Consider the following 115343-nt stretch of genomic DNA (forward strand, 5'->3'; position numbering starts at 1 on the left):
TGCCGCGGTCGAGCGCCTGATCGAGCAGGCGCCGGCCCGCGGCGGTACCGATCCGGGCAAAGGCGGCGACCAGCCGGTCCATCGGCTCGTCGCCCTGCCACAGATGGTCCGCCATCAGACGGGTACGCGGCGTCTCGACCGGGATCGGCCGCACCTCCAGCCACGGCGAGAGAATCGATTTCCTTGGCTCGTACCATAATTCGGTGGCCACGGCGCGAGGCGGAGCGGGTCGCAGCGGCATCCCCGGTCGATAGTAGTAGTCGTAGGGATGGTCGGTAGGCACGTCGAGCATCGGTCAGAATCCTGTCAGTTGGCGAAATCTCGTCACCGGCGTGCTGCCGTGATCCGCGTGCACGGGGCAGTAGTGTTTGGGATCGGCGCGATGTTCCGGTGCGGGCCACAGCAATTCGGGCGCTTCCGGTGGCGCCAGCGTCGCCGGGCGCAGGCCCCGGGCCCGACGCCGCCCGGCCCGGATCCGCGGAAAGAAATAGCGGATCTCCTCCGGCGTCACCCGATTCAGCGCGGTGAACAACGCGCACCACCGGTCGAACCAGAACTGGTCCCGCGGGGTCCAGTCGAAGCCCATGGTGCGCCGGATCGCCGGATCGCACAGGCCGATCGTGACGAACTGGTAGAACCTGGCGCCCGCCGGGCGAAACAGCCTGTTCCACAACGGTTCCGGCAACAGCTCCAGGATCGGGAACGGCGGCACGGGGGCCTGCTCGGCCAGGCGGTACACCTCCCATGCGGCCTTGGTCGGCTCCAAGACGTGCGCGCACATGTGATTCCAGTACTCCTGGAACTCCGGCCAGCTCTTCGGCACGACCCGCATGCTCATCCCGTACATCTCGTACCACTGGTATTGCTCGCGCCAGAGCTGCTCGCGCTGTTGCGGCGTCAGCCCGCCCATGAAGAGCTCACCGGCCCGCAGAGTCTGCACGAAGAACACCGCGTGTGCCCAGTAGAACGTGCCGGGATCGAGGGCGTGATAACGCCGCCCCCGTTCGTCGCGGCCTTTGATCGTGCGGTGATAGTCGACGATCTCGCGCGCGGTCTGCTCGGCGCGCGGGCCGTCGAAGACCACGCCGACGATCGGATACGCCGACCGCAGCACGCGCTGATAGAACTCGTCTTGGATCTGCGAATGATATTCGACCCCGGCGCCGAGACCCGGATGCATGTTCTGCACCATGCCGAGGAACAACCCGCTCGGCGCGAAGTACAGCGAGCCGAAGATCTTCCAGGTCAACGAGTCCGGGCCGAGCGGAACAGGTACACGGCGACCCTCGTGCACCACGTCATTGTGTGCCACCATGAATCGATGCTGACACGAATAAATACTCGCGTTCAATTCGTCTTCTGATGCCGCCGAAGACCCGGAAAACCCCGCAGCAGCAGCGGTCTCGAGCCATGGTCGCGCGCCTGGTCGACGCGGGTCAGGACGTGCTGATCCAGCACGGCTACGACGGCGCGTCCACCAACCGGATCGCCGAGGCGGCCGGGGTCAGTCCCGGCTCGCTGTACCAGTACTTCCCGGACAAGGACGCGATCGTCACCGCCGTGATCGACCGCTTCAACACCGAGGTCGCGTCCGTGGTGCACGGCAGTGTGCTGGCGAACCTTGCCGAGCCGCCCGAAATCGCCGTTCCCGCAGCGATTTCCGTGCTGCTCGAGGCGCTCGGGCAGCATCCCGCGCTGCTGCGCGCGGTGATCGAGCAGACTCCGCGGCTCAGCGGCGCGAACACGGTGTTCGCCTTCGAACAGCAGATCGGCGGTATCGCCAGGGCCGCGCTCGCCATGCACAGTGCGGCGCTGCCCGACGACGTCGACTTCGACGCCGCCTCGTGGCTGCTCGTACGCACGGTCGAACATCTGACGATCCGCTACGTGCTGGACCAGCCGCCCATCTCCCGCGAGCGGTTCCTGGCCGACATCACCCGGTTGATCCTGAACTTCTTCTATCCCGCGCCGAGCGGTCTACCTGCGCAGAGGCCGACGCCGCGCCGGTCACGAGCAGAACGCGAGTAGCCGATACGACAACGGGCACGCGCCGCTTCCGCGGTCGCGTGCCCGTTCTCGAACGCCTAGTGCTCGGCAGCCTTCGCGCGCGCTCCGAACCGCGTCAGGCCCACGTAACCGGCCGAGACCAGCACGGCCCACACCAGGCCGACCACGAGCGCGGTACGCCCGCTCTCGGTCCAGAACAGCAGCACGACCACCAGGGCCAGGAAAACCAGCGCTGCGACGGTGGTGTACGGGGCGGCGGGCAGGCGGTAGTCGCTGGCGGGCAGTTCGCCGCGGGCGACCTTGGCACGGTAGATCAGGTGGCAGACCAGGATGATGCCCCACACGAAGATGATGCCGATGGTGCTCACCGAGGTGATGTAGGCGAACGCCTTGTCCGGCGAGACGACGTTGACGATCACGCCGATCACCATCGCGGCCGCCGACACGCTGATGCCGACGTAGGGCACCTGCCGCGAGCTCAGCTTCTCCAACGCCGACGGGGCCTCGCCGTGCATCGACAGGGTGCGCAGCATGCGGCCGGTCGAGTAGATGCCCGAGTTGCACGACGACAGCGCCGCGGTCAGCAGCACGAAGTTGATGATGCCGGCCGCGCCGGGGATGCCGATCTGCTGGAACACCTCGACGAACGGACTCTTGCCCTCGTGGAAGGTGCGCCAGCTCGCCACCGACATGATCACCAGCAGCGCGCCGACGTAGAACAGGCCGATGCGGAACGGCAGGGTGTTGATCGCCTTGCGCAGTGTCTTGCGCGGGTCGCGCGCCTCGCCGGCCGTCACGCCGACCAATTCGACACCGACGTAGGCGAACAGCACGATCTGCAACACCAGCAGCGACTGCCCGAACCCGTTCGGGAACACCCCGCCGTCGGCCCAGAGGTTGGTCACGGTCGGGTTCGCGGCGTGGCCGAAGCCGATGGTCAGCACGCCGATGCCGAGCAGGATCATGCCGATGATCGCGGTGACTTTGATGGCGGAGAACCAGAATTCGCCCTCACCGAACAGTCGCACGGAGATCAGGTTCGCGGCGAACATCACGGCGAGCACCACCAGCGCGGTGATCCACGGCTCGATATCGAACCAGTACTGCACGTACTTGCCCGCGACGGTGATCTCGGCCATGCAGGTGGCCACCCACACCGCCCAGTAGGACCAGCCGGTCACGAAACCCGCGAAGCGGCCGAGGAATTCGTGCGCGTACTCGGCGAAGCTGCCCGACACGGGGCGATAGGTGAGCAGCTCCCCCAACGCGCGCATGATGACGAAGATCGCCAGGCCCGCCGCCAGGTAGGCCAGGATCAGCGCGGGGCCCGCCTGCTCGATCGCGCCGCCGGCGCCGTAGAACAGGCCGGTGCCGATCGCGCCGCCGATGGCGATCATCTGAATGGTGCGCGGGCTCAGACCGCGCGCGTAGCCCTCCGATTCGCCGGTGCCGGTTTGGTCGAGCGTTCCGGCGTCCGATACTTCACGGTCGGCGGCTGTCATAGTGCGGTCCTTCTCTCTTGCGGCAACGACGCGACGGCCGGGATCGTCGGTCGGTGACCCCGGACACATGACATGGGATCATCGCATGTTTGCGCATCGATCAGTACGTCACGCTACCGGTTGCGCCCACCCGCCGGGCACCGAGCAGCACCCGGCGAACCCGACTTCGCAGGTAAAAGGCCTGAATACGTCAGGTCGCCACAATCGGGCCGGTCCGCTGAGCGCGCTACTTCGAAAGCCGTGCCGGGCCCGAACGATTCCGCGGCGACGGCCGCACCGAACGCCGCGCCGCATCGTTCACGATCAACGGGGAGTAGTGTCAGTAAGGTAACCCTAATTCTAATCGTGGGAGGATTACCTATGGCTCGACCTCGCACCACCCTCACCGTGCAGCGCACCGAATGGCTCAGCCCGCATCTGATCCGGGTCCACCTCGGCGGACCCGGTTTCGCCGCGTTCAAGGACAACGAGTTCACCGATTCCTACGTCAAGTTCATCTTCGAACGCGACGGCATCGAGGTGCTGCGCACCTACACCGTCCGCTCGGTCGATCACGAAGCCGGCGAACTCGCCGCGGATTTCGTGTATCACGGCGCCGAGGGCATCGCGGGACCGTGGGCTGCCGAGACCAAGCCCGGCGACACCATCGACCTGTACGGTCCCGGTGGCGCGTACGCGCCCCGGTCCGATGCGGACTGGCATCTGCTGGCCGGCGACGAGGCAGCGCTGCCCGCCATCGCCGCGGCACTGGAAGCGATGGACGCGGACGCGGTCGGCTACGCGTTCGTCGAGGTGGCCGGGCCGGACGACGAACTGCCGCTGCGCAAGCCCGACGGCATCGAGTTCACCTGGCTGCACCGCGGCGGCCGCGGACCGGGCGAGGTGCTCGCCGAAAGCGTGCGCAGCGCGCCGTGGAAAGACGGCCAGGTGCAGGTCTTCATCCACGGCGAAGCCCAGGCCGTCATGCACGACCTGCGACGCTACGTGCGCCGCGAGCACAATGTGCCCGCCGAATGGGCGGCGTCGATCTCGGGCTACTGGCGCCGTGGTCGCACCGAAGAAGGCTTCCGGGAATGGAAGGCCGAGCTGAAGGCGAAGGACGCGGCCGAGCCAGCGGCTTCGCAGAGCTGAGCCGAGTTCGGCCCGAGCCGAGGGCCCGCGGACGCGTGCGGATCGATCATGACGGCGTCGAAGTCCCGGAGTCCTTCAGCACCCGCTCGATCGCCGTACGAGTCGCCGCCACATACTTTTCCGGCTCGGCCAGGAAGACGTCATGGGCGGCGTCCAGCTCGATCACCTCGGCGCCGAGCAGGGCGGCCAGTTCTCGTTGGTCGGTGGGTGGCACCGCCCCGTCGCGGGCGGTGACCACCACCGCCGTGGGCAGCCCCGCGAGTTCGGCCGCGTGCGGCCGGAAGTCGAAGGCGTACTCGGCCAGGATCACGTCGACGATCACGCGCGGATGACACTGTCCCAGTTCGGCACTCAGCCACGGCCATAGTCGGGCCACCTCCGGCACGCGCGCTCGCGCTCTGCGGAAGTAGGCCAGCGGCAGGGTACGCCCGATGCCCGCGCTGACATGTGCGAGCGGGCGCAGCCCGCGGAAGAGCACCCGGCCGATCTGGTCGACGCGGCTGTCGAAGGCCATCGCGGTCGCCTCGAACACCAGCCCGCGCACCCGATCCCGGTGGCGCCGAGCGAATTCCAGACCGACCGGCCCGCCCAGCGAATACCCGCACACCACCACCTGATCGATGCCCAGCGCGTCCAGCACCGAGGCGGCGTCGTCGGCGCACCGGGTGATGTCGAATCGTTCGTCGGCGGCCAGCGGCAGCCCGCGGCCGTGCCCGCGCAGGTCCAGTGCGACCAGACCGTGCTCGGCCGCGACCGGCGGCATCAGGTGACAGAAATTGACGTCCGCCGTCAGCGCCCAACCATGCAGCAGCAGAACCGGATCGGGGCCGGGCACGAATCGGACCGCGATCGTCGACCCGTCGGGTAGCACGATCGTCCGGCGTGGCGGCAGCCCGGCCGGCCCCTCGACCACGTCCCCACCACCGGGCTCAGCACCCCCCGAAAGGCTCGCCATCACCCGAACGACGGTAGCCGATGATCGCGATCAGGAAAGGGGTAACGCCTGCGCCGCCCGCCGGATCTCGGGCAGCCGCGCGGGGTCGGCGAGCAGACCGGTCAAGGCGAATTCGACGATCTCCGCCGGGCTCACCGCGATCTCCGGCAGTGCGAGGGCATCGAAGAGGGCCTGCACGAGGCGCGCACCGGAAACCGGATCCATCGCCCGCACGTCACCTTCCCGCTGACCCGCCGTCACCAGTTCGATGACGATCCGATCCAACCTGGTGACCAGGCCCAGTTCGGCAGTGAAGCGTTCCCTGGTCAGCTCCTGGGTGGTGAGGATGGACGCGAGTACATACGGCGACCCTTGCAGATGGTCCAGCGCGTCGCGCAGCCACCGATGCAGTTTCACCACCGCGGGCGCGTCGAGCGCTGCCAGTTCGTCCGCCAGCGCCAGCGGACGTTCCAGACCGAGGCGGACCAGCGCGGCGAGGATGTCGTCCTTCGCGGCGAAGTGCTTGTAGATCGCGGGTTGGCGTACCCCGACGGCGGCGGCGATGTCGCGCGTCGAGGTGGCCGCGAATCCGCGCACGGCGATGAGCTCGGCGGCGGTACGCAGGATGCGTTCGGCCGCCGGGCTCGATTGGGTCGTTTCCGCCGTCATGCGTTCCAGGCTAACGGCCGTACGGTTCGTCCCCGAGCAAGGCGGTGGCCAGATTCCGGTAGAAGGCCAGGATGCCGGGCTGCTCCTTGGGGCTGAGGTGGCCGCGCGCGGTGAATCGCGCGGCGACACCGCGCTGCACGGCTTCCAGGCCGTCGCGATCCTCGTCGTTGATCATCATGGTGACCGCCTGCTGGGTGCGGCGCAGCGCTTCGGAATCGGTGGCCAGTTCCGGCAGGGTGAGCACGCCGCCGATCACCTGGACTCGGTCGATCGCCGTCGGCGTGAAGCTGAACCACACCACCTGGTCGCCGATCGCGATGAGCGCGCTCACCGGGAAACCCAGCAGCAGCATGCCGTTGTTGCGCTGGATCTCGTTCAGCCGCACCGCTTCCGGCTCCACCGGCAGGGCGAGCGGGATTCTGGCGTGCAGCACCCACGGCGAGTAGTGCTCGACGTGGATGTCGCTGCCGCCCGGCATGAACGGTTCGAGCGTCTCCCGGTGCAGGCCGATGACGTGATAGTTCTCGTGCCCGTTCTCCATCACCAGTTTCCAGTTCACCTGCCATTGCAGCGACCACGAATCCACCTGCACCATCTCGCCGAGGCGGTACCCGTCGAACTGGGCCGCGGCCCGATCGAGGTGGTCGCCGATCGGTTCGGCGTCCGCGTCGAGGTTGATCCAGACCAGCCCGTTCCACTGCGCCAACGCGAATTGCGGTAGCCGGCACTGCTTGGGCGCGAAGTCCAAGTTGGCGCCCATGTACGGCGCACCGCGCAGCCGGCCGTCGAGGCCGTACTTCCACAGGTGGTAGCGGCAGGTGAACGAATCGGTATGGCCCGCACCGGGTTCGACGAGCGGCATCAGCCGGTGCCGGCAGATCGAGGACATCGCGCGCAGTTCGCCGTCCTGCCCCCGGGTGAGCACCACCGGCTCCCCCGCGATCGACAACGCCACATAGTCGCCGGGACGCGCGAGCTGATCGACGTGCGCGGCCAGGATCCAGCTGCGCCGGAAGATCAACTCGCGCTCCAGCTCCCACAGCTCGGGCGAGGAGTAGGCGCTGGGCGGCAGAGTGAGCGCCGGAGGTTCCGGCTCGAGGTAGCGGTGCAGTTCCGCGAGGATCTCGCGGATGCCCGAGGTGGTGATCGCGGTCATAGGGGCCTCCCGAACGTGAGGTTATCGTTCGATAACTATGTTCAGGTTATCAAGCGATAACCACCCGTCAAGGCATTATTTCCGGTGCCGACACGTACCTCGAACGCGCTACTGCTTCGGCGCGCGCAGCGCCTCCTCGACGAACCGGGTGGTGTAGGTCTTCGACAGATCGATGCGGTCCCGGACGGGGCGCACGTTCTTCGAATACTTGCCGAGGATGTCCAGAACATTCTGGGCGCCTTCGGGTTTCATCACACCGTCGCCGTTGAACATGCCGATCGAGTCGCGGATGGACTGGACGTAGAGGTCCTTGCCCGCGCTCGCGTACTGCGAGGGCATCTGCGCGGCGATCTCCTCCGGGGTGTGCGCCTTGATCCACTGCAGGGTCTGCACGAACGCCGCCGCGAGCTTGCGCACGATCTCCGGGTGCGCGTCGATGGTCGCGCAGCTCATGTACAGCGAGGTGGCCGGATACAAACCACCCAGGGCGGCCCGGGTGCCCGCCTCGGTGCGCATGTCGACCAGGATTCGCGCCTCCCCGGAATTGACCATCTGCGCGACGGTCGGGTCGGTGGTCATGCCCGCGTCGATGCCGTTGTGGTTCATCCCGGCGATGAACGTCTGTCCCGCACCGACTTTCACCCTGGTGTAGTCCGCGGTGGACATCCCCTGCTGACCGGTGAGCGCCTGGGTGAGGAAATCGGTCGACGAGCCGAGCGAGGTGACGCCCAAATTCTTGCCGCGCAGATCGGCCGTCGACTTGATCTCGTCCGCGTCCGCCGTGGACACCAGCTCCACCTCGCCGGGCACGTCCGAGAACTGCACCACCGAACTGATGCACTGATCCTTGGCCTGCAGGTCGATGGTGTGGTCATAGAAGCCGACCACCGCCTGTACGTCGCCGGTGAGCAACGCCGTCTCGGCGTTCGCGCCGGACTGCTCGCCGAGCAGCTTCACATCGATGTCGTTGCTCTCGAAGTAGCCGAGTTGCTTGGTGAGCATCGCGGGCAGGTAGATCACCTTCTCCAGCCCGCCGACCATGATGGTGATCTCCGGCCGCCCGTTCACCATCGGAATATGGCGCGAATCCCGGCATCCGGTGGCCAGCAGCAGTGCCGCCACGGCCAGCACGACGATCGTCACATGCTTGCGATATCTCATGCTCAGATCCCGTGACTCGTGTTCGCCTGCGAGGGACGCCATTTCAGCAAGCGGCTCTCCGCGTAGCCGATCGCCCACTCGGCGAGCAGCGCGATGACGGTGATGATGATCATGCCCGCGTAGATGCCCGCCGAATCGAAGGTGCCCTGCGCGTTGCTGATCAGCAGGCCCAAACCTTTACTGGCCCCCGCGTATTCACCGACCACCGCACCGATCAGCGCGAAGCCGAAGGCGGTGTGCAGGCTGGACAGGATCCAGGTGGTCGCGCTGGGCAGCACGATCGCGGTGAGCACCTGCCGCTTGCCCGCGCCGAGGATGCGCGCATTGTTGATCACGTTGCCGTCCACCTCCCGGGCGCCGGTGAACGCGTTGAAGAACACCGCGAAGAACACCAGCACGACCACCGTCGCGACCTTCGAACTCAAGCCGAGGCCGAACCAGATGATGAACAGCGAGGCGAGCACGATCCGCGGAACGGCGTTGAGCCCCTTGATGAACGGCGCGAGCACATCTGCCCAGTAGCGACTGCGGCCGAGCAGCACACCGAGCACGACACCGGCGACGGTGCCGATCACGAAGCCGAGCACCGCCTCCTGCACGGTGGTGTAGATCTGCAACCAGATCGAGCCGAATTGGGTCCCGTCGGTGAACCACTCGACCAGCCGCGCCCAGATCAACGACGGCTTCGAGTAGAAGAACGGGTCGATCCAGAGCGAGGCGGTCAGCTCCCAGGACCCCAGCCACAGGGCCACCAGCGCCGCGCGCAGTCCCCAGGTGCGGATACCCGCGCGCCGGGCGTTGGTGCGCACCCGCGCGAGGATCTGCTCCTCGGACTCGTTCTCCGGGACCGGCGCTGCGGCAGAACTCTTTTCGAGAATGTCATGCGACACGGGTCGCTCCTTCCTTGACCGCCCCGCCGGCACCACGTGCCGCCTCGACCTGATCGCGCAGCGTTTCCCAGATCTCTTTGTAGATATCGCGGAACTCGGTGGTGAGCCGCACCTCTTCGACATTGCGCGGGCGCTCGAGCGCGACGGTGAAGTTGCCGCACACTGTCGCCGGGCTCGCCGTCATCACGATCACCCGGTCGGCGAGCACGATGGCCTCTTCGAGGTCGTGGGTGACGAAGATGACGGCGGCGCCGGTGCCCGCCCACACGCGCAGCAGTTCGTCCTGCATGAGCTGGCGGGTCTGCACGTCGAGCGCGCTGAACGGCTCGTCCATCAACAGGATTTCCGGGCCGTTGACCAGTGTCTGTGCCAGCGCGACCCGCTTGCGCATGCCGCCCGAGAGCTGATGCGGATAGTAGGTTTCGAACCCGGCCAGGCCCACCTTGCGTACCCAGCCCGAAGCCTGCTCCCGCGCTTGCGCTTTCGACTTGCCGCGCAGCCGCGGGCCCAGGGCGACATTGTCCAGCACGCTCTTCCACGGCAGCACCGCGTCCTGCTGGAACATGTAGCCGATGCCGTCGGGGATGCCCCGGACGTCCTTGCCGCGCACCAGGGTCCGGCCCGCCGAAGCCGGTTCCAGGCCGGACACCAGGGACAGGGTAGTGGACTTGCCACAACCGGTCGGGCCGACCACGGCGACGAATTCGCCGGGCCCGACCTCGAGGTCGAGGTCCTTGACGGCGGTGTGGATGCCGCCACCGGTGCCGGGGAAACGCTTGGTCGCGCTCCGCAGCTCGATGAGTGGGTTGGTCATGATTTCTAGCTCCTGCGAGTCGAGATAGAGCGAACGTACGTGGCCCCGGTCACAGGCCGGAGCTTGTGCGCACAAGCCGTGCAAAGTGCCGATTCGCCAGGTTCTGCGCATTCTGCTCACCTCGAGCGGGTGGTCTATGCTGCGGCAATGGCCACTGAGGGCGCGCCGGCCGTGCGATTGAGGACGCAAGTTCTGCTGCTGCAGATCATGGTGGTCACCCTTACCCTCGGCGTCGCCTTCGCGGTTTTCGGCTATCTCAGCGATCAGCGGCTGCGCGACGGTTACGGCCAGCGCGCCCTCGCGATCGCGCGCACGGTCGCCGCCGATCCCGTGGTGCGCCGCGAGGTGGCCCGGTACGCGCCGGGCGCCATCGACGCCGATCCGGCGCTGCGCCGCGAACTCGCCGACGGACCGCTGGAGCACATCGCAGTCGACACCACCCAGCGCACCGGCGCGCTGTTCGTGGTGATCACCGACGATTCCGGGATCCGGCTCGCGCACCCCGACGCCACCCGGCTCACCGAACACGTCAGCACCGATCCGTCCGGCGCGCTGGCCGGACGCGAGGTGATCGCCGAGGAACGCGGCACGCTCGGCGACTCGGTACGCGCGAAAGTCCCAGTGCTCGAACCTGATTCGGAGCAGATCGTGGGTGCGGTGAGCGTCGGGATCGCTACCGACGCGGTGCGCGATCAATTGCTCGACGACCTGCGCACCGCGGGACTGCTCGTCGGCGCCGCGCTGCTGGTGGGGATCGCCGGATCCATGGTGCTCGCCCGGCGCTGGCGCGGGCTGACCCTCGGGCTCGAACCCGCCGAACTCGCCGAACTCGTGCGCGGCCAGGCAGCGGTGCTGCACGGTATCGGCCGCGGCGTGCTCGCCGTCGACGCGCGGTGGCGGACCACGTTCGTCAACGACGAGGCGCGCCGACTGCTCGGCATCGGCGCGGAGACCGGACGCCCGGTGGCGGAGATCGGGTTGACGCCACGGGTGCTCGAGGTGTTCCGCGGGCTCGACGAACAACCCGCGTCGGCCACGGTCGGCTCGCACATCGTGGTGGTCGCGGCCCGGCCCGTGCAGCGCGACGGCCGCGACCTCGGCGCGGTACTCACCGTGCGGGATCGCACCGACGTCGAAGCGCTCACCCGCCAACTCGACGCCGTCCAATCGATGAGCACCGTGCTGCGCGCGCAACGCCACGAGTTCTCCAACAAGATGCACCTGATCAGCGGGCTGCTGCACAGCGGACACACCGAGGAGGCGTCGCGCTCGCTGGACGAGATGATCGGCGCCGGGCCGCTCGGCGCCGCCGCGCCCGGCATCGACGCCATCCACGACGCCTACCTGCAGGCCTTTCTCGCCGCGAAGGCCGCGCACGCCCGCGAAGGCGGCGTCGAACTGGTGCTCGGCCCCAACACCTGGGTGGACGGCACCCTCGCCGACCCGGTCGACGTCACCACCGTGCTCGGCAACCTGCTCGACAACGCGATCGAGGCCGTGCACGCCTCGGGCAACACCGTGCGGCAGGTGGAAGTAGAGCTGGTTCAGGAGGATTCGACGTTGCACATCGTCGTGGCGGACAGCGGTGACGGTGTCGCACCGGAGCTGATCGACGTGCTGTTCACCGAGGGCGCCTCGACCCGCGACGGCCGCGACGTGCCCGGCGGACGCGGGGTCGGGCTCGCGCTGATCCGGCAGATCGCCCGCACCCACGGCGGCGACGTACATCTGGCCAGTCCGCGCGGCGGCGCGCCACCGCTGACCGGCGCCGAATTCATCGCTCGCATTCCCGGCGTGCTCGTAGACAGCAAGGTGTCATGGCCCCAACAGATTTGACCGTTCTCGTCGTCGACGACGACTTCCGCGTCGCCAACCTGCATGCCGCGATCGTGGACTCCATCGCCGGATTCACCGTCGCGGGCACCGCGAACACCCTGGCCGCGGCCCGGGTGATCCTGGACGCGGGGCAGGTCGATCTCGCACTCGTCGACGTGTACCTTCCCGACGGCTCCGGAGTCGACTTCGTCCGCGAATTGCGGTGTGACGCCATGGTTCTGACCGCGTCCACGGACAGCGACACCGTCCGTGCGGCGCTGTCCGCGGGCGCGCTCGCCTACCTGGTCAAGCCGTTCCAGCACACCGAGCTCGCGGCCCGGCTGGCCGCGTACGCGCGTTACCGGCGCATCCTCTCGGCGCCCCAGGTCGACAACGCCCGGGTCGACGCGGCCTTGCAGGCCTTGCGCCCGGCCGCCGCGGCGGCCGCCTCGGCCGCCGTCGCCTCCTCCCCCACCAAAGACCTTGTCCTCCAGTCGATCCTGGCCGCGGACAACCCCCTCTCCGCGGGCGAGGTGGCCACCGCGATCGGCATCTCCCGCGCCACCGCCCAGCGCTACCTGGCCACCCTCGTCGGCACCGGCACCCTGCGCATGAGCCTGCGCTACGGCAGCACCGGCCGCCCCGAACAGGAATACTCCGCGACGAGCCGGAGCTGAAGTTCAGTTCGGGAAGCGGCGCGCCCAGGATTCGTGCGGGACCTGCGCGGCGTTGATCACCGCGCTCAGCAGCCGATACCAGCCGGCGATGGTGACGAGTTCGAGTACCTGGTCGTCCCGGTAGCGCGCATGCAGTTCGGCCCACAGGTCATCGGAAACGCTTGCGGTCTCGTGGATTTCGTCGGCCAGGCGGACCAGTGCACGGTCGCCGCCGGACCACGCCGGGTCGGTGGGCGCGCCCACCGCCGTCGCGTCGATCTGCGCCGGGGTGAGGCCGACTTCCGGAGCTTGGAGCACCGCGTGGACGCCCCATTCGTACTCGGCGCCCGCCCGTGCACAGGTCCGCAGGATGACGATCTCGCGGGCCCGCGGCGGCACGCGGCCATGGCCGAGGATGCCCGCCCCGAGCGGGCGCATCCGGCCGAAGAGTTCGTCGTGCACCGCGAGCGTACGGAACAGGGCGAGCGGCTCGACCGCTGTCTCCGGCGGCATCCACTTGATGAGTTGCGCAGCGATATCAGGAGCATAGGGCGGCTGCAGCGGCGCGATTCGCGGCCGGGATTCGGTGGTACTCATGGCGGATCCTCACGACTGCCGGGCGGACGAAGTACTCTTGCTTCGGAAACCAGAGCAAGGATGGTGACGATGGTAGCTTCGGATTCCGAAGCAGACAAGGGTCCGGCGGTCGGACGGCCGGTGCGCGGTTCGCAGTCCGGCCGCCCGATCATGGTGCTGCTGGATCTGCTCGGCAGGCGCTGGACGCTGCGGGTGCTGTGGGAACTGCGCGACGGCCGAGCTGTGACGTTTCGCGAGTTGCAGGCCCGCTGCGGCGGCATCTCCGCCAGCGTGCTCAACGATCGGTTGCGAGAACTACGCGAGGCCCGGGTCGTCACCGCCGAGCCGGACGGCTATCAGCTGAGCCCGGACGGGACGGACCTGCTGGCCGCCCTCGCGCCGCTGCAGGTGTGGGTGCAGCGCTGGGCGGAATAGGGGGCAGCTACTTCGGCGGCGCGCCGATCATGGCGACTTTGCTACCGTCCCAACGGAATTGGACATGGGTCACGGTGCCGTCGTCGCACGCGTTGCAGCTGCCGGGTGTGCGGTAGAGCAGGCCGACCGTGTCGTCGGTGGTCCGGTCGACGTCGAGTGAGGTGAAACCGTACGCGCGCGGCGTCGCGGTACCGAGGTAGGCACCCTTGTGGAACAGCAGCGCGTGATTCGGCGAACTGCCGGTGGCGCCCTCGACCGTGACGATGACCGTCGACAGGGTGGCACACGGATCGAAGTTTCCTTGGAAACCGCGCGCGTCGGCGGACCACGGCGCCTGCGTGACCGGTTCGACCGGCAGCGTGGCGAGCGCGGACTGGATCACCTGCGCCGACAGGTCGATACCGCAGCGGACCGGCGTGGCCGAGGTGGTGGGCACGGCCGCATGTTCGTACGGGCCGACGGCCGCCGGCTGCCGATCGGCCGCGCACCCGGCGCAACCGAGCAGGAGCACAGCACAGGCGACGAGCACAGGTCGAGCAATCCGCACCACGGAAATCCTTCTCGGTCCACCGACAGGTTCGAGCGAGCAGAGCACAGTCTCGCCCATCCGGCCGGCGATGTCGATCACCGCGGGCAGGCCGCCCCCGACGGCCGGCCCGGTACCGCGGCACGAACCCGCGCTAGGCCCTGTCTCGAAATCCGGCGCACTGGACCGTGGAGGCGCCGGATGGGACTTCGAGACAGGGCCTTAGGCGGTCTTGGCGGTGGTCGCGGCGTTCACCGCCGCGACGTACTCGATGACCCGATTCAGGTCCGGGTAGAGCCGGTGCGCGATCCGCCGCGACTCCTCGGTCGGCTGCACCAGGTCCGGGACCAGGATGCAGCGCAGGCCGGCCGCGACGGCCGCGCGGATGCCGTTGGTCGAATCTTCCAGCGCCAGTGTGGTTTCCACGTCGCCGTCGAGTGCGGCCATGGCCTTGCGGTAGGGCTCGGGATCGGGCTTGCCCTTGGTCACGTCCTGCCGGGTCACCACCGCGTCGAAACGGTCGGCGATGCCGGCGAGTTGCAGGTGATGGTCGGCCCGGTCCCGGGACGAGGAAGTGGCGATCGCCTTCGGAATACCCTGCGCCTCCAGGGCGTCGAGCAGCGCGAGGGCGCCGGGCTTGGTGGCCAGCCGTCCACTGTCGACCAGCTGACGCAGGTGCACCTCGTGCAGATCGAAGTACTCCTCCAGCGGAAAGCCCCGCCCGTAGGCGGCCGCGGCGAGCGTACGGCAGCGATCGGCGGGAACGCCGATCATGCTGCGGCAGAACTCGATCGGCATGTCGTAGCCGAGTTCCGCGCCCGCGCTCACCAGCGACTCCATCGCCAGGCTCTCCGAATCGATCAGCAGACCGTCCATATCGAAGACGACTGCGCGCACCGGATTTTCGGCGTTCACCTGTTGCTCCCTTCCCATTCCGGCGCGAGCCTGCGCCGTACCGCTGCGTCCACACCGTCGCGCATCAGGTCCGCCAGGGCGTCGCCGACCTGACGCTGCACCCGCTGCGCTTCCGGCAGCGTGCCGAAAATATCGGTGCGCTGCAAGAACGCCTGCGCACAGCGATGCGGATCGGCGTCGACCAGCTCGGTGAGCGAGTCTTCCCTGGGGTCGATCAATTCCATCACGGCGTCCGGGTGGTGACTCGCGGTGAACCACCGGATCCAGGCGGCGATCAGCAGCGTCGCGCCGGGGGTCGGCCGACCCGCGGCGATGTTGTCCCGCAGCGCGTCGACGACCCGCGGGATCATCTTGTCCGAGCCGTTGCGGCCGATCCGGGTCATGTCCTGGGCGATGGCCGGGTTACGGAAGCGACGCATCAGGTCGTCCACCGTCCGGCGCAGCTCGGGACCGGGCAGGGCCAGCGTCGGACCCTGCTCGTCCAGCATGAACTGCCTGGCCAGCGCCGCGAGCGCCGGATCGGCCGTCGCCTCGGCGATGGTGCGGTGGCCCGCGACGCCGCCCAGGTAGGCGAGCAACATATGCGTGCCGTTGAGCAGGCGCAGCTTGGCCAGCTCGTAATCCTTGACGTTGGCGACGAATTGGGCGCCGCCGAGCTCCCACTGCGGGCGCTCGCCCTCGAAATCCTCGATCGTCCAGGTCATGAACGGCTCGGCGGACACGGGGGCGTGATCGTCGATGCCGCCGAGCCAGTTGCGCGCGATCGCGGCGTCGGTGGGCGCGGTCGGTTGCACGATGCGATCCACCACGCTGTTCGGGAACTGGACGTGCCGGGCGATCCATTCGGCCAGGTGGTCGTCGCGCAGCAGCGCGAAGTCGATCACGGCGCGGCGCAGCGTGCTGCCGTTCGCGCACAGGTTGTCGCAGCTGATCACCACCGGCGGCGTGCTGCCGCGGCGCCGCACCAGTTCCAGTCCCTGGGTGAGCATGCCGATCGGGGTGATCGGCCGGGTCGGGTGCCGCACGTCGTGGCGCACACCTGGACAGTCGGTCTCCAGCCGTCCGGTGACCGGCGATACGCAATAGCCGCTGGCGGTGACGGTCAAGGTGACGATCTTGACCCGCGGGTCGGCGATCCGGTTGGGCACGCCGATCAGGTCGGAGGGGGCGTGCACAGTCTCGGTGAGCGCGCCCACCACCTCCACCCTGGCCTGCCCGTCCTCGTGCAGCAGGGTCGTGTACAGGTTGTCCTGGGCGCGCAGGGCGTCGACGATCGTCGGCCGGTTGATCGCGACGGCGGCGATGCCCCAGCGCGAGTCGCCGGTCTGGTTCATCGCATGCTGGGTTGCCAGCGCCTGGTGCGCCCGATGGAACGAGCCGCAACCCAGATGCAGGATGCCGGTGGTCAGGCTGCGCGGCGCGAAGCCGGGGCGGGCCACCGAATCGGGCAACCGATTGAGCAGGTCCGCCGACAGTCGCGGGACCACATGGCCGGGTACCCGGGTGTTCATTTCGGTGCGGGGTTTCTTCGCCGTAATCAGCGGCACACGCATGTGCGGCCTCCGTTGGGTTATACGAGGAGCAAGCGGCAGAACGCCTAATCACCATTGACTCAGCGACATTTCAAACGCTAGATCAGGGTTGCCAGTATTTCGACAGCTAATCCGTGATCCAGCTAACTGAAGGCAGGGCGCAGCAGGTCACTCGCGGTATTGCAAAAATTCCGTAAAGTGCCACTTCAGCGCGGGCGAATCCATACATGAATTCGGACATACCCGATTTGCCGACAGCGGCGAGTGAAATGCGTCACCGCCGAGCAATGGTGATATGTCTGATACGACAGCATTTAAGTCTGTTCTCAGATTTGCCAAATGATTGCCGATTTTTTGGCGGAGAATACAACGCCACGGTCGAATGCACACCGGCCTACGCCGCGGAAAAGCGGTCCGACAGGGTTAGTTCCAGATGGAAGCGACCGGCCGGCGGGGTGGCGCACGACAGACCGGTTACGGCGTCGTCGAGAGCAGAAGCCCGAGTTTGCCTCGGCGTTGCCACGCTGTGCGCCGCCGGGCATGACCCGAGATCCACGGCGGACCGACTAGCGTTCAGGACTATGAGCGAGAGCATCCTGCGGGTCGCCGTGATCGGTTACGGATTGGCCGGATCGGTCTTCCACGCGCCGTTGATCGCCGCCGAACCACGGATGCGCGTCGCCGCGGTGGTCACCTCGTCCGCGGAGCGCGCCGCGCAGGCCGAGCGGGAACACCCGGGTGTCCGGGTGATCGCCACCGCCGACGAACTGTTCGCCGACCCGGGCGAGCTCGATCTGATGGTCGTCGCCACGCCCAACCGGACGCATGCGGCCCTGGCCACCCGGGCCGTCGACGCGGGACTGCCGGTGGTGGTCGACAAACCCTTCGCGGTATCGGTCGCCGAAGCCGAGGCACTGGTGGAGCACGCGGCGCGGGCGGGGGTGCCGCTCACGGTGTTCCAGAACCGGCGCTGGGACGGCGATTTCCTGACGGTGCGCGCGCTCGTCGAGGCGGGCACGCTCGGCGCGGTGCGGCGATTCGAGTCGCGGTTCGAGCGCTGGCGGCCGACGCCGAAGGGCGGCTGGCGCGAGACGGGCGGGCCGGCGGACGGCGCGGGACTGCTGTTCGACCTCGGCAGCCATCTCGTCGATCAAGCGCTCACCTTGTTCGGGCCCGCGAAATCGGTGTATTGCGAACTGGATCGGCGGCGCGAGGGCATCCAGACCGACGACGACGCCTTTCTCGCGCTGACCCATGCCGGCGGCGTCCGCTCGCACCTGTGGATGAGTGCCGTTGCGCCGCAACTGGGTCCGCGATTCCGGGTACTCGGCGCGCGAGCCGGGTACGTTACCTACGGGCTCGATCCGCAAGAGGCCGCGCTCCGCGACGGTCACCGCCCGGGCGACGGCACGCCATGGGGCACCGTCGAACCCGATCAGTGGGGCCTGCTCGGCGCCGAGGCCGATACCGCGCCCACGCCTACCCACGCGGGCGACTACCCCGCCTTCTACACCGCGCTGGCCGACGCACTGCTCGACGGCGGCGATCTGCCCGTCGACCCGCGCGACGCGGTCGCCGTGTTGCGCGTGCTGGCACAAGCCCGCCGCTCGGCCGACGCGGGCGAGGTCGTCGCGGGCTGAGAATCCGGTTGGCCTGACGCCTCGTCGATCATTAACGTCGACACCCGTGCCGGTCGCGTTCGGACCGGTCGTCCGGTGGAGAGGAGATCCGTATGGGGTCAACGATTTTCGCGGTGTTCCTACCGCTCGCCCTGGCCCTGGTGATGTTCGGGCTCGGATTGACCTTGACCGTGGCCGATTTCGCCAGGGTGCTGCGCTATCCGAAGGCGGCGGTGATCGCGCTGGTCTGCCAGATGGTGCTGCTGCCCGCGGTGTGCTTCGGGCTGATCTATCTGTTCCGGCTCGAAGGGGCGCTCGCGGTCGGCATGCTGCTGCTCGCGGCCTCGCCCGGCGGGCCGTCGGCCAATCTGTTCAGCCATATCGCCGGCGGCAACGTGGCGTTGAACATCACGCTCACCGCGATCAACTCGGTCCTGGCGGTGTTCACCATGCCGCTGGTCGTCGCGCTCGCGTTCCACCAGTTCATGGACGGAGACGGATCGTTCGGGCTGCGCCCGGACAAGTTCGCGCAGGTGTTCGCGATCGTGCTGATCCCCGTCGCGATCGGCATGCTGGTGCACCATCGGTTCACCGCGTGGTCGCAGCGGATGCGCGGCAACGTCAAGATCCTCTCGATCGTGGTGCTCGCGCTGGTGGTGCTCGCCGCGGTGGCGAGGAACTTCGAGACGCTCACCGAGAACATCGGCAAGCTCGCCTCGCTGAGCCTGCTGTTCGCGGTGCTCAGCCTCGCCGTCGGCTATTTCGTGCCGCGGCTGTTCCAGGTGGACGCGGATCAGGCGATCGCCTCCGCGATGGAGATCGGCATCCACAACGGGGCGATCGCCATCGCTGTGGCGGGCTCGGTGCTGCACAACGACGCGATGGCCGTCCCAGGCGCGGTGTACGGCGTGCTGATGAACATCCCCGCCGCGATCGCCGCGTACTTGCTCGCCACATACGTGCGCAAGGCCGAACCGGCTCCGGCGCCGAGCACCACTGGATAACGAAACCGCGCAACTGAACCAGACACCCGGCCCGCGGGTGGGTAGCCTTTCGCTGTTCGACTCTGGAAGGGAACACCCATCGCGATGCGACCGCTCGACGCGGATGATCCTGTGCGGATCGGTGAGTACCGGCTGCTCGGCGTGCTCGGTGCGGGCGGCATGGGCCGGGTGTATCTGGGCCGCAACGCCGGCGGCCGCACCGTCGCGGTCAAGGTGATCCGGCCGGACCTGGTCGGCGACAACGAGTTCCGGGTGCGGTTCGGTCGTGAGGTCGCCGCGGCGCGGCGGGTCGGCGGCAAGTTCACCGCGCCGGTGCTCGACGCCGACGTGCACGCGAACCCGCCCTGGCTGGCCACCGGCTACGTGGCCGGATTCTCGCTCACCGAGGCGGTCGAGACGTACGGGCCGTTCACCGAGAACTCGCTGCTGGTGCTCGCGCACGGGCTGGCCGAGGCGTTGCTCGCGGTGCACGGGGCCGGCCTGGTGCACCGCGACCTCAAACCGTCCAACGTGCTGCTCGCGCTCGACGGACCCAAGGTGATCGATTTCGGTATCGCGCGCGCGATCGAGGACAGCAAGCTCACCACCACGGGCAAGGTCATCGGCTCCCCCGGTTTCATGTGCCCCGAGCAGGTGACGGGCGCGCCGTTCGGCCCAGCGGGCGACGTGTTCGCGCTCGGCGGCGTGCTGGTGTTCGCGGCGACCGGCCAAGGGCCGTTCGGGGTCGGCGAAATGGTGCAGATGCTGTGGCGCGTGGTGTACGAAGAGCCGCACCTCGAGGGTGTGCCGGAGCGGCTGCGCTCGCTCGTCGCGGCCTGCCTCACCAAGGATCCCGCCGCCCGCCCGACACCCGAGCGGCTCCTCGCGGAACTGACCGCCATCGGCTTGCCCGCGCGCGGCGGCTGGCTGCCCGGCCCCGCGCTGGAGGAGGTGAGCCGGCGAGCCGTCGAACTGCTCGACCTCGATTCGGGCCCCGTCGACGTGCCCCCCGCCCTGGCCGCACCGGCTACCGAGACCGGGCGGACCGCCGACACCCTCGTGCGTCCGGGCACCGGGCCGAACGCGCCGACCGTCACCAGCGGTCCGGGCACCGAGCCACGGGATGTCACGGCGCGCTCCTGGTGGCAGGGCACGCCGGACCCCGGGCCGCAGGCCGCCTTCCCACCCGCGTATGGCCATGGGCCGCAGGTCGACTCACGTCTCGCCTACGACGCGCACCAGTCGGCGGTCGCCGCACCGACACCCTCGCCTCGGCCCGCCCGCCGCCGCGCCGCCCTCATCGCCGCCGCGGTCGCGGTATGCGTCGCGGTGGCTGCCGGCGCGTTCGCGATCACGACCTACGTCAACGGGAGCCCGGCCGAGCCGACCGCCACGGACGCGCCGAGCGAACCGGGCGCCGAACTGCCGGGCGACTACGTCGGTGAATGGAAGGGCGTCGCGAAAGACACCCTCGGCACCTACGACATCGTGCTGACGTTGCAGGCGGGCGTGATCGGCGATCAGGTCGGCAGTTCGTCCAACACGGGCCGGGTCGCCGGACTCACCTGTGGCCGCACCGAAACCCTCACCGCGGTGGAACCGGACAAGATCACCCTCACCGCGCAACTCGCCGCCGACAGCGGTCTCTGCAACGACGAGGGCGCCACCTCGGAACTGACGGTGCAGCCGGACGGGTCGCTGTCCTATCGCACCCGCGGCGTCCTCGGCGACATGGTGGGCAGCCTCACCCGAACACCCTGACCCGCGTCCGCGACTGTGAACCGCTGCGCCCGAGTCGGTCTCGACCAGCAGATATCGGCCGGATCCTGAGGGTATGAGACGTCATGTAGTGCCCGGATGGCAGACTGCGGGGCATGGAGGATGCTTCTGGCGCCAGCATGTCGACGCCCACCATCACGTGTGCGGGACGCGTGCGAACACAGCCGGACGCGCACCAGCGCGCGGGGCGGCTCGCGGCAGCGCTCGTGGACGCGGGAGTGACGCCGGGGAGCCGGGTGGCGGTGATGCTGCGCAACGACATCGAGTTCCTCGAGGTGTCGCAGGCGGTCTCGGCGTGCGGGGCGAACGCGGTGCCGATCAACACCCGGTGGCAGGTGCCCGAGGTCGCCCATGTGCTCGGCGACAGCGGCGCGCGACTGGTCGTCGCGCACACCGAATTCATCGATATCGTGGAGCAGGCTGCGCCGCACGAGGATACGAGCTTCGTCGAGGTCGCCATGCCCGTCGAGCTGCTCGCCGCGGTCGGCCGCGACGCCGCCCTGGCGACGCCGACGGGCAGGTATCCCACCCTCGAGCAGTGGATCGACGGGCAGGCCGAGCCGCTGGGCCGGATCGAAGGCGCCCGCGACGACGCCACCGGCCTGATCTACACCTCCGGCACCACCGGACGCCCCAAAGGTGTACTGCGCGAACGGATGACACCGCACCAGTGGCTGTCCATCGCGGGCAGCGCCGCGAAGCGGATGGGCCTCGCACCCCGCGGACAGGCCGTGATTCCCGGCCCGCTCTATCACGCCAGCCCGAACGGGATCGCGATGCTCGCGATGCGCATGGGCACCAACATCACCATCATGCCGCGCTGGGATGCCGAAAGCTTCCTGCGCCACGTCCACGAGAACCGCATCACGCAGGCAAAAGTGGTGCCCACCATGCTGTCTCGGCTGCTGTCGCTGCCCGAAGAGGTGCGCAAGCGCTACGACGTCTCCAGCCTGACCCACCTCATCCACTCCTCCGCGCCGTGCCCGCCCGCCGTGAAGCGGGCCGCGATCGACTGGTTCGGCGACGCGGTGCTCGAGTTCTACGGATGCGCGGAAGCGGGCACGATCACCTGGATTTCGGCGCAGGAGTGGCTGGCCCATCCGGGTAGCGTCGGACGGCCGGCCGACGGCGCCGCCGCCGTGGTGGTCGACGACGCGGGCGCGCCGCTGCCGGTGGGCGAGGTCGGGCGGGTCTTCGTGCGCGGCGCCGACTACTGGCCGAAGTTCCGCTACCTCAACACCGACGACGACCAGGCCCCCGTGCTGCCCGGCTTCTTCGAAGTCGGCGACCGCGGCTACCTCGACGAGGACGGATTCCTTTATCTCACCGGGCGTTCCAGCGAGATCATCATCTCCGGCGGGGTGAACATCTATCCCGCCGAGGTGGAGAACGCGATCATGGCGATCACCGAGGTCGAGGACGTCGCGGTGTTCGGCGTGCCGCATCCCGGCGATCTCGGCGAAGCGGTGGCCGCGCAGGTCCTCCCGCGGCCGGGCGCCCAGCTCACCGAAGACGAGGTGCGCACGCGGCTCGCCGGGCAACTGGCCGCCTACAAGATACCGAGCCTGTTGCGCATAGTGACCGAACTCCCGCGCGACGATTCCGGCAAGATCTACAAACGCCGGCTCCGCGCGCAGATGACGCCGGACGGTTAAGGTGCCCCGGTGGACAGAGCCGAATGGGTCGAGCGTGGCAGCTCTATCGCCGACCGCCTGACGACAACCCAAGCCCAGCCGCCGTGGTGGCTGGTCGCCGGCGCCGCCCTGGTGGCGCTGGTACTGGTCGGCTATACGCCGCTATGGCGGTTCACCCGCAACATCGTCACCATCGCGCACGAGGGCGGGCACGCGCTCGTCGCGCTGCTCACCGGTCGCAAATTGAACAGCATCCGATTGCATTCGGACACTTCGGGTCTCACCGTGTCCAGCGGAAAACCGTACGGGCTCGGCATGATTCTGACCACGATGGCGGGCTATCCCGCACCGCCGCTGCTCGGCCTCGGCTTCGCCGCGCTGCTCGGCGCGAGCCGGATCACCCTGATGCTGTGGACCGCGATCGTCCTGCTGGCCGGCGTGCTGATCATGACCCGCAACATCTACGGCATGCTCACCGTTTTCGCGGTGGGCGCCACCGTTTTCGCGGTGTCCTGGTTCGGAACCGACACGCTGCAAGCAGGTTTCGCGTACCTCGGCGCGTGGTTCCTGTTGTTCGCCGGGGCGCGGCCGGTGTTCGAATTGCAGCGGGGCCGTTCGCGGCAGTTGCGCAGCCGGCATCAACAGGACGTCGCCTCCGACGCCGACCAGCTCGCCCGGCTGACCCATCTGCCGGGGCTGCTGTGGGTGGGCTTGTTCGGGGTGATCGCGGTGGGCTCGCTGGTGCTCGGCGCGGGCCTGCTGATCTCCGACACCTCCGGCGTCTGCGTGCCGGTGCTGTCCGGCGGGACGTGTCCGGCGCCGCAGTAGCCGCCGTCCGATGTTTAGCTTTCCCGTTTCGCGGCACGCCTAGACGGGGGCCCGACGACGGAAGGAGTGTCAGATGCCGGACGACCTGAATGGGACGCGCGTACTGGTCATTACCTCGAACACCGGTGTGGAGCGGGACGAACTGCTCGTTCCGCTGAAGCAGCTCAAAGGCAAGGGCGCGAGCGTGGTGCACGCGGCGCCGGAGACCGACGAGGTGCAGACCTTCCAGCACGACACAGAGAAGGACGAAACCGTGCGACCGGACGCCGCGCTGTCGGAGGTGTCGGCCGACGATTTCGACGTACTGGTGGTGCCCGGCGGCACGGTCAACGCGGACAAGCTGCGGGCCGAGAGCCGCGCGGTCGAGCTGGCCAAGGAGTTCGCCGCGGCCGGCAAACCGATCGCCGCGATCTGTCACGGACCGTGGCTGCTCGTCGAGGCCGCACTCACGCCGGACAAGACGCTGACGTCGTATTCGTCCCTGCGCACCGACGTGACCAACGCGGGCGGCCGCTGGGTGGACGAGCCGGTGGTGCGCTCGCCGGAGAACGGCTGGCTGCTGATCACCTCCCGTAACCCTGGCGACCTCGATGACTTCTGCCGGGCCATCGCCGAGGAACTCGTCGCGGTTTCCTGAGCGCGGCCCGTTCCGCTCCGCCAAACTGAAACATGTTCTACTTTGGTGAGCATGGCCGGTTCGACGGAAGGGACGGGGAGCGCCGTGGGGAAGGTACTGGAGCGCATCGAGCAGTACGCGGACGAGATCCGGGCGGCAGGCGTTGAAGGCGACAAGCTCATGCGCCTGACCGACTCGTCGGCCAAACGACTGCGCGAAACCGGAGCGATCCGCATGCTGCAGCCGAAGCAGCACGGCGGACTGGAGGTGCATCCGCGGGAATTCGCCGAGACCACCATGGCGATCGGCGCGATGGACGGCGCGACCGGGTGGGTCACCGGAATCGTCGGCGTGCACCCGTGGGAACTCGCGTTCTTCGACCCGAAGGCGCAGGACGAGGTCTGGGCCAAGGATCCGGACACCTGGATGGCGTCGCCGTACGCGCCGATGGGGGTCGCGACGCCGACCGACGGCGGATACCGGCTCAGCGGCCGATGGTCGTTCTCCTCCGGCACCGATCACTGCCAGTGGGTGATGATCGGTGCCGCGGTGGGCGATCCGGACGGCAAGCGGGTGCTGCCGCCGCAGATACTGCACGTGCTGCTACCCCGCAGCGATTACGAAATCGACCAGGACAGTTGGGATGTCGTCGGACTGCGCGGCACCGGCAGCAAGGACCTGATCGTCGCGGACGCGTTCGTCCCTGCCTATCGGACCATCGACGCCGCCAAGGTGTTCGACGGCACCGCACCCAAGGACGCGGGGCGCAGCGAGACGCTCTACAACTTCCCGTTCTCTTGCATCTTCCCGCTGGGCATCACCTCCTCGCTCATCGGCATCGCCGAGGGCGCGCTGGCCTGCCACATCGCCGCGCAGAAATCGCGGGTGGCGATCACCGGCATCCCGATCAAGGACGACCCGTACGTGCTGTACGCGATCGGCGACGCGGCCGCCGAGATCGCGGCATCGCGGGCCGCGCTCCTCGAAACCGTGGACCGGTTCTGGGACATGGTCGAGCAGGGACGCGAGGTGAGTTTCGAATTGCGGGCGATCGGCCGCCGCACGCAGACCGCCGCGGCCTGGCGCGCGGTCCGGGCCGTCGACGAGATCTTCGCCCGCTCCGGCGGCGGCGCACTACAGATGAAAACGCCCCTGCAACGCTTCTGGCGCGACGCGCACGCAGGCCTGTCCCACGCCATCCACGTCCCCGGCTCGATCTTCCACTCCTCCGCCCTCACCCAACTAGGCGGCGAACCCCAGGGCATCCACCGCGCCATGATCTGAACCCCAGCCCGCCGCGATCAGTGCGGAAACACACTGGGCGGGCGCGGATTCGACCGGGTCGCGAGGTGCGCCTCGATGATCCGCGCCACCTCGCCCGCGTCCTCGGTCGGCTCGAGCAGCGGCAGGTACTCGACGCCGCGGGCGAGTGCCGACAGATCGACCGTCGAATACATTGCCATCAGAGGATTCACGAACAGTTCGGTGCCCGCGGTCCGGTCGGTAGCGTGTACGTCCCCGAACTCGCCGCACAGCGCGGCCGCGATCTGCGAGTGCACGATGCTGGGGCGCAGCGGGGTCTCGGTGATCGAATGCCGTACCGCCGCAAGATATGCCGCGCCCTCCACGCTGTCCCGCGGCACCGAGAACGTGCCCAGAAACGCGTTCTGCCGTTGCAGGGTGGCGAGATTTTCCAGCCGTCCACCCCTGCCACGGCCGCCAAGCTGGTCATGTCCTCGTGCGGGGTGCCGAGACCGGCCTCGTCCCCGCGCAGCAGGATGTCGGTGCCTCCGTCGATCAGCACCAGGGCATCCACGCCGAGGTGATCGATCAGCGAACGATAGGCCGCACGCAGCGGGCGCACCCCGGACCTCGGGAAGGTGTACACGACCGGCGCACGGCCGGTGCTCGCCAGCCAACGCGCCAGACTGCGTTCGGGAAAGTAGTCGTCATAGCCCTCGGATTCCGGGTGCACGGCCGCGACGCCGGGCGCGAGCCAGTCGTCCAGCGAAATACGGTCGAGGTCACCGAACGACAGGTTTGCTAGGTGGACCTGCTTACCGAGTCCCTCCAGCGCGACGGCGAGCGGCAGGCCGCCGTAGACATCGAAACCGCCGCCCGCCCCGGCGATGAGGACCACGGTTGCGTCGCGCATGCGGGTGAACAGCGGTGGTTCGATCAGGCGATACGAAGGCACACCACCATCATGCGCGACCCGTGCAGGACCCCGATATTACTGTAGCCTTACCTAATATGAATGTGGTGTGTACACTGCAGGATCCGGGCCGCGCCGACCGAACCACGGTCTGGCACAACGCCATCGATCGGCTGATGGCGTTCGAGATGCGGGCGCTCGGGTCGCGGGTGGGTTTCGAGAATGCGAGCGTGGCTGCGGTGGAGCGGGTCGTGCGCGCGCTCGGGCTCAGCGCCGAGCCTGCCGTCACAGGGCCGGCCGACCACGAATCCTCCAGTGCACTAGGGTATTTCGTGTCCAGCCAGGTTCAGGTGATCCGGGATATCGCAATCGCCCAGCACGACTACGCCAAGCGTCTGATGATCGCCGCCCGCCCGCTGCTCACCGAGGAACTGTTCGCTGATCTCTGGCTGGGGTTCCGCAATTCCGGCAGAACGCCGCGGGTGCGGGTCCGACGGGACAGTCCGACCCGGGTGGAGCTGAGCGAACCCACCGAACGGCAGGCCGCGGACCAGGACAGCTGACCGGCAAGCGCGGGCGCCCACGCGGCATGCCGGTCGGCTATGGTCGGACTCGATCTTGCCGACCACTCCCCTGCGACGGATCCCATGATTATCGAGCTCGTCCTCGCGGTTGTCGCCGCACTCGAAGCTGTCGGTCTGGTCGTGCTGTTCGTGCTGCTGCGGCGCAGCCGGCGCGAACTCGACGAAATGCACCGCAAGATCGAGGCCAGACAGCTGTTGCGGATCAGCGGGCGCGAAGCCGTCAAGACGGTGTGGGATACGGCGAACCTGTTGCGCAAGAAGGGTTTCCGCGGCGCCGTGCTCAGCTCGATCGAAGACCTGGCGGGGTGGGCCCAGGTCGAGCGACCAGACCTGGCGCGGCTGACACCCGACGGGCACGTGGTGATCACCTTCTCCGATATCGAAGGATCCACCGCGCTCAACGAGCGCCTCGGCGACCAAGCGTGGGTGAAACTGCTCGACCGCCACGACCGGCTGATCCGGAAGTTCGTGAGCAAACACGACGGGCACATCGTGAAGAGCCAGGGCGACGGCTTCATGATCGCCTTCGCCGAGCCCGAACAAGCGGTGCGCTGCGGCCTGGACGTGCAGCACGCGCTCGGCAACGGCAGCAAACTCAGTGGGCGCGAACGTGTTCGAGTCCGAATCGGCATCCACATGGGCACCTCGGTGCGCCGCGGCGACGACCTCTTCGGCCGCAACGTCGCCATGGCGGCCCGCGTCGCCGGCCAAGCCGACGGCGGCGAAATCCTGATCAGCCAGGCGGTCCGCGACTCGATCATCGACGAACCGGACATCGCCGTCGTCGCCGAACACGAGGTCGAACTGAAAGGCCTCCACGGCAAACACACCCTCTACGCAGTCGAGCGCACCTAGGCCAATCAGCGCAGGCCGCCGCGAGCGGCGCAGTACGCGCGTACGGCGTGTTCGCCGATCCCCGCGCACACCCCGCCACCCCGCGCACGTGTCAGTCGAACGACACGCGCGCGGCGCGCGAAACATTGCGCGGCGGCCGCCGCGGGGACAGCGCGGACTCCCCGCGCACGTGCCGCCACCCCGCGCACACCTCGCCACCCCGCGCACGTGTCGGTCGAAGGACACGCGCGCGGCGTGCGAAACATTGCGCGGCGGCCGCCGCGGGGACAGCGCGGACTCCCCGCGCACACCCGTCACCCTGCGCGCGTGTCGTCACCCCGCGCGCGTGTCGGTCGAACGACACGCGCGCGGCGCGCGAAACATTGCGCGGCAGCGGCCACCGCGGCGGACGCGCGGCTGACCGGACGCGTAACGCTGCGGATGTTGCACCCGCTCATCGGGTTTTGGCACGATGGCATCGGTATGCCGTCGACTCTTGATGCCGCGCGCGACAGCCTCGACGGGTTGTCCGTTGGTGATGCACTGGGCGCGCAGTTCTTCGTGCCGGGACGCTCTCTCGCCGAACTGCGCGCCGGTCGGCCACCGGCCGCGCCCTGGCAATGGACCGATGACACCGAGATGGCGTGCTCGGTGTCATCCGAGATTCGTGCTCGCGGTCGTATCGACCAGGACGCGCTCGCGGTCCTCTTCGCCGACCGATGTGAGCCGTACCGGGGTTACAGCGGCGGCACAGTCGCTGCGCTGCACCGGATTCGGGACGGTGAGCCATGGGCCGAGGTAGCGGGCGGGCTCCATGACGGACGTGGATCCTGGGGCAACGGCGCCGCCATGCGAGTCGCTCCCCTCGGCGCGTATTTCGCCGGACGGCCGGACCGTGCGGCGGAGCAGGCCGCACTGTCGGCGGAGGTGACACACCGGCATCCGGAGGCGATCGTGGGCGCCATGGTGGTCGCCGTAGCGGCGAGCCACGCGGCCGCTACGCGCGGAAATCACTGCTCGCCAAGCGAATTACTGGGCGCGATCGAGCCGTACCTGATCGCGGGCCGGACCACCGACGGTATCCGCCGAGCGCGAAAACTATTGGATCGCTCGGTGGCCGAGGCGGCGTACGAGCTCGGCAACGGCGCACAGGTGAGCGCCCAGGACACCGTGCCGTTCACGCTGTGGGCCGCCGCGTCTCATCTCGACGACTACCCCGCCGCGATCACAGCCTGCGTCGAAGCGGGCGGCGACGCCGACACCACCGCGGCCATCGTCGGCGGAATCGTCGCGGCACACACCGGCGCCGGAACCCGAGGACTTACCCGCGGAATCCCCGAGCCCTGGCTCGCATCCCGCGAACCATTACCTCCCTGGGTCGCCCCCTGAGAGTGCCGCCGCCTCACCGAACTAGCCGCGCAACCTCGTACGCAGTAGGTGCCGCACGACGCGCCGCGAGCGGCGCACTGCGCGCGCCTACGCCGCGCTCGCTGATCCCGCGCACACCCCGCCACCCCGCGCACACCCCGCCACCCCGCGTGCGTGTCGGTCGAACGACACGCGCGCGGCGCGCGAAACATCGCGCAGCAGCCACCGCAGGAACAGCGCGGACTGTCCGCGCGCACACCGCGCCACCCCGCGCACGTTTCAGTCGAACGACACGCGCGCGGCGCGCGAAACATCGCGCAGCAGCCACCGCAGGAACAGCGCGGACTCCCCGCGCACACCCCGCCACCCCGCGCACGTTTCAGTCGAGCGACACGCACGCGGCGCGCGAAACATTGCGCGGCAGCCACAGCAGGAACAGCGCGGACTGTCCGCGCGCACACCGCGTCATCCCGCGCACACCGCGTCGTCCCGCGCGCGTTTCAGTCGAACGACACGCGCGCGGCGTGCGAAATATTGCGCGGCGGCCGCCGCGGGGACAGCGCGGTCAGCGTGCCGTGTCGTCGCGCAATGCCGCGGCGCACTTTCGGGCCAGTTCGGGGGCGGGGCGGGTTGCGTCGACGACGGTGCCGTACTCGTCGGGGCCCAGCGGCTCCAGGGCGGCGAGTTGGGAGTCGAGGAGGCTGGCGGGCATGAAATGTCCGGTGCGCTCGGTCATTCGGTGGGCGAGTTCCGCGCGAGGTGCGGACAGGTGCAGGAAGAAGGCGGTGGGGGCGGCGGTGCGGAGGCGGTCGCGGTAGGCGCGTTTCAGTGCTGAGCAGGTGATGACGCCGCCGCGGTCGACATGCTCGGCCAGCCACGCCGCGACGGCGTCCAGCCAGGGCGCTCTGTCCGCGTCGTCGAGCGGGATACCGGCCGCCATTTTGGCGACGTTCGCGGCGGGATGGAATTCGTCGCCTTCGGCGTAGGGCACGTCCAGGGTCGCGGCGAGTTCCCGCCCGACGGTCGATTTGCCGGAGCCCGACACCCCCATCACCACCACGATCGGCAATTCGGGTCGTTGCGGCACATCGGCTCCTCAGCGTCGAGTCCGCCGCCGTCGGCGCCGGAAATCCAGGCTCCGAGACTACCGTGACCGCGGCGGCGGCCCGCGCTTCACGGATTGGCGGACTTGATGATCAGCACATCGGAGTGCGCCCGGCGCGCGATCTCGGCGGGGAAGGCCCGCAGGAAACGCCCGAACGGTGAGGCGAAGTCGCCGCTGCCGACGACGATCAGGTCGGCGCTGACGTGGTTGGCGATGGAGAGCAGCGCCTCGGCCGGACCGCCGCGCACCGCGTACTGGACGGCCGGTTCGCCGCCCTGGTCGTCGACGTGCGCGGCGGCGTCCTTCAGCAGTTCGTCGACGGCTGCGGCGGGCAGCACGCTGTAGCTGTCGGAGTCGAGCAGGTCGTTGATCATGGCCCGCTCGGTCGGCGGGAGTTCCGGGTAGGCGCAGGTCACCGTCAAGGTGGCGTGCGCGTCCCTGGCTAATCGGGCGGCGGTCTCCACGGTGCGTAAAGATCGTGGCGTGCCGTCGATGCCGACGATGATGGAACGGTAACTCGGGATCGAAGCGTATTCGGACACAACTGCTCCTCTGACGGGATCAATCGAGATCCCTGCGGACGAAACCGGCGGCGCCGAGCAGCGCGAGCAGTGCGCCGGCGGCTGTCAGCGCCAGCGACGACCGTGCATCGATCGACACCCCGGGAAGGTGCGAAACATGGTTGAACACAGAAACATTCATGGTTGACGCGGACAGCTTCATGGACGGACCGAGGATGGAGACCACCGCCGATTCGGCCAGCACCACCCAGGCGAGCCAGGTGATACGCGGCAGGATCCCGACGAGAAACACGCCGAGTCCGGCCAGGAAAACACAGGCGGGCAGTTGCGCGAGCGCGGCGCCGAGCAGCCGGGACACCTGTCCCGGATCGCCGGTCCGCAGCGCGTGCGCGGTCCCGAGGCCCAGTCCGGTCACCACGAGCAGCACCACCGTGGAGCCCAGCGCATAAGCCAGATGCATTGCGACGAAACGCCATTTCGGCAGCGTGCCGGACAGCAGCAGGTCCGCGCGGCCCGCGAGTTCTTCGCTGCGGATCTGGAGCACGCCGACGACGGTCGATCCGGTGATCGCGAGGGTGAGCAGCAGCGTCGACATGGCGAGGAAGCCGTCGACGACGTCGACGTTGAATCCGGCGAGCAGATTCAGCATGCCCTGCGTGCCCTGGGCCACCTCGCCGGCATCGTGTGCGGCCGCGCCGAAACCGAGACCGAGACCGAACAGCGCCGCGACCCACATGGCCAGCCCGGCGCGCTGGGCCCGCACCACCATGCCGAGCGCGGTGCGAGTCAGCGGACCGGCCGCGGGCGCGCCGGGCGGCGCCCGGAACAGCCCGGCGTCGTAGTCACGGATCTGCTCGATCCGGATCGCCAGCAGGAACAAGGCACCGGAGACCAACGCGCACAACAGGATCGGCCACAGCTGCAACTGACCGAACGGGTGGATGAACTGCGCCCAGCCCAGCGGCGACAGCAGCCGCAGCACATCGGAGTCGACGGTATCGCCGAGTGCGCGCAGCACATAGGCCAGCCCCAGCACACCGCAGGCGATACCGTACGCACCGCGGGCGTGCTCGGTCAGCTGAGCCGCGAGGAGTGCGATCGCCGCGAAAACGATGCCGACACAGGCGAAAGCGACGCCGAACGCGACCGCTCCCCCGCTCTCGGCCCCACCCGCGATCAACGCGAGCGCGGACCCGATGCCCACAACCAGGTTCGTGAGGGCGGAAACAATCAGCACCGCAACGGAATTCGCGTGCGCACCAAATCGCCCCGCGCGCAACAACTCCAGCCGCCCCAGTGCCTCCTGCGCCCTGGTGTTGCGCACGACCACGATGATGTTGACCAGCGCGACGGCGATCGACACGTACCAGCCGACCTCGAAGGCCGCGATGCCACCCAACGTGTTCAGCGCGGTCGGCGGGCCCTGCAACGCTTGCTGCGACGTGAGCGTGTTCGCGATCGAAGCGTAGGTCGCGCGCTCCAGGGCCGTGGGATACATCTTGTCGAGCCCGCGCACGCCCGCGTACATGCAGCCGATCACGGCGATCATCGCGGCGATCAGCCCGCGATAATTCAGTCTCAAGTTCAGTCGCATCGCGACGGTCAGGTTCGTCATTTCGCCGACCCCGCCTGCGCGGCACCGTAGTGGCGCAGGAACAGATCCGCCAATTCCACCGCCTGGGCGCCGGATTCGGCGCGCAGCTCGTCCATGCCCACGGTCTGCACCGTCGATCCGCCGCGAATGATCGTCACCCGGGAGCAGAGTTTCTCGACCTCGCCGAGGATATGACTGGACAGCAGCACCGTTTTCCCGCTGTCGCGCGCCTCCTCGATGCAGTGGCTGAACTGCTGTTCCATCAGCGGATCCAGGCCGCTGGTCGGTTCGTCGAGAATGAACAGTTCGACGTCGGCGGCGAACGCCGCGATCAACGCGACCTTCTGCCGGTTGCCTTTCGAATAGGTCGAACAGCGCCGGCTCGGGTCGAGTTCGAACCGCTCGATCAGCGCGGCCCGGCGTGCGGGGTCGATGCCGCCGCGCAGCCTGCCGAGGATGTCGATCACCTCGCCACCGGTCAGGGACGGCCACAGATTGAGATCGCCGGGCACATACGCGAGCCGGGCGTGGATCGTCATCGCGTCCGCGCGCGGGTCCAGCCCGAAGACCTTCACCTCGCCCGCGTCGTGCCGGAGCAGGCCGAGCAGCGTGCGGATGGTCGTCGTCTTGCCCGCGCCGTTCGGGCCGAGAAAGCCGTGTACTTCGCCCGCGGTCACTTCCAGATCGAGCCCCCGCAGCGCGGCCACTTTCCCATACCGCTTCACCAGCGACCGGACGTCGATAACTGCCGACATCGCAACCTCCCTCACTCGACAGCACGTGCTACGGGTCGAGTGTGCGCGGGTCAGGGGTGGTGGCGCTTGCACAGATCGGCAGATCCGCAAAGATCCTGCGGGCCGGCGCCGAGGCCGCGGAGGTCATCGACGCGGCAGGTGGATCAGGCTAACCTAACTCCATGGAGACTACGTGGGCGGGCACGTGGAACATTGCCCCTGACCGGCTCGTTCTCGCCGGCCGGTTCGGCACGACCAGCGAACACCACCACCCGGCCGTGCAGATCACCCTCGCGGTGCACGGGGAGCTGATCGCCACGGGTGCGGGTGAAACGGTGCGCTGCCGCGGCGTCATCGTCCCCAGCGGCGTCTCCCATGCCCTGCAATCCGGCAGCGCCGACACCCGAGTGCTGTCGATCTATCTGCATCCGGCGAGCCGAGACGCCCGCGAGATCGCCGCCCGCGTGCCCAACGGCACCGGGCCACGCGATTGGGCCGCCGCCGCGGCACCGCTGACCTCCGTGGATGTCGACGGGTGTGCGGACTTGGCGGCCGCCGCGGAACGGCTGCTCAGCACCCTTCGCGGCGAACCGGTCGCCACCGACGGCGTGCACCCGAAACTGCGGGACGCCCTGGACCTGCTGACCGTGCTGATGCCGCGCAAGCTGTATCTGCGCGACTTGGCGGAGGCCGTATCGATCTCGCAGCGCAGCCTCGGTCAGCTCTTCGTGAACGAGACCGGCGTGAACTTTCCCGGCGTAGTGCGCTGGGCGCGACTGCAATACGCGCTGATCGAAACGCTGGCCGGGCGCAACATCACCGACGCCGCGCACAGCGCCGGATTCTCCGACAGCGCGCACGCGACCCGGGTGTGCCGCGAGATGACCGGCGTGCCGCCGAGCGTGCTGCTGCGTGCCGTACATTCCGAGCCCGAACCGCACTAGCGCGAAAACGGCCCGGCGGCTTGCGGATTCGTACAAGCGACCACGGCATCGACCGTGTCACGATCGCGGTATGGCAGCACAACTGACGCCCGAGACCACCGAGGACGAGTTCAAAGAGTTCGTGCGCGACTCCAGCGACGCCGATCTCGCGGCGTTGATGAACGATCAGGAGCTGCGCCCGCAGCTCGTGGCGCGCATCTTCGAAATCTGGTGTGCCGCAGTGCTCGAACCGAAGACCAAGAAGACCGACGCGACGATCCACTGGCAGATCGGCGACGAACCCGACCGGTGGACCATGCACGTCTACCGCGGCACCTGCACCGCGACCCCGGGCCCGTCCGAGAAACGCGCCGACGTCGCCTTCACCCTCGGCGACGTCGCATTCCTGCGCCTGGTCGCCCGCGAGGTCAGCGGCGTCCAATTACTCGCCACCGGCAAACTCCGCCTCGAGGGCAACATGCTCACCGCCATGCGCATCGACAGCTGGTTCGACTAGACCTGCCTCGACCGGGGCGAAGCGTCCGCCGCGCACATCCCGTCGCACCGCGCGCGTGTCAGCCGAGCAACACGCGCGCGGCGTACGAAACATCGCGCGGCGGCGACGGGTCCGCGGCGCCGCCGTTCACAATCTGTTGAGCACCCGGTCGACGAAGGCGGCGGCGGCACCGAGATAGGTTTCGGGGCGGAGCAATTCGGTGATCTCCTGCTCGGACAGGTGGGTGCGCACCGCGGAGTCCTCCGCCAGCACATCGCTGAACGAACGGCCGCTGTGCTGGGCTTCGAAAGCCGCCACTTGCAAGACCTTCTTCGCGGCTTCCTTGCCGAGCAGTGGCGCGAGGCGCATGGCGAAGCGTTCGGCGAGCACCTGCCCCTGGGTGGTGGCGAGGTTCGATTTCATCCGCGCGGCGTCCGCGGTAAGTCCCTCGGCCAGTTCCACGGCGGTGTGCGCGGCCCCACCGACCAGCAGCAGGCATTCGCGCAGCGGCTGCCACTCGGCGTGCCATGCGCCCGCTGGTCGTTCGTCTTCGGCGAGCATCGCACCGAGCAGAATCGACGCCAGTGCGGGCACCTGTAGTGCCGCGGAACGGATGAGTGTGGCCAGCACCGGGTTTCGCTTCTGCGGCATGGCGGACGATTCGCCCCGGCCGGCCGCCGCGGGCTCGAACACCTCGGCGATCTCGGTGCGGGACTGGGTGATCACGTCCACCGCGAACTTGCCGAGCGCACCGGAGGCGACAGCCAGCGCCATCGCCAGATCCGCGATCGGCGTGCGCACCGTCTGCCACGGCACCGGGGCGGGGGTCAAGGCGAGTTCGGTGGCGAACTCGGTGGTCAACCTCTCGTAGATCTCCGCGGGCGCCGCAACGGCCAGACCCGAGTCGCTGATCCGCGCGCATTCGACATACGAGGCGTACGTTCCAGCCGCTCCACCGAGTTGCACGGGCAGGCCCGAGGTCGCGACCCGGCTCAGCCGATCCCGCGCATCGAGCAGGCCTTGCATCCACACCGCCACCTTCGCGCCGAACGTAGTGGGCACGGCATGCATTCCCAGGGTTCGGCCCGCGATCGGGGTGTCGCGATGCGCTCGGGCCAGTCGGGCCAGCGCATCGATGACGCCGTCCAGGTCATCGATGACGGCGGCGACGGCCCGCGCGGCGATCAGCATGGTCGCGGTGTCCAGGATGTCCTGGCTGGTCGAGCCGCGGTGTACGTAGTCCGCCGCCGCCGGGTCGACGGCGGCGACCGCACGATGCAGTTCGGCGACGAAGGCGACCACGGGATTCGCCGCGTCGCGCGCGGCCTGCGCGAGCGCGTCCGCGTCGAAGCGATACGTCCGTACAGCACGCGCGATGCCCTGGGCCGCCGCCGCCGGGACGATGCCCAGTCGCGCTTGCGCCCGGACCAGCGCCAGCTCGACGTCGACCATGGCGGCTATCCAGGCGTCGTCGCTCACCAGTCGCCGCATCGGCACACCGGCCCGCACCGGTGCCAGTAATCCATTGTCGTGCACGGTGATACACGTCCTTTCAGTCGAGCGACAGTGTCGTGTGCGGCCGTCGATGGCCAGTGCGGCGCGGGCGATCCGGTCGGCATCGGACAGGGTCACCGAGTTCACTTGCGGCCGCGGTCCGGCGGCGGTCACCCACCGCACCGATTCGGTCGGCACGCCGAGGGCATAGCGCCGCGGGTGCGCGTGCCCGGCCGCCGAGCGCACGGCGTGCGACGCGGCCGCCACCTCGAGTCCGCCGGTCCGATAGCGGCCGCCGTCGGGGTCGCACAGGGTGTAGCTGCGCACCTCGCCGCGGCGCAACAGGTTGCGCAGCAACGGATCCGCGGTGCTGCGCAGATCCGGATCGGGCAGCCTGGCATCGATCAGCAGGCCCGCGGTGGTCCGCGAGGACGCCACCCGAGGCGAATCCGCGACGAATCGACGCGACCGCTCATCGACGCGGACCCGGGTGCCCGGTCCGACGATGCGGACGACGTCCGCCCGAATCAAGGCTGCCAGCTCCGCAATTCGGCTGGCAGGCGGCCCGATCGACAGAAACGCGTTCAGCGGCGTGTACCAGCGGTCCAGGTCGTCCCGATACGAACCACCCGCGATACCGCCGTGGTCGACCACCAGCCGCACCTCGTTGCGGATGTCGCGCAGCACATCCAGCGCGGCCGGGACCGGCCCGGACACGTTGCCCTGCCGCGCATCACCCGCATCGAGGTCCAGGTAATCGATCAGCCAATGCCGGAACTCTGCCGGGGAACCGAAACAACGACCGCGGGTCGGGTCGGCGACCGCGGCCCAATCCCACCGCTGCCCCGGGCCGATGCCGAGACCGTCGAGGATCGCGGCGGCCGCGGGTTCGGTGGCCGCGTGCAGGAAACGCGACCGGAACCCGCGGAGTTCACGCGGGCTGACCCGATCCGCGATCAGCGCCGAGTAATAGACCGATTCCACTTCGCGGGCCACCAGCGGCCACACGTCGCGCCGGAACGATACGTCGCCGAATCGCTTGGCCCGCTTACGTAATTCGTCGATGGCCGCCGGGTCCAGCAGTACCGGCTCGTGCCTGCCCTCGACTCCCTTCTGGTTGGCGCCCCTGGCACGGTGCGGCACACCACGCCTGCTGCCCGCGAGGATCACCGGTTCGGCGCCCGACGGCAGGTATTCGAGCCTGCCGCCCACCTGTCCGAACGATCCGCCGCGGCCGACAGTGAGCAACGTCAGGTAGTCGAAGAAGGTAAGGCCGAGACCGCGGATGAGCACCGGTTCGCCCGCCGGGATTTCGGCGGTATCGACATCGGCGGCGTTGGCGGGCGCCACATAGGTCAAGCCGAGGCGCCGCGCTTCATACGCCGGCGAGCGGGCATCACTGTCCGCGCCGATCAAGGCGAGATGCCCTTGGGTCAACACGACCGCGTCCAGGTCGCGGATGCGCGCGCCGGTACTGAGCTCTAGCTCCTGCAGGCCCGAGTTCTGATCGCGGACATCGAGCGCGGTGGCCGTGATCTCGTTGGCGCGCACCGTGTTCGCGTGCAGGTCCCTGATGTGCTCATAGGCCCAGCGCAGATAGTGGCCGTACAGCGCCCTGGTGGGGTAGGTGTCCGGGCCCAATGCCCGCGCCTCGGCGTACATCGGGTCCGGCAGTTCCGCGAAATTGCCCAGTTTGGTGAGAAAGCTCGCCCATTCGTACAGGCTCGGCCCCTCGTCCACCGGTCCGTCCATCTCCACCGTGTCGTCGGTGAAGATGGTGACCTGTGCCGCCACCGTATTCATCAGCAGGTGCGGCGATTGATCGGTGCGCCAGACCGCCCCGGTGCCCACCCTGGTCGAGTCGATGAGAAACACTTCCACGCCGACCGGATCGGTGTCGTTGCCCGCGTTCGCGCAGATACGCTCGAAAACGCTCAGCCCGCGCGGGCCGACCCCGACGATCGCGATCCGGAGCGCGGCTGCTGTCGCAGTGCCCGCCATGGCGTCATGCTCCCTGTGACCCGGTGTAGCGATAGTGGTTGACCGGGGAGTACCGGCCGCCCCAGATGGCGCGGAGGAAGGATCCGGGGCGGATGTAGGCGACTTCGCCCTGGGCGTTGACGTAGTAGGTGCGGGTGCCGCCGTTGATCTCTTTGTAGTAGAGCTCGATATTGCGGCCGTTGCGTTGCACCGCACGGTGATACCGGTCGTGCGCGGCCTGGGTCACCTCGGCTACCTCGGCGCCTCGGCGCAGTGTCTCCTTGATGATCCGGACCGTGTGATCGGCGGCCAGTTCGGCGGCCGAATGCCAGCCCGTGCCGGTCCACGAATACGGCCCGACGATCATCCAGCGGTTCGGGAAACCGGGCACACTGAGCCCCTCGTAGGCCTGCATCCCGCGGGTGGCGAACAAGGTGCCCAGATCGGCGTCGTCGCGGCCCACGATGGTGCCGGGCGGGTAGGCGCGCGGATCGATGAACACGACGAATCCCGTTGCGAGCACGATCATGTCGTAGGTGCGGTCGACACCGGCCGTGGTGCGGATGCCCGTGCGGGTGAGCCGCTCGATCGGCTCGGTGATCAGGTTGGTGTTCGCCCGGTTGAAGGTCTGCAGGAACGAGTTCGACAGCACCGGACGCTTCACCACCAACCCGAACCGCGGGCGCAGCAACTGCCGCACCGCCGGGTCCCGGACCGCCTTCAGCAGCACGAGCGAATAGGCCGCACGCGCACTGAGATCGAACCCGACCAGCAAGAACCTCGCGACCGGTTTCGGCAGCACCGCGGCCAGCCGCAACATCAGATCGAAGAACGCCAACCCGATGCCGTGCAGGACCCCGACGAGCCTGCGCGAGCGCAGCACCCTGGCGACGCCGGAGGTCAGGTCGAAGTCCGGCTTCGGCAGGCACCACACCGGCGTCCGCTGATAGACGTCGACCACCGCGGCGTCGGGGGCGAGCGCGGGCACGATCTGCACCGCGCTGGCCCCCGTGCCGATCACCGCGACGCGCTTGCCCTCGTGCCGGTGCGCGTGCTGCCAGGAAGCGGTCCGCTGCACCACGCCCTCGAACTCGTCGATGCCCGCGATATCCGGCTCGGTCACCGGGTCGACGAACACGCCGACCGCGGTGATCAGGAACCGGGCCGTGATCGTTTCACCATCGGCCAGTCGCAGATTCCAGCACCGTTGTGCCGCATCCCATTTCTGCGCTACGACGTGCTTGCCGAACTGCAGGTGCGGGTAGAGGCCGTACTGCCGGGCGGCCCGCACGTGGTAGTCGCGGACCTCGGAGCCCTTCGGGAAGAACCGAGTCCAGTTGCGGTTCTTCAGGAACGAGTACTGATAGGCGAGTCCGGGCGAGTCGGCACAGATCGCCGGATAGGTGTTGCTGTGCCAGCTGCCACCGACATCATCGGCCCGCTCCAGGATGGTGAAATCCTGGATACCGGCCTGCTTCAACTTGATTCCGGTGACGATGCCACTCGGACCCGCCCCGACCACCGCGACCGTGAAGTCGGGAGCTGTCATGTCCACCGGCCCTTTCCGATGGCCTCGGCCGCCCCGAACAGTTGTTTGCGCAAGGCGACCCGGCGGACCTTCCAGGTCGCGGTGCGCGGGAACTCCGACCACTTGACCTGGATCGGTTCCGCGAGCTCGGGCATGTCGTGGGTCGCCGCCCGCCAGGCGTTGCGGTCCAGCTCGCGGTCACCGTCGATGCTGAGCACGGGCTGCGGCGGGCCGCCGGCGATGGCCAGCACGATGACCTCGGTCGTTTCGGGCAGCCGGTCGAGCAGCACGTCCTCGAGTTCGATGGTGCTCGATTCGGGCAAGCGATCGATCTCGCGGTCGATCATGCGCACGGTGCCCCAGCGGCTCACGATGCCGAGATCGCCGAGATCCCACCATTCGCCGTCCACCTTGTGGGTGTGCCGGTCCTGCTCGTTGACGTAGGCCAGGCAGCGCCCCGGCGCGGACAGCTGGATCAGGCCGACCTGACCGCGGGGCACCGGCCGCCCGGTCTCCGGGTCGACGCAGCGGACCTTGCCCCAGCGCGGCACCGCCCAGCCGAGCACCTGGGTGGGCGGCGGCCGATGCCCGACGCGGCGCACCGAATGCCGGACGTAGACGCGCACCGCGACCGGCCCCGCCTCCGACTGGCTCCACGACTGCAACCAGAGCGGTTGCCGACGTTTGCTGGCGTTCAGAAACTTTCGCATCGTGCGGGTGTGGATGCCGTCGTAGGAACTGACATAGACGCGGACGTCGGCGAACGGACGGCCGGGATCGTCGATGTACTTCTCCCAGTAGAGGAATCCGTTCGGGACGGTTTCCATGAAGGTCGGCCGGTAGGCGACGAGCGCGTCGCGCACCGCGGGATCCATCGGATCCGACAGGCACAGCATGGTGGGTTGCACGGTCGCCATCGCCAGCAGGCCGGTGATCACCCGCTGGTGGCAGTAGGGTTCGCAGATCGCGAACCGGTCGGTGGCCCGCAGCCCGACCCCGGGCCAGCGCTCGGCCTCGCCCAGCGCCAGCGAGTACAGCGAATTCGCGGAATGCATCACGAGTTTCGGCGCGCCGGTGGTGCCGGAGGTGTGCGTGATGACCATCGGCTCGAACGGCTGGCGCATCGCGTTCTCCGGCACGATGCCCTCGTCCAGGGCGAACCAGTCGTCGATGTCGGGCCGGTCGTCCGGGCGCCCGGCACAGGCCGTGCGCACGGTCTTGGCGACCAGTTCGGGGTCGATGCCCATCCGGTCCACCGCGCCGGCGTCGGTGACCAGAAACGGCGTCTCCAGCCGGCCGATCAGGATATCGAGTACCTCGCGGCTGTGGTTGTCCGAGATCAGCGCGGGGATGGCGCCCAGGCGGGCGATCGCGCTGGCCAGGAACGCGGTGTCGAGATGGTTGCGCTTGACCACCGCGACGCGATCCCAGGGGCGTACGCCCCACGCGTTCAGTTTCGCGGCGAGGTGATCGACGATGGTCGCGCAGTTGCCGTAGTTCAGTATCGTGCCGAATTCCGGGGCCAGGTCCGGGACGCGGTCCACGGTGATGGTGTTCAGCGAGCCGCGCTGCGCGGCCGCGTGCCACACCTCGCCGATCCGGCCGGTGGCCGGGATGCGCGAGACCGGGCTGATGCGCTTCTGGAAGCGCGACGGGGCGTACACCCGAAGGAAATCGGGGACCGGGCGCGCGGCGTGCGCGTCGGTGACTGTGCTCATGTTCTCTCCGTAACGATAGGTGCTGCGTTGTCGGGCAAGGGCGGTCGAGCCGGCCGGTCAGGCCGCGAAGAAGCCGTGCGTGCTCATCTCGCGGATGCTGCTGTCGAATGCCTCGGCGATCTCCCGGACGTCGTCCTCGGAGTGCGCGGCGTTCAACAGAATCGTGTGCAGCTCAGGCAGATACACGCCGCGGCCGCGCATGTAGTACGCGAGGGCGAGGCTGGCTTTGATGTCCGCGCCGGACAGGCGATCCCGGATCAGCGGGCCCTTCGCGTAGTCGAACGCGATGGAGAAGATCGAGTGCTTCGCCTTGATACCGCACGGCACACCGAGCTCTTCGACGCTGGCCCGCATCAGCTCGTACAGTTGCCGGGTGCGCTCCTCCAACCGCTGGTAGATCTCCGGTGCGCCGGACAGCTCGCGCAGCACCGCGACACCGGCCGCGGCGGTGATCGAGTTACCGCTCATCGTGCCGCCGACGAAGGCCCGCGAATCCACGTCGAGGAACGGATCCTCGCTGGTGCGTGCGACGTTCACGACCTCGGTACGGCCGACGACCGCGCCGCACGGCAGACCGCCGCCGATGATCTTGCCGAGGCAGGTCAGGTCCGGGCGGACCTCGACCAGATGCTGGACGCCGCCGTAGCAGGCCCGGAAGCCGGTGACCACCTCGTCGAAGATCAGCACGATGCCGTGCGCCGTGCAGACCTCGCGCAGTTCGCGCAGGAACTCGGCGTCGTAGGTCACCGTGGCCGAGGGCATCGGTTCGATGATCACCGCGGCCACGTCGGCGGACTGCTCGGCCAGCACACGTAGGGAACTGGGGTCGCCGTATTGCAGCACCATGGTGTCCTCGACCACGACCTGGTGCACGCCTGCGGAATTCGCGATGGCCGTCGGCGCGCTGCGGTCGCCGCTGTAGCGGAACCACGAGCTGACCATGCCCTGATCGGAGAACCCGTGGTAGTGGCCCTCGAACTTAGCCACCCGCTGACGGCCGGTGTGCGCCCGGCCGAGGCGCAGCGCCACCTGGACCGCTTCGGTGCCCGAATTGGCAAGCACCACTTTGGCATCCGGGCCGAACGCCTCGGCGATCAGTTCCGCCAGTTCGAGCTCGGGCCGGTTGCCGAGCGAATTCACGGCGCCGCTGGCGGCGGCCTCGCTGATCGCCGCGACCGCGCACTTGGGCGCATAGCCGAGAATGTGCGGACCGTAGCCGGAGGACAGGTCGATATAGCTGTTGCCGTCGATGTCGACGATGCGCGAGCCTTCCGCCTCCGCCACGATGAGCGGAAACGCGCTCGGCAGTGCGAATCGATCGAGGTGCGAAGGCGCGATCAGCGGCCGCTGCTTGTCGTTCTTCACCTGCATCGACAGCGGGATCCGGCGACCGAGCCGATTCTCGAAGTCCGCCTTCAGCTCGTCGCTCATATAGGGCGAGAACCGGTCGGTGAACTTGCGGCCGTTACGCCAGATATCGATCTCGGGATCGATCCGGCAGATATAGCCCTCGCCGGTCAGGAACGCGAGCGCGAGCAGGGAGAACGACGTGGTAACGCGCGCGCCGTAACTGCGCAGCAGCCGGGTGCCCTCGTCGAAGAAGCCGACGGTGGACCACTTGTAGGACTCCGTCTCGAAATGCTTGCGCAAGATGACGGCCAGCTTGGCTTCGTACTCTTCGCGGGCCGGACCGAGCCGGCCGGGCTGGGCCACGAACGCACGGGTGAACCGGTCCGAGGCCACCGACCACTCCTTGCGGACACAGGCGTAGAAGAACGACGCCAGGTTCCACTTGTCGTCTTCGCTCAGGTATCCGACCAACCCGAAATCGAGCGCGATGATGCCGCCCTCGTGGGTGAACATCATGTTCCCCGGATGCGGGTCGACGTGGAAGCAGCCGTGGAAGAACGCCATCGTGTAGAAGACGTCCTGCAACCGGCGCGCCAGGTCCGGATGCGAAGCCTGCACCCGCTCGACCTCTTCGCCGGACACCGCGTCGACGAACTCCATGACCAGGATCTCGGCGCGGCAGAGCTCCTCGTGCACGGCCGGAATCGTCAGGTACGGGTGGGTCCGGAAGTTGTGCGCGACGGCTTGCTGGCGTTGCGCCTCGCCCAGCATGTCGCACTGGCCGATCAGGGCGGGCCGCAGTTCACCGAAGTGCGCCGGGCCGTCCAGCGAACGGACCTGCGGGATGATCCGGTGACCGATCGCGAGCAGCATGCCGATCACCGTCGAGCTGGCGCGAATACGTTCGGCGACACCGGCTTTCACGATCTTCACCGCGACGGCACGCCCGTCGCGCAGGGTCGCCCGGTGCACCTGTGCGACCGAGCCCACCGCGAGGGGTGTCCAGTCGAAGTCCGCGAAGATCTCCTCCACGGCGACGCCGAAACCTTCGCGCACCTTCTTGCGCAGTTTCCGGCGGCTCATCGGCGGCAGACCGGAGAAGAACTCACGGAAATTGTCGGCCGCGTCCGGGGAGAACCATCCGGTCTGCGTGCCGAGGATCTGCCCCGCCTTGATGTAGAGCGGTCCCATGCGCAGCAGGTAGCGGCGCAACATCGCGGTCTTACGGACGTCGTCGGTGCGATTGCGCGGCACGAGCAGGTACTCGGCCGCGAGAATGCTTGTCCACCAGGCAAGTCGGACGGTTTCGGCGATCCCGACCACAAGGCCGGTGCCCGGCCGCCGTCGGGCGGCGGGCGTATGTGCTGTCATGCGTGGTCCCCCAATTCTGCGAAACGTGCTGCGGGCCTGCGGTAGAGCGACGCCGCGGCGACCGGGCCCGCACCCGCGGCGAGCAGCAGCAGGTCCGACGCCGGGCCGTCGGCGGTGGCCGCCGCGTACGCGACCAAGGAGGCGGCGGTGTGCGGATCGCGGCCGTACCCGGTCGGTGCGGCCACGACGAGCCCGAACCCCAGCTCCGCGGCGACCCGCGCGCCGAAATCGGCCACCGGCTGCGTGGTGACCAAAGTCGTTGTGGCAGGGTCGATATGCTCGGCGTCCAGGCAGTCGGACGCGGCCCGGACCGCGGTCTTGAAGACCTCGTCCTCATCGAACACCGTGCCGAAGCTGAGAGTTTCCCGTCCGGCGGCGCCCATCTCGGCGAGATCGACGTATCCGTGCGGTTCGAACTTGCCGGTGGTCGCCGCACCGTACACCTTGCCGAAACCTACTTGCTGTGCAACATGTTTCAGTACAGCTGCGGCGCCGGTCGAGGCATAGGGGAACGACCGTGCGCGGTCGGTGGAGGGGTGGCCGTCGCCCGCGACGACCAGGCAGCGGCCGCTGCCGCGCGTCCGCAAGATCGCATCACACACCTCCACGGCACCGAGAAATCCGCACGGGCCGTTCATCAAATCGAAGGACAACACCGGCTCGATATCCGAGGCGTACCGCAGGCCTATTTCGGCGCGTTTCTGGATCAATGCGGCCACGGCCGGTTCCACGATATTCCGGTCGCGGTAGACGCCGGTATTGATGAAGGTATGGATACCGGCGTCGCCCACCTCGGCCACACAGGCACGCGCCGCCCGCACCGCGTGCTCGATGGCGCTTCCGGTATCCGCATCATTGCTCACCTGGACGGTTTCGACCACGATACCCATGGCTCACACACCTACTTCACGCAGAGATACGGAGATGGTCCCGTAGACCATTCCGGACGCGGACGGAACGATCAGCACCTTCGACCCGGGCGGTATCTCGCCTCGTTTCAAATGGTCGTGCAGGACCACGAAATGGGATGTCGATGCGGTATTGCCGTATTTTTCCAGCGACGTGAGATGTTCCGGTTGCGGACTCTCGTATTCGCGCGCCATCAGGCTGTTGACGTAATCGAGCGCGGGCTTGCTGAACTGGTGGTGGATGACGAAATCGAAGCCTTCCTGCTCGAACGAAGACCCCCGGGTCGCCAGATAGTCACGCAATCGACGAATACCTTGCAGATACCGTTCCTCGTTCTGCATGGCGCGATTGTCGGTGTACATCGCGATGCCCTGGTTCCGATCGCTGGGCATGCCGATGCAGAGATCGGCGTATTCGGCCGAGGTCATCATATCGATGAATTCGATCGAATCGCCCGGGCTGCCTTCCGCGTCCAGGACCACCGCGGCGCCCGCGTCGCCGACGGTGAGCGCGGCGAAGTGCGGGTCGTACTTCTTGGAGATCTCCCGTACCGCGGTCTCCGCGATGGGGGTGATCTGCTCTCCGCTGACCACCAGGCCGCGCCGGACCAGGCCGGCCCTGATCATGCTGTCCAGGATCAGCACGCCGGTGGACATGCCCGCGCACGCGTTCGTGATATCGAAGTATTTCGCGTCGTGCGCACCGATCGTGTTCCGGACGAGCAGCGCGAACGACGGTTCATAATAGAACTTGGTCCCGGCGACAGTTCGTGTTATCGACGTCGAGATCACGATGTCCAGGTCTTCGGCCGTATATCGGGAATTGTCCAGGCATTGTTGCGCGGCGGTCGATGCCAGCACACAGGAATCCTCGACGACTCCGTCCGCGTTCCGATGCACCCGCCGCTCCCGAATTCCGGTGATCCGCTCCAGATCGAAGCGGAATTCCGGATCCAACCGTCCCACCAATTCCTCGGTGGTGACCACCCGTTCCGGCACGTACGTGCCGATGGATTCGATACGAGTCAGGACCATTAATCATCCTCCAGGGAAAATCGACACAGCCCAGCACTACCGCACCGCACCGAGCGGCGGGCAGTGTTGATTCTCGCGTGTCAGCCGAACAACGAAGTCGGCAACAATACCCAGTGACGGCACGGCACTACCGCCGTCACTCGCTGGTCGATGCTCCGAATTCCACGTCGTTGGGAGAATCATGCGATCCACATCGTTGGGCCTCGCACGGACAGAGCAATCGACAGAACCACCGAATTAATCGCAGCAGAAAACCGGATCCTGCTGGGTAATCAGGTCAGAAAGATTGACATCTCATTGGTTCGCATCACCACAACTAGACCCCCATTGCGTAGATAACGGCACGGACGATCCGACTATTTAAACTCGGTCTCATCTGGATCGTCTGGCAACTGAGGTTACCCGACCGGGTCAGGTCAGGCAATACTAAGAAACCGACTGCCCATGATTCCCCGACCACGCCGTCATCGAGATGCGTTCTGCCGCAGGATGTTAGACAGCCCCCTCGATGTTCTTGCGAATTGTGTTGCACACCAATATCTTTCACTACTTCGAAACCTGCTCGGGCACATCCGCTCTCGCTGCGGTGGGCGCCGCGGGCCGCCGCGTGGCAGGAACTTGCCATTGACCCTCCCGCGCGCACGCCGAGACGGGCATCACGACATCACACCCCGGCCCGCATCGGCGCAGCGGAGCTCGGGCACGATGGTGCCCATGGAATTGCGCATCTTCACCGAACCGCAGCAGGGTGCGAGCTACGACACCCTGCTCACCGTTGCCAAGGCCACCGAGGATCTGGGATTCGACGCGTTCTTCCGGTCCGACCACTACCTGAAGATGGGCGACGCCGACGGCCTGCCCGGCCCCACCGACGCGTGGATCACCCTCGCCGGACTGGCCAGGGAGACCAAGCGGATCCGGCTGGGCACCCTCGTCACCGCCGCCACCTTCCGGCTGCCCGGCCCACTGGCCATCCAGGTCGCGCAGGTGGACCAGATGTCCGGCGGACGGGTGGAGCTGGGCCTGGGCAGCGGCTGGTTCGCCGAGGAGCACGCCGCCTACGGCATCCCCTTCCCGGCGGACAAGTTCGCGCGCTTCGAGGAGCAACTGGCGATCATCACCGGGCTGTGGTCCACCAAGCCCGGCGACACCTTCTCCTTCGACGGCGAGCACTACCAGCTCACCGACTCTCCCGCGTTGCCGAAGCCGGTGCAGAGTCCGGTGCCGTTGCTGATCGGCGGCCACGGCGCCAAGCGCACGCCGCGCCTGGCCGCCGAGTACGCGACCGAGTTCAACATGCCGTTCTCCTCGATCGAGGACAGCGCCGCCCAGTTCGGCCGGGTACGCGCCGCCGCCGAGGCCCGCGGCCGCCGGGGCGAGGACCTCGTCTACTCGAACGGTCTCGTCGCCTGCGTCGGCGCGAACGACGCCGAGGTGGCCCGGCGCGCCGCTGCGATCGGCCGCGAGGTGGCCGAACTGAAGACGAACGGCCTGGCCGGCTCGCCCGCCGAAGTGGTCGACAAGATCGGTCGCTACGCCGAGATCGGTACCCAGCGGATCTACTTGCAGATCCTCGATCTCGCCGACCTCGACCACCTCGCGTTGATCGCGGACCAGGTGCAGGCCAAGCTCTGACCCGCGGACCGGCGGCGCCGCTCGGCTCAGTCGAGCGGCCTGCTGGTCGGCAGGTTGACGAAGCTCGGCGCGGCCGGATCCAGCAGCAGCGATTGCGGTTTCAGTTCGGTGTTGTTCAGCAGCGGCCGGAAAGCCAGCGCCTTCGGCGAGTTTCCGGCGAAGACGTCGACGCGCAGTCGATGCCCCGGTTGCAGCACCGCCTGCACCGGAATGACGGCGATATCCAGTACCGTCGGCTCACCGGGCACCACGGGCAGTAGCCGATCCAGGGTGATCGGGTTGTACGGTGCGGTGAAATCACCGTTGGCCGAACGGGTGCTCTTCGCCTCGTCGATCGCGCGCATCGACGCGGTCAGCTGGCCGGTGCTCAACACGGTGGAAGTACCGTCCGGCGCAACATCGTTCACGGTCACCGACCAGTAGCCGTCGGTCGCGTCGTGCACGGTGTTGAGATGGGCGTTGATCGGCCCGGAGATGACCGTCGGCTCGGCGACCGGCGCGCCGGTGAAGGTCAGCGCGTTCTGCTCGGCGATCCGGGAATCCTTGGCGCACATGTCCAATGCCGCGGTGAGACCCGCCGACCCCTGGGCGGCGTCGCGCGAACACACGGTGCTCAAGCCGGGCGCCACCGTCAGGGTCTTGCGCTCGCCCGGCCCCGCAGCGGCCAGCGACCCGTCGTAGACGCTCGTCGCGGTGCCACTCGGCGCCGCGGTCAGATACACGCGGCGGTGGGTGACGTCGGTCTGGGGGAACTCCCCCAGCGTGATCCAGCCGCCGCCCTGCTCCCAGACGGTCACCGGGCCGAAGTCGCCGATCCCGTGGTCGATGTCCTTGAGCCACTTGTCGAACCACACCCGCTGCAACACCGGCAGCCGCGGCGGTGCGCCCGGAAAGCCGGTGCCCGAACCCGGATTCGCGTGATAGGTGTCGCCGACGATCAACTGTTTCTGGTTCGGGGCCAACGGTATCGCGTTGTAGAGCTTCGTGGCGCTGTTGGCGAAGATATCGTGCCACCCGCTGTAGACGAAGGTGGGCACGGTGATCCGCTCCGGGTGGCCCAGAATGCCTTGGCGCAGTTCGCTGTTCTCGTCCAGCAACTCGGCCAGGGCGGGCGGCACGGCGTCCAGCGACGGCGTGACCAACGCCTGGACCAGCAGGTCGTAATTTGTCGACGGGTCGGCCATCCGGTCGTGGAACCACTGCCAGTCGAAGGTGCCGTCGAGCATCGAGCGCACGTCGGGCAGCACCTTCATCTGGTTCACGTTGCTCAGCCAGAGCGGCATGAAGGTGGTGCCGATGCCGCCGCCCGGCGCGACGACGTCGCGCATCAGGTCACTGCCCGGCGTGACCGGGAAGATGGCTTTCAGTGCGGCCGGGGCGTTTTCGGCCGCGCGGAGCTGGTTGATGCCCGCGTAGGAACCGCCGTTCATGCCGATCTTGCCGCTGGACCACGGCTGGGCGGCGGCCCACTCGATCACCTCCCGGGTGTCCAGTTGCTCGCGCGCGCCGAGCGTGTCCCACATCCCCTGGGAGAAGCCGGTGCCCCGGACATCGGCGATCACCTGCGTGTAGCCGCTGCGGATGAGGTCGCGATCGATGCCGAGCACGGTGTGCACGGTGCCGCCGTCGAGCGCGTGCAGCAGATCCTCGAAACCGCTGACCGGGGTGCCGGACAGGTCCATCCGCCGGATCAGGTCCACTGCCATCGGTTGCAGATTCGGGATGGCCAGCGCCGAATCGACCAGATTGGACGCCAGTTTGCTGTACGGCGTGAGATTCACGATCGTCGGCAAGGGCCGCTGCTCGATCTGTCCCGCGGCGTCCATCGGACGGTACACATTGGCCTTCAACACGACGCCGTCGCTCATCCGGATGGGGACGTCCCAGTCGATGTGCACATCGGCGTAGGGCTGCGGTCCGTCATGGAGTGCGGTCCAGCGCTCGCTGCGCTGACCATCGGGGTCGTTGCTCGGTTCCGCGGCTGCGGCGCCGGATAGGGAATCTACCGCGAACAGACCGCCGGCCACGAGCACGGCTACCGCCGTCACCGCTCGAGCCACACTGACAAACCGTTGTGCCACTTGACGCCCCGAACGCATCCGTCTCCTCGACTGAGTTCTCGCACGCTGATTGAGTTACGGTGTAGCGAGGGGACAACATAGCAATCGTGGTGCGAATTTCCCGGGAGGTACGGCCCAGTCGGTTTGTCCGGGTCTGATATGCCCGGATGACTCTGCGGCCCCCACTGCGGCGACGGCAGTCTGGCGGCGCGTATCGGATTGGTACGGCACGCATTTGGGTCGAGTCACGAAGCCGGTCTCGGTCCGGGCAGGCCCGGCCGTCCACGCCGGTTCCTGATCAGGACGCCCGGTCTTGGTCGCCCAGATCTTCCTCGTCCAGCACGGCGTCACCCAGCGCGACGTCCTTGCAGGCCTCGAGCAACGGCTGCAGGCGGTCCATCGCACTGCTGCGCACGGCGAGCACCGTCGGCAACGCGAGCACGCCCGGTGTGCACAGCGGCAGGAACGCCACTCTGCTGCTGCGCAACAGCCGGGCGTGCGGTGCGTACAGCACGGTCCACCCGGGTTCGCCCGCGCCGAGCACCGCCAGGGTGTCCTGGATGGAGATCTGCTCGGGGCCGAGCACCGGCTCGAAACCCGCGTTGTGGCAAGCGGTGAGCACCAGATCGTCGAGTAACGCGTTGTTGAGGCGGTTGGTCAGATACAGCGGCAGCTCGGCCAGTTCGGCCAGATCCACGCAGCGATCGAGCGCCGAAGGATGGTCGGCGGGCAGCGCGACCACCAGCTCGTCGTGCCAGACCGGGATCTGGCGCACGCCCTCCGGGGCCGCCACCTCGCCGCGCAGAAACGCCGCGTCCCACTCGTATTCCGAGACCTTGCGCAAGCGCTGCCCGAGGGCGGCGGACGTCAGCTCGACCTTCAGGCCCGGGGCGCGCTGTTTCAACGCGACCAGCAATCGCTCCAATCGCTCGCCCATGCCGCGACTGGTCCCGATCCGCAATACCGAAGGCGGGGTGAGGAAATCGGCGACGCTGGATCGCGCGCGCCGCTCCGCCGCCAGCACCCGGCGGGCGGCAGGCAGGAACGCCGCCCCGGCCTCGGTGAGCCGGACGCTGCGGGGTGAACGTTCCAGCAGGACCACGCCGAGCTCACGCTCCAGCCTGCTGAGCTGCTGGCTGACCGACGACTGCACGATCATCAGCCGCTCGGCCGCCCTGCCGAAATGTAGTTCTTCGGCCACCGCGACGAAGTATCTCAGTTGACGAAGTTCCACATGACCTCTGCGGGGTTCGGGGACAAGACTTGGGTCAGGCTACCGCCCGTGCCGCGCGGGTCACCGATGCGGCTTGTTCCAGCGCGCCGCGCGGCACGCTGGACGACAATGGACAACTCGATGTCCACACGCGATGACAGCGGAGGTGCGCTGGTGCGCAAGTCGGCGATCAGGTCGAGCAGCAGTCCCCGGATACGCGCCGGGACGGCGGCGATGCTGCTGGTCGGCGCCCTGTCCGCGTGTGCGGAGTCGCACGACCCGGCCACCGCGCCGACCGGCACCACACCGGTGACCACCGCGCCCGTCACCGCCGCGAGCAACCCGGCGGGCACCCCAGCGCTGGACGCGGCCGAGGAGATCGCGCAGGGCATCGAGGTGCCGTGGGGGCTCGCGCTCATCCCCGGCGGCGGCGCCCTGGTGGCCGAGCGCGACAGCGGGCGGATTCTGCGGATCATGCCGGGACAGGCGCCCGAACCGGTGCATCAGGTGCCGGGCGTCGACGCGCGCGGCGAAGGCGGGCTCCTCGGTGTGGCGCTGTCCCCGCAGTATCTCGAAAACCGCCAGGTGTACGCCTATTTCACGGCGAAGAACGACAATCGGATCGTCCGGCTGCGGCCCGACGGCCCACCGGAGCTGATCTTCGCCGGAATCGCCAAGGCGGGCAACCACAATGGTGGACGGATCGCCTTCGGGCCGGACGGCATGCTGTATGTGGGAACCGGCGACGCGGGGCAGAGCGCGCTTTCCCAGGATCCCGCCGGCCCTAACGGGAAGATCCTCCGGCTCACTCCCGAAGGCCAACCGGCGCAAGGCAACCCGACTCCGGGCTCGCCGGTCTACAGCCTGGGCCATCGCAATGTACAGGGTTTGGCGTGGGACGGTTCGGGTCGCTTGTTCGCGGCGGAGTTCGGGCAGAACAGGTTCGACGAGATCAACCTGATCGAACCCGGGCGTAACTACGGCTGGCCGACCGTCGAGGGGAAAGGCGGCGCCGATCGCGGATTCACCGAGCCGCTGCTCACCTGGTCGACCGCCGAGGCTTCACCCTCCGGCATCGCAATCGGCGGGGACACACTGTATGTCGCGGCGTTGCGCGGCGAGCGACTGTGGGTGGTGCCCCTGCGCGACGGAGTGCCCGGCGAGCCACGAGCCGAGCTGCGCAACACCTACGGCCGCCTGCGCACCGTCATCGCGGCACTGGACGGCGCACTGTGGATCACCACCTCCAACACCGACGGACGCGGCGACGAGCGACCGAACGACGATCGCGTCGTACGCTTCCCAGCGCGCTGAGCCGCTCAGTCGCGCACCGGCAGCACGACCGCCCGGCCCAACCGCCACACCGCGAACGTCAACGGCACACCCGGTCGATAGGCCAGGTGCGTGACCGACGGCGCGTCCAGCACCTGGAGATCCGCGCGCGCACCGACGCGCACCACGCCGACGTCGTCGCGGCGCAGTGCACGCGCGCCGCCCGCGGTCGCGGCGTACACCGCTTCGGCGACCGAAAGACCCATCTGCAAGACCGCGGTCGCCACGCAGAACGCCATGGAGGTGGTGTAGGAGCTGCCGGGATTCGCGTTGGTGGCCAGCGCGACCGTCGCGCCCGCGTCCAGCAGCGCGCGGGCGGGGGCGAGCCGCTGTCTGGTGGACAGATCGCACGCGGGCAACACGGTGGCGACGGTGTCGGAGGCGGCGAGCGCTTCGATATCCGCGTCGGTCAGATAGGTGCAGTGATCCACGCTCGCCGCACCGTGTTTCACCGCCAATTGCACACCGGGCCCGGGACCGAGCTGGTTACCGTGCACGCGCAACCCGAGGCCGCGCGCATCGGCCGCCCGGAGCACCCGGTCGGTCTGGGCTTCGTCGAACGCGCCGGTCTCACAGAACACATCGGCCCACCGGACGTAGGGCGCGACCGCGTCGAGCATCGCTCCGCACACCAGATCGACGTAGTGGTCGGCAGTCATCCCGGACGGCACCAGGTGCGCACCGAGGAAGGTCACTTCGTCGGCGGCCGCGGCGGCGAGCCGAGCGGAGCGCAGTTCGTCGGCGACGCTGAGCCCATAGCCCGTCTTGGTCTCGATACAGGTGCTGCCCTGCCGCCGGGCCTCGGCGATGTGCCGCGCCAGATTGGCCGAAAGTTGTTCGTCCGACGCGGCTCTCGTGGCGGCGACGGTGGTCGCGATGCCGCCCGCGCGGTAGGGCCGTCCCGCCATCCGCGCCTCGAACTCGGCGGTGCGGTCCCCCGCGAAGACGAGGTGGGTGTGGCTGTCGACCCAGCCGGGCAGCACGGCGCGACCGCCCACGTCGACCCGTTCGTCGGCCGCGGGCGCCGCGGTGGCCGGGCCGACCCAGGCGATGCGCTGGCCGTCGAGCAGCACCGCCGCGTCGCGCAGCTGGCCCTCCTCGGTATTGGTGGTGAGTTCGCCGATACCGGTGATCAGGGTCGACACAGTGCCTCGATCTCCTCTCGCAACACGGTTGCTGGGTGGTCCACGCGCAGGTGGCGGTGCTCGGTCACCACGGGCCGCCCGGCGATCAGCACCGCGCGGACATCACTCGCGCCGGCGGCGAACAGCGCGGCGGCGGGCGCGGTACCCGCGGTGCGGATCGAATCCAGGTCGACGGTGACCAGGTCGGCGGCCGCGCCGACGGCGATCCGCCCGGCTTCGGGCCAGCCGATGGACGCGTGATCGGTGGCGGCACGGTACAACTCGGCCGGGGTGAAGCGGCCACGAGCCCGGCTGGCCAGACGTTCGTCGAGTTCGAGCGCCCGCCATTCCTCGAACGCATCGATGACCGCGTGACTGTCGGTGCCGAGGCACAGTCCGACGCCGGCGTCGGACAGCGCACGCGCCGGGCCGATACCGTCACCGAGGTCGCGTTCGGTGGTGGGACAGAAGCACGCCCGGCTGGCGGAGTCGGCGAGCAGTCCGATATCCAACGCGGTGAGGTGGGTCGCGTGCACCGCGACGGTCTGCGGCCCGAGCACCCCGGTCTTCGCCAGCAGGGCCGTCGGCGTGAGGCCGTGCGCGGCAACGCAATCACTGTTCTCGGCGGGCTGCTCGGACAGGTGGACATGCAACGGCCGGCCGGCCGCCGCCGCCGCGATGACCGGCAGCGCGGCCGACGGCACGGCCCGCACCGAATGCGCGGCGACGCCGGTGCGCACCAGCTCCGAGGTCGGTGTGAACGCGGCGGCGCGGGTGGCCCACGCGTCCACGGTGCCGTCGCTGAAACGCAGCTGATGCTCGCCCAGCTCGACACCGAAACCGCCTGCGAGATAGCAGGTGTCGAGCAGGGTCAGCCGGATGCCCGCGTCCGCGGCGGCGGCCGCGAGCGCGGCGCTCATGGCGGTGGGATCGGCGTAGGGCACGCCGCCCGGCGCGTGGTGCAGATAGTGGAACTCGCCGACGCTGGTGTAGCCGGCCAGCACCATCTCCGCGTAGACGGCGCGGGCCAGCCGATAGTACGAGTCCGGATCCAGCCGCGCCGCAACGGCGTACATGCGCTCGCGCCACGTCCAGAACGTGCCCTGATCGTGCTGGGTGCGGCCGCGCAGCGCACGATGGAAGGCGTGCGAGTGCGCGTTGGCGAATCCCGGCACGGTCAGCCCGCGCAGCAGCTCACCGGCGGGCTCGGCGCCCGGGACCACCGAGTGGATCGCCGTCCCGCGCACGTCGATCGCCACGCCGGTCGCCAAACCATCCGGCAGCCACGCATATTCGGCCCAATACACGGTCACGGCCGCACCTCCGGCGCGGCGGGCCGTGTGGTGCTTGCGAGCTGGTCGCGGCTCATCCGGCCAGCTCCTCCAGCACACGCGCCAAACCCTGTGCGCCACTGGCCACATCGGCGGCCTCGGCATGTTCCTCGGGGGCGTGGCTGATGCCGGTGGGATTGCGCACGTACAGCATGCCCGAGGGCACGTGGGCCGCGAGAATGCCCGCATCGTGACCGGCGCCGGTCGGCAGCGCGGGGACGCCGCCGAGCACTTTGTCCATCCGCCGCCGCAGCGGCTCGTCGAAAACCACGTCGTCCGAATAGGACTCCTCGGTGACGGTCAGCTCGCAGCCCTCGGCCGCGGCGGCCGCGGACGCCGCCTCGGTGATGTCCTCGACGAGTGCCGCGGTGCGGCCGTCGCCGGCCGCGCGCGCGTCCAGCCACAGATCCACCGTGGAGGCGATCACGTTCGTGCCGCCCGGCGTGGGCACCAGCCTGCCCACCGTGGCGCGGGCGTCGGTCATCGCGGCCGCGGCCCGGCGGGCGGCGGCCACCACGGCGGCGGCGGGCAGCATCGGGTCGTGCCGGTCGCCGAGCCTGGTCGCACCCGCGTGATTGCCCTGCCCCGAGAAGGAGAATCGGTAGCGACCGTGCGCGATGATGGTGCTGCCGGTGGCGATCGGGCTGTCCAGCTCGATCAGGCCACGGCCCTGCTCGACGTGCAACTCCACGAAACACCCGATCTTCGACAGCAGCTCGGGGTCGGGCCCGAACCGTTTCGGATCGTGCCCCGCCTTCACCGCCGCCTCGGCGAGGGTGATGCCTTCCGCGTCACGGAGGTTGCGGGCGCGATCGGGGTCGAGGGCGCCGGTGAGCAGCCGGGAACCGAGGCAGGGCACCCCGAACCGCCCGCCTTCTTCCTCGGCGAAGACCAGCACGGCGAGCGGCCGCGCGGGCGTGAAACCCTTGTCCTGCAGGATCTCCACCGCCGCGAGGGCACTGGCGACGCCGAGCGGGCCGTCGAAGGCGCCGCCGCCGGGTACCGAATCGAGATGGCTGCCGGTGACCACCGCGCCGGCCTCCGGACTTCCCCACCAAGCCCAGATGTTGCCGTTGCGGTCGGTGTTCACGTCCAGTCCGATGTGCAGCGCCTGGTCGATATACCAGTCGCGCAACTCGAAATCGGCGTAGTCGTAGACATGGCGCGAATAGCCGCCGCGCCGCGCATCCCTTCCGACACCGGCGATTTCGGCCATCAGCTCGTTCACGCCCACGGCGTCGCTCCTGTCGTGCTCGGTCCCGGCCGGCGGTTCACGGCGCCTCGTGCATGGGGACGCGGACGCCGCGCTCGGCGGCGATCTTGTTCGCGCGGTCGTAGCCCGCGTCCACGTGCCGGATCACGCCCGTGCCGGGGTCGTTGGTGAGCACCCGCTCGATCTTCTGCGCGGCCAGCGCGGTGCCGTCGGCGACGCACACCTGCCCGGCGTGAATGGAGCGGCCGATGCCGACGCCGCCGCCGTGATGGATGGAGACCCAGCTCGCGCCGGACGCGGTGTTGAGCATGGCGTTCAGCAGCGGCCAGTCCGCGATCGCGTCGGAGCCGTCGGCCATCGCCTCGGTCTCCCGGTACGGCGAGGCCACGCTGCCGGAGTCGAGGTGATCGCGCCCGATCACCACCGGCGCCTGCAATTCGCCGCTGGCCACCATCTCGTTGAAGCGCAATCCCGCGAGGTGGCGCTCACCGTAACCGAGCCAGCAGATGCGAGCCGGAAGGCCTTGGAAGGCAACGCGTTCGCTCGCCATCGTGATCCACCGGCGCAGCGATTCGTGCTCCGGGAACAGCTCCAGCATGGCGCGGTCGGTGGCCGCGATATCGGCCGGGTCGCCCGACAGCGCGGCCCAGCGGAACGGGCCCTTGCCTTCGCAGAACAGCGGCCGGATATAGGCGGGGACGAAGCCGGGGAAATCGAACGCCCGGTCGCAGCCGCCGAGCTGTGCTTCACCACGTAGCGAATTGCCGTAGTCGAATACCTCGGCGCCCCGGTCGAGGAAGCCGAGCATCGCGCCGACGTGCTCGGCCATCGATTCGCGCGCGCGCTCGGTGAACTCGTCCGGTTTCTTGGCCGCGTAGTCCGCCCAGTCCTCGACGGCGATGCCGCGCGGCAGGTAGGCCAGCGGGTCGTGCGCGGAGGTCTGGTCGGTGACGATCTCGGGATCCAGCCCCAGCTCCAGCAGGCGCGGCAGCACCTCGGCGGCATTGCCGATCAGCCCTACGGACAAGGCTTTTCGCTGCTTGCGGGCCTCGCTCACGCGGCGCACCGCGTCGTCCAGGTCGGTGGCGACCTCGTCGAGATAGCGCTCCTGCACGCGCCGGTGCGCGCGGGCCGGATCGCATTCGATCACCAGCGCCACACCGTCGTTCATGGTCACCGCGAGAGGTTGCGCGCCGCCCATGCCGCCCAGGCCCGCGGTCACCGTGAGCGTGCCGGCGAGGCTGCCGCCGAACCGCTTGTCGGCCACCGCCGCGAAGGTCTCGTAGGTGCCCTGCAGGATGCCCTGCGTGCCGATGTAGATCCACGAGCCCGCGGTCATCTGGCCGTACATGGTCAGGCCGAGCGATTCGAGCCTGCGGAACTCGGGCCAATTCGCCCAATCGCCGACCAGATTGGAGTTCGCGATCAGCACCCGGGGCGCCCACTCGTGGGTGCGGAACACGCCGACCGGCTTGCCCGACTGCACCAGCAGCGTCTCGTCGGTCTCCAGGGTGGTCAGGCAGCGGGTGATCGCGTCGAAACTGGCCCAGTCGCGCGCGGCCTTACCGGTGCCGCCGTACACCACCAGATCCTGCGGGCGCTCGGCCACCGCCGGGTCGAGGTTGTTGTGCAGCATCCGCATGGCGGCCTCGGCCTGCCAGTTCTTGGCGGTGAGCTGCGTCCCCCGCGCGGCCGTGATTACTCGAGTCATGAAATCTGCCCCTGCCTGTGCTCGTTCAGAAAAAGAGAAGTGGCTGCCACGGCCGTGTCGATGACCCGCCCGTTCATGCGCTCAGCTGCGCTTCGACCGCGCGGGCGAGCGCGCCTGAACGCACCAGTCGCTCCGCGGCGGCGATCTCGGGCGCGAGGTGCCGATCCGGGCCGGGGCCGTCGACCTCGGCGCGCAGCAGCGCCACCGCGGCGGCGGTCGCCGGGCCCGGACGCAGCGGGGCGCGCAAGTCGAGTGCCCTTGCGGCCGTGAGGTATTCGACGGCCAGGACGGTGGCCAGGCCGTCTACGGCGGTGCGCAGTTTGCGGGCCGCGGACCAGCCCATCGAGACGTGGTCCTCTTGCATCGCGCTGCTGGGAATCGAATCCACCGAGGCGGGCACGGCCAGCCGCTTCAGTTCGCTGACCACCGCGGCCTGGGTGTACTGGGCGATCATATGGCCGGAGTCGACGCCGGGGTCGGCGGCCAGGAACGCCGGAAGGCCATGGGACCGTGCGACATCCAGCATCCGGTCGGTGCGGCGTTCGGCCATGCTCGCCACGTCGGCCACCGGGATCGCCAGGAAGTCGAGCACATAGGCGACCGGGGCGCCGTGGAAGTTGCCGTTGGATTCCAGGCGACCGTCGGCCAGCACCACCGGGTTGTCGACGGCCGCGGCCAGCTCCCGGCTCGCGACCAGTTCGGCGTGCGCCACGGTGTCCCGGGCCGCACCGTGCACCTGCGGCGCGCAGCGCAGCGAGTAGGCGTCCTGTACCCGATTGCAGTCGGGCCCACGGTGACTGGCCACGATGTCCGAGCCGGCCAGCGCGGCCGCGATCCGGGCGGCGGAGCGGCCTTGTCCCGGATGCGGGCGCAAGGCCTGCAGGTCGGCGGCGAAGACCCGGTCGGTGCCGAGCAACGCTTCCACACTCATCGCCGCGGTGATGTCGGCGACGTCGAGCAGCATGGTCAGGTCGGCCAGCGCGAGCACCAGCATGCCGAGCATGCCGTCGGTGCCGTTGGTCAGCGCCAGCCCCTCCTTCTCGGCGAGGACCACCGGCTGGATGCCGTTGAGGCGCAGCGCTTTTCCGGCGTCCATCACGGTGCCCGCGGCGTCGGTGACCTCGCCCTCGCCCATGAGCGCCAGCGCGACGGCGGCCAGCGGGGCGAGGTCGCCGGAGCAGCCGAGGGAGCCGTACTCGTGGACGACCGGGGTGATGTCGGCGTTGATCAACGCGGCGAGCGTGGCGGCCGTCTCCGGCCGCACGCCGGTGTGGCCGGTGGCCAGGGTGCGCAGCCGCAGTACCATCAGCGCGCGAACCACCTCACGCTCCACCGGGCGACCGGCGCCCGCGGCGTGCGAGCGGATCAGCGAGCGCTGCAACGCGACCCGGCTCTCGGCCGGGATGTGGCGGGTCGCCAGCGCGCCGAACCCGGTGGAGACACCGTAGGTCGGCACCGCGCCCGCGGCCAGCGCGTCGACGTGGGCCCGTGCCGCGGCCAGCCGCTCCTCGGTGGCCTGGCTGAGGTGGACCTTGGCGCCGTGCCGGGCGACCGCGACGACCTGCTCCCCGGTGAGGGGTGCGTCGAGGGCCACGGCGGGTAGTTGTGCGGTGTCGGGCATGGCCACTATTCCACCGTCGCGACGGGCAGCGGAGAACGCGGGCCGGTGCGATAGTGTCTGATATACAAGACACGCCGAGGAGATGGCATGGGAACCAGCAGTGACGTCCCGGCGTTGCGTCGCGGGTTGGCGGTGTTGCGGCTACTGGCCGGGCGAGCCGGACCCATCTCGGCCTCGACGATCGCGCGCGAGCTCGACCTGCCCAGGTCCACCACCTACCATCTGCTCGGCGAGCTGGAGGCGGCCCGTTTCGTGACGCGGCTGCCCAGCGAGCGGCGCTACGGACTGGGCATCGCCGCGTTCGAACTCGGCTCGGCCTACCTGCGCCACGATCCGCTCGAGCGGCTGGCCGGACCGCTGCTGCGCGAACTGGTCGAGCAGGTGGGGCACAACGCGCATCTCGGCGTGCTGCACGGCAACGAGCTGCTGTATCTCATCAAGGAGCGCCCGGTCCGGCCGGAAACCCTGGTCACCGGCGTCGGTGTCCGGCTACCGGCCCATCTCACCGCGTGCGGCCGGGCGATTCTGGCCCACCTGCCGCCGGCGCAGATCCGCGCACTGTTCCCGTCGGCGGCGGCGTTCGTGCGCCGCACCGAACGGGGGCCGAACTCGTTGCAGGCGTTGCGCACGGTGCTGGCGACCGAACGCCGTCGCGGCTGGGCCTGCGAGGACGGGCATGTCACTCCCGGTTTCGCGTCGGTGGCCTATCCGGTCTTCGATCACAATCACAGCCCGATCGCGGCGATCAGCGTCACGCTGCGGCACCACTGCGAGGTGTCGCCGTGCCCGGCGGACTGGGCGCCGTTGGCGGCCCGGGTCCGTGCCACCGCGGATCAACTGACCCAGCGCATCGGCGGCCGGTGATCGCTCAGCGCTTGCGCCCGACCCCGCCCCAGGCGGCCGAGGGCTTTTCGACCGGCTCGGCGGCGTCGGGATGCCACTGGTTCACCGGCACCACGCCGGGCTCGACCAGTTCGAGATTGCGGAAGACCTCACGGATCTGGTCGACGCTGCGGACGTAGTACGGAACCGCGCCGGTTTTCGCGTAGTAGTCCGATAGGCGAACCAGCCGCTGATCCTCCGTAGTGCCTTCGTACATAGCGAAATAACTACCGGATGGAATGGCATCCTGTAGCGCGCCGGTGATGCGGATAACGTCGTCCCAAGTGCGTGCGTGACCGAGTACGCCCATGAACATGACGGCAATCGGCTTGTTGAAGTTCAGAATATTGCGCGCTTCTTGCACAATCTGTTCAGGATTGTGGAAATCGGATTCCACGAGCGCGGTGACGCCCTCGTCGGTGGTGTTGATCAGCAAGGCCCGCGCGTGCGCGAGCACGAGCGGATCGTTGTCCACGTAGACGATCTTGGACTCGGGCGCGACACCCTGCGCGACCTCGTGCGTGTTCTGCATCGTCGGCAGTCCGGTGCCGATGTCGAGGAACTGCCGGATGCCCGCCTCGGCGGCGAGATGACGCACGACGCGGATCAGGAATCGGCGTGATTGCCGGGCCATCGTTCCGATATCCGGGAATACCGATTCGCCGGACTCGCCGGCAATGCGGTCGACTTCGTAAAAGTCCTGTCCCCCGAGCCAATAATTCCAGATCCGTGCGGAATGCGGTACATCGGTGCGGATCAGCCGATCGTTTTCGCGGACCATGATGCGGCTCCTAGCGGGGTAAGGCGACGTGCGGCTGACTGTACAAGCGCCCACGAACGCGTGTCGGCGGATTCGGAGATAAACATCGAAGAGTCAGAATGGACACGAGTCGCCCGCGTCGCCGAACGAACGGGAATCGTTTGTGCACCCGCGCCATCGGCCCGACACTCTATCGCCCACCCGACCGAGGCCGGCCTGTGACCCGGAACACCCCACCAGATATGTTGTGCACAACTTAGTTGTGGGCTACGTTGTTGACATGACCGATCCCCTGCACCTCGACGAGCAGCTGTGTTTTTCGCTCTACGCGGCGTCGAGGGCGATGACGGCGGTCTACCGAACAAAGCTCGAAAAGCTCGGGGTCACCTACCCGCAGTACCTCGTGCTGCTGGCCCTCTGGGAGCGCGACGGACGCAGCGTCGGCGAGCTCTGCCAGGTGCTGGCACTGGATTCCGGAACACTCTCACCGCTGTTGAAGCGACTGGCGGCCGCGGGACACATCGAGCGCAGGCGTTCGGCCGAGGACGAACGTCGCGTCGATATCCACCTCACCGAACACGGGCGGGCGCTGCGCGCCGAGGCCTGCGACATCCCCGCGCAGATGTCGGCCGCCAGTGGGCTGTCCATGGACGAATACCTGATGCTGCAGGCCAGCCTGCGGCGACTGACCCAAGCACTGACATCGACCCTCGAACAAGGAGAATGACATGCAGATCCTGTACACCGCAGAGGCGCTGGCGACCGGCGACGGGCGCAACGGCCACGCCAGGACCACCGACGGCAAGGTGGACGTCGCCCTCGCCGCACCCAAGGAGATGGGCGGCAGCGGCGAGGGCACCAACCCCGAGCAGCTGTTCGCGGCGGGCTACGCCGCCTGCTTCCACGGCGCCCTGCGCCTGGTCGGCAAGCAGGCCAAGGCGAATATCGACGACTCGGCCGTCGGCGCGAAGGTCGGCATCGGCCCGAACGACGCCGGCGGGTTCGGTTTGACCGTCACCCTCGAGGTCTCGCTGCCGCACCTGTCGCGTGACGAAGCGCAGGCGCTCGCCGACAAGGCCCACCAGGTGTGCCCCTACTCCAACGCCACCCGCGGCAACATCGACGTCGACGTAGTCGTCGCCGAAGACTGAGCGGAGGGCCGACATGCGTGCTGTAGTCATCGAGAGCTTCGGAGATCCCAAAGACGTACTGACCACAGCGGAACGGCCGGTACCCGAGCCGGGCGAGGGCGAGATCAGGGTCGCGTTGATCCTGTCCCCCATCCACAATCACGACCTGGCCATCGTGCGTGGCGTGTACGGCTACCGGCCGGCGCTGCCCGCGATCCCCGGCACCGAGGGCGTCGGTATCGTCGACGCCCTCGGTCCCGGAGTCACCGGTTTGGCTGTCGGCCAACGGGTCACCGTGTCCGGCGCACAGAACGTCTGGGCCGACTTCTTCCTCGCGAAAGCGGCCCAGGCGGTGCCGGTGCCGGACCAGGTGTCCGACGAGACGGCCGCACAATTGCTCGCCATGCCGCTCAGCGCTTTGATGCTGCTCGAAGACCTCGAGCTGGCCGAGGGCGACTGGATCGCGGTCAACGCGGCCAACGGTGCGGTCGGCAGGCTCGTCAATGTGCTGGCGCGGCAACGCGGTATCCGGGTACTCAATCTGGTGCGCGGGCCGAAATCGGTGGCGGCGCTGCAAGCCGACGGCTTCGAGCCGGTGTTCGACACCGAGGCCGACGGCTGGCGCGATGCTGCCGCGGCCGCCACCGCGGGAGCGCCGATCGTACGGGCGGTCGATCAGGTGGGCGGCCGCGCGGCCGACGACCTGCTGGCCTTGCTCGGACCCAAGGGCTGGCTGATCTCGTTCGGGGCGCTGTCCGGGCAGCCGTTGAGCTTGAACCCGGGCACGCTCATCTTCAAACAAGCTGTGGTGAAAGGCTTTTGGGGCTCGAAGCGGATCGAGGAGACACCGGCCGAAGACCGGCGGCGGCTGATCGGCGAACTGCTGTCCGCGGCCGCCGAAGGAGTGCTGCGGCTGGAAGTCGAAGCCACCTTCGCGCTGGACTCGGCGGCCGAGGCGGCGATCGCCACCGAAAGCCCCGGACGACGCGCGAAAGTCGCCCTGTCACCGAAGGTTTGACGCTCCCCCGCGTTGCTCACGGGCGCGGTTCGAGGACGGCCATCGCGGCATTGTGACCGGCAATGCCACTGACACCGCCGCCGCGAACCGCGCTCGCGCCGCACAGAAACACGTTGGCGTACGCGGTGGCGACGCCCCAGCGCGTGGCCGGGTCCACCGGGGAATCGTCCGCGCGGTAGGGAAAAGCCAAGTCGCGGTGGAAGATATGCCCACCCGGCAGGCCGACCTCGCGTTCCAGGTCCAGCGGCGTCTTCGCCTCCAGGCAGGGCTCGCCGCGCTCGTCGACGGCGAGGCAATCCGCGATCGGCTCGGCCAGCACCGAATCCAACTGGGCCAAGGTCGCTTCGACCAGCTCGGCTTTGACCCGCGCCGGATCTTTCGCGAAAAGCTTTGCCGGAGTGTGCAGGCCGAACAGCGTGAGGGTGTGCATACCCTGCGCCGCCAGCTCCGGCGACAGGATAGACGGGTCCGTCAGAGTGTGGCAGTAGATCTCCGAGGGTGGTGCGGACGGGATCCGGCCGATCGCCGCCTCACCGTAGGCCTGGTCGAGTTGTGCATACGATTCCGCGATGTGGAAGGTGCCCGCGAACGCCTCGCGCGGGTCGACCGCGCTGTCCCGCAACTTCGGTAGGCGGTGCAGCAGCATATTGATCTTCAGCTGTGCGCCTTCGGGTTTCGGGTCGCCTGGGGCGCCGAGCAACCCGGCAAGTTCCTGAGGCGCGGCGTTCACCAGTACGTGACCCGCGGCGACGGCGCCGCCCGCGAAACTCACTTCGGCCTCGTGTCCGTCGGTGGCGACGGCGGTGACCGCACAGTCGGTGACGATCTCCGCGCCGGCCGTACGTGCGGCGGTGGCCAACGCGTCGGTCAGCGCGCCCATGCCGCCGATCGGCACATCCCAGTCGCCGGTGCCGCCGCCGATCACGTGATAGAGGAAGCAGCGGTTCTGGCGCAGGGTCGGATCGTGGGCATGGGTGAACGTGCCGATCAACGCGTCGGTGAACACCACGCCGCGCACGGTGTCGTCACGGAAGGTCGATTCGACCAGTTCGCCGAGGGGACGTTCGAACAGCGAATCCCACACGGCGGCATCGCCGATGAGTTCTCGCAGCTCGGTGCGGGTCGGCAGCGGCTGGGTCATGGTCGGGAAGATCTGCTCGGCCAACCGGGCCGTCGTGCCGTAGAACTGTTGCCACGCAACGAAATCCCGGTCCGAACCGGTCAGGCGCACGAAGCTTTCCCGGGTGCGCGCCGCGGAGCCGGTGTCCACCAGTAATCCGCCCGCGCCGACCGGCGTATAGGACGAGATCCGCCGGCGGCGCGTCGCGAACGACAAGCCGAGTTCCTCGACGATCTGCCGCGGCAGCAAACTCACCAGATACGAGTACCGGGACAACCGGGCGTCCACCCCGGCGAACACGCGCGCCGACACGGCCGCGCCGCCGGTGTGCGATTGCCGCTCCAGCAACAACACCGACCGCCCGGCGCGCGCCAGGTACGCGGCGGCCACCAACCCGTTGTGGCCGCCGCCGACGATCACCACGTCATATCTCGATCGTGTCGGCTGCATCTGTACTGGATAGCACGGGAACGCCCGGCCCGGTTGCCGGAACCGGACAGGGCGCGGCGGTTACTCGGTGAAAGCGACGGCGCCCGAGGGACAGATGTCGACGGCTTCACGGACCGCGGCCGCATTCTCCGCGCCGGGGTCGGCGGTGACGACTTCCACGAGGCCGTCGTCATCACCCTGGTCGAAGACGGCGGGCGCGGTCAGGGCACAGAGACCGGCGCCTACGCATACGGACCGGTCGGCGGTGACGTGCATGGGAACTCCTTTCGCGGTGATTCGGGCTCGGTCACCAGGTGACCGGAAGTTCGTTCACACCCTGAATCGTGGTGCCGGGGCGCAAGGTCAACTGCTCGGTGGGCACGGCCAGGCGCAGGGTCGGAATGCGGTCGAAGAGACTGCCGAGGATGATCTCGAGTTCCAGGCGGGCCAGGTTCTGGCCGAGGCACTGGTGCACGCCGTATCCGAAGGCGAGGTGGTGGCGCGCCGCGCGGTGCACATCGAAGGTGTCGGGCTCGGCGAAGACCGAACCATCGCGATTGGCAATGGAATTCGAGACGAGCACACCTTCGCCCCGCTTGATCACGTGGCCGTCGATTTCGATGTCGGCCTTCGCGAAACGGCCGCCGGCGATATCGGCGATGGCCAGGTAGCGCAACAGTTCTTCGACCGCGCCCGCAATCAGCGAGGGGTCGGCGCGCAGGGCGGCGTGCTGGTCCGGATGCTCGAGCAGCGTGATCACCGACAGCGACGTCATCGATGCGGTGGTCTCGTGGCCGGCGACGAGCAGCAGGATCGAAGAGGAGACGAGCTCCTCGCGGTCGATCTCGCCGTGCGCCAGCTGATCGGTGACCAGGCTCGACAGCAGCCCGGGGCCGGGCTCGGCCTGCAACCGGGTGATCAATCCGTCCAGGTAGACCGCGAGATCGCGCCGCGCGGCGATAGCGCCCTGCGCGGTCGTCGACTGCACCAACCGCCTGCTGGCGTCCTGGAAGAATTCGTGGTCCTCGTACGGCACGCCGAGCAGCCGGCAGATCACCATGGACGGCACCGGCAGCGCGAACCGGCCGACCAGGTCGGCGGGCGGCCCGGCGGCGAGCAGGTCGTCGATGAAGCCGTGCACGATCTTCTCGACATCGGCGCGCATGGTCTTGACCCGTTTCAGGGTGAACTCGCTGATCAACATCCGCCGCTGGGTGCTGTGTTCCGGGGGGTCCATGCTGATGAAGGCCGGTTTGCTCGCCTGAAAGACCCGGAAGCGCGGCGAAACGGCGGGGAAGTTCGTGTGTGTGCGGTCGGCCGACAAGCGCGGATCTGCGAGCAGGGCGCGGGCGGTTGCGTGTTTGGTGACCACCCAGGCTTGTGCGCCGTCGAAGAGAGTCACCTTGTGCAGCGAATCCTGCTCGTCGCGCAGCTTCGCGTACTGCTCGGGCAGGCGATACGGGCAGGTGCGGTCACTCGGGAAGGCAGGCGGGTCGTCGGTGCGGGGTGTCACAACTGTGCCGTTCATCGGTCCCCTCGAGATCGTAAGATACTCTTAGTACTCTATTTTTAGATTAGAGTGTCTTCCCAAGCAACGCAACGCTTTTCAGGAGCCCAGCCGCCAGTGAAAGTCCAGCAATCCGTCGACGCGGCGGCCGACTACCGGAAGAACACACGCAGGCGCGGCGCGGAATTGGAGCGAGCCATCCTCACCGCGACCCTGGACGAACTGGCGGAGGTGGGCTATTCCGCGCTCACCATGGACCGCGTCGCCGCGCGGGCACGCACCAGCAAAACCGTCATCTATCGACGCTGGGCGAGCCGTGCCGAACTGGTCGTCGACGCCTGCAAATCCGGTGGGATCTCCGAGGTCGATCTCCCCGACACCGGCGCGCTCCGCACCGACGTGATCGCCCTGCTGGGGCAGATGTCGGCGAAGATGGCCACGCCGTTCGGCGGCATCGTGCGCGGGCTGCTGGCCGAGATGACCCGCGACGCCGAACTCGGCCGCCTCATCCGGGAGCGGGTGCAGCGGGTCGGTGCGTCGGCGATCCACGCCATCCTGGCACGTGCCGTCGACCGCGGCGAGGTGGACCGCGCAATCCTGACCTCCCGCCGCGCCACCGTCGCCCTCGACCTCTTCCGCAACCACTTCCTGCTCTTCGACACCCCGGTCACCGACGACGTCATCCTCGACATCGTCGACGACATCTACCTCCCCCTGGTCCTGCGCCCCCACCCCTGAACGCGACTTTCCAGCTACCGCAACGAGACTCGAGCCGCGACTATACGAAAGACCCGCCCAGACCACCGACCAGGGTGCCGATGGTGGCGCCCATGCTGATCGTGCTGGTCATCCGGCTCCAGGCCGCCTGCTCACGGTCGTATTCGTTCTTCCACGGCGCCTTGTCCTCGAACGGCAGGGCGACCGGCTGGTAGGTGGCCTTCGCCATGTCGAGCTGCGGGGTCAGCGTCGCGGTGCGATCGGAAATGTCGGCGGCGATGGGGGCCGCGTTGACGGTACCGGCGGCGATGCCGAGTGCGGCGGCAAGCCCTGCGGCCACCGCGACAATTGACGTGTTCGGAAAAATTCGGCACACCGAGCATGCCGCCGGCCGGCCGTGGAATCACCGGCAAGTCGAAGAGCCGCGTCAGAGGTCCAGGACGAGCACATCGGAGTGGGCGCGGGATACGCAGAGCATCATGGTGTCGCCGCGGGCCTGCTCCGCTGCGGTGAGCAGCGAATCGCGGTGATCGATCTCCCCGGCGAGGACGGGGGTTTCGCAGGTGCCGCAGGTGCCCTCGCGGCAGGAGGTGATGATGCCGATGCCCGCGCGCTCCAGCACGTCGGCCACGGACTGCTGCGCATCGATCGCGAAAATCCTACCGCTGCTCGCGATTCGGACCTCGAAGGGACGATTCGGGGTCGCCGTGATCGGTCTCGGGACGAAGCGTTCGAGATGGACGGGAAGACCGCGGTCGGCGGCCTCGGCTTCCACCGCGGCGAGCAACGGCTCGGGACCACAGCAATACACGGCGGCGGTGGGATTCTCGGCCAGGATCGTCGGGAGCGGCAGCAGTCCGTGCTCGTCCTGCGGGAGCAGCACCGCGTGCGGATACCGCTCGGCTAGCAGGTCGGCGAATGCCATATGCGCCCGGGTGCGCCCGCCGTAGTACAACGACCACCGGGCGCCGGCCGCCGCCGCGGCGACCACCATGGGCAGGATCGGGGTGATACCGATACCACCGGCGACGAACACATAGCTCTCGCGCGCGACCAGCTCGAAGTTGTTGCGGGGCAACGAAACCTGGAGCCGCGTACCCGGCAGCGCAGTGCGGTGCAGCTGCGCCGAACCCCCACGCCCGTCCGGCTCGTGCAGCACGGCGATCCGCCACCTGCGCCGGTCGGCCGGATCGCCGCACAGCGAATACTGCCGTACGCCCGCCGCACCCACCCCGACATCGATGTGAGCGCCCGGCGTCCAGCCCGGCAGATCGCCGCCCGAGGCGGCGGACAGCTCCAGCGAGAACACCCGCTCGGCCTCGTCGCGACGAGCCGACACCAGCACCGGAATCTCGGTCATGCCATGGGCCCTTTCCTCGAGGGTCGAGCCGATCCGCACCGTGCGCCTCGCTCGACCGTTGGTCGACGCTGACCTGATCGGCCGCCAACCCGGTCAGTCAGGACCACCGTCGCGGACGAGGCACGCGCACGGAGCAGGCGAACGCGCAGACGATTCGGGCGATCGACGTTGACTATCGCCCCGACTCGGACCCCCGGGTGGACCCGAGACTTGCGCCATGACCACTGTGCGCCAATTGGTGGACAAAACCACCCAGTTCATTCGTGACCAGGTCGTTCCGGTGGAACGCGAGGTCGTCGTCGACGGTCGGGTGATGGACGACGCGCTGCGCCTGGACCTGCAGAAGAAGGCGAAAGAGGCGGGCGTGTTCGGGCCGTTGTCGGACCCGAAATACGGTGGGCTCGGTCTGGACACGCGGTCCCAGGCGCAGGTGCTGGAAGCCGCGGGCGCCAGCCTGCTCGGGCCGCTCGCGGTGAATGCCTGGGCACCCGACGACGGCAATATCCATCTGCTCGCGCACGTCGCCGATGCCGAACAGCAGCAGCGCTACCTCGCGCCGCTGGCCGCCGGAGACGTGCGCTCGGCCATCGCGATGACCGAACCCGCCCCGGGTGCGGGCTCGGATCCCGGCATGCTGCAAACCGTGGCCGAGGAGACCGACAGCGGCTGGGTCATCAACGGAGCCAAGCACTTCACCACCGGCGCCCAGGGCGCCGCCTTCACCATCTGCGTGGCCCGCACCACCGAGGGCCCGACGATGTTCCTGGTCGACCAGGACAATCCCGGCCTGCGCGTCGGACGCCGGATGCCGACGCTGGACCACACCAGCGCACCCGGCGGACACTGCGAGGTCACCTTCGTCGATTGCGAGGTGCCCGATGCCGCGGTACTCGGCGCGGTGGGCCAGGGTCTGGCACTGGCGCAGGTGCGGCTCGCTCCGTCCCGGCTCGTGTTCTGCATGAACTGGCTGGGGCTCGCGGTGCGCGCGCACCACCTCGCCATCGAACACATCAGCAGCAGAACCTCTTTCGGCGTGCCCATCGCGGATCACGGCCTGGCCCAGGGCATGGTCGCCGACAACGAGATCGATATCGCCGCGGCGCGCGGAATCATCCGCACCGCGGCGGAAACCATCGACGCGCAGGGTCCCACCTCCGCACAGGCGCGCCACGATGCCTCGATCGCGAAAACGTTCGTCTCCGAGGCGGTCTGGCGAGTCCTCGACCGGGCGGTGCAGCTGCACGGTGGCCTCGGCGTCTGCGAGGACTACCTGGTCGCGCGGTTCCTGGTGGAGGCCAGGGCGTTCCGGATCTACGAGGGCCCGTCCGAGGTGCTGCGCTGGTCGATCGCCCGCCGCGCACTGCGTAACCGCTGAGCACACCCGATCCAATCCAGCAGGGAGTACCCATGACCACGCGCGAGATCGCCGGTTTCGCCGCCGCCTATCCCGAACTCGACGGCGCCGCCGTCGATTACGACTACCTGCGGGCCGTGTCGCAGGACATGGTGCCGTTCGGCCGCCATGTCGGCACGGTCATCACCGAGATCGGCCCGGAGCGGGCCGTCGTCGAGATCCCCGCCGTCGACACCGTCGGCAACCACATGGGCACCGTGCACGCCGGTGCGCTGTTCACCGCCGCGGACATCGGCGGCGCGGCCGCCTTCGTCGGTGCGGCGGCCACCCGCCTGTCCACCGTCGAGCGGCTGGTGCTGCGCGCCGGCACCGCCTCCTATCGCAAGCCCGCGCTGGGGCGGATCCGCGCGATCGCCACCGTCGACCACCGTGAACTCGCGCAGGTGCTCGCCGCCGCGGTGTCGAACAGGTTCGAGCTGTCCGGCAAGGCGGTGCTGGTCGATGACAGCGACGTCGTGGTCGCCAAGTTCACCTTCGACTACGTCTGCGATGTGACGATCGCCGAGGGCGACCGATGACCACCGCGGACGCCGGGAAGCGCGCCGAGTTCGGCGCCCTCGAGGCGGCGACGGTGACGACCGCCGACGACGTCACCTTCACCGTGCGATTTCTGCCGGGCAGCAAGCCCGGCGCACCCGTCGTGCTGATTCTGCCCGCCATGGCGATGAAGGCCAAGAACTACCTGTCTCTCGCCAAAGAGCTGAATGCCCAAAACCTTTCGGTGGCCACCTGCGATCTACGGGCACACGGCGAGGCCCGGCCCGAACTCGGGTTGCACCGCGACTTCGGCTACCGGGAAATGCTCGAGATCGACCTGCCCGCGATCGTCGCCGCTGTGCGGCAACGCTTTCCGGACGCGCCGGTGCACTTCTTCGGGCACAGTCTCGGTGGGCAGCTCGCGCTGCTGTACGCGGCGGCCCGACCGGACGACATCGCCGGGGTCACGGTCATCGGCACGGGCACGGTGTTCTGGTGGGCGTTCGGGCCGCGGCGCTGGTTGGAGGCACTGAGCCAGATCCAGTGGATCGGGCTGGTCTCCCGTTGGAAGGGCCACTGGCCCGGCGGCGTGCTGATCCCGGCGCCGATGCCCGGCGGCGTGATGCGCGACTGGGCGATGCACTCGCTCACCAGCTACTACCGGCCGAAAGGCACCGAGCGGCAGTACAACACACTGCTGCGCGCCATGACGACACCGGTGCTGGCGATCTCACTGTCCGACGACGTGCTCGGGCCCAAGTCGAATGTCGACTTCCTGGTCGCCCGGATGCCGAAAGCCGCGGTCACCCAGTGGCATATCGACGAGCACGCGCCGGTCGAGCATCGAGATCACTTCACCTGGGTCAAGGATTCTCCGGTGATCGCGGCCCGTGTCGCGACCTGGATCGTCGCCGGCGCACTGCCCGGCTGAGGGGGAAAACCGGTGGCAAGACTGCGCATCGACAAGGTGTCGAAGCAATTCGGCGCGACCTACGCGGTCCGCGAGGTGAACCTCGACATCGCCGACGGCGAGTTCCTGGTGCTGCTCGGTCCGAGCGGCTGCGGCAAGTCCACACTGCTGCGGATGATCGCGGGACTCGAAGACCCGACCGACGGCCGGATCATGCTGGACGACACCGACATCACGCATCGAGCGCCGCAGCAGCGCGACCTCGCGATGGTGTTCCAGAGTTACGCGCTGTACCCGCATCTGACCGTGGCGAAGAACATCGGGTTCCCGTTGCGCGCACGGCGCACGCCGCGCGCGAAGATCGCCGAGCGGGTGGCGGAGGTGGCGTCGGTACTCGGACTCGACGAACTGCTGCGCCGCAGGCCCGCCGCGCTCTCGGGCGGGCAGCGGCAGCGAGTCGCTTTGGCCCGCGCGATGGTGCGCGATCCCGGCGCGTTCCTGATGGACGAACCGCTGTCCAACCTGGACGCCAAACTGCGCAGCGCGACCCGCGCCGAGCTGATCGCGCTGCATCGCAGACTCGGGGCGACATTCCTCTACGTCACCCACGATCAGGTCGAGGCGATGACCATGGCCGACCGGATCGCGCTGCTCAAGGCCGGGCAGGTGGAGCAGCTCGGCACACCGACCGAGCTGTACGACCGGCCCCGATCCACCTTCGTCGCAGGGTTTCTCGGCGCGCCGCCGATGAACCTGTTCCCCGGCGTGGTCACCGAGCGCCGCGGCAGGCTCTACTTGGTGGCCGAGGGGATCGACGCCGAATTGCCGTTCACTGCCGCGCCTTTCGGCGATGACATCGAGGTCACCGCGGGTATCCGGCCCGAACAGCTGCGGCTCGATGCCGCCGCGATGGACATCCGCGGCCGCGTGCACATGGTCGAGAACCTGGGCAGCGAAGAACTCGTCCACTTCGGCACCGGCGAGCACACGCTGTGCGCCCGAGCGCCGAGGCCGGTCGGCGTGCAGGCCGGCGACAGCATCGGACTGCGCGTCGACCCCGCCCATATCCACCTGTTCGAGCCGGCCTCCGGACTGCGGATGAGCTGGCAGGAGCCGCATCCGGAGACCGAACGCGACACCGCCGAAACACCGGTCGCCGTCGCCTGACTCGGGATAACGCCGTCCAAACACCGATGAATGAGGAGAACACCGTGAAACGCACCGCGCCCATCTTGGGCCTGGTGTTCGCAACCACCGTCGCGCTCAGCGCATGCGGCGGACTCGGGAGCACCACCACCGATTCGAACACCGACACCGCACAGATCCCGGAACTGCGGCCGGATCAGCAGGTGTCCATCGTGTTCGAGTCCTACAACTACGGACTCGCCGGAGCGTGGACCGATACCTTCAACACGCTCATCGCCGACTTCCGGAGCAAGTTCCCGAACATCACGGTGACTGCGCAGAAGCCGCAGGGCAACAGCCCGAATCCGGCCACCGACACGATCTCCAGCATCCAGAACCAGACAGTCGCGGGCAACCCGCCCGACGTCGCGCAACTCGGTTTCAGCGACCTGGACTTCACCATTCATCAACTCGGCGCGAAGCCGCTGGACAAGCTCGTCTCCAAGGACGCGGTACAGCGCAACTTCGACGGCGCGAAACATCCGTACGCGCCGAAGGCCCGCACGCTCGCGGACTGGGACGGCCACACCTACGGCGTGCCCTTCGTCTTCTCCACGCCCGTGCTCTATTACAACGCTTCGCTCTTCGGTGCCGCCGGACTCGATCCGGCCAAGCCGCCGACGACCTGGCAGCAGGTCGCGGAGGCGTCGGCCGCGATCACCGGCAAGACCGGCAAGGGTGGCATCTACGTCGACTGCCTCACCAAGACCGCGAAGGACTGGTGCTTCCAGTCGCTGGTGCGGTCCAACGGCGGCCGGGTGATCACCGAGGATCGCAAGAACCTCACCTTCGCCGACGCACCCGTCGTCGAGGTCGCCCGGATGAACCAGCAGCTCGTCGCGTCCGGCAGCATGCCGAAACTCAACCAGAAGCAGGGCTATGAGGCCTTCGCCCGCGGTGAGATCGGCATGATCCTGGAGACCAGCGCGATCCAGGGCACCTTCACCGCCGGCGCCAAGGACAAGTGGGACCTGCGCTCGGCGCCGATGCCCGGCTTCGGGAGCAAGCCGACAGTGCCGACGAATTCCGGTGCTTCCCTGCACATCCTGTCCAACGACCCGGCCAAGCAGCGCGCCTCCTGGGAGCTGATCAAGTTCCTCACCAGCGAGCAGGCCTACACCAAGATCTCCGCCGGCATCGGGTACCTCCCGCTGCGCACCGGGCTGATGGACGACCCGGCCGGACTGAAGCAGTGGTCGGCCGAGAACCCGCTGCTGGCACCGAATGTCGCGCAGTTGGCGACCATGGAGCCCTGGGTGTCCATGCCGGGCACGAACTATCTGCAGATCCGCGACGGCATGATGGACGCCGTCGAAGCGATCGTGTTCCAGGGTAAGGATCCGCAGTCCACGCTCACCGCCGCCCGCGAGCAGGGCGCCGAACTGCTGCCGGCCGCATGAGCACGGTCACGATCGTCCAGCTCACCGACACCCACATCCGGCCGCCCGGTGAACTGGTGCACGGAACGGTGGACACCTACGCCAACCTCACCCATGTGCTGCAACAGATTCGAGCCTCGCAGCAGCCGATCGACGCCATCGTGCTGTCCGGCGATCTCACCGACACCGGTACGCCCGAAGCGTATCGACGCCTGCGCGACGCGGTCGAACCGGTGGCCGCCGAACTCGGCGCGCAGACCGTCTACGCGATGGGCAACCACGACGACCGTGCCGCATTCGGCACCGAATTGCTCGACAGCGACCGCGCGGCAGCCGATCCCGACGCGACCTTCGACCAGGTCTTCGACGTCACCGGATTGCGCATCATCGCATTGGACAGCACTACGCCCCGCCGCCACGACGGCAAACTCGAGGCGCATCAACTGGATTGGCTGGAACGGCAGCTGCGCACACCCGCGCAACACGGCACGCTGCTCGTCCTGCACCACCCGCCGATCCCGTCGCCGATCGCCACCACCGAGTTGCTGCGACTCGAACAGCCCGAGCTGCTCGACGAGGTGATCGCGGGAACCGATGTGCGGCTGATCATCTGCGGGCACAACCACCTCACCGCCGCCGCTGCGCTCGGCGGCGTCCCGGTCTGGATCGGACCGCCGCTGTCCTACCGGATCGACACGATCGCTCCGGTCGGACGGCACCGCGGGCTCGTCGGGTTCGGTTACAGCCGGATCGACCTGCTCGGCACCACCATGGTGGCCACCGCGATCGAGGCGACCCCCGCCGAAACCGTCTACGACAGAGCCGAACAGGACGTGCTGGATCAACTCGCCGCGCTGGCGGCGGAGGCACGGTAGGTCGTGTTCGTCGTCGACCTGCCGCGCCCCGCCGACACAGTGGCCGAGCCGGCCGCCGCCCTCGCCCCGGCGCCCTGCGCGCCCCGCCTCGCCCGGTTCCGCCGGACGGGGCGGTTCGTGGTGCCGTACCTGTACCTGGCGCCCGCGCTGTTGCTGCTCGTGGTCTGGACCTACCGCCCACTCGTCCAGGCGGCCGAATTGTCCACGTACTCTTGGAATCTGCTGCCGACCACGCCGATGCAGCCGGTCGGCACCGGCAACTATGCCCGACTCATGGACCTGCCCGCGTTCTGGCAGTCGATCGGCCGCACCGGCGCGCTGATCCTCGGCCTGCTGCCGTTCACCGTGCTGCTGCCGGTGCTGATCGCGCTGGCGAGCAAGCGGGTGCGGGGCCGGGCCGCAACGATCTATCAGGCGCTGATCTTCGTCCCGTTCCTGGTCGCTCCCGTTGCGGCAGCGGCTGTTTGGCGGTGGCTGCTGCACCCGGGCGGCGGGTTCGTCGACCAGTTGCTCGGCTCGGACCGCAATTGGGTGTACGACGTGAGCACAGCTCACGCGGTGATCATCGGGATCACCGGCTGGCAGCTGCTCGGCTTCTCGGTGCTGGTGGTGTGGGCCGGATTGGCAAGCATCAGCGGAGATTACGACGAGGCGGCGCGGGTGGACGGCGCGAACGCCGGTCAGATCCGGTGGTGGATCACGTTGCCCCTGCTCTCCCCCAGTGTGCTGTTCCTCGTGCTCACCACCGTGTTGCTCAGTCCGGTGCTCACCTTCCCGCTGATCGACTCGATGACTCAGGGCGGGCCCGCACAGGCGACGACCAATATCTACTACCTGCTGTGGGACTACGCCTTTCACTCCTTCGACGCGGGGCTGAGCGCCGCGGCCGGAGTGTTGCTGTTCGCCGGGTTCGGTGTGCTCGCCGGGATCCTGGTCTGGATCTCGGAAAAGGTTGCTTTCCATGATGATTGAACGACTGCGCACCGCTGGTAGCCATGTGCTGCTGGCGGCCACCGCCGCGGTGTGCGTGTTCCCGATCTATTGGCTGTTCGCCACCTCGCTGCGGCGGCCCGAAGACGTCACGTCGCTCTCGCCCGTTCCGTGGCCGATCTCGTTCGCCAACTACACCGACGCCGCCGACAAGGTGGACGTGCCGGGGCTGATCGGCAACACCTTCTTCATCGCGGCGCTGTCCGCGGCGGGACAGTTGCTGGTGGCTCTGCTGGCCTCGTACGCGTTCGCGATGTACACGTTTCCGTTGCAGAAGCTGCTGTATCTCGCGTTCGTCGGCACCTGGCTGGTGCCGTTCCAGGTGACGATGCTGCCGAATTACGTGTTGCTCACCCGGCTCGGGTTGCTCAACTCGCTGATCGGCGTCGTGCTGCCGACCCTGTGCTCGGCGCTCGCGGTGTTGATGCTGCGCCAGCACATGGCGAGTTTTCCCAAGGAGCTGGTGGCCGCGGCCAAGATCGACGGGCGTTCGTCGTGGTCAATCCTCTGGACGGTCGTGGTGCCGAATCTGCGGCCCGCACTGGCGGCCCTGGGCATTCTGCTCTTCATCAACGCCTGGAACGAGTACTTCTGGCCCGCGGTGGTGCTGCGTCGGTCCAACAGCGTGCTCCAGCTCGGGCTGCGCAGTTTCATGGGCACCGAGGGCGATCAATGGGGGCCGATGATGGCGCTCGCCAGCCTCGCCTGCTTGCCGGTGTTGCTGATGTATCTGCTGCTGCAACGGCATATCGTGAACGCGTTCGTGCGGTCCGGGTTGAAATGACGCCGATAAGCACAGCCGTGACTCGCTGAAGTCCGGCTTCACGCACCAGCCGTTGCGGGTTACGAATCGGTGCCGAGGTTGAGATTCCGCTCACTGACGCGTGCGGAGACCGCGATCACAGGACATCCTGATCTTGCTGGATACGGGTTCGACCGACGGTGCGCAGCAGAATCGAAGGAGCAACAGGAACGTGCGACCGAAAAGGGCACTGACGTGGGTTTGCCTGACCGCGACCGCGGTGCTGCTGGCCGCGAGCTGCGGTTCGGCCTCGAACGACGCGGATCCGCAGACCCCGCAGCGGCCGGGCACGCTGCTCGCCCAGCGGCCGCTCACCAACGGCGGTCCCACCATCGCCGCGGCGGCCGCCTCGGCAACCTATTTTCGCTACATCTCCACCGCACCGGACAAATCGCCCATCGAGGTGTCGGGCGCGGTGTACTTGCCGAAAGGCACCGCACCGGAAGGCGGTTGGCCGTTGGTGGCCTACGCGCACGGCACGGCGGGCGTGGTCAGTGACTGCGCGCCCACGAACTCGCCCGCGCTGTACGGCAACGACGTGACCGTGGCCAACCTGCTCGACGCCCACAAGGCGGTGGTGATGACCAACTATCAGGGGCTCGACGGGCCGGGTGCGGCGCCGTACCTGCACGCCGAATCGTCCGGATACGACGTGCTCGACTCCATCCGGGCGGTCCGGCAGCTCGACCTGCCGTTGACGAAAAAGGTGGTCCTGGTGGGGCTTTCGCAGGGCGGGCGGGCCACCGAGTCCGCAGCGGAGACGGCCGCGACCTACGCGCCGGAGCTCGAGATCATCGGGGATGTGCTGTTGTCGCCGGCGTTGCGCAGCGAACTGGCGCAAGCCGCGGAGACGAAGACGCTGACGGTCGGGCAGTACATGCTGCTGCCCTACCTGGTGTCGGCGGTCCGCTACAGCGACCCGGACTATTCGTTCGACAAAGTACTGCACGGGCCGCTGCTCACGGCCGCGCCGCGGCTGCAAGCGCTCTGCACCGGGCAGACCACGCTGAAGGACCTGGCCATCGGTCAGGCCGCCACGCCCGCTGCCGCGCAGTTCGTCGACGACGCGGCGCGGCGCGCACTCGCCGACTACGAAGCCGGCGGCAACCTACCCAAGGCGGTCACCGACATTCCGACCTTCATCTCCCGCGGCGACAACGACGATCTGGTCAGCACCGCGTGGACCAACCAGGCGGTCGCCGACATGTGCTCGCTCGGCACGAATTTGGTGGACAACGTGCTGCCGGGCGGACACGAGGCGTGGCGGGCTCGCGGCGAGTCCGTGACCGCGTGGATCAACGACCGATTCGCGGGACAGCCCGCCCCTGCTACGACGTGTCGCCGATGAGGCGGCGCAAAGCCGGTGCGGCGCTGCTGATCCTGACGGCGTCCTACTACGTCGTGCAGGCGGTGGTGGCGGCGCGCTGGGCCGAGCCCGGGTACGGCTGGGCCGGCAACATGATCAGCGACCTCGGCGTGCCCGAATGTCTCGGCGACATGGGACAGTACGGGTTGGTGCCGTCACGCTACATCTGTTCGCCATGGCATGCGGTGATGTCGGCCGAGTTCGTGCTGCTCGGCGTGCTCGTCCTCGGTGCGGCACTGTGCCTGACGCCGCTGCTGCCGAAAAACCTTCTCGGATGGGCCGTTCCCCTCCTGGCCCTGGTCAATTGCGTCGCCATCATGCTCGTCGGCCTCTTCCCGGGGAGCGCGGACGAGGTGCCCGGCGGCAGCCGGGCACGCGCCGTACTGCACCCGACCGGGGCGATCGTCGAGCTGGTGACCGGCCTGGCGATCATGATCATCATCGCCTGGCTCTATCGGCGTCATCGCGGGTTCGCGCTCGCCACCGTCGCGCTGATCGTCGTCACCGTGTTCGGCATGGTCGCCAGCCTCGCCACCGATCATCTCGGCCTGGGCGCCGGCGCGGCCGAACGCCTGGCGATCGACCCGTTCGTGCTCTGGCGGATTCTGACCGGCGTCGTTGTCCTGGCCGCGCTTCCCCGGATCTCCCAGCGGACCGACGGAAGCTGATCTGCGGACGCGTTGCGCCGATGCGCAGCCCGTACCCGGCGTCCACACCGGGCACGGGTGGCGTGACCGGCTCAGACCACCGTGGTGGTCAACGGCGCCGAGTCACGTTTGGCGGCCTGGCGCGCGGCGATCCGGTCGCGGCGTTCCTCGAACTTCAGCATGTCGCTCTCGTACTTCGCGAGGAAGGCCGCGAGTTGCTCGCGCGACTGCTCGCCGCGGGCGGTGAAGTCGTTGCGCTCGAACACTTTCCAGATCCGCAGCACCGGCATGATCACGTCTTCGAGATGCTGGCGCATGTCGTAGATGCCGTGTTTGGCCATCAGCGCGCCGTAGCGGCGGAAGTTGGGGTTCTCCGCGCCCGGCATCTGGAAGTTCATCAGCGTGAGCGTGATCGCCTCGAGCGCCTGATCCGGCGCCAGGTCCAGCGCCGCACCGCACATGTTCCGGTAGAAGATCATGTGCAGGTTCTCGTCGGCGGCGATGCGTTGCAGCATCTTGTCCGCGATGGGGTCGTTGCACACCCGTCCGGTGTTGCGGTGGCTGAGCCGGGTGGCGAGCTCCTGGAACGTCACGTACGCGACACCGAGCAGGAATCCGGCGTTGGGCACGACATCCGGGTCGACTTCGCGGCGTTCGGCCACGGCCAGCGGGTCGAACCCGGTCGTCATCGCCGCCATTCTGGCGTTTTCCAGTTCGACCGGGTCCACGCCGCGGCTGACCACCAGGTAGTCCCGCATCACGATGCCGTGCCGGTTCTCCTCGGCGGTCCAGCGGCCCACCCAGGTGCCCCAGGCGCCGTCCTGGGAGAAGTTCTCGGCGATCACACGGTGATACGACGGCAGGTTGTCCTCGGTGAGCAGGTTGGTGATCATGGCCGCCTTGGCCACGTCCGATAGCCGCGACTGCTCCGGGTCCCAGTCGACGCCGCCCAGCGCGGCGAAGTTGCGTCCTTCGTCCCACGGCACGTAGTCGTGGGGGTGCCAGTCCTTCGTCATCGACAGGTGCCGGTCGACATTCGCCGCGGCCACCGGCTCGAGCTCGATGAGCAGCTCCAGCTGGGTCAGATGACGCCCCATATGTGTTCCCCTCAGACGTTTCGGCTCACCCGGAACGCAGACGGATCGCACCGTCCGCGCGACAACCTCAGCGAGCCTACGGATCCGTAGGTGCCAAATCAACCGCCGCCCCCACCTTGCCGGGTACCGGCGCGTACCCGCTGATCAGCGGCTTACGTCAGTGGCAGGGGCAGGAACCGGGCGCACGCGGCGGGCAACCGCACGCCGGCGGTCCGCAGTTGCGCGACCCGGGTCAGGTAGGCCGTGCCGAGCATCATCTGATCGGCGATGTCGGCGACGTGCCTGTTGTCCAGCGCCGCCAGATACGTCCCCGCGACCCAGTTGTTGAACCCGCCCATGGCGGGCCCGCACCACACCTGATAGTCGGCGACGCGATCTGCTGCACCACGGATGCTCCACCCGGAGGACAGGCCCAGATACCACCGGAACACCAGCGCCATCTTCCGCTTGGGGTCTTCGGCCGCGCCGATCAGCTGTGCCGGGTCACGCTCGGTGAAGTAGGCGACGCAGTCCTGCCATACCGCGTCCAGCGGCCGCCGGAACAGCGTCGTCTCGAGGTCACGCCGCAGTGCCGCGGGGATATCGTCGATCCCGGCGTAGGAACGATAGGTGTCGTACAGTCGCTGCGCCCGAGCCGCGAACATGGTGCCACGACGCAAAACCTGCACCTGCACACCGAGTTCGAACATGTCCGACGAGGGTGCCATCGTGCAATCCGCGAAATCTGCTCGGGCGAGTAGCTGTTTCGTGGTCGCGCACTGGGCGGCTTCCCGGGTGGCCTGGTTGATCGAGCCGGTCACCACATAGGCCGCGCCCAGCGCGAACGCCGCCGCCGCGGCCGCCGGTGTGCCGATGCCGCCCGCCGCGCCGACCCGTACCGCGGCTGCCCCGGGCAGCGTGCTCCGATCCCGCGCCGCGATGATTTCCGGCAACAGCACCAGCAGCGGTCTGCGGTCGGTGTGCCCGCCCGAATCGGCCTCGGCCGTGATGTCGTCGGCCATCGGCACCTGTTCGGCCAGCCGCGCCTGCTCGGCGGTCACGTCGCCCGCGTCGACCAGACCGCGCAGCAGATTCGCCGGTGCCGGCCGCAGGAACGGTTCGGCGACCTCGACCCGGGATACTTTCGCGATCAATCGGTTCCGGACCTCGACCCGCCCTTGCCGGTCGACCCCGAGCCCGGCCACCCGGTAACGCACCACCTCCGCGGTGAGCCCCATGAACGCCGACGCCTCCACGCAGCGCACCCGATGCCGCAGGCAGGAGTCGACGATGGCCCGTTCCAGCGCCGGCTCGGACGGACTGTGGATCAGGTTGCAGGCAAACGGTTTACCGTCCAGTGTGCGAGCCAGCTCGCCGAGGGCGGCGTCCACGGCGGCCGGGGTGACACCCGCGGCGCCGTAAGAGGCCAGATAGCCCGCCCGCGCCATCGCCGAAACCAGGGCGGGCGAGGCGATACCGTTGGCCATCGCCCCCGCCGCATAGGCGGCACGGACGCCGTGGGCGGCGGCGAAACGCCTGTCGCCCAGTAGTTCCGGTGGCAGCGGCGCAACGGCGGCGAGCACCTGCGCGGCGGCGGCGACGCTCTGCTCCGACGTCGCCCCGACCCTGCCGTCGTGGCGCACGATCCAGCACGGTCGTCGCACATCGAGCAGCAGCGCGGAGATCTCCTCGGCGCTCTGGGCAACCAGCTCGGTCCGCGATGCGGTCACTGTTCGTCCTCCCGCTCGACCAGTTCGACCGCGAGGTCGAGCAATTCGTAGATCCGCAACCCCGGCTTCCACAGCGAGCCGTCCGCGATCACGGTGACCCCGCGCGGGCCGCGCCGGATCTCTTTGATGTGCGCCTCCAGTTCGACCGTGCCGTCGGTCGGCAGGAACTGCCCGCGGTAGCGCCAGCTGAACGCGATATCGGCGGGGATACGAAACACCGGGTCGCACATGGCGTCCGCGTACCCGGCGTCGAGCAGCCACTCCTGTAGCGCGTGGATGACCGATTCGACGCCCAGCGAACCCGGGATCACCGGGTCGAGATGGAAGTGCCGCTCGAAGTACCAGTCCGACCCGTCGATCGCGCGCAGCGAATGCAGATATCCCGCATCGTATTTCCCGCCGCCGTCGACCACATCGATCTCGTCGACGAGCGCCAGCGTTCGCCGCGCACACAGCCGCGCGTGCGGGTCGGTCCGGCGAGCGGCCACGTCGATCCGCCGCACCGGCGCGTCCACATGTTCATCCAGCCAGGTCGGCGCGGTGCGACCCGCGTCGAGTCCGGTCTGGTTCGCGAGCGCCTCGTCGCTGAAGTAGCCGAACATGGTTTCCCCGGCGTAGAACGGCGCACCGTCCACACTCAGCGTGTAATCGAAGGTCTGCAACGACGATCCGGGCAGGATGGTGGTCGACAGCAGCCGGGAGGACTGCTCGATCGTCTTGTCCCGCAAGTCGACCTGCCGCAGCACCGTCGCCGTGCCGCCCAGGTTGCGCAGGCTCAACGTGACGCCCGGCTGGGTGAGCGTCGGCCCCGCGTAGTACCCCATCAGCAGCGCCGCCTGCAGCGAGGTCTCCATATAGACGAAATGCGGCATCGAATCATTGGCGGTGTCGCCGTAATACCAGGAGTCCGCCGGAGCATCATATTCGCTGGTATAGGTGGCGCCGTCCAAACGCCCACGAGCACCGTCGAATTCGAGCACCCGGTCGACCAGCAGCAGACCGCCGGTAGGCAGCCGGGTGGCGCGCACGCCCGTGTACGCCGCGAATTCCGGCCCCATGGCGATGCTTTGATCGCCGCGGGACAGCTGCGTCATGTGGAATTCGTTCAGCAGGGTGCCCGGTGCGGCCGCGCCGGGACCGACGGAGGCACCGGCTGGTTCGACGACAGTGACGGTGACCAGCGAGTTCGCTTGCGCGCCCGGGAAAGCCACCGTAGCGGTGACGTACGGACGCGGGATCAGATCGATCTCGGTGACGAGGAGGTCGAGTGTGCCCGCCGCACGCTCAGCTCGCCCGCGCACGGGCGCGGCGACCAGCGTGCTGCCCGACAGGCACAGGTGCATCCCGGTGAACAGTGCGAACAACTCGGCTGCCTGCACTGCCGCCGCGTGCGGGTCGCCGTCGAAAGTGGCCGTGAGACGGCCCTTTCCGGTACCGCCGCGCAGCTCGATGGCGGTAACCCCGGTGAGCGCCAGCGGCTGCCCCGCGGCGAGCCGGGCTGCGGATTCGACACCGGCGCGGTGGTAAGCGGAGCCGAACACCCCGACCAGATCGCCTTCGGTGAGTCGCTGCAACGCGTCTCGGTCCAGGGCGATGCGCTCAGTCCGCGCCAACGGCTTGAAGGCCGACTCGGGTGCCGCACCGGACGAGAGGTCCACCGCCCGCGAGCCGACGGCCCGTTGCCACGCCGCACGCTGCAAGACCACCTGGGCGGCGAGTGCTGCCCGATGCGCAGTCACTACCCCTGCGCGGATTTCACTCAGCGGTTGCGTACGTCGTGGCGTGCGGGCGACGCTGTCCGTGTCGCGCACACCGTCGTGCGTGCGCCCTGCGGGTTGAACCTGCCGCCTGTCGGGGAAGTCCCCATCGACGGCTGTCGCGGGATTGCCGCGCGCCGGCACCGGACCGTCATTGCGCGGCAGGGACGCACCCGTTCGATCGAACGGTATTCCGTCGAATTCCAGCACTGTCATGCCATCCACCTCCGCACCGAGTTCTGGAACTTCTCTGTCAAATCCGGCGTGGTCACCACGGTGACGTCCGAGAAACGTTGCAGCACAGTGCCGTCCGCCGTGACCGCGGTAGCATCGATGCGGGCGTCGAATCGTCCGGCTCGCGGGTTGTCCACGATGAGGACGAAACCTTCGCCGACGGGCAGCGGCCGGTAGTAGTCCACGCGACCGACGCCCAGCGGCAGGCACGCCGCGCCGAGCAGCCGGTACCCGAGTACCGGCGGTCCCTGCAGGATCAGATCCGCGAGCACCGGGTCGTGCAACCGGCTCGCGTAGGCCCCGTTCGCCACCCGTGCCGCGGGCAGCGCGCAATCGAACACGATGGCGTCGTCCGACGCCGCCCGCACCATGCGCAGGCCTTGCAGCGCCGGACCGTGGAACTGGATGCCGTCCCGGTAGATGTTCGCGTCACTGGCCGATCCACGCGGAATCGCCTGGTGCGGCGCGGGTTCCGTCGCCGCGGCCGATATCAGGGTCGCCCGGAAGTGCAGGGCACCGTCCCCGCGGATGCTCGCTTCGACCAGTGTCCGGCCGTCCGTGGTGGCACCGGGGCGCACCTCGAGCTCGAGTTCGTCCACCGGATGGTCGAACACGAGGCCCTTGAGTACCTGGAAGTCGCGCACGCCCACCACCGTTCGGCCCGTCAGCACGCGTTCTGCCAACCCGGCCAACGCGCCCAGACCGAACGTGGCGGGCAGCACGATGTGCTCGCCGATGCGGTGTGCCCGGATGATCGGATCCTCGGTGAGGCCCGTGACGACGCGCCGCGCTCGGACGACTTCCGCCGCGACCGCGGTGTGGCCGGAGAGTCCGTTCGCGGGCCCGATGAGCACGATCGGACCGTCGGCTCGTTGCTCGGTGAACTGCTGCGTGAAAGCCGCCGCACCGGCCTCGGGGGCGAGCAACGCGATGCCGCGCTGCTGAAAGTGCTGCCGCAGTTCAGCAGTGACCATTCCGCCGTCCCACGCGCCCCAATCGAGCGCCGTCACATGACAGTCCGGATGCGCGGCCCGCCAACTGACCGCGAACCGGGACAGCGCCTCGTTCGCGGCGGCGTAGTCGGCCTGCCCCGTGTTACCGAACAACCCCGCGACGGAGGTGAACAGGATCAGGTGCCGTAGTCCACCGGCCAGCGTTGCGGCGTCCACTGCCGGGACGGCACATGCTGTTTCAGCATCGCCCGCGAGTCCGGCCGCACTCGCCGGTTGCCCTGTCGAGGCAGTGTGACCCAAAGCGGCGAGGATCGAGGCCAGGCCGGTGATCTTGGGGTTCAGGACCCGGGCGATCGTCTCCGGGGTCTTGTCCGTGATCATGGAATCGGCCAGCACGCCCGCGCCGTGCACCACGCCGGTGATCGTGTCCCGCCATGGTTCGAGGGCCGTCCGCAGCGCCGTCTCGTCGGTCGCGTCGACGGCGAGATACTCTGCCCGCGAGCCCAATTCGTGCAGCGTCGTCCGGATCTCCCGCGCGGCGCGCACTCCGGCGCAGGCTCGTTCGATCTCGCGCGGTTTGGCGCCGGAGCCGGCGAGCGCCCGCACTGCGGCAGCTTTCAGATCCGCCTCGGCGACGCCCACCGCCCATTCGGGTTCCGGAATCGGTTCCGAGCGCCCGAGCAGCAGGAACCGGGCCGCGCTCCGGGCGGCGAGCGCGAGCACACACGTCGCCGTCACTCCGCGGGCGCCTCCGGTCACGAGCAGCAGATCGTCCGCCGTGAGCACACTCGGCGCTTGCTCCCCCAGGGGCGTGACAGCGGTCACCGACCGGGCGGGCGCGTACCCGCTCGGCACCAGGGTCCGCCGCTCCCCCGCCGCGTCGATGCCGACCTCGAGCGTGTCCCGCGCCGGATCGAACAATTCGGCCGTCACCAGCTCGGCCAGTCCGGCGGGCGCCACGCCCGGATCGATGTCCAGCGCGCGACAGAACAGCGACGGATGTTCCACGGCAAGCGTTTTCACCACACCACCGACACCGCCCAGCAGCGCGTGCACCGGCTGCGCGGTCCCGTGGAACCCGAGCCCACCGTCGAGCCGGGTCACCGTGACGAAGGCGGCCCGGCCGCCGGACTGCCGCAACCGCGGCGCGGCCCGTCCGGCGAGGAGAAGCGCGTCGGTCAACACCCGCTGCGCCGCCTCCCATTCCGTGACACCGCCGCTGAGGATGCCGACGCACACGTCGACCGCCTCGGTGCGCAGGACGTCGACCGCCTCGGCGGCGTTGCACCGACGCACCGACCAGCCCAACGCGGTCAGTGCAGTGTCCAGCGCGGCACAGTCCGCGTCGGCGCCCCCGGCAAGGTCGATCAGCACAACACGCGCGTCGGCCGGGTACACCTCCTCCGCACGGTCCAGCGCCGGCAGAACACTCAGTTCGACGGTGTGCCGCGGCGTTTCGACCGCGGCTTCAGCTTTTGGGTGGACATCACCGCCCACCGACGGCGCGAGCTCGTCGACGATCTGGTCGAGCGTGCGCAAGGTGCCCAACTGCTCCGGGCCGAGGCTCGGCAAGTCCGGAAACCGTTCCTGCAATGCCCCGATCACTTGCACGCGCTTGATCGAGTCCACGCCCAGATCTGCTTCCAGGTCCATTGCCGGATCGACCATCTCCACCGGATAACCGGTCTTCTCGGCGACGACCTCTTGCAGTGCGCGCCGCAGCACCTCGCCGGTGTCGTCGCCGGTGTCGTTCTGTGCGACAACAGCCTTGGTTTCCGCCTTCGGCAGAGCGTTCAGCGGGGCATCCACTGCACTCGGCCGCTGCGCCTCGCCGATCGGTTCAGCCGCACCCAGCAAGTCCGCGATCTGGTCCAGTGTGCGCAGCGTGGCGAGCTGTTCCGGACCGAGGTTCGGCAGGTGCGGGAACCGCTCCTGCAGCGCCCCGATCACCTGAACCCGCTTGATCGAGTCCACGCCGAGATCTGCTTCCAGGTCCATTGCCGGATCGACCATCTCCACCGGGTAACCGGTCTTCTCGGCGACGACCTCTTGCAGCGCCTTACGCAGGGCGTCGTGCGAAACCTGGCCGTCGGTCCTCGGCTCCGGCGCGAAGGTCTCGACCACCGGCGTCGCAGCGAGCACCTCGGTCACCGGCGCTTTTGCTGCCGGTGCCGCGGCGTGGCCGTTGCTCTGCGACTCCGAACCAGCTTGCGCAGTAGCGCTTTCCACCGCGCCGATCCCCCTCCGCGCCGGTGCGGACTCGATCGCGGACTGCCGTGTGGATGCCACCCGGCGCGGCGCCGGCGCGGCCGTGCGCGCCACCGGGGCGAACCCACTCTCCAATTCGGCCAGCTGCGCGAGCACCTCGCTGGCCCGGGAATGGCTCTCGCTGATCGCTACGCCGTGCTCCTTTACGGCTTCGACCGCCCGCAACGTCGCCTCGTCGAGCGACCCGGTGCCGAGCACGCCGGCGAGTCCGCGGGCCAGGTCGAGTTGCCCGTCCAGGTACTGCCGGTGCGTCTGCAGGTGCTGGTGGAGCGCGCTGTCCAGCGCGTCGGCACCTGGATCGTAGGGTTGTGCGGCTTGATGCACGGTGGTCTCCGTCGCCTCGGGGAAAGTAGGTGCCACGACTGTGTTTTCGGGTTGCCGATCGACCACGGTGTCGACTGGAGTCGAGCTGGGTGCGGCCGCCGGAGCATCCGGCGCCGCTACCGCCTGCACGCGATATCCGTCGTCGAGCGCCGCCGCGTAGGCCGCGCGCCGCGTCTGCGGGACGTACTCCGGTGCCGAGATCGTCACCGTCATCGGCCGACTCGGCGTGTGCCGCACCGCCGCCGGTGCCGCGTGCCGGTTGATGCCGTGCAGCCCGAACCCGAGCACCGCCAGCCGCACCGCTGCCCGCGCCAGCGCGAGATCGCTGTTGCCGATGGGCCCGGAATCGGTGGCGATGGCTATCACGTCATCACCGAGCGTGCGCCGCACCAGTGCGGTGAGCACCTGCTTCGGGCCGAACTCCACGAACACCGTGCAGCCGGCTTCCCGCATCGCGGTCAGTGCGGCGGCGAATTCGACCGGCTTGCTGAGCTGTTCGGTGAGCAACTGCCGATTGGCCGCGACATCGCCGCCGTACTGCGCGCCCGGCGTATTCGAGTACACCGGTGCGTCGGGCACTCCGATGGACACCGTCGCGGTGGCTCGCGCGAACGCGTCGACCGCGTGCGCGACGTACGGCGTGTGAAACGCACCGGACACCGGCAGCGCCCTGGTGACCAGGCCTCGCTCGGTAGCCCGCGCCACGACGGCGGCGACTCCGTCGGTCCCGCCGCCGATCACGACCTGATCCGGCGCGTTGTGGTTGCAGATCCAGACGTCGTCGACGCCGTCGAGCAGTTCCTCGGCCGTCTCGCGGGACGTGCCGAGCGCCGCCATCGTGCCCGCGGCCACACCCTCCGCCGGCGTCATCGCCGCCCCGCGTGCCCTGGCCAGCCCGAAGAAGTCATCGGTGCCGAGCGCGCCGGCGGCCCACAGCGCCGTCAGCTCACCGAAGCTGTGCCCGAGATATCCGTCGGCTCGCAACCCGTACCCGGTGAGCGCACCGAACTGCCCGGCGGACAGCGCGCCGATCGCCGGCTGCGCGAATTCGGTTCGGCGCAACGCGATTTCCTGCTCCTGCGCCGTCTCTTCGTCGAAGGCCGGCGGCGGGAACACCACACTGGACAGCCGGACCGGCGCACCGGCGAACGCGGCGTTGGCCGTATCGAAGGCCGCACCGACGGCTGGATGGTTCAGCGCCGCATCCGATCCCATGTCGACGTACTGACTGCCCTGACCGGCGAACAGCGCACCGATCTTGCGATCAGGCAGTGCGGCCGCCCGGAAGTACACCCCTTCGGGGTGATCCCACGCGGCAGCGTCGGGCCTGCGGACCAGTTCGTCCACGGCGAGCGCGCGCAGGTGTTCGGCGTTCTCGTCGTCCACCGACACGAAGCCGACACGCGCGTGGCCGTCCGGTATGTCGCCGCCGTCCACCGGTTCGACACTGCGCACCACGTCGATCAGTCCGGCGACATCCGCCGCGTGCCACAGATGCGCCCGCGCGGTCCGATGCAGTACCGGCTGATCGCGCACCGAGTCGGCCTCCTCCAGCACCACGTGAAAGTTGGTGCCGCCGAAGCCGAAAGCCGAGGCGGCGGCGCGGCGGATCGGACGCTGCGGATCCCGGATCCACGGCCGGGTGCGGGTGTTCACGTAGTAGGGCGCGTCGACCGGTGCGATTTCGGCGTTGGGCGCCGCCACGTTGATGGTGCCCGGCAACACCTTCTGGTGCAGCGCGAACGCCAGTTTCATCAGGCTGGCGGTGCCCGCCGCGCCCTTGGTGTGCCCGATCTGGGATTTCACGCTGCCGAGCGCCGCGAACCGGGCTTCCGAACTCGCCTCGGACAGCAGCCCTTTGAGTGCCGACAGCTCGGTCTTGTCCCCGACCGGAGTGCCAGTGGCGTGTGCCTCGATCAACGCGATATCGGCGGGCGAGCATTCGGCGTCGGCGTAGGCGCGGTCGAGCGCGACCCGCTGACCGCCCGCGCGCGGCGCGTAAATGCTCTTCGCACGTCCGTCGCTGGACGAGCCGAGCCCGCGGATCACCGCATAGATTCGATTGCCGTCGCGGCGTGCGTCGTCGAGCCGCCGCAGCGCGAGCATGGTGATGCCCTCACCGAGCAGCGTGCCGTTCGCGTCCGCCGAGAACGGACTGATCTGCCCGCTCGCCGACAGCGCGCCGACCTTGCTGAAGCACAGATAGATGAAGATCGTGTTCTCGGTGTCCACGCCGCCGGTGATCATCATGTCTGCACGGCCGTCCTGCAATTCGGCGATCGCCGTGCGCAGCGCCGCCAGCGACGCCGCACAGGCCGCGTCGACGGTGCAGTTGATGCCACCGAGCCCGAGCCGGTTCGCGACCCGGCCCGCGGTGATGTTGGCCAGCAGGCCGGGGAACGAATTCGCCTCCCACGGCGCGAAAGCCGCGACGAACTTGTCCGCGACCGCATCGGCGTCGTCGTCGGACAGCCCCACCGAACGCGCCGCGTCCTTCAGCACCGGCGTCGACAGTCGCGCGGCGAGCGGATGCATCAGTGGCACCGGGCCGGTCGTGCCGAGCACCACCCCGGTGCGGTCCGGGTCGTACCAGGCGGAGTCCACCGCGCCCGCGTCGGTGAGCAGGTCACGCGCGACACCGAGGCTCAACGTCTGCATGGTGCTGGTGACTTCGAGCTGGTTGGGCGGCAACCCGAATTCCAGCGGGTCGAATTCGATATCGGGCAAGAAGGCGCCGCGGCGCGAGTAGGTCTTGTCCGGCGCGTCCGGGTCGGCGTCGAAATAGTCGTCGAGGCTCCAGCGGGACGCGGGCACCTCGGTGGTGCAGTCCACGCCGTCGACGATGTTCTGCCAATACTCTCGATGGTTGTGCGCGTTGGGCAGCAGCCCGGACATCCCGACGATGGCGATCGGGTTGCGCGCCAGGCGTCTGTCGTCTGTCACGAAAGTTCCTCTCGAACCGGATGGAAAGATCAGGCGGCGACGGTCGTCGCGGTGCGCGACGCGATGAGTTCGGCGGCGCCGCAGGCGAACAGGTGGTGGCCGAGTGAGCTCGGGTGCAGTCCGTCCGCGGTCCACAGCTGCGGTTGCTCCCATTCGGGCGCGGCCGCGATATCGAGCAGCAGGGTGCCGGTCGCCGCGGTCACCTCGGCGAGCACCGTGTTCGCGAACACGAATCGTTCACGCAGCAGTGCACGGAACTTGTCCGGCACCGGCAGTCTCGCCGGGATATCCGGGTAGCCGGCCGTGAAAACCGTGGCACCGGTAGCACGCAACGTGCCGAACAGCGTGCCCAGATTGCGTTCGAACCGGACCGCGTCGAAATCGCTGACCAGGTCGTTCACGCCGACCACCACACCGTAGAGGCCGGCCCGCGTCGAAACGGCCAGGCGCAGTTGCTGTTCCAGCACAGCGGTGGTGGTGGCGCCGTGTGTGCCGAAGTTGCGTACAACGGCGGGACGCAGGCCGAGCTGCCCGCCGAGGCGGGGCACCCACCCGCGATAGCCGCCCCCGGCCGCGGCATCACCGCGGCCCTCCACGAAACTGTCGCCCAGGGCGACGAGGCCGGGGGTGCTCACGCGGTCACCCCGTCCTTCGCGACATGCCGGGCCGCCGCCGGGAAGTCGACCTTCTCGTACAGCGCCGCGAGTTCCGCTTCGCCGAAGTACTTCTCCGGCGGGTAGATGCCGGCGATCAAACCGAAGAAGCCCTTGATGTAGTCCTCGTCGTAGCTGGTGGCCCGGAACACCGAGTCGTAGTACGGGGTCAGCGACAGCTCCGAGATGCTCAGCGTCAGTTCGAAAGTGCTGGCGCTCTGCGCGTCCCGCTCGCGCTCGTACTCCGCCAGCGCGTCGGCCATCGGGCGGGCACCCGAAAGACCCTCGTGCGCCAGGTCGGCCAGCAGTTGCGCGTACTTGAACGCGTCGGTGATACCCCAGCCGGTGAACGGATCCTTGTGGTACCCGGCGTCACCGACGAGCGCCCAGCCCGGACCGAACGACCGACGGCGGTAGTTGTCCGGGTAGAGCATGGGCCGGAACTGCTCGACCCGCTTGCCGGTATCGCGCAGGCGCGCACCGAGTTCCGGGTCGATCTGGGAGACGATCTCCTGCACGCCCGCATCGGGATCGGTGCGGAATTCGCGGAACCGGTCCCGCTTGCGCATCACCGCGACCAGCGACAGATCGTCGTTGGTCGGCCACGCCGCGAACTGCTGTTCGCCGAACCCGGTACGGTGCTGCATCCCCCAGTCGACGCCCGTGTAGTACGAGTAATAGATGAAACACGCGGCCGGGGACCCCTCGTACTCGGCGGCGCCCACCGCCTTGGCGACCGTCGAGTTCGAGCCGTCGGCGCCGATCACCAGCTCGGCCCGGAACTCGCGCTCGGCGCCGTCGCCGACCTGACCGCGGATCCCGACCACCTGATCGCCGTCGAAAACCAGTCCGTTCACGGTGAATCCGTGGATCACCTCGACGCCCGCGGCGCCCGCGGCGTCCACCAGGATCTTGTCGAGCACCGTGCGGCGCGGGCAGTACACGGCGTCGATGCCGTCGGCCGAGGTGTTCGCAAAGCCCTTGATCACGATGTCGGTGTAGGAGAAGTTCAGGTGCCGGATCGCCGGGGTGCCCGCGGCGACCACCTTGTCCAGCAGCCCCCACGACTGCAAAAAGCCGAGCCCGGCCTGGTGGATGTAGTGCGTGGACGGCGTGTCACTGGGGAAGGTGGCACGGTCCACGGCGAGGACCTTGTAGCCCCGCTGGGCGAGCAGCATGGCCAGCGGCGCGCCCGCGACCCGAGTTCCGACAACGATGACGTCGTACATGTTCGCATCACTTTCCAGTAGGCTGAATTCTTTTTCGAGTCTGTGGTCGATGTGCGGCGTAATCCACCGCGCCCAGCCGTAATTCATGGGGCGATCGGCGGTGCCTATTCAACGCGGTACGGAATCGGTTGCCGCCGCGCGCTCAACGGCGCGCGTACAACTCCGCGATGTCCGCGGCGAACGCCTCGGCTATGGCTGCCCGGCGCAGCTTCCGCGACGCGGTGAGCAATCCGTCTTCTACAGTGAAATCACCCTCGACGATCCGGAATGCCCGGATGGATTCGGCCCGCGAGACGAGCGAATTCGCGTCGTCGACCGCGGATTGGACAACGGCAGTCAGATCACCGTCCGGCTCGTTTTCGCGCCACCGTCGCACCTGCGCCGGGTCCAAGGTGATCAGGGCGGTCACGTAGTCGCGACCCTCCCCTACCACCATGCAGTTGCTGACCACCTGGTGTAGCCGCACCCGGTCCTCGAGCGGTGCGGGCGCGACGTTCTTGCCGCCGGAGGTCACCAGGATCTCCTTCTTGCGCCCGGTGATCCGCAGAAAGCCATCGGCGTCGAGCTCGCCCAGATCGCCTGTGTGCAGCCAACCTTCGGCGTCGACGACGGCCTGATCCGCGGCCGCGCCCCAGTAGCCGGGCGACACGTGTGGCCCACCGACCAGCACCTCGCCGTCGGCCGCCGCAATGGCCACCGACGTGCCGGGAATCGGCCTGCCGACGGTACCGAGCCGGTTGGTCGCCGGCGCACTGACCGTCACCGCCGTCGCCGCCTCGGTGAGTCCGTAGCAGTTCAGCAGCACCACACCGAAACCGGCGTAGAAGCCGGAGGTGGAGTCGTCGAGCGAGGCGCCGCCGGAGATCACATAGCGCAACCGGCCGCCGAGGGCCGCGGCGACGGGGTGCGCTGTCGCCTCGGAAACACCTTGTGCGCCAGCTCGTTCCGCCACCCGATCGGCATCCGGCGCGGGCTCCCCTCGCTCCAGGTACCCCCGCGTGCCCAGCAGTTCCAGCCCGCGCTCGACCGCCGTCGCCTCCTCGGTCTCGGACACCAGCGTGCGGCAGTACTTCCGGATCTTCTCGAGCCCGAACGGTATGAGCGCCAAGAACGTCGGCCGCAGCCGCGGCAGCGCGGGCACCAGATCCGGGATGCCGGGCAGCAGATGCGTGCGACTGCCGCCGAACAGGCACGCGAACAGGATCGTCTGCCCGAACACGTGCGAGAGCGGCAGCGCGAGCACCGTGGTGCCGTCGAACATGTCGCCGGTCTGGCGCACCGTGTTGGCCGAGGAGACGAACATGTTGCGATGAGTGATCAAGCAGCCCTTGGACACACCGGTGGTGCCGCTGGTATAGACGATCATCGCCAGATCGTCGGGACGCACCGCCGCGATCCGGTCGGCCAGCGCGGCGTCGACCTCGCCGCCGGCCCAGTCGACCAGCTGCGCGAAGGTCCACACCACCGCCGCGCCCGCGGCCCGCAACCGCGCGGCGTCCGTCTCGTCCTCGGCTGCGAAATACGCACTGCCGCTGTCGGTCAGGATGTGGGCGATCTGCGCGGGCGACGACGTCGGATAGACCGGAACCACCACCGCGCCCAGCGCCAGCAGCGCGCAATCCAGCAGCGCCCATGCCAAATCGGTCCGGCCGAGGATCGCGACCCGGTCTCCCGCCGCGACCCCGCGCGCGGCCAGGGCCGAGGCGAGCGCACGGGCCCGCCGATCCACCTCCGCGGCCGTGAGTTGCGTTCCGTCCGCCCCGCACAGCGAGAGCCGTTGTGGGTCCGCGGCCGCCGCGCCGGAAATCACCGAGTACAAACTCGCGTCGTCGGGCAGATCGATACCGTTCTCGGTGCTGGACACCGCGGTGACTGACACTCGGGGACGGTATTCGACGGGGTGCGTAAACTCTGTGGTCACAATGTCGAATTCTGCTCGCCGCGACCGAATTACGGTCCGGTCGATATCGCGGTTCCTACCGCGCGAATGTCATGGCCTATCGAAGCGTTCAGGCCGACACCGCGCGGGCAATATCGATACGGGCCGGTCCGGGGGAATCGACACAGTCCAAGAACAATGCGAGGGCCGGATTCGTCTCGTCCGCACGCCATACCGCGTACAAATCGAGCGTCGGTACCGGATCGAACAATTTCACCGCCACTGAACTACTGCCCGGCGCACCCATACCCATCGAAATCGCCCGCGGCAGCGACGCGAAACCGACCAGCGGCCGCACCGACACCATGTGCGCGGTCGCGCCGGGATCGTCGGCGGTCTGCGCCACCGACAGCGTGATCCTGGTGTCCGCGGCCGCCCGGAAGATCGAGTCGTACATGGCCGGACACTGCTCCCGGGCGAACAGCACACACTCCTGTCCTTCCAGTTCGGCGAACGGCACACCGGGCCGGTCGGCCCACCGATGCCGGCGCCCGACCACCGCCACCAGCGGAACCCGGTGCAGCAGCCGCCGATACCGGAAATCCGTGGTGCTCGGGTGCCCGTACACCATCGCCAGATCGAGCGATCCGTCCATGAGCGCCGCGAGCTGCGGCCCCGTGCGTTTCTCCCACAGCGACACCACGATGTCGGGGTGCAGCTCGGTCATCTTCGTGAGCGCCTCCGGCAGCACATGTCTGCTGGCAGGCAGGTTGTAACCGATGTTGAGCGTCCCCGCTCGTCCCGCCGCGGTCGCCTTCGCGACCTGGGCCGCCCGGTCCATCTGAGCGACGATGATCCGGGCCTGGCTCTCGAACTCCCGTCCCGCCGGGGTCAGTTTGACCTCGTGCGAGTTGCGTGCGACCAGTTGCACGCCCAACGACTTCTCCAGCTTCTGCAACTGGGCGCTGAGACTGGGCTGCGTGAGATGTAAGCGCTGCGCTGCGCGGCCGAAATGCAGCTCTTCGGCAATCGTGATGAATGAAACCAGATGTCGGAACTCCATGCCGCCGGCTCCTTTTCCGCGTACCCGAAAGGTAAGCGCCGCCGGGTAACCCTGGATGAACCGAGATCGCACGGATGTCGCCGGAACCGTTGCGGGCGCGTGAACTCGCCCCGGTTGCTCGGCGGGTTGTGCTACGGCCGATGCCGTGACTGTCCAGGATCGCGCACTCGGCGCACTGCGGCAAGCCGTAGACACCGGAAACCGTCGCCGACCAGACGCGGCACCGGCCGCCACGAGGTCGCGACACGGCCGCTACCTGCCCCGATGGACCGCCGAGCCCGGGGTTCGCTGGGTATTCTCACAGACGACGCGTGGACGATGGCGCGTCGTGAGGAGTCCAGCATGGCTGTGTCCGACCGGCCGCACGGCGATCCCGGTTCTCGATGACGGCGCTTCGAGTGCAGTTCAGCATGCTCGGCGCGGTGGAACTCTCGATCGACGGCGTACGCCAGGCGCTGGGCGGCCCGAAGCAGCGGGCGGTGCTGGCGTACCTGCTGATCAACGCGAATCGCCCGGTCGCGGTGGAGGCGCTCGCGCAGGCGGTCTGGGAGGACAACCCGCCGCCGGATATCCGGGTCAGCCTGCACACCATCGTGTCCAATCTGCGCAAGCCGTTGCGGGACAACGGAATCGACGCGCGCTCGATCTTGGCGCAGGTCGGTGCGGGTTACCGAGTCGCCGTGGCCGAGGACGCCAGCGACGTGCAGCGCTTCCGGGTGCGCAAAGAGGCCGGGTTGCGCGCGCTGACCGCGGGCCGCTTCCGCACCGCGAGCGAGCTGCTGTCCAGCGCGCTCGGCCAGTGGCGCGGTCCGGTGCTCGCGGACCTGCGCGGACTCGCGTTCGCCGACGCGTATGCCGCCGTGCTCGACGACGACCGGCTGTGCGCGATCGAAGCACGTGCCGAAGCCGATATCGCCCAGGGGCGGGCCGAAGCCGTCATCTCCGAACTCGCGTTGCTCGTCGCCGACCATCCCCTGCGGGAGCCGTTGTGGCAGCAGCTGATCACCGCACTGTACGTGGACGGACGCCAATCCGACGCGCTCGACGCCGCCCGCAGGCTGCGCGCGACCCTCGCCGACGAACTCGGCATCGACCCTGGCCTGCCGATCCGTGAACTCGAGGCGCGCATCCTGCGACAGGAGCCGCTCGAGCTCCGGGCCAAGGCGGCGGCGACCTCGTTTCGCGCCACCACCATCGTCGATCAGAGCGCGGGTGGCCCCACCGCTTTGCTGCGCGATCGCTGCGGCACCACGTACGCGATCACCGGCACCATCACCCGGATCGGCCGGCTGCCCGACAACGACATCGTGCTCGAGCACGGCAAGATCAGCCGCCATCACGCGGCGATCCTGCACAACGGGCTCACCTACCTGATCAAAGACCTGCTCTCCTCCAATGGCGTCTATGTAGACGGGATGCGCATCGTCGAGAGCGAGGCGCTCACCGACGGCGCCGAGATCCGGATGGGCGACTACGAACTGATCTTCACGCTGGTGCCGCCGGAACAGGCAGGGTGAGCGACGACGCCCCCGAGTGTGCCGACGGCTCAGCCGATGTGCTTGCGGAACCAGGCGAGCAGCTCGGCTTCGGTTTTCGGGCCGGTGTCCGGGTCATCGGCGCGCAGCGTACAGAAGTGCGCGGCCACCAGGAACTCGTCGTGCAACGCGAAAATGCAGGTGCCCCAGCCGGATCCGGTGTCCGCGTAACAGAAGAAGCGCCCGACCGGTGCGGAGTCCTTGCGCCACAGGTCGTCCTGGCCCGCGGCGCCGCAGGCATGGCCACGGAACTGCCCCAGGTTCGCCTGATAGAGCAGGTCGGCGGCGCGTCGGTCGGGGAATCCGAAGAATCCCGCCGACGGGAAGCCCGAACGCGTGCCGCAGCCGAGCATGGCGTGCACCGGGCCGGCGGGTGGATCCAGATGGCGACAGTTGCGCGGCCCGAAATCTCCGTCCAGGTGGTCGAGTACCGCTCGGTCGGCGGCGGTGAAGTAGTCCGGATCGACGGCCGCCTCCGCGGCTTTGAACTGGAACCCGTTGCGCAGACCCACATAATCCCGCAACGGCTGCTCCCCCGGGCCCGCCCAGATGTAGACGGCGAGCGCCAGCGCCGTCTCGTTGGTGAGCACCAGCCCCGGTTTCGGCACCGCGGGATCGTCCACGAGACTGGTGAAACACGCCTTGCGCCCCACCTCCTTGCCGTCCACCACCGACGGACCATCCGGGCCGGGTGGATCGCCCGGACAGTTCGTCGAACGGAACACATCGAAGAACAGCCCGCGATAGTAGGCCCGCAGTTGCTCGACCGTCTGGAACCGCAGGAACCGGCCCGCCGGATCACTGGCCGCCGGATTCGCCGCGCAGTACACGATCGCAACGGTCGTCGCGTCCGGATCCTGATGAACACAGTTGGCCCGCTTGTAACCCGACGGCCCGACCACCGCGAGCAGATCGATATCGGGTCCACGCACCGCGGACGAGTCGGCGGTGGGCACGCCGGAGACTCGGTTGCCTATCGCCAACCAGGTCGTCAAAGCGAGTGTCGCGCATAGCATTACCGCCAGCGCTGCGACGACACCACGCAACACACGCCCATCACCGGGTACCCGCGAGCCGCCAGAAACAGGTGCCGAGCCGGCGGTCTCCCCAGCCACTTTCCGGAGCGCATCCGCTTGCCCCGAGACCCTTTGCCCCACAAGGGCTTGCGCGCCAGCCGACCGGTCGGCAGTTACCTGTCCAGCCGCTGAACCCGTAATCGACGGTACCGCAGCCGCTTCCGGCGCGACCCACGCGCCGGCTTCCAGCTCCGTAACAGCCTGGCCCGGGGCCGCAACCACCTCCGCCTGCTCCGCAACCCGCTGCTCTGCAACCGCCGGCTCCATACCCATCTGCTCCGTCGCCGCCGTGCCTGCGGATACCCGGTCTGTGGCCGCCCGGCTTGCCGCTGCTCGGTTCGGTGCCGCGACCGTCTCCGCACCGGTGAGCGCGCGATGGGCTGCGGCCGCGAGATCTCCGGCCGAGGAGTAACGAGCGTCAGGGTTCTTCGCCAGACCTCGGGCGATCACCCCGTCGAAACCGGCGGGCACTTCGCGGCGGATCATGCTGGGGCGCGGCGGAGGTTCGAAGAGGTGGGCGCGCATGATCTCGCCGTCCGTCTCGGCAGGGAACGGCCTTGCGCCCGTAAGGCATTCGTACAGAACGCAGGCGAGCGCGTAGCTGTCGACGGCCGGTGTCACCAGCCGCGAGGTGAACCGCTCCGGCGCCATGTAGTGGAACGAGCCGATCGCCGACCCGTCCGCGGTCAGGCTCTCGCTCGTGCTGGACTGCGCGATGCCGAAGTCGACCAGGTAGGCGAAACCGTCCGTGGTGAGCAGGATGTTGTCCGGTTTGATATCCCGATGCACCAGGTCGTCGGCGTGCGCGGCATCCAGCGCCGCGGCGATCTGCCGGATCACCGCGACCGCACGCTCGGGCGCCAGCGGCGCTTCGCGTCTCAGCACCGCGCGCAGGTTCTCCCCGTCGACCAGGCGCATGTCGATGTAGAGCTGCCCGTCGATCTCGCCGTAATCGTGGATCGGGATGACGTGCGGTTCGGTCAGCCGGGCCGCCGCATGCGATTCCCGGCGAAACCGTTCCCGGAACACCGGGTCCTGGTTGAGCTTCGCGGCGAGCACCTTCACCGCGACGGCCCGGTCCTTGACGGTGTCGTAGGCCTCGAACACCTCGCCCATACCGCCGCGCCCGATCAACCTGTCCAGCCGGTACGGCCCGAACCGAGTGCCTACTGTGCGCGGCGGCCGTTCGGTCGTCATCTCGTCCTCCGTGCGACGGACCCGGCCGGTGCGCGGCCCGAGGTCGTGTCAACTGTAGAGCGCGCACCAGGCTTTTCGCAGGCGTACCGGCGCAGCAGAGGCCGGTTCGTTGGTCGGTCGTTAGTGGCTCGTTGGTCCCCGCGGCGACAGTGGTCCTCAGCCGAAACCGGCTGGTCAACACCTGAAAGGACCGCAGACATGTTCCGCACCTCCGTACCTCGCCCCCGGCGCGTCCTGCCCATCGCGCTGGGAATCGCGGCGGTGGCCGGTTTCGGCGCCCTGCTTCCGGCGCCCGCGCAGGCGCTGCCCTACGGCCCGTACACCTGTCAGCAAGGCTTCGTCTGGCGCGACGCCTACAACGGCGACACGGTCTGCGTGACGCCCGGCGACCGCGACACCGCGCACGCCGAGAACGCACAGGCCGCCGCGCGCCGTTCCCCGAACGGCGGACCCTACGGCCCCGACACCTGCAAGCAGGGTTTCGTCTGGCGCGAGACCCGCCCCGCCGACCACGTCTGCGTGACTCCCGATCGCCGCGACCGTGCCCGGGCCCAGAACAGCGAGGGCGCAAGGCATTTCGCCGACGCGACGCAGCTGCCCACCGGCAACGTGCACGTCCGCACGCAGAAGCATCAACTCGGCGGCTGGCTGTTCGTCGACAGCGCGTCGGGCCTGTCGCCCAACGCACGCCTGGAGTTCTACGCCGCGGGCGTGAACACCAACGGTCTGCGCGCCCTCGGCAACCGGCAGACCGACGGCAACGGCAGACTGCCGCGGGAGACCGCGGCGCTCGCCGACGTCCGCTGCCAGATCCCCCGGGATCGTGCGGCGACCGTCGTCGTCGTGGACACCCGCACCGGCATCGCGACCGCGGCGGGCACCACGTACGCGTTCAGCTGCTGACGAGAGCCCGTGCGCCCGGTGGTCACATCGGTCCGCAACGCGCTCAGGTCAACGACACGAGTTCCCGATAGTCCTCGGTCCACAGGTCCTCATACGCCTCGGGAAGTACCAGGACTCGGTCGGGCCGCAGGGCATCGATCGCCCCTTCGTCGTGGGTGACCATGACGATCGCGCCCGGATAGGTGTCGACGGCGGCGAGCACCTCGGTCCGGGAGGCCGGATCGAGGTTGTTGGTCGGCTCGTCGAGCAGCAGCACATTCGCACCGGAGTGCACCAGACCGGCCAGTGCCAGGCGGGTCTTCTCCCCACCGGAGAGCACGCCCGCGGGTTTGTCGGCGTCGTCCGCACCGGTGAAACCGAAGGCGCCCAGCACCTGTCGCACCTGCCCGTCGGCCAGGTGCGGCGTCGCCGCGGCCAGGTTGTCCCGCACGCTCAGCGCCGGGTCCAAAGTGTCGTGCTCCTGCGCGAAGTAACCGAGCCGCAGCCCGGCGCCGGGCACGACCCGACCGCTGTCGGGCACTTCGCGCCCGGCCAGCAGCCGCAGCAGCGTGGTCTTGCCCGCCCCGTTGTGGCCGAGGATGACCAGCCGGCTCCCGCGATCCACCGCCAGGTCGACCGAATTCAGCACCCGTTGCCCCCCATAGGATTTCACCAGGCTGATCGCGCCGAGCGGCATCCGCCCGCACGGATGCGGTTCGGGCAGCCGGATCCGGGCGGCCTTCGCCGCGCGCCGCCGCGGTTCCAGTTCGGCGAGCATCCGGTCGGCTCGCCGGACCATATTGCGCGCCGCGACCGCGGTCGCCACATGCGATTTCATCTTCTCCGCCTGCGCGTGCAGGGCGGCCGCTTTGCGTTCGGCGTTGGCGCGCTGCCGAATCCGGCGGCGTTCATCGGAATCCCGCTGGGCGAGATAGCGATTCCAGTCGGCGTTGTAGATGTCCAGTGCACCGCGCTGCGGGTCCAGGTGGAACACCCGGTTGACGAACCCGGCCAGGAACTGCGCGTCGTGGCTGATCACCACCAGCCCGCCGGTGTAACCGTGCAGGAATCCACGCAACCAGCCGATCGCGTCCGCGTCCAGATGGTTGGTCGGCTCGTCGAGCAGCAGCGCCCCGTCGGTGCCGCCGAACAGGATGCGCGCCAGCTCGACCCGACGCCGCTGCCCGCCCGAAAGCGCCGAAACCGGCTGTCCGAAGCCGTGATCGGGCACACCGAGCCCGGCCGCGATGCGCGCCGCCTCGGCTTCGGCGGCGTACCCGCCACCGGCCTGGAACTCGGTCTCGGCCCGCGCGTACGCCCGCAACGCACGGTCGAGGTCGCGCTCCTCGACCGCGTCGGCCATCGCGGCTTCCGCCGCGCGCAGTTGCCGCACGGCCGCGTCGAGCCCACGCGCGGACAGAATTCGGTCGGCGACGCTGACCCGCGGGTCCACCGCGCCGGGATCCTGCGCCAGCACGTCGACCGAGCCGGTGACGGTGACCGTCCCCGCGACCGGCGCCTGCTGACCGGTCAGGCAGCGCAGCAGACTGGTTTTGCCCGCGCCGTTACGCCCGATCAAACCGACCCGGTCGCCGGGAGAAATAGTGAAGGAGGTGTCCGAGAGCAGCACGCGGGCACCCACGCGCAGCTCGACACCGCGAACGGTGATCATGAGAATTACTCCGAGTTGTCGAAGGACAGACTTCTAGCCGGGAAACCAGGTCCGCAGCTAAGAAACTCGGGGTGTAGACATGCGGACCACCCTACCCGATCGCCCTGACCAGGCGATATGAACCAGGTCACGAGCCTTTCGGCGCCGCTCAGCGGATCACCGTGATCTCCGGTTCGGTAGGCGCGCGATCGAGCGCGGTGGCCTCACCCCCCGCCGCCTCCACCACGATCCCCGCACCGTCCAAGCCGTCCTGCGCCGCCCCTGGCCACCGACACGCGACGCGGCGGGCTCGTCGCCTTCGGCACCGGCGCTGCCGCACCGGTGGTGGTGAAGAAACTGGCCCGCTACGCCGAAGGCCTGCTGCCGGGCGCCGACAGTGCGGATTCGAGGTAGACCCGGTGGCAGACAATGTTTTCCGACGGCTGTTGTCGGCTCTGGCCGGATCGACACCCGCGTTCTCCTGCCCGGCGAACCAGGAGTACGGCAGCACCCCGCGGCGGTTGCTGTCGGCGCTGGCCGGTTCCGCCCCGGCGTTCACGCCGGGGCCGACCGGCGGAGCCGGCATGAGCCGCGAATCATCCGCTCCTGAAGACGAATTCGACAACAGAGCAACCACGGTTGACGACACCACACCCCGGCCCGCAACGCAGCACGCAGTCACCGCGGCCGACGACGAGCTGAGCACTGCCGTCGCCGCGGCCGTGCAAGGCGACCGCGGCGCCCTGGCCACAGTCCTCGAGCTCATCCGTCCGCTCGTCGTGCGCTATACCCGCGCACGCTTCACCCGCACGAGCAAGGGCCCCGACCCGGACGATCTCGCCCAGGAAATCCTGCTCGCCGTACTGACCGCATTGCCGCGGTATCGCGACCAGGGCAGACCGTTCATGGCCTTCGTCTACGGAATCGCGGCGCACAAGGTCGCCGCGGCCGAGCGAGCGAGCGTCCGACCGGAGGAACCGACGGGGGTCGAGATCCCGGAGGACCTTTCGCCGTTGTTCGAACAGCGAGCGCTCGAACCCGAAACCGACACAGAGCTCAGCAGTTTCCTCGCCACCCTGCCCGATCAGGAGCGCGAGATCCTCATCCTGCGCCTGGCGCTCGGCCTGTCGTTGCGCGACACCGCCGTAGCAGTCGACAGCACGACGGACGCCGTCGAACGTATCCAGGAACGCGCCTTGGCCCGGCTCGAAAAGCGATTCGGCACCCGAAGATTCACCTCCGGCTAGGCGACGCACGCTCGCGTGGACGGCTTTCGCGGCGCCGGGTAGGGTCTCTCCAATTCTGATGAGGAGAGCGTGAATGAGAAGCATTGTGTTGCTGGCGATCGGGGCTGCGCTGGTACTGACGGGTTGTGGCTCGTCCGACACCACCGAGGCGGCCGGATCGTCGAGTACCGCAACGAACAGCGCGGTGCGCAGCAAGTCGTGCCAGGACTATCTGCCGCTGTTGAGCAAGTTGAAGGACGTGAGCGTGGAGTCCGCGAACAAGACCGCGGAAGACACCATCGCGATGCTCCCCCAGTCCCCGCAGTGGCCCGCGCTCAGCGAGACCGACCGGCAGTCGATGATCGCTGGCATCCGGGACGCCGCGACCGGAAAGTGCTGACGGCGCAAGCCGACTCACCGCGCCAGTGCCCCTGCTGCCGGTCGGGGGCACCGGTCGCGCCCCCGCCACCAGACATGGTCAGCGCGATCGTGACCCGCGTTCGCGCCCGTGCGCGCGCCGGTGCAACGCGAGCTGCAATTCCAGCAGCAGCCGTTCGCCGGGATCGGTGAGATCGATGCCCAGGATCTCCTCGACACGACGAATGCGGTAGCGCAACGTATTCGGATGCACCTGCAGCACGGCCGCCGCGGCGCGCACGTCACCGTGCTCACGCAGATAGATGTCCACGCTGTCGCGCAGGCTCGCCGAATGTTTGAGGTCGTAGTCCGAGAGCGCCCGCAGCCGCGGATCGTGCAGTTCGGGACGGCTGCCGACGAGGTCGAGGATCTCGCCGAGCAGCACCGCCGTCCGCGATTCCGCGAGCGTGGTGACCCGACCCTTCGGGTAGGTCGCGACAGTGCTGTCGAGCACGCGATCGACCTCGCGCCGGGCGGTAGCGACTCCGCTCAAATCGTCGATCGGGCACGCGATGGCCGCCCGCAGCGCCAGCGCGCGTTTGGCTTCGAGCTGCTCGACCAGCTGCCGGGTCCACGCCGTCACCGCGTGCGCGGCCCGATAACTCGGCAGCAGCACGTAGACACGGTCGCCGAGCGTGGTCGTCACCGAATCGTTCCGGAATGAGCTGGCGCGCAGGCGAAGCATGTTGCCCAGCGCCGAAGGTTCGGTGGCGGGCGCGGTCTCGGTGGCGGTCAGGGCGAAACCGACCACCGCGGCCGGGCCGGTGGTCGGCAGGTTGAGCGCGGTCGCCACCGCCGCGACATCGACCGCGCCGCCGCCCTCGCCGAACAATCCCTGCACGAGCAGCGCCTCGGTGGACGGCGCGTCGAGGCTGCGCGAGATGAGCCGCGCCGCAATGGCCGAGGCGCCGCGCAGGATTTCCGCCGCATCCGGCTTGAACGGCCGATCGCCCTGCTGCAACCAGATCGCGCCGAGCACGCGTGGCGCGCGTACGGCACCGTCGGCGGGATGCCGGATGCTCACCACAAGCCGGCGTTTGATGTTCAGTTCCTCGTGCGCGGGCACGTCGATCACCTCGTCGGTGCGGCGCAACCGATCGAACACACCCCATTTGCGCAGCACCGCCAGGTACTCCCGCGGCCCCTCCCGACCGAGGATCGACATCACCCGCATCTGGTCGGCGGCCTCGGCGGCGGAGGCGGAGTACGCCAGCACATGCGACTGCGGGTCCTCGATCGACACCATGCCGCCCGCGTTCTGCGCGACGATCTGCGCCAGACCGAACAGGTCGATGTCCGCGGCGACAAGCCCACTATCAATAGCCACGTCTACGCCTTTCGGCCAACTCGACAACACACTCATCCCATCTTTGTCCTTTTAGCCCATTTCCCGCGCACTTTTCCGGTGTTGACTTCGGCTCACCGCAGTTTCAGCGCGTGTGCGCGCCGCCGGTCCGCGACGCCGCATCGCCACGTCCAGCAGGAGGAATCATGGACGCCATCGTGTCCACACCGCGGCCGGCGAACGAGCCGGTCGGCACGTTCGCCCCCGGTAGTGCGGAACGTACACGGTTGCAGGCGAAACTGGCCGAGCTGGGTGCCACGCCGACCGACGTGCACCATGTGATCGGCGGCGAGCACCGGCGCAGCTCCGGCAAGACGATCGAGGTCGTGCAGCCGCACCGGCACGCCGCCGTGCTCGGCACCCTCACCACCGCCGCCCCCAGCGATGTCGACGACGCGATCGCGGCGGCCACCGCCGCCGCACCCGCCTGGCGTGCGCTCTCGTTCGAGGACCGGGCCGCGGTCTTCCTGCGCGCCGCGGATCTGCTGGCCGGCCCGTGGCGCGAAACCATCGCCGCCGCAACGATGCTCGGTCAATCCAAGACCGCTTATCAGGCCGAGATCGACACCCCGTGCGAGCTGGTCGATTTCTGGCGATTCAACGTGCACTTCGCCCGGCAGATCCTCGCCGACCAGCCGATCTCCACGCCCGGCGTGTGGAACAAGGTCGAATACCGGCCGCTGGACGGGTTCGTCTACGCGATCACGCCGTTCAATTTCTCCGCGATCGCGGGCAATCTGCCGACCGCGCCCGCGCTGATGGGCAACACCGTGGTCTGGAAGCCCGCGATGACCCAGTCGGTCGCCGCGTACTGGACGATGAAGCTGCTCGAGGCCGCCGGCCTGCCGCCCGGCGTGATCAACATGGTGCACGGCGCCGGCCCCAAGGTCTCGGACGTGGTGTTGAAAGACCGTCGCCTCGCCGGCATCCATTTCACCGGTTCCACCGCCACCTTCCAGCACCTGTGGCGCTCGGTCGCGGCGAACATCTCCGAGTACAACTCCTACCCGCGCCTGGTCGGTGAGACCGGCGGCAAGGACTTCGTGCTCGCGCACAGCTCCGCCGATCCGGACGTGCTCACCACCGCGCTGATCCGCGGCGCGTTCGACTACCAGGGCCAGAAGTGCTCGGCGGCGTCGCGCGCGTTCGTCCCGAAGTCGGTGTGGGCCAAGATGGGTCGCGACTTCCTCGACAAGGTGGCCACGCTGTCCTACGGCGACGTCACCGACTTCAGCCACTTCGGGGGCGCACTGATCGACAAGCGCGCCTTCGACAAGAACGCCGAGGCGATCGCCCGCGCGAAGGCGACATCGAGCCTGTCGATCGCGGCGGGCGGGCACGCCGACGATTCGGTCGGCTACTTCGTCGACCCGACCGTGCTGCTCGGCGAGGATCCCGGCGACGAGGCGTTCAGCACCGAGTACTTCGGCCCGATTCTGTCGGTACACGTCTACGACGACTCGGCGGGCGGCTCCTTCGAGCGCATCCTCGACCTGGTCGATCAGGGTTCCCCGTACGCGCTGACCGGCGCGATCATCGCCGACGACCGGCTCGCGGTGGCCAAGGCGACCGAGGGTCTGCGCTTCGCCGCGGGCAACTTCTACATCAACGACAAGCCCACCGGCGCGGTGGTCGGCCAGCAGCCCTTCGGCGGGTCGCGCGCCTCGGGCACCAACGACAAGGCAGGCTCGCCGCAGAACCTGCTGCGTTGGACCTCTGCTCGCACGATCAAGGAAACGTTCGTCCCGGCGACCGATCACCGCTACCCGCATCAGGACGCGTGATGAGCCACTCGCACGTCGTCCGGCTCCGTGCAGCCGACCGGTCCCGCAGAACACAGGAGGCGTGATGGCCTTTTCGACCCTGTTGCGTCCGGCCATGCTGGCCGCGTCGCGTTCGCCGCGCATGGAGCGCACGATCACTCGGATGTCGACGACGAAGAAGCTCGTCGACCGGTTCGTCGCGGGTGACTCCGCCGATCAGGCGATGGTGGCCGTGCGGACGCTGCTGGCGTCCGGCCGCTACGTCACCATCGACTATCTCGGTGAGGACACCACCGAGATCGAGCAGGCCCGCACCACCGTCACCCACTACCTGCACATGCTCTCGGAGCTGGCCCGGCTCGACGTGTCGGCGGAGTCGGCAACGGTTCGGCCGCTGGAGGTTTCGCTCAAGCTGTCGGCGCTCGGCCAGTCGCTGGCGCAGGACGGTCACGCGATCGCGCTCGACCACGCCCGCCGGATCTGCACGGCCGCGGAATCGGCCGGCGTCTGGGTGAACATCGACGCGGAGGACCACACCACCACCGACTCCACCCTGAGCATCGTGCGGGAACTGCGCGCCGACTTCCCCACCGTCGGCACGGTGCTGCAGGCGTATCTGCGCCGCACCGAGGGCGACTGCCGGGAGCTGTCGGGCGAGGGCTCACGCATCCGGCTGTGCAAGGGTGCGTACAAGGAACCGGCGTCGGTGGCGTTCCAGGAGCGCGCCGCGGTCGATGATTCGTACCTGCGCTGCCTGCGGGTGCTGATGCTCGGCGACGGCTACCCGATGGTCGCCACGCACGATCCCGCGCTCATCACTTCCGCGCTGGAGTGTGTCGAGACGACGCACCGCAAAGCCGACGAGTTCGAGTTCCAGATGCTCTACGGCATCCGCGACGCCGAACAGCGCAGGCTGGTGGATGAACGCAATCACCTGCGCGTCTACGTCCCCTACGGCGACCAGTGGTACGGCTACTTCATGCGCAGGCTCGCCGAACGCCCCGCCAACGTCGCGTTCTTCCTGCGTTCGCTGAAGCCGGGCAGCGCACGCTGAGGTGCCGGCACTTCTCGGTGCGGCTCGCCCGGCTCGGCGGGCCGCACCGATCAGATCTCGAGGGCGGTGCCATCCCCGCAGCTTGGCCCGCCGAATAAACCCGCTGAACAATATTTGGCCAACTCGCCGATCACACCGGCGCTGTGGTCGTATTTAGTAGCCACAGCTCGAAGTGTGATCTGCGTTACGCACAGTCGCGTGACGCGGAGGACGAAAGGAACGACATGTCCATCGCGGAGTTGCGTAGCCAAATGCTGCGCCGCAAACCCATGGGGCAGATAGCCGACGAGGGGGCGCCGGCCGACGAACAGCTGGCTCGGTCGCTCGGTCTATGGCAGCTCACCGCCATCGGCGTCGGCGGCATCATCGGCGCGGGCATCTTCACGCTCGCGGGCGCGGTCGCGCATTCGGTCACCGGCCCCTCGGTGCTCATCTCGTTCCTGATCGCCGGTGTGGCCAGTGCCGCCGCCGCGCTCTGCTACGCCGAGTTCGCGGGCATGGTGCCGAAGGCGGGGTCGGCCTACACCTACGGCTATGTGTCGCTGGGCGAGATCGCGGGCTGGTTCATCGGCTGGGACCTGCTGCTGGAGTACATCGCGGTGGCGGCGGTCGTCGCGATCGGCGTGTCCGGCTACTTCCGCTTCCTGCTCGAGCAGGTGGACGTCACGCTGCCCGATTGGATGATGGGTGCGCACGGCACCGGCGACGGGCATGTCGTCGACGTGTTCGCGATGCTGTTCTGCCTGGGCACCGCCTGGCTGCTGTCGCGCGGCATCCGCAGCGTCGGCCGGTTCGAGACCGTCGCGGTCGGCATCAAGGTCGCGCTCGTGCTGCTGATCATCGTGCTGGGCGTGTTCCACATCGACAGTTCCAACTACACCCCGTACTTCCCGTTCGGTTCCGGGGCGGTGTGGACCGGCGCGGCGACGGTGTTCTTCGCGGTGTTCGGCTATGACGCGATGAGCACGGCCGCCGAGGAATCCACCGACGGCAAGAAGCACCTGCCCAAGGCCATCCTCTACTCGCTCGCCATCGCGATGGTGCTGTACGTGCTGGCCACCCTGGTGCTCACCGGCATGCAGAAGTACACCGAGATCAGCCCGACCAGCGGTTTCTCCACCGCTTTCGAGGCGGTCGGCCAGCCCGGCATCGCGAACATCATCGCGATCGGCGCCATCGTCGGCATCGTCACCGTCGTGCTCACCTTCATGCTCGGCGTGACCCGGGTCTGGTACGCGATGAGCCGCGACGGCCTGCTGCCCGAATGGTTCGCCAAGACCCACCCGGTGCGTAAGGTGCCCACTCGGGTGACCTGGATCGTCGGTATCGGCGCGGCCGTGATGGCCGGTCTGCTCGACATCACCGTCGTCGCCGAGCTCACCAACATCGGCATCCTGATGGCCTTCATCGTCGTCTCGGTCGCCGTGATCGTGTTGCGCCGCACCCGCCCCGACGAGCCGCGCCAGTTCCGGCTGCCGTTGATGCCGGTGGTGCCGCTGATCGGCATCGGCTTCTCGCTCTACCTGATCTGGTCGCTGCCGTGGCAGACCTGGGTGCGGTTCGCGGCCTGGCTGGTCGCCGGCCTGGCCGTGTACTTCTTCTACTCGCGCACGCACTCCAAGCTGGAGCGCCCCGGCCCGGTCGACGCGGTGCAGTTGGAGAAATAACTTCGAGGGGCACTGACGCCGGCTCCTCGGACCGATCGGGTGGGTGTGCCTCGCGGCCGCCCACCCGATCTCGTATCTCCCGCGTGCACAAAACACGTTTGCGCCGACCGCAACGGTACGTTCGTCAGAACTGCCGTTGCTGAAGTCGATCGACGAGAAAGCGGAGGTGCGGATGCACTGGGACCAGATGACCGCCTCACCTGACGAACTGCACGAGCGCGCGAACCGAGTGCGCCGGGCGGCCGGACAGCTCGGCGTCCTCGAATCGATCATCACTGCGGCGCAGGGCCCGTGGCTGGGCGCGCTCGACGCGGACGGCAAGGGCGCGGCCGAACTGAAAATGCATCTCGCCGGGCGTTATCGCCTCACCGCCGTGGTGACCAGCGCGGGGAAACTCAACCTCGTGCAGATGCACTCCCCTGCCGCGGGCCAGGCCGGCGACCGGGTGTTGTCCCCCAAGGTGTCGGTGCGGCGCGGCTGGGACGGCGACGAGGAGATGCCCAAACAACCCGAATGGCTCGACTATGTCGTCGGCTGGGTGCGTACCGCCAGCGACGACGTCGACCGCCGCGCGGTCATCGAATGGCGGCTCGGCGGCGCCGATCAAAAGCTCGCCGCCATGAACGACACCATCGACAGCCTGCTCGCGAGTCTTCAGGAACGCCAAGCACTGCGCGACGAACTCGCCGACGAAATCGGTTCGCTCCGCGAAGAATTGCGCGCCCTGGACGCGGCGGAAGCACAACCGGCACCGCACACAACCCCCTGATCGGGTAGACAATTCGCAAGAATTATTGTCTCGGAACGACAGTCACGCTTCCCCTCGCGAAATCCACTGTCGAACCAGGCGATCTCATTACACTGACGTGCGGTGAAAGTGGCGCCGAAGTCACTTGTGCTCGACTGAGCGACGCGCCTGGATTTCCTTCGCCGAACATTGCTGTGCCACTTGATTACGAGTGAGGGGAAAGACATGAGTATCAGCGACAAAATCACCGCCGGTGAATTGGACGATCTGAAGTTTCACGGCAAGCTCGAAGGCGGGCACCTGGTGCCCGGTGGTCTGCTCGGCGACCAGGCCGCGATGGACGATATCGAGGTCGGCATGTATGTCCTGGAGAAGGACGGCACGCTGATCGCCTGCAACAAGACCGCCATCGGCGCCTGGGGACGCAGTCCCGAACTGGGCACGAGCGAAAAGTACTGCGGCGCCTTCCGTCTGCGCTACCCGTCCGGCGAGGTCATGCCGCACGAAGCGGCCCCGCCGTCGGTGGTCATCAACAACGGCGGCACCGTCCGCGACGCCGACGTGATCTGCGAACAGCCCGACGGTTTCCGACTGCTCGCCCTGGTCAACGTCTTCCCCATCCGCGACGAGTCCGACGAGGTGATCGGCGCGGTCAACATCTTCCGGCACAACACCACCAAGACCGTGCCCGGCCTGCAGGTGACAGCGGACGCCGGCTGAGCTTCGCTCGCGCAGCGCCTCTTCCATCGGAGGAGGCGCTGTGTCAGTTCAGCGCGATGAGTCCTGCGTCGGTGGGCCGGAAACCGCAGGCGTGGTCGCCGCCGTCCCATGCCACGTTGACGAAGCCGATCAGGGTGGCGTCGGTCACTCGCGCCGTCACCCAGCCGAGGCTGTGCGGGCGGATCCGGGTCCACCACCCCGCCTCTGCGATACCGCCATGCGACCTGGTCAACGCCACGATTTCGGCGTCGGTGAGCTCGCCCCGCCACTGGTAATCGATGTTCATGGCCAGATGATCGATGCCGAACTGTCCCGGCGGCAACCGAATTCCCGTCCGCCAGGTGTCACACGGCGCGCACGGCCGGTGTCTTCATGTCGTAGGAATCGACAAGGAGGCGCGAAATGGCCGGCACACCCCGAATCCCCAAGGCGGCACTGACCGGATTCCGCGGCAGGCTCGCGAAGGCGATCACCCGCAAGATGTTCGGCGAGGTACCCGAACCGCTCGAGGTGATGTGGCATCACCCCGCCGTGGTCATGGACACCAGCGCGCTCGGCCGCAAGGTGGCCAAGTGGCATCGTGCGGACGCGAATCTGAAGTCGTTCGCACACATGGCGGTGGCCTCGCTCGTCGGCTGCACCTGGTGCCTGGACTTCGGCTACTTCCACGCGCACAACGACGGCCTCGACGAGGTGAAGGCGCGCGAAGTCCCGCGCTGGCGGGAATCCGACGTGTTCACCCCGCTCGAGCGCCAGGTAATGGAATACGCGGAGGCGATGAGCCAGACGCCGCCCACCGTCACCGACGAAATGTCTGCGGCGCTGCTCGCCGAACTGGGCGCCGCCGCACTGGTCGAGCTGACGAACTGGATCGCGTTCGCCAACATGGCCACCCGCACCAACACCGCGCTCGGCATCGAGGCCCAGGGGTTCGCCGCCGCCTGCGAGCTGCGTCCGCTGGCTCAGCCGAGCCGGGTAGCGTCCGGGGCATGAGCGTGCCGACCGCGGCGTCCGCCGGGCCGGGCGGGCTCCGCGGGACACCGAAGGGAGACCGCATGAACGACGACCCGTTCGTCGCCCATCGCCGTCTGCTGTTCACGGTCGCGTACCAGTTGCTCGGTTCCGCCGCCGACGCCGATGACGTGGTGCAGGAAACGTGGCTGCGCTGGGCGGCGGTGGACCGGGCGCAGGTGCGCGACCCGCGCGCCTATCTGGTGCGCACCACCACCAGGCAGGCGCTCAACCGGCTGCGCACCGTGGCGCGGCGGCGCGAGGAGTACGTCGGCGAATGGCTCCCCGAACCACTGCTCACCAGTCCCGATGTGGCCGAGGATGTCGAACTGGCCGAGCACGTGTCGATGGCGATGCTGACGGTGCTGGAAACGCTCGGCCCGACCGAGCGCGCGGTGTTCGTGCTGCGCGAAGTGTTCGACGCACCGTACGAGGAGATCGCCGACGCGCTGGAGAAGTCCGCGGCGGCGGTCCGGCAGATCGCCCGCCGGGCGCGTGAGCACGTGGCCGCCCGTCGGCCGCGCGTGCCGGTCACCCGCGTCGAGCAGCAGACCGCCGTGGCGCGGTTCCGCAGCGCGATCCAAACCGGCAACGTCCAGGCCCTGCTCGACGTACTCGCCCCCGATGTGCTGCTGGTCGCCGACGGCGGCGGGATCGTGCAGGCGTTCCCGCATCCGTTGCGCGGCGCGCGCCGGACAGCGCGCATGTTCGCCCAGTTCCCCGATTTCGTGCCGGGTGCGCACATCTGGTCGGTGTCGGTCAACGGGGCCGCGGCGCTGCGGGTCGACACCGACGGTGAGCTCAGCGCCACGATCAGCCTGTCCGTGGCGGACGGCCGCATCACCCACATCTACATCGTCCGCAACCCGAACAAACTCACCCGCCTCCGCGAAATCAGGCCGCTGAGCCGGGCCTAGTGACCACGAAGGCCCCGGTCTCACGCGGGATCGGAGCCTTCGCGTGCCGCCGTCAGTGCTGATGCCCGCCCGGCATCAGTAGATAGCGAACAGGTGTTGGACACGCATCAAAGCAGCGCCTTACCCTTCTGACACGTCGTGCGAAGAGTGACCCACCCCACACTCCGCGCAGGCACAGGAGGACAATGATGTGTGAAAATTCTTGCTCCGCAGCATCTTCCGGCTTCCGCACACACGGAGACGATGCCGGATGAGCTATGACCGAATCCTGATCACCGGCGCGGGCGGCGGCATCGGCACCCTGATGCGACCGCGCCTGGCCCGGCCCGGCCGCACCCTACGGCTCCTGGATCTGGCCGAACTGCCCGCACCGCAGCCCGCCGAACAAGTCGAGCTGCTCACCGGCTCGCTCACCGACCCCGGCACCATGGCGGCCGCCTGCCGCGAGGTGGACGCGGTCATCCATCTGGGCGGCATCAGCCGCGAGGACAGCTGGGAGCGAGTGCTCGCGGTGAATGTCGATGGCACCCATACCGTTCTGGAAGCGGCGCGACAGGCGGGTATCACCCGCGTCGTGCTGGCGTCCAGCAATCACGCCGTCGGCTACCGGCGGGTCGGCGAGGCGGGACCGAACGGCATTGCGGGCGAGGCGCCCCCGCGCCCGGACACCTACTACGGATTCAGCAAAGCCGCGATCGAAGCGCTCGGCAGCCTGTATCACTCCCGGTTCGGCATGGACGTGATCTGTGTCCGCATCGGTTCGTGTTTCGAACGGCCATACGATGTCCGCGGCTTGTCGACCTGGCTTTCCCCCGACGACGCCGCCCGCCTGTTCGAGGCCTGCCTCACGGCGCAAAGCCCTGGCTTCCAAGTGATCTGGGGCGTTTCGAAGAACACGCGCGCCATCGTCTCCCTGGCCGAGGCCGAACAGCTCGGCTACCGGAGCCTGGACGACGCCGAGAAGTTCGCCACCGAGGTCACCGCGGGCACGGACCCGGTCTTCCTCGGCGGCCCGTTCCTGGAAACCCCACTGGGCGAACCCAACCCGCTCTGACACCCATTTCTCGACAACGCCCGTGCGGCCCCCGCCGCGACGGGTGCTTGCTCGACCGCGAAAGAAGCGCAGCACAATGCACGATGAATCCACGGTGCCGGGCCGAAAGTCCGCCCTCGGCACCAACGTTCACTTCCTCTACTTCTTCGGCGCGCTCGGTGGCATTCTCTTCGGCTACGACCTGGGCGTCATCTCGGGCGTGCTGTTGTTCATCAAGGACGCGTGGGAGTTGTCCTCGGTCACCAAAGGTGTGATCGGCGGCTGCCTGGCGGCGGGCGCGATCATCGGGGCCGCCGCCGCGGGCCGCCTGACCGACCGGCTCGGCCGCCGCCGCACCATCATGATCGCCGCCGCGGTCTTCGGGCTCGGCGCGCTCGGGTGCGCCGCGGCACCGAATGTCACGGTGCTGGTGATCGCCCGGTTCGTCACCGGTATCGCGGTCGGCTGTTCGTCGGCGACCGTTCCCACCTATCTGTCCGAACTCGCCCCGACCCGGGCGCGCGGCGCGCTCTCGACGCTGAACCAGCTGATGATCGTCTCCGGCATCCTGCTCGCCTACATCGTCGACTGGATGCTGTCGGGCTCCGGCAACTGGCGCTTGATGTTCGGCGTCGCCGTCATCCCCGCGGTGGCCTTGTTCGCCGGTATGACCGTGCTGCCCGAAACGCCGCGCTGGCTGGTGAAAGCGGGCCGCGAAGAGGAAGCGCGCGCCGTGCTGGCGGGCACCCACCGCTCCACCGAAATCGACGCCGAGCTGGACAACATTCGCAGGGTAAACCAGCTCGACGTGGCGCAGCGGGGCAGGCTGCGCGATCTGTGGGCACCCTGGGCCCGGCCCGCGTTGCTCGTCGCGCTGATTCTCGCTGTCGGCCAGCAGTTCTCGGGCGTCAACGCGGTGAACCTCTACGCGCCCACCATGTTCACCGATCTCGGCTTCGGCAACTCGACCTCGCTGCTGGCGGCCATCGTGCTCGGCGCGGTCAAGGTGGCGTTCACGGCGTGGGTGATCTTCGTGGTCGACCGGTGGGGCCGAAAACCGTTGCTGCTGCTCGGCAATGTGTGCATGGCGGTGTCGTTGTTCTTGCTCGGCGTCGTCGTGCTCACCGTGGACGACAACACCGTCACCGGCTTGACGACCCTGATCCTGCTCAACGTCTACCTGGCCGGTTACGAACTCGGCTGGGGCGCGGTGGTCTGGGTGATGATGGCGGAGATCTTCCCGCTGCGGGTGCGCGGCGTCGGCATGGGCGTGGGCAGCGTGGTGCTGTGGAGTTCGACCTTCGCGATCACCTTCCTGTTCCCGGTGATGAACGACCATCTGGGCCTGGCCAAATCGGCCTGGTGCTTCGCGGGCGTCAGCGTGGTGATGTTCCTGCTCGTCCAGCGCTTCGTCCCGGAAACCAACGGCCGCAGCCTGGAAGAGATCGAGCTCGAGCTGCGTGCCCGGGTCGGCGGGCAACCGACGGGACGGCAGGCGTGACCGTCGTCTACGTGTCCAACGCCGACAGCCGCGAGATCTCGGTCCTGCGACTGGACGCCACCGGCGACCTGACGCCGGTGGCCGCGGTGCCGGCGGACGGAACGGTGATGCCGTTGGCGGTGTCCCCGGACCGCCGGTATTTGTATGCGGGCCTGCGCTCGGAACCGTTCTCGGTCACGGCTTTCGGCATCGAACCGACGAACGGAAAGCTGATCGGACTCAGATCGACCGTACTACCGGACAACATGGCTTATCTGTCGACCGACCGCACCGGGCGGTATCTCTTCGGCGCCTCGTACAGTGGCGACCTGATCTCGGTGCATCCGATCGCCGCGAACGGCGCCGTCCGCCCGCGGCCGGACGAGGTGATCGCCACTGCCCCGCACGCGCATTCGATCGTCGTCGATCCGGCCAATCGCCATGTGTTAGTCGCCGTATCGGGCGGCGATCACATCCTGCAATATCGGTTCGACGCGACCGCGGGCAGCTTGACGCCGAACCGGCCCGCCGCCGTCGCGACCCCGCTCGGCGCGGGTCCGAGACATCTCGTGTTCCATCCGAGCGGCCGAGTGGTCCTCGCCTGCCACGAGCTGGACGGCACCGTGCAGAGCCACCTGTTCGATCCGCCGACGGGCACGCTGACCCCGGCAGCGTCGAGGTCCGCACTCCCCCCGGGCTTTTCGGGCAACCCATGGGTCTCCGAACTGCGCGTCACGCCGGACGGCCGCTACCTCTACGTCGCGGAGCGCACCTCGGACACCCTCGCTGGTTTCCACGTCGACGGCGACACCGGAGCACTCGAGCCGATCGGTCACACGCGCACCGAAGCGCAGCCGCGCGGATTCGCCATCGACCCGGGCGGCCGTTTCCTGGTCGCGGCGGGACAGAAGTCCCACGCGGTGACCAGCTACGCCATCGACCCGGCGACCGGTGCGCTCACCGCCGTGCACCGCCGCTCAGTAGGCCGCAACCCCAACTGGGTCGAGATCATCGACCTACCCGGCGCATGAGCACCGCCGAGCCCGGCGATCGGCCGCCCGACCGGCGGCACCTGCGCCGCGTCGATCGGTCCCGGTTGCCCGATCCGTCGCGGCATCAATCGGACGCGGGCAGGCTGGGCCTCATGGTTTCACTCGAACAGGTGCGTGGCTTCGTCATGGTTGCCGAGGAGCGCAGCTTCCGCCGCGCGGCCGACCGGCTGCGGATGACCCAGCCCCCGCTCAGCAGGCAGATCCAGAAGCTGGAACGCGAGATCGGGGTCGAGCTGTTCGACCGCAGCCAGCGGCAGGCACAACTGACCCCCGCGGGCGAGGTGTTCCTGATCGAGGCGCGCCGCCTGCTCGCTCTCGCCGAGGGCGCGCCGGGGACGGCCCGCCTGGTCGCCGCGGGCGGGGCCGGGACGGTTCG

At 68.6% G+C, this 115343-nt stretch carries 96 protein-coding genes and 3 pseudogenes (1 of these 99 running past the window's edge); 49 read left to right on the forward strand and 50 right to left on the reverse strand.

The genetic code is table 11. The annotated features are described in order from the left end of the window. Together NBRGI_RS18455 and NBRGI_RS18460 are read right to left on the reverse strand one after the other, a co-directional pair. A pseudogene (locus NBRGI_RS18455) lies at nucleotides 1–292 on the reverse strand (oxygenase MpaB family protein); the annotation flags it as partial. Between the two features lie 3 nt (nucleotides 293–295). Next, entirely contained in the window at nucleotides 296–1315 is a 1020-nt protein-coding gene (locus NBRGI_RS18460) for an oxygenase MpaB family protein (RefSeq protein ID WP_051727867.1), read from the reverse strand. 47 nt (nucleotides 1316–1362) lie between these two features. Between NBRGI_RS18460 and NBRGI_RS18465 the strand changes: the two genes are divergently transcribed. Then, nucleotides 1363–2028, forward strand: a complete 666-nt coding sequence (locus NBRGI_RS18465) for a TetR/AcrR family transcriptional regulator (protein WP_235211004.1) — start codon at nucleotides 1363–1365, stop codon at nucleotides 2026–2028. Between the two features lie 56 nt (nucleotides 2029–2084). Here NBRGI_RS18465 and NBRGI_RS18470 read toward each other — a convergent pair whose 3' ends face one another. Further along, nucleotides 2085–3509: an amino acid permease gene (locus NBRGI_RS18470; RefSeq protein WP_029897936.1), complete on the reverse strand. Its 1425-nt coding sequence runs from the start codon at nucleotides 3507–3509 to the stop codon at nucleotides 2085–2087. A 360-nt stretch (nucleotides 3510–3869) separates the two neighbouring features. Here NBRGI_RS18470 and NBRGI_RS18475 point away from each other — a divergent pair, with 360 nt between their 5' ends. Continuing rightward, nucleotides 3870–4640 carry a siderophore-interacting protein gene (locus tag NBRGI_RS18475; protein ID WP_029897938.1) on the forward strand — a complete coding sequence of 257 codons (771 nt, stop codon included), beginning with the start codon at nucleotides 3870–3872 and terminating at the stop codon, nucleotides 4638–4640. 46 nt (nucleotides 4641–4686) lie between these two features. On the opposite strand, the gene NBRGI_RS18480 is transcribed toward NBRGI_RS18475, so the two are convergent. The 6 genes from NBRGI_RS18480 to NBRGI_RS18505 all read right to left on the reverse strand — a co-directional run bounded on the left by NBRGI_RS18480 (nucleotide 4687) and on the right by NBRGI_RS18505 (nucleotide 10264). Then, nucleotides 4687–5595, reverse strand: coding sequence for an alpha/beta fold hydrolase (locus NBRGI_RS18480; RefSeq protein WP_081878133.1), 909 nt, complete (start codon nucleotides 5593–5595; stop codon nucleotides 4687–4689). A gap of 30 nt (nucleotides 5596–5625) precedes the next feature. Continuing rightward, on the reverse strand, nucleotides 5626–6243 hold the full coding sequence (locus NBRGI_RS18485) for a TetR/AcrR family transcriptional regulator (protein WP_029897942.1): 618 nt from the start codon (nucleotides 6241–6243) through the stop codon (nucleotides 5626–5628). Nucleotides 6244–6253: 10 nt separating this feature from the next. Next, nucleotides 6254–7399 (reverse strand): aromatic ring-hydroxylating oxygenase subunit alpha, encoded by a 1146-nt coding sequence (locus NBRGI_RS18490; RefSeq protein ID WP_029897944.1) that lies wholly within the window; start codon nucleotides 7397–7399, stop codon nucleotides 6254–6256. A 108-nt stretch (nucleotides 7400–7507) separates the two neighbouring features. Then, complete coding sequence (locus NBRGI_RS18495; RefSeq protein ID WP_029897947.1) at nucleotides 7508–8560, reverse strand: ABC transporter substrate-binding protein; 1053 nt, start codon at nucleotides 8558–8560, stop codon at nucleotides 7508–7510. Nucleotides 8561–8562: 2 nt separating this feature from the next. Next, complete coding sequence (locus NBRGI_RS18500; protein ID WP_081878134.1) at nucleotides 8563–9450, reverse strand: ABC transporter permease; 888 nt, start codon at nucleotides 9448–9450, stop codon at nucleotides 8563–8565. Then, complete coding sequence (locus tag NBRGI_RS18505) at nucleotides 9440–10264, reverse strand: ABC transporter ATP-binding protein (RefSeq protein ID WP_029897951.1); 825 nt, start codon at nucleotides 10262–10264, stop codon at nucleotides 9440–9442. Before NBRGI_RS18505 ends, NBRGI_RS18500 begins: the two co-directional genes overlap by 11 nt. A gap of 147 nt (nucleotides 10265–10411) precedes the next feature. On the opposite strand from NBRGI_RS18505, the gene NBRGI_RS18510 reads away from it, so the two are divergent. Continuing rightward, entirely contained in the window at nucleotides 10412–12100 is a 1689-nt protein-coding gene (locus NBRGI_RS18510; protein WP_195138446.1) for an ATP-binding protein, read from the forward strand. Next, nucleotides 12082–12756, forward strand: a complete 675-nt coding sequence (locus NBRGI_RS18515; protein ID WP_029897955.1) for a response regulator — start codon at nucleotides 12082–12084, stop codon at nucleotides 12754–12756. Before NBRGI_RS18510 ends, NBRGI_RS18515 begins: the two co-directional genes overlap by 19 nt. 3 nt (nucleotides 12757–12759) lie before the next feature. Here NBRGI_RS18515 and NBRGI_RS18520 read toward each other — a convergent pair whose 3' ends face one another. Further along, complete coding sequence (locus NBRGI_RS18520; RefSeq protein WP_029897957.1) at nucleotides 12760–13332, reverse strand: carboxymuconolactone decarboxylase family protein; 573 nt, start codon at nucleotides 13330–13332, stop codon at nucleotides 12760–12762. A gap of 69 nt (nucleotides 13333–13401) precedes the next feature. On the opposite strand from NBRGI_RS18520, the gene NBRGI_RS18525 reads away from it, so the two are divergent. Beyond that, nucleotides 13402–13746, forward strand: coding sequence for a winged helix-turn-helix transcriptional regulator (locus NBRGI_RS18525; protein WP_029897959.1), 345 nt, complete (start codon nucleotides 13402–13404; stop codon nucleotides 13744–13746). Nucleotides 13747–13753: 7 nt separating this feature from the next. Here the strand turns inward: NBRGI_RS18525 and NBRGI_RS47535 are convergent, their stop codons facing one another. From NBRGI_RS47535 to NBRGI_RS18540, 3 genes are all read right to left on the reverse strand, one after another. Then, a complete protein-coding gene (locus tag NBRGI_RS47535; protein WP_158439893.1) occupies nucleotides 13754–14293 on the reverse strand; it encodes an LppP/LprE family lipoprotein in 540 nt (179 codons plus the stop codon). A 201-nt stretch (nucleotides 14294–14494) separates the two neighbouring features. After that, a complete protein-coding gene (locus tag NBRGI_RS18535; RefSeq protein ID WP_029897963.1) occupies nucleotides 14495–15187 on the reverse strand; it encodes an HAD family hydrolase in 693 nt (230 codons plus the stop codon). Continuing rightward, a complete protein-coding gene (locus NBRGI_RS18540; RefSeq protein ID WP_051727869.1) occupies nucleotides 15184–16740 on the reverse strand; it encodes a mannitol dehydrogenase family protein in 1557 nt (518 codons plus the stop codon). Before NBRGI_RS18540 ends, NBRGI_RS18535 begins: the two co-directional genes overlap by 4 nt. 560 nt (nucleotides 16741–17300) lie before the next feature. Here NBRGI_RS18540 and NBRGI_RS18545 point away from each other — a divergent pair. From NBRGI_RS18545 to NBRGI_RS18575, 7 genes are all read left to right on the forward strand, one after another. Then, nucleotides 17301–18359 (forward strand): Gfo/Idh/MocA family protein, encoded by a 1059-nt coding sequence (locus NBRGI_RS18545; RefSeq protein WP_029897967.1) that lies wholly within the window; start codon nucleotides 17301–17303, stop codon nucleotides 18357–18359. 92 nt (nucleotides 18360–18451) lie between these two features. Further along, entirely contained in the window at nucleotides 18452–19342 is an 891-nt protein-coding gene (locus NBRGI_RS18550) for a bile acid:sodium symporter family protein (protein ID WP_029897969.1), read from the forward strand. 111 nt (nucleotides 19343–19453) lie between these two features. Continuing rightward, nucleotides 19454–21082: a serine/threonine-protein kinase gene (locus NBRGI_RS18555; RefSeq protein WP_235211005.1), complete on the forward strand. Its 1629-nt coding sequence runs from the start codon at nucleotides 19454–19456 to the stop codon at nucleotides 21080–21082. 113 nt (nucleotides 21083–21195) lie between these two features. Beyond that, the gene (locus tag NBRGI_RS18560) at nucleotides 21196–22755 is read left to right on the forward strand and encodes an AMP-binding protein (protein WP_029897973.1); all 1560 of its coding nucleotides are present in this window, start codon (nucleotides 21196–21198) and stop codon (nucleotides 22753–22755) included. A gap of 9 nt (nucleotides 22756–22764) precedes the next feature. Next, the gene (locus tag NBRGI_RS18565) at nucleotides 22765–23562 is read left to right on the forward strand and encodes a M50 family metallopeptidase (protein ID WP_029897975.1); all 798 of its coding nucleotides are present in this window, start codon (nucleotides 22765–22767) and stop codon (nucleotides 23560–23562) included. Between the two features lie 73 nt (nucleotides 23563–23635). After that, nucleotides 23636–24199 (forward strand): type 1 glutamine amidotransferase domain-containing protein, encoded by a 564-nt coding sequence (locus tag NBRGI_RS18570; protein ID WP_029897977.1) that lies wholly within the window; start codon nucleotides 23636–23638, stop codon nucleotides 24197–24199. 84 nt (nucleotides 24200–24283) lie between these two features. Then, nucleotides 24284–25462 carry a hydroxylase gene (locus tag NBRGI_RS18575; RefSeq protein ID WP_029897979.1) on the forward strand — a complete coding sequence of 393 codons (1179 nt, stop codon included), beginning with the start codon at nucleotides 24284–24286 and terminating at the stop codon, nucleotides 25460–25462. A gap of 17 nt (nucleotides 25463–25479) precedes the next feature. On the opposite strand, the gene NBRGI_RS48725 is transcribed toward NBRGI_RS18575, so the two are convergent. Next, nucleotides 25480–25641: a hypothetical protein gene (locus NBRGI_RS48725; protein ID WP_200882189.1), complete on the reverse strand. Its 162-nt coding sequence runs from the start codon at nucleotides 25639–25641 to the stop codon at nucleotides 25480–25482. An 8-nt stretch (nucleotides 25642–25649) separates the two neighbouring features. Next, complete coding sequence (locus NBRGI_RS43945) at nucleotides 25650–26375, reverse strand: DUF1152 domain-containing protein (RefSeq protein WP_200882190.1); 726 nt, start codon at nucleotides 26373–26375, stop codon at nucleotides 25650–25652. A gap of 65 nt (nucleotides 26376–26440) precedes the next feature. On the opposite strand from NBRGI_RS43945, the gene NBRGI_RS18585 reads away from it, so the two are divergent. The 3 genes from NBRGI_RS18585 (at nucleotide 26441) to NBRGI_RS18595 (ending at nucleotide 29140) form a co-directional block, all read left to right on the forward strand. Then, nucleotides 26441–26896: a hypothetical protein gene (locus tag NBRGI_RS18585; RefSeq protein WP_148310866.1), complete on the forward strand. Its 456-nt coding sequence runs from the start codon at nucleotides 26441–26443 to the stop codon at nucleotides 26894–26896. Between the two features lie 84 nt (nucleotides 26897–26980). Then, complete coding sequence (locus tag NBRGI_RS18590) at nucleotides 26981–27772, forward strand: adenylate/guanylate cyclase domain-containing protein (protein WP_029897983.1); 792 nt, start codon at nucleotides 26981–26983, stop codon at nucleotides 27770–27772. Nucleotides 27773–28234: 462 nt separating this feature from the next. Further along, nucleotides 28235–29140 carry an ADP-ribosylglycohydrolase family protein gene (locus NBRGI_RS18595; protein WP_029897985.1) on the forward strand — a complete coding sequence of 302 codons (906 nt, stop codon included), beginning with the start codon at nucleotides 28235–28237 and terminating at the stop codon, nucleotides 29138–29140. A gap of 544 nt (nucleotides 29141–29684) precedes the next feature. Here the strand turns inward: NBRGI_RS18595 and NBRGI_RS18605 are convergent. The 4 genes and pseudogenes from NBRGI_RS18605 to NBRGI_RS18620 form a co-directional block, all read right to left on the reverse strand. Beyond that, on the reverse strand, nucleotides 29685–30170 hold the full coding sequence (locus tag NBRGI_RS18605; RefSeq protein ID WP_029897987.1) for a gluconokinase: 486 nt from the start codon (nucleotides 30168–30170) through the stop codon (nucleotides 29685–29687). A gap of 122 nt (nucleotides 30171–30292) precedes the next feature. Next, nucleotides 30293–30766: a universal stress protein gene (locus tag NBRGI_RS18610; protein WP_051727871.1), complete on the reverse strand. Its 474-nt coding sequence runs from the start codon at nucleotides 30764–30766 to the stop codon at nucleotides 30293–30295. A gap of 19 nt (nucleotides 30767–30785) precedes the next feature. Beyond that, entirely contained in the window at nucleotides 30786–32360 is a 1575-nt protein-coding gene (locus NBRGI_RS18615; protein ID WP_029897992.1) for an ABC transporter permease, read from the reverse strand. A gap of 80 nt (nucleotides 32361–32440) precedes the next feature. Further along, nucleotides 32441–33094, reverse strand: a pseudogene (locus NBRGI_RS18620) (ABC transporter ATP-binding protein); the annotation flags it as partial. A 161-nt stretch (nucleotides 33095–33255) separates the two neighbouring features. On the opposite strand from NBRGI_RS18620, the gene NBRGI_RS18625 reads away from it, so the two are divergent. Then, entirely contained in the window at nucleotides 33256–34017 is a 762-nt protein-coding gene (locus NBRGI_RS18625) for a helix-turn-helix transcriptional regulator (RefSeq protein WP_029897996.1), read from the forward strand. Between the two features lie 70 nt (nucleotides 34018–34087). Beyond that, complete coding sequence (locus NBRGI_RS18630) at nucleotides 34088–34513, forward strand: SCP2 sterol-binding domain-containing protein (protein ID WP_029897998.1); 426 nt, start codon at nucleotides 34088–34090, stop codon at nucleotides 34511–34513. Nucleotides 34514–34639: 126 nt separating this feature from the next. Here NBRGI_RS18630 and NBRGI_RS49140 read toward each other — a convergent pair whose 3' ends face one another. From NBRGI_RS49140 to NBRGI_RS18665, 6 genes are read right to left on the reverse strand one after another with little or no spacing between them, the layout of a single operon-like run. Next, complete coding sequence (locus tag NBRGI_RS49140) at nucleotides 34640–37987, reverse strand: 3-carboxy-cis,cis-muconate cycloisomerase family FAD/NAD(P)-binding protein (protein WP_081878136.1); 3348 nt, start codon at nucleotides 37985–37987, stop codon at nucleotides 34640–34642. A 4-nt stretch (nucleotides 37988–37991) separates the two neighbouring features. Continuing rightward, nucleotides 37992–39515, reverse strand: coding sequence for a flavin-containing monooxygenase (locus tag NBRGI_RS18645; RefSeq protein ID WP_036559766.1), 1524 nt, complete (start codon nucleotides 39513–39515; stop codon nucleotides 37992–37994). Continuing rightward, nucleotides 39512–41212, reverse strand: a complete 1701-nt coding sequence (locus tag NBRGI_RS18650) for a class I adenylate-forming enzyme family protein (protein WP_029898003.1) — start codon at nucleotides 41210–41212, stop codon at nucleotides 39512–39514. The genes NBRGI_RS18645 and NBRGI_RS18650 overlap by 4 nt, the downstream gene beginning before the upstream one ends. Before the next feature lie 57 nt (nucleotides 41213–41269). After that, nucleotides 41270–43933: an aminotransferase class III-fold pyridoxal phosphate-dependent enzyme gene (locus NBRGI_RS18655; RefSeq protein WP_029898005.1), complete on the reverse strand. Its 2664-nt coding sequence runs from the start codon at nucleotides 43931–43933 to the stop codon at nucleotides 41270–41272. Then, the gene (locus tag NBRGI_RS18660) at nucleotides 43930–44823 is read right to left on the reverse strand and encodes a hypothetical protein (RefSeq protein WP_051727873.1); all 894 of its coding nucleotides are present in this window, start codon (nucleotides 44821–44823) and stop codon (nucleotides 43930–43932) included. Before NBRGI_RS18660 ends, NBRGI_RS18655 begins: the two co-directional genes overlap by 4 nt. 3 nt (nucleotides 44824–44826) lie before the next feature. After that, complete coding sequence (locus NBRGI_RS18665; protein WP_029898009.1) at nucleotides 44827–45876, reverse strand: 3-oxoacyl-ACP synthase III family protein; 1050 nt, start codon at nucleotides 45874–45876, stop codon at nucleotides 44827–44829. A gap of 714 nt (nucleotides 45877–46590) precedes the next feature. Between NBRGI_RS18665 and NBRGI_RS18670 the strand changes: the two genes are divergently transcribed. Beyond that, nucleotides 46591–47511: an LLM class F420-dependent oxidoreductase gene (locus NBRGI_RS18670; protein ID WP_029898011.1), complete on the forward strand. Its 921-nt coding sequence runs from the start codon at nucleotides 46591–46593 to the stop codon at nucleotides 47509–47511. Between the two features lie 26 nt (nucleotides 47512–47537). Here NBRGI_RS18670 and NBRGI_RS18675 read toward each other — a convergent pair whose 3' ends face one another. Both NBRGI_RS18675 and NBRGI_RS18680 read right to left on the reverse strand, forming a co-directional pair. After that, entirely contained in the window at nucleotides 47538–49610 is a 2073-nt protein-coding gene (locus NBRGI_RS18675) for a CocE/NonD family hydrolase (RefSeq protein ID WP_370627789.1), read from the reverse strand. 259 nt (nucleotides 49611–49869) lie between these two features. Next, nucleotides 49870–50805, reverse strand: coding sequence for a LysR family transcriptional regulator (locus NBRGI_RS18680; protein WP_051727874.1), 936 nt, complete (start codon nucleotides 50803–50805; stop codon nucleotides 49870–49872). Nucleotides 50806–51018: 213 nt separating this feature from the next. Here NBRGI_RS18680 and NBRGI_RS18685 point away from each other — a divergent pair, with 213 nt between their 5' ends. After that, complete coding sequence (locus tag NBRGI_RS18685; RefSeq protein WP_370627792.1) at nucleotides 51019–52098, forward strand: PQQ-dependent sugar dehydrogenase; 1080 nt, start codon at nucleotides 51019–51021, stop codon at nucleotides 52096–52098. Between the two features lie 5 nt (nucleotides 52099–52103). On the opposite strand, the gene hutI is transcribed toward NBRGI_RS18685, so the two are convergent. The 5 genes from hutI to hutH all read right to left on the reverse strand — a co-directional run bounded on the left by hutI (nucleotide 52104) and on the right by hutH (nucleotide 59116). Then, nucleotides 52104–53261 carry an imidazolonepropionase gene (gene hutI, locus NBRGI_RS18690; protein ID WP_029898018.1) on the reverse strand — a complete coding sequence of 386 codons (1158 nt, stop codon included), beginning with the start codon at nucleotides 53259–53261 and terminating at the stop codon, nucleotides 52104–52106. Next, on the reverse strand, nucleotides 53249–54553 hold the full coding sequence (locus tag NBRGI_RS18695; RefSeq protein ID WP_029898021.1) for a formimidoylglutamate deiminase: 1305 nt from the start codon (nucleotides 54551–54553) through the stop codon (nucleotides 53249–53251). The genes hutI and NBRGI_RS18695 overlap by 13 nt, the downstream gene beginning before the upstream one ends. Nucleotides 54554–54605: 52 nt before the next feature. Next, nucleotides 54606–55805: an allantoate amidohydrolase gene (locus tag NBRGI_RS18700; RefSeq protein WP_148310868.1), complete on the reverse strand. Its 1200-nt coding sequence runs from the start codon at nucleotides 55803–55805 to the stop codon at nucleotides 54606–54608. A gap of 37 nt (nucleotides 55806–55842) precedes the next feature. Further along, entirely contained in the window at nucleotides 55843–57495 is a 1653-nt protein-coding gene (gene hutU / locus NBRGI_RS18705; protein ID WP_029898024.1) for a urocanate hydratase, read from the reverse strand. A 73-nt stretch (nucleotides 57496–57568) separates the two neighbouring features. Next, nucleotides 57569–59116 carry a histidine ammonia-lyase gene (hutH, locus tag NBRGI_RS18710; protein WP_029898026.1) on the reverse strand — a complete coding sequence of 516 codons (1548 nt, stop codon included), beginning with the start codon at nucleotides 59114–59116 and terminating at the stop codon, nucleotides 57569–57571. An 87-nt stretch (nucleotides 59117–59203) separates the two neighbouring features. Between hutH and NBRGI_RS18715 the strand changes: the two genes are divergently transcribed. Further along, entirely contained in the window at nucleotides 59204–59980 is a 777-nt protein-coding gene (locus tag NBRGI_RS18715; RefSeq protein ID WP_029898029.1) for an IclR family transcriptional regulator, read from the forward strand. 4 nt (nucleotides 59981–59984) lie between these two features. Here the strand turns inward: NBRGI_RS18715 and NBRGI_RS18720 are convergent, their stop codons facing one another. Then, nucleotides 59985–60833 carry an SAM-dependent methyltransferase gene (locus NBRGI_RS18720; RefSeq protein WP_235211008.1) on the reverse strand — a complete coding sequence of 283 codons (849 nt, stop codon included), beginning with the start codon at nucleotides 60831–60833 and terminating at the stop codon, nucleotides 59985–59987. A gap of 205 nt (nucleotides 60834–61038) precedes the next feature. Here NBRGI_RS18720 and NBRGI_RS18725 point away from each other — a divergent pair, with 205 nt between their 5' ends. From NBRGI_RS18725 to NBRGI_RS18735, 3 genes are read left to right on the forward strand one after another with little or no spacing between them, the layout of a single operon-like run. Next, the gene (locus NBRGI_RS18725) at nucleotides 61039–61485 is read left to right on the forward strand and encodes a MarR family winged helix-turn-helix transcriptional regulator (RefSeq protein WP_029898032.1); all 447 of its coding nucleotides are present in this window, start codon (nucleotides 61039–61041) and stop codon (nucleotides 61483–61485) included. Between the two features lies 1 nt (nucleotide 61486). Then, a complete protein-coding gene (locus NBRGI_RS18730; RefSeq protein WP_014984153.1) occupies nucleotides 61487–61909 on the forward strand; it encodes an organic hydroperoxide resistance protein in 423 nt (140 codons plus the stop codon). A 13-nt stretch (nucleotides 61910–61922) separates the two neighbouring features. After that, nucleotides 61923–62906: a zinc-binding dehydrogenase gene (locus NBRGI_RS18735; RefSeq protein ID WP_029898034.1), complete on the forward strand. Its 984-nt coding sequence runs from the start codon at nucleotides 61923–61925 to the stop codon at nucleotides 62904–62906. Nucleotides 62907–62922: 16 nt separating this feature from the next. On the opposite strand, the gene NBRGI_RS18740 is transcribed toward NBRGI_RS18735, so the two are convergent. Genes NBRGI_RS18740 through NBRGI_RS18750 form a run of 3 tightly spaced genes read right to left on the reverse strand, consistent with a single transcriptional unit; the run spans nucleotide 62923 to nucleotide 65983 of the window. Next, nucleotides 62923–64476: a phytoene desaturase family protein gene (locus NBRGI_RS18740; protein ID WP_029898037.1), complete on the reverse strand. Its 1554-nt coding sequence runs from the start codon at nucleotides 64474–64476 to the stop codon at nucleotides 62923–62925. 60 nt (nucleotides 64477–64536) lie between these two features. Then, nucleotides 64537–64731: a ferredoxin gene (locus tag NBRGI_RS18745; protein ID WP_029898038.1), complete on the reverse strand. Its 195-nt coding sequence runs from the start codon at nucleotides 64729–64731 to the stop codon at nucleotides 64537–64539. Between the two features lie 31 nt (nucleotides 64732–64762). Then, nucleotides 64763–65983, reverse strand: coding sequence for a cytochrome P450 (locus NBRGI_RS18750; protein ID WP_029898040.1), 1221 nt, complete (start codon nucleotides 65981–65983; stop codon nucleotides 64763–64765). Between the two features lie 96 nt (nucleotides 65984–66079). Between NBRGI_RS18750 and NBRGI_RS18755 the strand changes: the two genes are divergently transcribed. Further along, nucleotides 66080–66700: a TetR/AcrR family transcriptional regulator gene (locus NBRGI_RS18755; protein WP_029898043.1), complete on the forward strand. Its 621-nt coding sequence runs from the start codon at nucleotides 66080–66082 to the stop codon at nucleotides 66698–66700. A 43-nt stretch (nucleotides 66701–66743) separates the two neighbouring features. Here the strand turns inward: NBRGI_RS18755 and NBRGI_RS43950 are convergent. Next, nucleotides 66744–67019 (reverse strand): annotated as a pseudogene (locus NBRGI_RS43950) (hypothetical protein); the annotation flags it as partial. A gap of 87 nt (nucleotides 67020–67106) precedes the next feature. After that, nucleotides 67107–68039, reverse strand: a complete 933-nt coding sequence (locus NBRGI_RS18765; RefSeq protein ID WP_029898048.1) for a PDR/VanB family oxidoreductase — start codon at nucleotides 68037–68039, stop codon at nucleotides 67107–67109. A gap of 217 nt (nucleotides 68040–68256) precedes the next feature. Between NBRGI_RS18765 and NBRGI_RS18770 the strand changes: the two genes are divergently transcribed. From NBRGI_RS18770 to NBRGI_RS18815, 10 genes are all read left to right on the forward strand, one after another. After that, nucleotides 68257–69414 carry an acyl-CoA dehydrogenase family protein gene (locus tag NBRGI_RS18770; RefSeq protein WP_029898050.1) on the forward strand — a complete coding sequence of 386 codons (1158 nt, stop codon included), beginning with the start codon at nucleotides 68257–68259 and terminating at the stop codon, nucleotides 69412–69414. 32 nt (nucleotides 69415–69446) lie between these two features. Next, nucleotides 69447–69971, forward strand: a complete 525-nt coding sequence (locus NBRGI_RS18775; RefSeq protein ID WP_029898052.1) for a PaaI family thioesterase — start codon at nucleotides 69447–69449, stop codon at nucleotides 69969–69971. Next, on the forward strand, nucleotides 69968–70861 hold the full coding sequence (locus NBRGI_RS18780) for an alpha/beta hydrolase family protein (protein ID WP_029898054.1): 894 nt from the start codon (nucleotides 69968–69970) through the stop codon (nucleotides 70859–70861). Before NBRGI_RS18775 ends, NBRGI_RS18780 begins: the two co-directional genes overlap by 4 nt. Nucleotides 70862–70873: 12 nt before the next feature. After that, nucleotides 70874–72007, forward strand: a complete 1134-nt coding sequence (locus tag NBRGI_RS18785) for an ABC transporter ATP-binding protein (protein ID WP_036559771.1) — start codon at nucleotides 70874–70876, stop codon at nucleotides 72005–72007. Nucleotides 72008–72051: 44 nt separating this feature from the next. Beyond that, a complete protein-coding gene (locus NBRGI_RS18790; protein WP_029898058.1) occupies nucleotides 72052–73425 on the forward strand; it encodes an ABC transporter substrate-binding protein in 1374 nt (457 codons plus the stop codon). Next, a complete protein-coding gene (locus NBRGI_RS18795) occupies nucleotides 73422–74279 on the forward strand; it encodes a metallophosphoesterase (protein WP_029898060.1) in 858 nt (285 codons plus the stop codon). Before NBRGI_RS18790 ends, NBRGI_RS18795 begins: the two co-directional genes overlap by 4 nt. 3 nt (nucleotides 74280–74282) lie before the next feature. Continuing rightward, complete coding sequence (locus NBRGI_RS18800; RefSeq protein WP_029898062.1) at nucleotides 74283–75251, forward strand: carbohydrate ABC transporter permease; 969 nt, start codon at nucleotides 74283–74285, stop codon at nucleotides 75249–75251. Continuing rightward, complete coding sequence (locus tag NBRGI_RS18805; protein WP_029898064.1) at nucleotides 75241–76053, forward strand: carbohydrate ABC transporter permease; 813 nt, start codon at nucleotides 75241–75243, stop codon at nucleotides 76051–76053. Before NBRGI_RS18800 ends, NBRGI_RS18805 begins: the two co-directional genes overlap by 11 nt. Before the next feature lie 190 nt (nucleotides 76054–76243). Next, nucleotides 76244–77419, forward strand: coding sequence for a lipase family protein (locus NBRGI_RS18810; protein WP_235211009.1), 1176 nt, complete (start codon nucleotides 76244–76246; stop codon nucleotides 77417–77419). Then, a complete protein-coding gene (locus tag NBRGI_RS18815) occupies nucleotides 77416–78105 on the forward strand; it encodes a DUF998 domain-containing protein (RefSeq protein ID WP_148310869.1) in 690 nt (229 codons plus the stop codon). The genes NBRGI_RS18810 and NBRGI_RS18815 overlap by 4 nt, the downstream gene beginning before the upstream one ends. A gap of 71 nt (nucleotides 78106–78176) precedes the next feature. On the opposite strand, the gene NBRGI_RS18820 is transcribed toward NBRGI_RS18815, so the two are convergent. The 8 genes from NBRGI_RS18820 to NBRGI_RS18855 all read right to left on the reverse strand — a co-directional run bounded on the left by NBRGI_RS18820 (nucleotide 78177) and on the right by NBRGI_RS18855 (nucleotide 94193). Continuing rightward, nucleotides 78177–79181 carry an acyl-ACP desaturase gene (locus tag NBRGI_RS18820; RefSeq protein ID WP_029898070.1) on the reverse strand — a complete coding sequence of 335 codons (1005 nt, stop codon included), beginning with the start codon at nucleotides 79179–79181 and terminating at the stop codon, nucleotides 78177–78179. A 152-nt stretch (nucleotides 79182–79333) separates the two neighbouring features. Then, on the reverse strand, nucleotides 79334–80890 hold the full coding sequence (locus NBRGI_RS18825; RefSeq protein WP_029898073.1) for a PfaD family polyunsaturated fatty acid/polyketide biosynthesis protein: 1557 nt from the start codon (nucleotides 80888–80890) through the stop codon (nucleotides 79334–79336). Then, nucleotides 80887–82629 carry a beta-ketoacyl synthase gene (locus NBRGI_RS18830; protein WP_235211010.1) on the reverse strand — a complete coding sequence of 581 codons (1743 nt, stop codon included), beginning with the start codon at nucleotides 82627–82629 and terminating at the stop codon, nucleotides 80887–80889. Before NBRGI_RS18830 ends, NBRGI_RS18825 begins: the two co-directional genes overlap by 4 nt. A gap of 230 nt (nucleotides 82630–82859) precedes the next feature. Then, entirely contained in the window at nucleotides 82860–89369 is a 6510-nt protein-coding gene (locus NBRGI_RS18835; protein WP_029898077.1) for a type I polyketide synthase, read from the reverse strand. Between the two features lie 29 nt (nucleotides 89370–89398). Further along, nucleotides 89399–90004, reverse strand: a complete 606-nt coding sequence (locus NBRGI_RS18840) for an SGNH/GDSL hydrolase family protein (protein WP_029898079.1) — start codon at nucleotides 90002–90004, stop codon at nucleotides 89399–89401. Beyond that, nucleotides 90001–91251, reverse strand: a complete 1251-nt coding sequence (locus tag NBRGI_RS18845; RefSeq protein WP_029898081.1) for an NAD(P)/FAD-dependent oxidoreductase — start codon at nucleotides 91249–91251, stop codon at nucleotides 90001–90003. Before NBRGI_RS18845 ends, NBRGI_RS18840 begins: the two co-directional genes overlap by 4 nt. A 142-nt stretch (nucleotides 91252–91393) precedes the next feature. After that, nucleotides 91394–93130 carry an AMP-dependent synthetase/ligase gene (locus tag NBRGI_RS18850; protein ID WP_235211011.1) on the reverse strand — a complete coding sequence of 579 codons (1737 nt, stop codon included), beginning with the start codon at nucleotides 93128–93130 and terminating at the stop codon, nucleotides 91394–91396. 130 nt (nucleotides 93131–93260) lie between these two features. Then, nucleotides 93261–94193, reverse strand: coding sequence for a LysR family transcriptional regulator (locus tag NBRGI_RS18855; RefSeq protein ID WP_029898084.1), 933 nt, complete (start codon nucleotides 94191–94193; stop codon nucleotides 93261–93263). Between the two features lie 383 nt (nucleotides 94194–94576). Between NBRGI_RS18855 and NBRGI_RS18860 the strand changes: the two genes are divergently transcribed. After that, the gene (locus NBRGI_RS18860; RefSeq protein WP_029898086.1) at nucleotides 94577–95710 is read left to right on the forward strand and encodes a BTAD domain-containing putative transcriptional regulator; all 1134 of its coding nucleotides are present in this window, start codon (nucleotides 94577–94579) and stop codon (nucleotides 95708–95710) included. A gap of 29 nt (nucleotides 95711–95739) precedes the next feature. Here the strand turns inward: NBRGI_RS18860 and NBRGI_RS49145 are convergent, their stop codons facing one another. Next, a complete protein-coding gene (locus NBRGI_RS49145) occupies nucleotides 95740–98001 on the reverse strand; it encodes a serine/threonine-protein kinase (protein ID WP_051727876.1) in 2262 nt (753 codons plus the stop codon). Nucleotides 98002–98199: 198 nt separating this feature from the next. Here NBRGI_RS49145 and NBRGI_RS45280 point away from each other — a divergent pair, with 198 nt between their 5' ends. Beyond that, complete coding sequence (locus NBRGI_RS45280; RefSeq protein ID WP_051727877.1) at nucleotides 98200–98904, forward strand: hypothetical protein; 705 nt, start codon at nucleotides 98200–98202, stop codon at nucleotides 98902–98904. A gap of 43 nt (nucleotides 98905–98947) precedes the next feature. Here the strand turns inward: NBRGI_RS45280 and NBRGI_RS18875 are convergent, their stop codons facing one another. Continuing rightward, nucleotides 98948–100555 (reverse strand): ABC-F family ATP-binding cassette domain-containing protein, encoded by a 1608-nt coding sequence (locus tag NBRGI_RS18875; RefSeq protein ID WP_029898093.1) that lies wholly within the window; start codon nucleotides 100553–100555, stop codon nucleotides 98948–98950. A gap of 677 nt (nucleotides 100556–101232) precedes the next feature. Here NBRGI_RS18875 and NBRGI_RS18885 point away from each other — a divergent pair. Both NBRGI_RS18885 and NBRGI_RS18890 read left to right on the forward strand, forming a co-directional pair. Beyond that, a complete protein-coding gene (locus tag NBRGI_RS18885; RefSeq protein WP_029898095.1) occupies nucleotides 101233–101781 on the forward strand; it encodes a sigma-70 family RNA polymerase sigma factor in 549 nt (182 codons plus the stop codon). 73 nt (nucleotides 101782–101854) lie between these two features. After that, entirely contained in the window at nucleotides 101855–102160 is a 306-nt protein-coding gene (locus NBRGI_RS18890) for a hypothetical protein (protein WP_148310870.1), read from the forward strand. 78 nt (nucleotides 102161–102238) lie between these two features. Here NBRGI_RS18890 and NBRGI_RS18895 read toward each other — a convergent pair whose 3' ends face one another. Then, nucleotides 102239–103504 (reverse strand): PucR family transcriptional regulator, encoded by a 1266-nt coding sequence (locus tag NBRGI_RS18895; protein WP_051727878.1) that lies wholly within the window; start codon nucleotides 103502–103504, stop codon nucleotides 102239–102241. Between the two features lie 164 nt (nucleotides 103505–103668). Between NBRGI_RS18895 and pruA the strand changes: the two genes are divergently transcribed. From pruA to NBRGI_RS18920, 5 genes are all read left to right on the forward strand, one after another. Then, a complete protein-coding gene (gene pruA, locus NBRGI_RS18900; RefSeq protein ID WP_029898102.1) occupies nucleotides 103669–105306 on the forward strand; it encodes an L-glutamate gamma-semialdehyde dehydrogenase in 1638 nt (545 codons plus the stop codon). 64 nt (nucleotides 105307–105370) lie between these two features. Then, entirely contained in the window at nucleotides 105371–106339 is a 969-nt protein-coding gene (locus NBRGI_RS18905) for a proline dehydrogenase family protein (RefSeq protein WP_029898105.1), read from the forward strand. 224 nt (nucleotides 106340–106563) lie between these two features. Continuing rightward, a complete protein-coding gene (locus NBRGI_RS18910; protein ID WP_029898106.1) occupies nucleotides 106564–108006 on the forward strand; it encodes an amino acid permease in 1443 nt (480 codons plus the stop codon). Between the two features lie 187 nt (nucleotides 108007–108193). Then, nucleotides 108194–108775, forward strand: coding sequence for a hypothetical protein (locus NBRGI_RS18915; protein ID WP_148310871.1), 582 nt, complete (start codon nucleotides 108194–108196; stop codon nucleotides 108773–108775). A 204-nt stretch (nucleotides 108776–108979) separates the two neighbouring features. Then, nucleotides 108980–109474: a PAS domain-containing protein gene (locus NBRGI_RS18920; protein ID WP_029898111.1), complete on the forward strand. Its 495-nt coding sequence runs from the start codon at nucleotides 108980–108982 to the stop codon at nucleotides 109472–109474. A gap of 43 nt (nucleotides 109475–109517) precedes the next feature. On the opposite strand, the gene NBRGI_RS18925 is transcribed toward NBRGI_RS18920, so the two are convergent. Continuing rightward, nucleotides 109518–109760 carry a hypothetical protein gene (locus NBRGI_RS18925; protein WP_081878138.1) on the reverse strand — a complete coding sequence of 81 codons (243 nt, stop codon included), beginning with the start codon at nucleotides 109758–109760 and terminating at the stop codon, nucleotides 109518–109520. A gap of 116 nt (nucleotides 109761–109876) precedes the next feature. On the opposite strand from NBRGI_RS18925, the gene NBRGI_RS18930 reads away from it, so the two are divergent. The 6 genes from NBRGI_RS18930 to NBRGI_RS18955 all read left to right on the forward strand — a co-directional run. After that, nucleotides 109877–110467, forward strand: coding sequence for a carboxymuconolactone decarboxylase family protein (locus tag NBRGI_RS18930; RefSeq protein WP_029898113.1), 591 nt, complete (start codon nucleotides 109877–109879; stop codon nucleotides 110465–110467). A 62-nt stretch (nucleotides 110468–110529) separates the two neighbouring features. Further along, nucleotides 110530–111402, forward strand: coding sequence for an RNA polymerase sigma-70 factor (locus NBRGI_RS18935; protein ID WP_029898114.1), 873 nt, complete (start codon nucleotides 110530–110532; stop codon nucleotides 111400–111402). Between the two features lie 250 nt (nucleotides 111403–111652). Then, nucleotides 111653–112456, forward strand: a complete 804-nt coding sequence (locus tag NBRGI_RS18940) for an NAD-dependent epimerase/dehydratase family protein (RefSeq protein ID WP_029898115.1) — start codon at nucleotides 111653–111655, stop codon at nucleotides 112454–112456. Nucleotides 112457–112532: 76 nt separating this feature from the next. After that, on the forward strand, nucleotides 112533–113936 hold the full coding sequence (locus NBRGI_RS18945) for a sugar porter family MFS transporter (RefSeq protein WP_029898116.1): 1404 nt from the start codon (nucleotides 112533–112535) through the stop codon (nucleotides 113934–113936). Beyond that, nucleotides 113933–114946 carry a lactonase family protein gene (locus NBRGI_RS18950; protein WP_029898117.1) on the forward strand — a complete coding sequence of 338 codons (1014 nt, stop codon included), beginning with the start codon at nucleotides 113933–113935 and terminating at the stop codon, nucleotides 114944–114946. Before NBRGI_RS18945 ends, NBRGI_RS18950 begins: the two co-directional genes overlap by 4 nt. Then, a protein-coding gene (locus NBRGI_RS18955; protein ID WP_235211012.1) for a LysR family transcriptional regulator crosses the window boundary here: on the forward strand, nucleotides 114943–115343 show its 5' end (the start). 601 nt of this gene lie beyond the right edge of the window; the window shows 401 of its 1002 coding nt (coding positions 1–401); its start codon is at nucleotides 114943–114945; its stop codon lies beyond the right edge, outside the window. The genes NBRGI_RS18950 and NBRGI_RS18955 overlap by 4 nt, the downstream gene beginning before the upstream one ends.

Origin of the sequence: Nocardia brasiliensis IFM 10847 (genome assembly GCF_000710915.1) — a bacterium.
Classification (GTDB): domain Bacteria; phylum Actinomycetota; class Actinomycetes; order Mycobacteriales; family Mycobacteriaceae; genus Nocardia; species Nocardia brasiliensis_A.

Bases quoted from the DNA above. Each gene is read 5' to 3' on its own strand.
- NBRGI_RS18875 (WP_029898093.1), bottom strand. From the start codon at position 100,555: ATGATCACCGTTCGCGGTGTCGAGCTGCGCGTGGGTGCCCGCGTGCTG.
- NBRGI_RS18480 (WP_081878133.1), bottom strand. From the start codon at position 5,595: ATGGCGAGCCTTTCGGGGGGTGCTGAGCCCGGTGGTGGGGACGTGGTC.
- NBRGI_RS18645 (WP_036559766.1), bottom strand. From the start codon at position 39,515: ATGACAGCTCCCGACTTCACGGTCGCGGTGGTCGGGGCGGGTCCGAGT.
- NBRGI_RS18910 (WP_029898106.1), top strand. From the start codon at position 106,564: ATGTCCATCGCGGAGTTGCGTAGCCAAATGCTGCGCCGCAAACCCATG.
- NBRGI_RS18505 (WP_029897951.1), bottom strand. From the start codon at position 10,264: ATGACCAACCCACTCATCGAGCTGCGGAGCGCGACCAAGCGTTTCCCC.
- NBRGI_RS18925 (WP_081878138.1), bottom strand. From the start codon at position 109,760: ATGAACATCGATTACCAGTGGCGGGGCGAGCTCACCGACGCCGAAATC.
- NBRGI_RS18725 (WP_029898032.1), top strand. From the start codon at position 61,039: ATGACCGATCCCCTGCACCTCGACGAGCAGCTGTGTTTTTCGCTCTAC.
- NBRGI_RS18655 (WP_029898005.1), bottom strand. From the start codon at position 43,933: ATGACAGCACATACGCCCGCCGCCCGACGGCGGCCGGGCACCGGCCTT.
- NBRGI_RS18735 (WP_029898034.1), top strand. From the start codon at position 61,923: ATGCGTGCTGTAGTCATCGAGAGCTTCGGAGATCCCAAAGACGTACTG.
- NBRGI_RS18660 (WP_051727873.1), bottom strand. From the start codon at position 44,823: ATGGGTATCGTGGTCGAAACCGTCCAGGTGAGCAATGATGCGGATACC.
- NBRGI_RS18650 (WP_029898003.1), bottom strand. From the start codon at position 41,212: ATGAGCACAGTCACCGACGCGCACGCCGCGCGCCCGGTCCCCGATTTC.
- NBRGI_RS18560 (WP_029897973.1), top strand. From the start codon at position 21,196: ATGGAGGATGCTTCTGGCGCCAGCATGTCGACGCCCACCATCACGTGT.
- NBRGI_RS18665 (WP_029898009.1), bottom strand. From the start codon at position 45,876: ATGGTCCTGACTCGTATCGAATCCATCGGCACGTACGTGCCGGAACGG.
- NBRGI_RS18890 (WP_148310870.1), top strand. From the start codon at position 101,855: ATGAGAAGCATTGTGTTGCTGGCGATCGGGGCTGCGCTGGTACTGACG.
- NBRGI_RS18675 (WP_370627789.1), bottom strand. From the start codon at position 49,610: ATGCGTTCGGGGCGTCAAGTGGCACAACGGTTTGTCAGTGTGGCTCGA.
- NBRGI_RS18945 (WP_029898116.1), top strand. From the start codon at position 112,533: ATGCACGATGAATCCACGGTGCCGGGCCGAAAGTCCGCCCTCGGCACC.
- NBRGI_RS18670 (WP_029898011.1), top strand. From the start codon at position 46,591: ATGGAATTGCGCATCTTCACCGAACCGCAGCAGGGTGCGAGCTACGAC.
- NBRGI_RS18845 (WP_029898081.1), bottom strand. From the start codon at position 91,251: ATGTACGACGTCATCGTTGTCGGAACTCGGGTCGCGGGCGCGCCGCTG.
- NBRGI_RS18570 (WP_029897977.1), top strand. From the start codon at position 23,636: ATGCCGGACGACCTGAATGGGACGCGCGTACTGGTCATTACCTCGAAC.
- NBRGI_RS18490 (WP_029897944.1), bottom strand. From the start codon at position 7,399: ATGACCGCGATCACCACCTCGGGCATCCGCGAGATCCTCGCGGAACTG.
- hutU (WP_029898024.1), bottom strand. From the start codon at position 57,495: ATGACTCGAGTAATCACGGCCGCGCGGGGGACGCAGCTCACCGCCAAG.
- NBRGI_RS18770 (WP_029898050.1), top strand. From the start codon at position 68,257: ATGACCACTGTGCGCCAATTGGTGGACAAAACCACCCAGTTCATTCGT.
- NBRGI_RS18745 (WP_029898038.1), bottom strand. From the start codon at position 64,731: ATGCACGTCACCGCCGACCGGTCCGTATGCGTAGGCGCCGGTCTCTGT.
- NBRGI_RS18855 (WP_029898084.1), bottom strand. From the start codon at position 94,193: ATGGAGTTCCGACATCTGGTTTCATTCATCACGATTGCCGAAGAGCTG.
- NBRGI_RS18605 (WP_029897987.1), bottom strand. From the start codon at position 30,170: ATGGGGGTGTCGGGCTCCGGCAAATCGACCGTCGGGCGGGAACTCGCC.
- NBRGI_RS18775 (WP_029898052.1), top strand. From the start codon at position 69,447: ATGACCACGCGCGAGATCGCCGGTTTCGCCGCCGCCTATCCCGAACTC.
- NBRGI_RS18935 (WP_029898114.1), top strand. From the start codon at position 110,530: ATGAACGACGACCCGTTCGTCGCCCATCGCCGTCTGCTGTTCACGGTC.
- NBRGI_RS18740 (WP_029898037.1), bottom strand. From the start codon at position 64,476: ATGCAGCCGACACGATCGAGATATGACGTGGTGATCGTCGGCGGCGGC.
- NBRGI_RS18540 (WP_051727869.1), bottom strand. From the start codon at position 16,740: ATGCGTGTGCCGCTGATTACGGCGAAGAAACCCCGCACCGAAATGAAC.
- NBRGI_RS18780 (WP_029898054.1), top strand. From the start codon at position 69,968: ATGACCACCGCGGACGCCGGGAAGCGCGCCGAGTTCGGCGCCCTCGAG.
- hutH (WP_029898026.1), bottom strand. From the start codon at position 59,116: ATGCCCGACACCGCACAACTACCCGCCGTGGCCCTCGACGCACCCCTC.
- NBRGI_RS18860 (WP_029898086.1), top strand. From the start codon at position 94,577: ATGACGGCGCTTCGAGTGCAGTTCAGCATGCTCGGCGCGGTGGAACTC.
- NBRGI_RS18685 (WP_370627792.1), top strand. From the start codon at position 51,019: ATGCTGCTGGTCGGCGCCCTGTCCGCGTGTGCGGAGTCGCACGACCCG.
- NBRGI_RS18520 (WP_029897957.1), bottom strand. From the start codon at position 13,332: ATGAGTACCACCGAATCCCGGCCGCGAATCGCGCCGCTGCAGCCGCCC.
- pruA (WP_029898102.1), top strand. From the start codon at position 103,669: ATGGACGCCATCGTGTCCACACCGCGGCCGGCGAACGAGCCGGTCGGC.
- NBRGI_RS18510 (WP_195138446.1), top strand. From the start codon at position 10,412: ATGGCCACTGAGGGCGCGCCGGCCGTGCGATTGAGGACGCAAGTTCTG.
- NBRGI_RS18940 (WP_029898115.1), top strand. From the start codon at position 111,653: ATGAGCTATGACCGAATCCTGATCACCGGCGCGGGCGGCGGCATCGGC.
- NBRGI_RS18815 (WP_148310869.1), top strand. From the start codon at position 77,416: ATGAGGCGGCGCAAAGCCGGTGCGGCGCTGCTGATCCTGACGGCGTCC.
- NBRGI_RS18475 (WP_029897938.1), top strand. From the start codon at position 3,870: ATGGCTCGACCTCGCACCACCCTCACCGTGCAGCGCACCGAATGGCTC.
- NBRGI_RS18515 (WP_029897955.1), top strand. From the start codon at position 12,082: ATGGCCCCAACAGATTTGACCGTTCTCGTCGTCGACGACGACTTCCGC.
- NBRGI_RS18795 (WP_029898060.1), top strand. From the start codon at position 73,422: ATGAGCACGGTCACGATCGTCCAGCTCACCGACACCCACATCCGGCCG.
- NBRGI_RS18765 (WP_029898048.1), bottom strand. From the start codon at position 68,039: ATGACCGAGATTCCGGTGCTGGTGTCGGCTCGTCGCGACGAGGCCGAG.
- NBRGI_RS18730 (WP_014984153.1), top strand. From the start codon at position 61,487: ATGCAGATCCTGTACACCGCAGAGGCGCTGGCGACCGGCGACGGGCGC.
- NBRGI_RS18820 (WP_029898070.1), bottom strand. From the start codon at position 79,181: ATGGGGCGTCATCTGACCCAGCTGGAGCTGCTCATCGAGCTCGAGCCG.
- NBRGI_RS18920 (WP_029898111.1), top strand. From the start codon at position 108,980: ATGAGTATCAGCGACAAAATCACCGCCGGTGAATTGGACGATCTGAAG.
- NBRGI_RS18465 (WP_235211004.1), top strand. From the start codon at position 1,363: ATGCCGCCGAAGACCCGGAAAACCCCGCAGCAGCAGCGGTCTCGAGCC.
- NBRGI_RS18545 (WP_029897967.1), top strand. From the start codon at position 17,301: ATGAGCGAGAGCATCCTGCGGGTCGCCGTGATCGGTTACGGATTGGCC.
- NBRGI_RS45280 (WP_051727877.1), top strand. From the start codon at position 98,200: ATGTTCCGCACCTCCGTACCTCGCCCCCGGCGCGTCCTGCCCATCGCG.
- NBRGI_RS18905 (WP_029898105.1), top strand. From the start codon at position 105,371: ATGGCCTTTTCGACCCTGTTGCGTCCGGCCATGCTGGCCGCGTCGCGT.
- NBRGI_RS18615 (WP_029897992.1), bottom strand. From the start codon at position 32,360: ATGACGAACCTGACCGTCGCGATGCGACTGAACTTGAGACTGAATTAT.
- NBRGI_RS18805 (WP_029898064.1), top strand. From the start codon at position 75,241: ATGATGATTGAACGACTGCGCACCGCTGGTAGCCATGTGCTGCTGGCG.
- NBRGI_RS18590 (WP_029897983.1), top strand. From the start codon at position 26,981: ATGATTATCGAGCTCGTCCTCGCGGTTGTCGCCGCACTCGAAGCTGTC.
- NBRGI_RS18470 (WP_029897936.1), bottom strand. From the start codon at position 3,509: ATGACAGCCGCCGACCGTGAAGTATCGGACGCCGGAACGCTCGACCAA.
- NBRGI_RS18930 (WP_029898113.1), top strand. From the start codon at position 109,877: ATGGCCGGCACACCCCGAATCCCCAAGGCGGCACTGACCGGATTCCGC.
- NBRGI_RS18750 (WP_029898040.1), bottom strand. From the start codon at position 65,983: ATGAACGGCACAGTTGTGACACCCCGCACCGACGACCCGCCTGCCTTC.
- NBRGI_RS18595 (WP_029897985.1), top strand. From the start codon at position 28,235: ATGCCGTCGACTCTTGATGCCGCGCGCGACAGCCTCGACGGGTTGTCC.
- NBRGI_RS18550 (WP_029897969.1), top strand. From the start codon at position 18,452: ATGGGGTCAACGATTTTCGCGGTGTTCCTACCGCTCGCCCTGGCCCTG.
- NBRGI_RS18460 (WP_051727867.1), bottom strand. From the start codon at position 1,315: ATGGTGGCACACAATGACGTGGTGCACGAGGGTCGCCGTGTACCTGTT.
- NBRGI_RS18630 (WP_029897998.1), top strand. From the start codon at position 34,088: ATGGCAGCACAACTGACGCCCGAGACCACCGAGGACGAGTTCAAAGAG.
- NBRGI_RS18915 (WP_148310871.1), top strand. From the start codon at position 108,194: ATGACCGCCTCACCTGACGAACTGCACGAGCGCGCGAACCGAGTGCGC.
- NBRGI_RS18525 (WP_029897959.1), top strand. From the start codon at position 13,402: ATGGTAGCTTCGGATTCCGAAGCAGACAAGGGTCCGGCGGTCGGACGG.
- NBRGI_RS18625 (WP_029897996.1), top strand. From the start codon at position 33,256: ATGGAGACTACGTGGGCGGGCACGTGGAACATTGCCCCTGACCGGCTC.
- NBRGI_RS18485 (WP_029897942.1), bottom strand. From the start codon at position 6,243: ATGACGGCGGAAACGACCCAATCGAGCCCGGCGGCCGAACGCATCCTG.
- NBRGI_RS48725 (WP_200882189.1), bottom strand. From the start codon at position 25,641: ATGGCAATGTATTCGACGGTCGATCTGTCGGCACTCGCCCGCGGCGTC.
- NBRGI_RS18715 (WP_029898029.1), top strand. From the start codon at position 59,204: ATGGGAACCAGCAGTGACGTCCCGGCGTTGCGTCGCGGGTTGGCGGTG.
- NBRGI_RS18495 (WP_029897947.1), bottom strand. From the start codon at position 8,560: ATGAGATATCGCAAGCATGTGACGATCGTCGTGCTGGCCGTGGCGGCA.
- NBRGI_RS49145 (WP_051727876.1), bottom strand. From the start codon at position 98,001: ATGACGACCGAACGGCCGCCGCGCACAGTAGGCACTCGGTTCGGGCCG.
- NBRGI_RS49140 (WP_081878136.1), bottom strand. From the start codon at position 37,987: ATGGCGGGCACTGCGACAGCAGCCGCGCTCCGGATCGCGATCGTCGGG.